The 96519-nt window shown below is 59.1% G+C and carries 93 protein-coding genes and 3 pseudogenes (1 of these 96 only partly in view); 52 read left to right on the top strand and 44 right to left on the bottom strand.

The genetic code is table 11. The features are described from left to right. Positions 1-215: 215 nt before the first annotated feature. The 5 genes from ACXPVS_RS13080 to ACXPVS_RS13060 all read left to right on the top strand — a co-directional run bounded on the left by ACXPVS_RS13080 (position 216) and on the right by ACXPVS_RS13060 (position 5955). Positions 216-2651, top strand: coding sequence for an autotransporter outer membrane beta-barrel domain-containing protein (locus tag ACXPVS_RS13080; RefSeq protein WP_458510299.1), 2436 nt, complete (start codon positions 216-218; stop codon positions 2649-2651). Between the two features lie 199 nt (positions 2652-2850). Continuing rightward, complete coding sequence (locus tag ACXPVS_RS13075) at positions 2851-3267, top strand: DUF4398 domain-containing protein (protein WP_458510298.1); 417 nt, start codon at positions 2851-2853, stop codon at positions 3265-3267. A 9-nt stretch (positions 3268-3276) separates the two neighbouring features. After that, positions 3277-4047 carry an OmpA family protein gene (locus ACXPVS_RS13070; protein WP_458510297.1) on the top strand — a complete coding sequence of 257 codons (771 nt, stop codon included), beginning with the start codon at positions 3277-3279 and terminating at the stop codon, positions 4045-4047. Positions 4048-4115: 68 nt separating this feature from the next. Next, positions 4116-5309, top strand: coding sequence for an EAL domain-containing response regulator (locus ACXPVS_RS13065; RefSeq protein ID WP_458510296.1), 1194 nt, complete (start codon positions 4116-4118; stop codon positions 5307-5309). Positions 5310-5382: 73 nt separating this feature from the next. Then, positions 5383-5955 (top strand): sigma-70 family RNA polymerase sigma factor, encoded by a 573-nt coding sequence (locus tag ACXPVS_RS13060; RefSeq protein ID WP_458510295.1) that lies wholly within the window; start codon positions 5383-5385, stop codon positions 5953-5955. 725 nt (positions 5956-6680) lie between these two features. Here the strand turns inward: ACXPVS_RS13060 and ACXPVS_RS13055 are convergent. From ACXPVS_RS13055 to exaC, 9 genes are all read right to left on the bottom strand, one after another. After that, positions 6681-7433 (bottom strand): S24 family peptidase, encoded by a 753-nt coding sequence (locus ACXPVS_RS13055; protein ID WP_458510294.1) that lies wholly within the window; start codon positions 7431-7433, stop codon positions 6681-6683. Positions 7434-7655: 222 nt separating this feature from the next. After that, complete coding sequence (ppa, locus tag ACXPVS_RS13050; protein WP_458510293.1) at positions 7656-8183, bottom strand: inorganic diphosphatase; 528 nt, start codon at positions 8181-8183, stop codon at positions 7656-7658. Positions 8184-8296: 113 nt separating this feature from the next. Next, entirely contained in the window at positions 8297-9109 is an 813-nt protein-coding gene (locus tag ACXPVS_RS13045; RefSeq protein ID WP_458510292.1) for a M90 family metallopeptidase, read from the bottom strand. Between the two features lie 6 nt (positions 9110-9115). Further along, complete coding sequence (locus ACXPVS_RS13040; protein WP_458510291.1) at positions 9116-9772, bottom strand: DedA family protein; 657 nt, start codon at positions 9770-9772, stop codon at positions 9116-9118. Positions 9773-9977: 205 nt separating this feature from the next. Beyond that, on the bottom strand, positions 9978-10439 hold the full coding sequence (locus ACXPVS_RS13035) for a GNAT family N-acetyltransferase (protein ID WP_458510290.1): 462 nt from the start codon (positions 10437-10439) through the stop codon (positions 9978-9980). A gap of 118 nt (positions 10440-10557) precedes the next feature. Then, a complete protein-coding gene (eutC, locus tag ACXPVS_RS13030; RefSeq protein ID WP_458510289.1) occupies positions 10558-11382 on the bottom strand; it encodes an ethanolamine ammonia-lyase subunit EutC in 825 nt (274 codons plus the stop codon). An 8-nt stretch (positions 11383-11390) separates the two neighbouring features. Further along, positions 11391-12785, bottom strand: coding sequence for an ethanolamine ammonia-lyase subunit EutB (locus ACXPVS_RS13025; RefSeq protein WP_458510288.1), 1395 nt, complete (start codon positions 12783-12785; stop codon positions 11391-11393). A gap of 51 nt (positions 12786-12836) precedes the next feature. Next, positions 12837-14285, bottom strand: a complete 1449-nt coding sequence (eat, locus tag ACXPVS_RS13020) for an ethanolamine permease (protein ID WP_458510287.1) — start codon at positions 14283-14285, stop codon at positions 12837-12839. Between the two features lie 162 nt (positions 14286-14447). Further along, positions 14448-15968: an acetaldehyde dehydrogenase ExaC gene (gene exaC, locus ACXPVS_RS13015; RefSeq protein WP_458510286.1), complete on the bottom strand. Its 1521-nt coding sequence runs from the start codon at positions 15966-15968 to the stop codon at positions 14448-14450. 301 nt (positions 15969-16269) lie between these two features. Here exaC and ACXPVS_RS13010 point away from each other — a divergent pair, with 301 nt between their 5' ends. Continuing rightward, on the top strand, positions 16270-18183 hold the full coding sequence (locus tag ACXPVS_RS13010) for a sigma-54-dependent Fis family transcriptional regulator (protein WP_458510285.1): 1914 nt from the start codon (positions 16270-16272) through the stop codon (positions 18181-18183). 36 nt (positions 18184-18219) lie between these two features. On the opposite strand, the gene ACXPVS_RS13005 is transcribed toward ACXPVS_RS13010, so the two are convergent. Then, positions 18220-19368, bottom strand: coding sequence for a molecular chaperone DnaJ (locus ACXPVS_RS13005; RefSeq protein WP_458510284.1), 1149 nt, complete (start codon positions 19366-19368; stop codon positions 18220-18222). A 185-nt stretch (positions 19369-19553) separates the two neighbouring features. Here ACXPVS_RS13005 and mpl point away from each other — a divergent pair, with 185 nt between their 5' ends. From mpl to ACXPVS_RS12990, 3 genes are read left to right on the top strand one after another with little or no spacing between them, the layout of a single operon-like run. Beyond that, positions 19554-20903, top strand: a complete 1350-nt coding sequence (gene mpl, locus ACXPVS_RS13000; RefSeq protein ID WP_458510283.1) for a UDP-N-acetylmuramate:L-alanyl-gamma-D-glutamyl-meso-diaminopimelate ligase — start codon at positions 19554-19556, stop codon at positions 20901-20903. Then, complete coding sequence (gene ubiX, locus ACXPVS_RS12995; RefSeq protein ID WP_458510282.1) at positions 20900-21532, top strand: flavin prenyltransferase UbiX; 633 nt, start codon at positions 20900-20902, stop codon at positions 21530-21532. Before mpl ends, ubiX begins: the two co-directional genes overlap by 4 nt. After that, positions 21525-21809, top strand: coding sequence for a YceK/YidQ family lipoprotein (locus tag ACXPVS_RS12990; protein WP_458510281.1), 285 nt, complete (start codon positions 21525-21527; stop codon positions 21807-21809). Before ubiX ends, ACXPVS_RS12990 begins: the two co-directional genes overlap by 8 nt. Before the next feature lie 55 nt (positions 21810-21864). Here the strand turns inward: ACXPVS_RS12990 and ACXPVS_RS12985 are convergent, their stop codons facing one another. The 3 genes from ACXPVS_RS12985 to ACXPVS_RS12975 all read right to left on the bottom strand — a co-directional run bounded on the left by ACXPVS_RS12985 (position 21865) and on the right by ACXPVS_RS12975 (position 24820). Next, the gene (locus ACXPVS_RS12985) at positions 21865-22506 is read right to left on the bottom strand and encodes an oxidoreductase (RefSeq protein ID WP_458510280.1); all 642 of its coding nucleotides are present in this window, start codon (positions 22504-22506) and stop codon (positions 21865-21867) included. A 27-nt stretch (positions 22507-22533) separates the two neighbouring features. After that, positions 22534-24252, bottom strand: coding sequence for a C13 family peptidase (locus tag ACXPVS_RS12980; RefSeq protein ID WP_458510279.1), 1719 nt, complete (start codon positions 24250-24252; stop codon positions 22534-22536). A gap of 112 nt (positions 24253-24364) precedes the next feature. After that, complete coding sequence (locus ACXPVS_RS12975) at positions 24365-24820, bottom strand: MaoC family dehydratase (RefSeq protein ID WP_458510278.1); 456 nt, start codon at positions 24818-24820, stop codon at positions 24365-24367. 194 nt (positions 24821-25014) lie between these two features. Between ACXPVS_RS12975 and ACXPVS_RS12970 the strand changes: the two genes are divergently transcribed. The 3 genes from ACXPVS_RS12970 to ACXPVS_RS12960 are packed head-to-tail and all read left to right on the top strand — an operon-like array spanning position 25015 to position 26691. Further along, entirely contained in the window at positions 25015-25377 is a 363-nt protein-coding gene (locus ACXPVS_RS12970) for a CidA/LrgA family protein (protein ID WP_129440876.1), read from the top strand. Continuing rightward, a complete protein-coding gene (locus tag ACXPVS_RS12965; protein WP_008152800.1) occupies positions 25374-26090 on the top strand; it encodes an LrgB family protein in 717 nt (238 codons plus the stop codon). Before ACXPVS_RS12970 ends, ACXPVS_RS12965 begins: the two co-directional genes overlap by 4 nt. Before the next feature lie 10 nt (positions 26091-26100). Continuing rightward, complete coding sequence (locus ACXPVS_RS12960; RefSeq protein WP_458510277.1) at positions 26101-26691, top strand: LON peptidase substrate-binding domain-containing protein; 591 nt, start codon at positions 26101-26103, stop codon at positions 26689-26691. Here ACXPVS_RS12960 and ACXPVS_RS12955 read toward each other — a convergent pair whose 3' ends face one another. Both ACXPVS_RS12955 and ACXPVS_RS12950 read right to left on the bottom strand, forming a co-directional pair. After that, positions 26692-28008: a bifunctional DedA family/phosphatase PAP2 family protein gene (locus tag ACXPVS_RS12955; protein WP_458510276.1), complete on the bottom strand. Its 1317-nt coding sequence runs from the start codon at positions 28006-28008 to the stop codon at positions 26692-26694. Positions 28009-28052: 44 nt separating this feature from the next. Next, on the bottom strand, positions 28053-28748 hold the full coding sequence (locus ACXPVS_RS12950) for a DNA-3-methyladenine glycosylase (protein WP_458510275.1): 696 nt from the start codon (positions 28746-28748) through the stop codon (positions 28053-28055). A gap of 177 nt (positions 28749-28925) precedes the next feature. Between ACXPVS_RS12950 and ACXPVS_RS12945 the strand changes: the two genes are divergently transcribed. The 13 genes from ACXPVS_RS12945 (at position 28926) to ACXPVS_RS12885 (ending at position 41502) form a co-directional block, all read left to right on the top strand. Further along, a complete protein-coding gene (locus ACXPVS_RS12945) occupies positions 28926-30197 on the top strand; it encodes a glutamate-5-semialdehyde dehydrogenase (protein WP_458510274.1) in 1272 nt (423 codons plus the stop codon). 16 nt (positions 30198-30213) lie between these two features. Further along, positions 30214-30888 carry a nicotinate-nucleotide adenylyltransferase gene (gene nadD, locus ACXPVS_RS12940; protein ID WP_458510273.1) on the top strand — a complete coding sequence of 225 codons (675 nt, stop codon included), beginning with the start codon at positions 30214-30216 and terminating at the stop codon, positions 30886-30888. A 72-nt stretch (positions 30889-30960) separates the two neighbouring features. After that, the gene (rsfS, locus tag ACXPVS_RS12935) at positions 30961-31455 is read left to right on the top strand and encodes a ribosome silencing factor (protein ID WP_046055550.1); all 495 of its coding nucleotides are present in this window, start codon (positions 30961-30963) and stop codon (positions 31453-31455) included. A gap of 9 nt (positions 31456-31464) precedes the next feature. After that, positions 31465-31932 carry a 23S rRNA (pseudouridine(1915)-N(3))-methyltransferase RlmH gene (gene rlmH, locus ACXPVS_RS12930; protein WP_007937439.1) on the top strand — a complete coding sequence of 156 codons (468 nt, stop codon included), beginning with the start codon at positions 31465-31467 and terminating at the stop codon, positions 31930-31932. A gap of 10 nt (positions 31933-31942) precedes the next feature. After that, positions 31943-33838 carry a penicillin-binding protein 2 gene (gene mrdA, locus ACXPVS_RS12925; protein WP_458510272.1) on the top strand — a complete coding sequence of 632 codons (1896 nt, stop codon included), beginning with the start codon at positions 31943-31945 and terminating at the stop codon, positions 33836-33838. Between the two features lie 31 nt (positions 33839-33869). Beyond that, positions 33870-34973 (top strand): rod shape-determining protein RodA, encoded by a 1104-nt coding sequence (rodA, locus tag ACXPVS_RS12920; protein WP_458510304.1) that lies wholly within the window; start codon positions 33870-33872, stop codon positions 34971-34973. A 17-nt stretch (positions 34974-34990) separates the two neighbouring features. Further along, positions 34991-36001, top strand: coding sequence for a lytic murein transglycosylase B (gene mltB / locus ACXPVS_RS12915; RefSeq protein ID WP_458510271.1), 1011 nt, complete (start codon positions 34991-34993; stop codon positions 35999-36001). Further along, on the top strand, positions 36001-37011 hold the full coding sequence (locus tag ACXPVS_RS12910; protein ID WP_458510270.1) for a septal ring lytic transglycosylase RlpA family protein: 1011 nt from the start codon (positions 36001-36003) through the stop codon (positions 37009-37011). The genes mltB and ACXPVS_RS12910 overlap by 1 nt, the downstream gene beginning before the upstream one ends. A gap of 181 nt (positions 37012-37192) precedes the next feature. Beyond that, the gene (locus tag ACXPVS_RS12905; RefSeq protein WP_458510269.1) at positions 37193-38350 is read left to right on the top strand and encodes a D-alanyl-D-alanine carboxypeptidase family protein; all 1158 of its coding nucleotides are present in this window, start codon (positions 37193-37195) and stop codon (positions 38348-38350) included. Positions 38351-38430: 80 nt separating this feature from the next. Continuing rightward, positions 38431-38706 carry a DUF493 domain-containing protein gene (locus tag ACXPVS_RS12900; RefSeq protein ID WP_129440902.1) on the top strand — a complete coding sequence of 92 codons (276 nt, stop codon included), beginning with the start codon at positions 38431-38433 and terminating at the stop codon, positions 38704-38706. Then, positions 38706-39353, top strand: coding sequence for a lipoyl(octanoyl) transferase LipB (gene lipB, locus ACXPVS_RS12895; protein WP_458510268.1), 648 nt, complete (start codon positions 38706-38708; stop codon positions 39351-39353). The genes ACXPVS_RS12900 and lipB overlap by 1 nt, the downstream gene beginning before the upstream one ends. 1 nt (position 39354) lies before the next feature. Further along, complete coding sequence (gene lipA / locus ACXPVS_RS12890) at positions 39355-40377, top strand: lipoyl synthase (protein ID WP_458510267.1); 1023 nt, start codon at positions 39355-39357, stop codon at positions 40375-40377. A gap of 174 nt (positions 40378-40551) precedes the next feature. Next, positions 40552-41502, top strand: coding sequence for a S66 peptidase family protein (locus ACXPVS_RS12885; RefSeq protein WP_458510266.1), 951 nt, complete (start codon positions 40552-40554; stop codon positions 41500-41502). Between the two features lie 47 nt (positions 41503-41549). Here the strand turns inward: ACXPVS_RS12885 and ACXPVS_RS12880 are convergent, their stop codons facing one another. From ACXPVS_RS12880 to leuS, 5 genes are all read right to left on the bottom strand, one after another. Next, positions 41550-42872: a lytic murein transglycosylase gene (locus ACXPVS_RS12880; RefSeq protein ID WP_458510265.1), complete on the bottom strand. Its 1323-nt coding sequence runs from the start codon at positions 42870-42872 to the stop codon at positions 41550-41552. Between the two features lie 62 nt (positions 42873-42934). After that, on the bottom strand, positions 42935-43099 hold the full coding sequence (arfA, locus tag ACXPVS_RS12875; RefSeq protein ID WP_056744572.1) for an alternative ribosome rescue factor ArfA: 165 nt from the start codon (positions 43097-43099) through the stop codon (positions 42935-42937). A 116-nt stretch (positions 43100-43215) separates the two neighbouring features. Next, on the bottom strand, positions 43216-44253 hold the full coding sequence (gene holA / locus ACXPVS_RS12870; protein WP_458510264.1) for a DNA polymerase III subunit delta: 1038 nt from the start codon (positions 44251-44253) through the stop codon (positions 43216-43218). A gap of 39 nt (positions 44254-44292) precedes the next feature. After that, positions 44293-44898: an LPS-assembly lipoprotein LptE gene (locus ACXPVS_RS12865; protein WP_458510263.1), complete on the bottom strand. Its 606-nt coding sequence runs from the start codon at positions 44896-44898 to the stop codon at positions 44293-44295. 88 nt (positions 44899-44986) lie between these two features. Beyond that, positions 44987-47593, bottom strand: a complete 2607-nt coding sequence (leuS, locus tag ACXPVS_RS12860; protein ID WP_458510262.1) for a leucine--tRNA ligase — start codon at positions 47591-47593, stop codon at positions 44987-44989. Between the two features lie 279 nt (positions 47594-47872). Between leuS and ACXPVS_RS12855 the strand changes: the two genes are divergently transcribed. Next, positions 47873-48193, top strand: a complete 321-nt coding sequence (locus ACXPVS_RS12855; protein ID WP_458510261.1) for a hypothetical protein — start codon at positions 47873-47875, stop codon at positions 48191-48193. A 108-nt stretch (positions 48194-48301) separates the two neighbouring features. Then, the gene (locus ACXPVS_RS12850; protein WP_458510260.1) at positions 48302-49063 is read left to right on the top strand and encodes a YdcF family protein; all 762 of its coding nucleotides are present in this window, start codon (positions 48302-48304) and stop codon (positions 49061-49063) included. Between the two features lie 45 nt (positions 49064-49108). Here the strand turns inward: ACXPVS_RS12850 and lnt are convergent, their stop codons facing one another. The 5 genes from lnt to miaB all read right to left on the bottom strand — a co-directional run bounded on the left by lnt (position 49109) and on the right by miaB (position 54457). Continuing rightward, positions 49109-50632: an apolipoprotein N-acyltransferase gene (lnt, locus tag ACXPVS_RS12845; protein ID WP_458510259.1), complete on the bottom strand. Its 1524-nt coding sequence runs from the start codon at positions 50630-50632 to the stop codon at positions 49109-49111. A 15-nt stretch (positions 50633-50647) separates the two neighbouring features. Continuing rightward, positions 50648-51487, bottom strand: coding sequence for an HlyC/CorC family transporter (locus ACXPVS_RS12840; RefSeq protein ID WP_008152854.1), 840 nt, complete (start codon positions 51485-51487; stop codon positions 50648-50650). Between the two features lie 5 nt (positions 51488-51492). Then, a complete protein-coding gene (ybeY, locus tag ACXPVS_RS12835; protein ID WP_458510258.1) occupies positions 51493-51987 on the bottom strand; it encodes an rRNA maturation RNase YbeY in 495 nt (164 codons plus the stop codon). Further along, positions 51980-52984: a PhoH family protein gene (locus ACXPVS_RS12830; RefSeq protein WP_458510257.1), complete on the bottom strand. Its 1005-nt coding sequence runs from the start codon at positions 52982-52984 to the stop codon at positions 51980-51982. Before ACXPVS_RS12830 ends, ybeY begins: the two co-directional genes overlap by 8 nt. 144 nt (positions 52985-53128) lie before the next feature. Then, complete coding sequence (gene miaB / locus ACXPVS_RS12825; RefSeq protein WP_458510256.1) at positions 53129-54457, bottom strand: tRNA (N6-isopentenyl adenosine(37)-C2)-methylthiotransferase MiaB; 1329 nt, start codon at positions 54455-54457, stop codon at positions 53129-53131. A gap of 134 nt (positions 54458-54591) precedes the next feature. Between miaB and ACXPVS_RS12820 the strand changes: the two genes are divergently transcribed. Continuing rightward, positions 54592-54921 carry a DUF1820 family protein gene (locus ACXPVS_RS12820; protein ID WP_007894425.1) on the top strand — a complete coding sequence of 110 codons (330 nt, stop codon included), beginning with the start codon at positions 54592-54594 and terminating at the stop codon, positions 54919-54921. Between the two features lie 66 nt (positions 54922-54987). On the opposite strand, the gene ACXPVS_RS12815 is transcribed toward ACXPVS_RS12820, so the two are convergent. The 4 genes from ACXPVS_RS12815 to ACXPVS_RS12800 all read right to left on the bottom strand — a co-directional run bounded on the left by ACXPVS_RS12815 (position 54988) and on the right by ACXPVS_RS12800 (position 58533). Next, a complete protein-coding gene (locus tag ACXPVS_RS12815) occupies positions 54988-55542 on the bottom strand; it encodes a tetratricopeptide repeat protein (RefSeq protein ID WP_458510255.1) in 555 nt (184 codons plus the stop codon). Positions 55543-55766: 224 nt separating this feature from the next. Next, positions 55767-57050, bottom strand: a complete 1284-nt coding sequence (gene hemL, locus ACXPVS_RS12810; RefSeq protein WP_458510254.1) for a glutamate-1-semialdehyde 2,1-aminomutase — start codon at positions 57048-57050, stop codon at positions 55767-55769. A gap of 29 nt (positions 57051-57079) precedes the next feature. Then, positions 57080-57703, bottom strand: coding sequence for a thiamine phosphate synthase (gene thiE, locus ACXPVS_RS12805; protein WP_458510253.1), 624 nt, complete (start codon positions 57701-57703; stop codon positions 57080-57082). Between the two features lie 32 nt (positions 57704-57735). After that, a complete protein-coding gene (locus tag ACXPVS_RS12800) occupies positions 57736-58533 on the bottom strand; it encodes a hydroxymethylpyrimidine/phosphomethylpyrimidine kinase (protein WP_458510252.1) in 798 nt (265 codons plus the stop codon). 303 nt (positions 58534-58836) lie between these two features. On the opposite strand from ACXPVS_RS12800, the gene ACXPVS_RS12795 reads away from it, so the two are divergent. From ACXPVS_RS12795 to ACXPVS_RS12780, 4 genes are all read left to right on the top strand, one after another. Then, positions 58837-61221: a 7TM diverse intracellular signaling domain-containing protein gene (locus ACXPVS_RS12795; protein WP_458510251.1), complete on the top strand. Its 2385-nt coding sequence runs from the start codon at positions 58837-58839 to the stop codon at positions 61219-61221. 74 nt (positions 61222-61295) lie between these two features. Further along, positions 61296-62945 carry an acyl-CoA dehydrogenase family protein gene (locus ACXPVS_RS12790; protein WP_458510250.1) on the top strand — a complete coding sequence of 550 codons (1650 nt, stop codon included), beginning with the start codon at positions 61296-61298 and terminating at the stop codon, positions 62943-62945. A 21-nt stretch (positions 62946-62966) separates the two neighbouring features. Further along, positions 62967-64466: an AMP nucleosidase gene (gene amn, locus ACXPVS_RS12785; protein ID WP_458510249.1), complete on the top strand. Its 1500-nt coding sequence runs from the start codon at positions 62967-62969 to the stop codon at positions 64464-64466. Positions 64467-64537: 71 nt separating this feature from the next. Beyond that, a complete protein-coding gene (locus ACXPVS_RS12780; RefSeq protein ID WP_458510248.1) occupies positions 64538-65179 on the top strand; it encodes a pseudouridine synthase in 642 nt (213 codons plus the stop codon). On the opposite strand, the gene ACXPVS_RS12775 is transcribed toward ACXPVS_RS12780, so the two are convergent. Continuing rightward, the gene (locus ACXPVS_RS12775) at positions 65174-65383 is read right to left on the bottom strand and encodes a DUF2788 domain-containing protein (RefSeq protein ID WP_458510247.1); all 210 of its coding nucleotides are present in this window, start codon (positions 65381-65383) and stop codon (positions 65174-65176) included. The genes ACXPVS_RS12780 and ACXPVS_RS12775 overlap by 6 nt on opposite strands. A 120-nt stretch (positions 65384-65503) precedes the next feature. Continuing rightward, positions 65504-65983 (bottom strand): Lrp/AsnC family transcriptional regulator, encoded by a 480-nt coding sequence (locus ACXPVS_RS12770; RefSeq protein WP_007937367.1) that lies wholly within the window; start codon positions 65981-65983, stop codon positions 65504-65506. 447 nt (positions 65984-66430) lie between these two features. Between ACXPVS_RS12770 and ACXPVS_RS12765 the strand changes: the two genes are divergently transcribed. Next, positions 66431-67354, top strand: a complete 924-nt coding sequence (locus ACXPVS_RS12765; protein ID WP_458510246.1) for a DUF6515 family protein — start codon at positions 66431-66433, stop codon at positions 67352-67354. On the opposite strand, the gene ACXPVS_RS12760 is transcribed toward ACXPVS_RS12765, so the two are convergent. Together ACXPVS_RS12760 and ACXPVS_RS12755 are read right to left on the bottom strand one after the other, a co-directional pair. Beyond that, positions 67339-68244: a cation diffusion facilitator family transporter gene (locus ACXPVS_RS12760; RefSeq protein ID WP_458510245.1), complete on the bottom strand. Its 906-nt coding sequence runs from the start codon at positions 68242-68244 to the stop codon at positions 67339-67341. The two genes, ACXPVS_RS12765 and ACXPVS_RS12760, sit on opposite strands and share 16 nt — an antisense overlap. A gap of 29 nt (positions 68245-68273) precedes the next feature. Beyond that, on the bottom strand, positions 68274-68693 hold the full coding sequence (locus ACXPVS_RS12755) for a polyribonucleotide nucleotidyltransferase (RefSeq protein WP_095130721.1): 420 nt from the start codon (positions 68691-68693) through the stop codon (positions 68274-68276). A 277-nt stretch (positions 68694-68970) separates the two neighbouring features. Here ACXPVS_RS12755 and ACXPVS_RS12750 point away from each other — a divergent pair, with 277 nt between their 5' ends. The 3 genes from ACXPVS_RS12750 (at position 68971) to hrpB (ending at position 73308) form a co-directional block, all read left to right on the top strand. Further along, entirely contained in the window at positions 68971-69972 is a 1002-nt protein-coding gene (locus tag ACXPVS_RS12750) for a hypothetical protein (protein ID WP_458510244.1), read from the top strand. After that, the gene (locus ACXPVS_RS12745; RefSeq protein ID WP_458510243.1) at positions 69966-70718 is read left to right on the top strand and encodes a hypothetical protein; all 753 of its coding nucleotides are present in this window, start codon (positions 69966-69968) and stop codon (positions 70716-70718) included. Before ACXPVS_RS12750 ends, ACXPVS_RS12745 begins: the two co-directional genes overlap by 7 nt. A gap of 70 nt (positions 70719-70788) precedes the next feature. After that, positions 70789-73308 carry an ATP-dependent helicase HrpB gene (gene hrpB, locus ACXPVS_RS12740; RefSeq protein WP_458510242.1) on the top strand — a complete coding sequence of 840 codons (2520 nt, stop codon included), beginning with the start codon at positions 70789-70791 and terminating at the stop codon, positions 73306-73308. Positions 73309-73430: 122 nt separating this feature from the next. Here the strand turns inward: hrpB and ACXPVS_RS12735 are convergent, their stop codons facing one another. Then, positions 73431-74510: an endonuclease/exonuclease/phosphatase family protein gene (locus tag ACXPVS_RS12735; RefSeq protein WP_458510241.1), complete on the bottom strand. Its 1080-nt coding sequence runs from the start codon at positions 74508-74510 to the stop codon at positions 73431-73433. Positions 74511-74585: 75 nt separating this feature from the next. Beyond that, complete coding sequence (locus ACXPVS_RS12730; protein ID WP_458510240.1) at positions 74586-75260, bottom strand: YciC family protein; 675 nt, start codon at positions 75258-75260, stop codon at positions 74586-74588. 316 nt (positions 75261-75576) lie between these two features. Here ACXPVS_RS12730 and ACXPVS_RS12725 point away from each other — a divergent pair, with 316 nt between their 5' ends. The 4 genes from ACXPVS_RS12725 to ACXPVS_RS12710 all read left to right on the top strand — a co-directional run bounded on the left by ACXPVS_RS12725 (position 75577) and on the right by ACXPVS_RS12710 (position 79242). After that, positions 75577-76056, top strand: coding sequence for a LabA-like NYN domain-containing protein (locus ACXPVS_RS12725; protein WP_010467410.1), 480 nt, complete (start codon positions 75577-75579; stop codon positions 76054-76056). Between the two features lie 22 nt (positions 76057-76078). Continuing rightward, the gene (locus tag ACXPVS_RS12720; protein WP_458510239.1) at positions 76079-76690 is read left to right on the top strand and encodes a 3'-5' exonuclease; all 612 of its coding nucleotides are present in this window, start codon (positions 76079-76081) and stop codon (positions 76688-76690) included. A 238-nt stretch (positions 76691-76928) separates the two neighbouring features. After that, complete coding sequence (gene yedA, locus ACXPVS_RS12715; protein ID WP_458510238.1) at positions 76929-77855, top strand: drug/metabolite exporter YedA; 927 nt, start codon at positions 76929-76931, stop codon at positions 77853-77855. A 52-nt stretch (positions 77856-77907) separates the two neighbouring features. Continuing rightward, a complete protein-coding gene (locus ACXPVS_RS12710; protein ID WP_458510237.1) occupies positions 77908-79242 on the top strand; it encodes a DEAD/DEAH box helicase in 1335 nt (444 codons plus the stop codon). A gap of 71 nt (positions 79243-79313) precedes the next feature. On the opposite strand, the gene ACXPVS_RS12705 is transcribed toward ACXPVS_RS12710, so the two are convergent. Continuing rightward, positions 79314-80555: a TIGR03862 family flavoprotein gene (locus ACXPVS_RS12705; protein ID WP_458510236.1), complete on the bottom strand. Its 1242-nt coding sequence runs from the start codon at positions 80553-80555 to the stop codon at positions 79314-79316. 187 nt (positions 80556-80742) lie between these two features. After that, complete coding sequence (locus ACXPVS_RS12700; protein WP_458510235.1) at positions 80743-81663, bottom strand: histone deacetylase family protein; 921 nt, start codon at positions 81661-81663, stop codon at positions 80743-80745. Positions 81664-81748: 85 nt separating this feature from the next. On the opposite strand from ACXPVS_RS12700, the gene ACXPVS_RS12695 reads away from it, so the two are divergent. The 3 genes from ACXPVS_RS12695 to ACXPVS_RS12685 all read left to right on the top strand — a co-directional run bounded on the left by ACXPVS_RS12695 (position 81749) and on the right by ACXPVS_RS12685 (position 83875). Beyond that, positions 81749-82318 (top strand): GNAT family N-acetyltransferase, encoded by a 570-nt coding sequence (locus tag ACXPVS_RS12695; RefSeq protein WP_458510303.1) that lies wholly within the window; start codon positions 81749-81751, stop codon positions 82316-82318. A gap of 103 nt (positions 82319-82421) precedes the next feature. After that, positions 82422-83291, top strand: a complete 870-nt coding sequence (gene tesB / locus ACXPVS_RS12690; protein ID WP_458510234.1) for an acyl-CoA thioesterase II — start codon at positions 82422-82424, stop codon at positions 83289-83291. Continuing rightward, entirely contained in the window at positions 83288-83875 is a 588-nt protein-coding gene (locus ACXPVS_RS12685; protein ID WP_458510233.1) for an HAD family hydrolase, read from the top strand. Before tesB ends, ACXPVS_RS12685 begins: the two co-directional genes overlap by 4 nt. A 31-nt stretch (positions 83876-83906) precedes the next feature. Here the strand turns inward: ACXPVS_RS12685 and ACXPVS_RS12680 are convergent, their stop codons facing one another. Beyond that, positions 83907-84866, bottom strand: coding sequence for an alpha/beta hydrolase (locus ACXPVS_RS12680; protein WP_458510232.1), 960 nt, complete (start codon positions 84864-84866; stop codon positions 83907-83909). Further along, positions 84867-85760 (bottom strand): KPN_02809 family neutral zinc metallopeptidase, encoded by an 894-nt coding sequence (gene ypfJ / locus ACXPVS_RS12675; RefSeq protein WP_458510231.1) that lies wholly within the window; start codon positions 85758-85760, stop codon positions 84867-84869. It abuts the gene before it with no gap. Positions 85761-86128: 368 nt separating this feature from the next. On the opposite strand from ypfJ, the gene ACXPVS_RS12670 reads away from it, so the two are divergent. The 3 genes and pseudogenes from ACXPVS_RS12670 to ACXPVS_RS12660 all read left to right on the top strand — a co-directional run bounded on the left by ACXPVS_RS12670 (position 86129) and on the right by ACXPVS_RS12660 (position 88376). After that, entirely contained in the window at positions 86129-86905 is a 777-nt protein-coding gene (locus ACXPVS_RS12670) for an IclR family transcriptional regulator (RefSeq protein WP_458510230.1), read from the top strand. Positions 86906-87110: 205 nt separating this feature from the next. Beyond that, positions 87111-87485: pseudogene (locus ACXPVS_RS12665) on the top strand (DMT family transporter); the annotation flags it as partial. A gap of 213 nt (positions 87486-87698) precedes the next feature. Then, positions 87699-88376 (top strand): TetR/AcrR family transcriptional regulator, encoded by a 678-nt coding sequence (locus ACXPVS_RS12660; protein WP_458510229.1) that lies wholly within the window; start codon positions 87699-87701, stop codon positions 88374-88376. Between the two features lie 14 nt (positions 88377-88390). Here the strand turns inward: ACXPVS_RS12660 and ACXPVS_RS12655 are convergent. Further along, positions 88391-88540, bottom strand: a pseudogene (locus tag ACXPVS_RS12655) (shikimate dehydrogenase); the annotation flags it as partial. A gap of 239 nt (positions 88541-88779) precedes the next feature. Beyond that, a pseudogene (locus ACXPVS_RS12650) lies at positions 88780-88914 on the bottom strand (LysR family transcriptional regulator); the annotation flags it as partial. 133 nt (positions 88915-89047) lie between these two features. Between ACXPVS_RS12650 and ACXPVS_RS12645 the strand changes: the two are divergent. From ACXPVS_RS12645 to ACXPVS_RS12635, 3 genes are all read left to right on the top strand, one after another. Further along, positions 89048-89254 carry a tautomerase family protein gene (locus tag ACXPVS_RS12645; protein ID WP_123367741.1) on the top strand — a complete coding sequence of 69 codons (207 nt, stop codon included), beginning with the start codon at positions 89048-89050 and terminating at the stop codon, positions 89252-89254. Between the two features lie 213 nt (positions 89255-89467). Next, positions 89468-89896, top strand: a complete 429-nt coding sequence (locus ACXPVS_RS12640) for a hypothetical protein (protein WP_056744643.1) — start codon at positions 89468-89470, stop codon at positions 89894-89896. Then, positions 89893-90339: a DUF2442 domain-containing protein gene (locus ACXPVS_RS12635; protein WP_458510228.1), complete on the top strand. Its 447-nt coding sequence runs from the start codon at positions 89893-89895 to the stop codon at positions 90337-90339. Before ACXPVS_RS12640 ends, ACXPVS_RS12635 begins: the two co-directional genes overlap by 4 nt. A 54-nt stretch (positions 90340-90393) precedes the next feature. Here the strand turns inward: ACXPVS_RS12635 and trmA are convergent, their stop codons facing one another. After that, positions 90394-91473: a tRNA (uridine(54)-C5)-methyltransferase TrmA gene (gene trmA / locus ACXPVS_RS12630; protein WP_458510227.1), complete on the bottom strand. Its 1080-nt coding sequence runs from the start codon at positions 91471-91473 to the stop codon at positions 90394-90396. After that, positions 91470-92765, bottom strand: coding sequence for an NCS2 family permease (locus tag ACXPVS_RS12625; RefSeq protein WP_458510226.1), 1296 nt, complete (start codon positions 92763-92765; stop codon positions 91470-91472). Before ACXPVS_RS12625 ends, trmA begins: the two co-directional genes overlap by 4 nt. 214 nt (positions 92766-92979) lie before the next feature. Between ACXPVS_RS12625 and ACXPVS_RS12620 the strand changes: the two genes are divergently transcribed. Together ACXPVS_RS12620 and ACXPVS_RS12615 are read left to right on the top strand one after the other, a co-directional pair. Then, a complete protein-coding gene (locus ACXPVS_RS12620; protein ID WP_458510302.1) occupies positions 92980-93435 on the top strand; it encodes a DUF4879 domain-containing protein in 456 nt (151 codons plus the stop codon). Positions 93436-93501: 66 nt separating this feature from the next. Continuing rightward, positions 93502-94053, top strand: a complete 552-nt coding sequence (locus ACXPVS_RS12615; RefSeq protein ID WP_458510225.1) for a DJ-1 family glyoxalase III — start codon at positions 93502-93504, stop codon at positions 94051-94053. Between the two features lie 22 nt (positions 94054-94075). On the opposite strand, the gene ACXPVS_RS12610 is transcribed toward ACXPVS_RS12615, so the two are convergent. Continuing rightward, the gene (locus tag ACXPVS_RS12610; RefSeq protein ID WP_458510224.1) at positions 94076-95314 is read right to left on the bottom strand and encodes an MFS transporter; all 1239 of its coding nucleotides are present in this window, start codon (positions 95312-95314) and stop codon (positions 94076-94078) included. 361 nt (positions 95315-95675) lie between these two features. On the opposite strand from ACXPVS_RS12610, the gene ACXPVS_RS12605 reads away from it, so the two are divergent. Then, positions 95676-96519: the 5' portion of a cytochrome ubiquinol oxidase subunit I gene (locus ACXPVS_RS12605; protein WP_458510223.1), read on the top strand. It continues 596 nt past the right edge of the window; 844 of the gene's 1440 nt are visible here — the first part of the coding sequence; its start codon is at positions 95676-95678; its stop codon lies off the right edge, out of view.

Genomic DNA, 96519 nt, shown 5'->3' with positions numbered 1-96519 from the left:
TGGCTATCCGAAAAACGCGATGTCTTCACTTAAAATTTCCTTGATCCGATTAGGAGAAAATTCTACTTCCGACGAGTACTTTTTTCAGGGGGGATTACCGCTCCAGCATTACTACGTTGGGCGATGCAAGCCACGGATTTAGCTTCGCTGGAATCAACCACACGGGCGATCTGAGCAATAGCCGGATCAGTACCCGAGGTAACGATTCGTTTGCTTTGAATCTTGAGCGCCGGGCACTAGTGCAAGCCGACGAGTTGACCCTCAGCACTCGCGGGGATTTTTCCTACGCAATTAACGTGCTCGATAATAGTGTGCTCAACCTAACTAATAGCACCTTGCAAACTTCCGGGGATACCGCTCATGGCATCTATTTGTTGGGCGCAAATATAACCCAGCGGGCCGTCGCCAATGTGAGCGATGTCACTGTCCAAACCTCGGGTGACAACGCCATTGGTGTCAACGTTAACCGCAATGCTACGGCCACGCTCGATGATGTACAGATAACCACAACCGGCGCCAATGCGTTTGGCATATGGGTGCCGCATGCTGATAGCGAGTTGATTGCTCGCAACGTGAATATAGACACCCAGGGCAACGGTGCGATTGGTGTATTTACACAGTTAGGTGGTAACGCCACCCTTGACGGTGGGCACATTCACACGGTGGGCAGTAATGCTTACGCGTTGTATGCAGGCAATGTTTCATCCATCGATGCGCAAAATCTGTCGCTTCAAATCGGTGCCAACAGCGTCGGCGCGTATGCCAACGATAACTCGCATATCACCCTGGGTAACATCGACCTGAGCAGCAGTGAGACGGCCATGGGCTTGGTAGCCTCTGCTGGCTCGACCATTGATGCAAGCAATTCCACAGTGAGTTTGACCGGTGACGGTGCCCGTGGTTTGCAAGGTAATAATGGCGGCACCTTACGGCTCAATAACGTCGGCGTCAGCGCCGACGGCGCCAACAGCATCGGTCTGCAATCGCAGGCAACTGTCGGTGTGAGTAACACCTTTGTACTCAACAACAGCGCTATCAGTGCCGCTGCCGGTCGTGGTATCAGCGTGCAGGGTGGCAGCACGAATATCGATTTGAGCGATTCACAAATCAGCGCGCAGAAACTGTTGGTCGTGGAGCAGCGCCAGCTCACTGATGGTTCATTTGTCGACACCCAAGACGTTCAGATCACTGCACGCCGCTCGCAATTGACCGGTGATATTCAGGTCGCCGCACTCAACTCCGGGCTTCAGTTACAGGATCACTCCAGCCTCATCGGCACGGTTCACGGTCTGGATAACCTGACACTTGATCAGAGCCAATGGCAATTGACCGGTGACTCGCAGATCGGCCAGTTGAACATCGCAGGTGGCGAGGTGAAGTTTTCGGGCAGCCCTTTTAGTACGCTAACGATTGACGGCAATCTCAGCGGTAACGGTAGCTTCCTGATGAACAGCGACCTAGCCAGCCTCCAGGGTAATCTTTTGCGAGTTGGCGGACAGATTGAAGGCAATCACACATTAGTGGTCGAAGACTCCGGGCATGAGCCGGCAGCGGCGGGTGGTGAACTGCGGTTGGTCGATGGCAATGGTGGTGCGGGTCAGTTTGGGTTGTACGGTGAACATGTTGATGCTGGCGCGTTTCGATACACCCTCCAGCAACAGGGCGACGATTGGTTTTTGGTGAACAGCTCCGGGTTGCCAATTAATCCGGTTGACCCAGGCAAACCCGACCCAGAGCTTCTGTCCAAGGGCGCTAATGCGGCCATTGCATCCCAGACAGCAGTCGCGACGTTGTGGAACTCGCAGATGAGCACGTTGGTCAAGCGATTGGGCGAGTTGCGGATTGGGCAGGATGATGGCGGTGTCTGGACACGGGCCATCGGCAGTCGTTTCAACATCAGCGAGAACGCCAGCCGGGCCTTCACGCAGAACAATACCGGCATGGAAATCGGCGCAGACAAAGCCATTCCATTGGCAAACGGCAAAGTGTACGTCGGCGGGATGGTGGGCACGGCACGCTCTGATCTGAGCTTCGGCGAAGGGGCGAGTGGCGTGATCGACAGCAAAATGGTCGGCGCTTACGCAACCTACCTTAACGATAACGGCATCTACGTCGACACGGTGCTCAAGTACAGCCATTTCGACACCGACATCAAGGCGCCTACCAACCTGGGTCATGCAGTCAAAGGTTCCTACGGGAGCCATGGCATCGGCATGGATGTTGAAGTCGGCAAGCACATCGCCCTCAAGGACGGCTGGTTTGTTGAACCGCAGTTGGAGCTCACAGCTACCCGCACTCAAGGCGATCAGTACACGGCGAGTAACGGCCTGCAGGTTGATTCCCTGCGAGTGGATTCGCTGCAAAGCCGAGTGGGCTCACTGTTCGGTCGGGGCATAGAGCTGGAGAGCGGCCTGAAAGTCCAACCCTACGTAAAGGCGTCTTACATCAACGAACACGCCGGTGACAGCCATGTGAAGGTCAACGGCAACAACTTCAAAACCGAGTTGCCAGGTGATCGTGTCGAGCTCGGGTTCGGTGGCATTCTGCAGGTCAGCGACAAGAGCAAGATTTCCATGGATGCCGAGTATGCCAAAGGCAACGACATCGAGCAGCCATGGGGCGTGACATTAGGCTATCGCTATCTCTGGTAAGAAACATTGCTCCCTTGGCCCGGCTCAATGCCGGGTCTTTTTTGCCTGCGATTTGGCAATTCGCAGTTGTCGACTGATCTCTGGGAATTTTCCTACAAGGTCACAGGCCTATTCGTCGTTCTTTTAGCTATTTTGCTCGGCAAAATCGTCGACTGGGTTTCACCCAAAAGTCCTCAACTTGAAGCGGCTGGAGCATTGAATGAACTACCGAAAACTCTACAACCGAGCACCTGCTCCATTATTGCTGTTGGTCACCGCAGCAACCTTAAGTGCCTGTGCCAGTGCGCCGATCCCAAACGATCAAATTTCGCTCTCCAAGGACGCTGTAAGCCGCGCGGTATCGGCAGGGGCGACTGAGTATGCGCCGCTGCAAATGAAAGCCGCGCAAGACAAGTTGTTCCTGATGGAGCGGGAAATAGGGGAAAAGCACTATGTGAAGGTCAGGGAGTTGGCGGAGCAGATTCAGGCGGATGCCAATCTGGCTGAACGCACCGCTACCACTGTGAAGGCACAAAAAGATCTGAAAGATGCTCAAGCTGGAATTCAGGTTCTTAAACAAGAAATGCTGCAAGCGCCAGCAGATGGTCTTGCTCCAGTTCCTAATCCAACTCGCTAAGGAACAACCATGCGTACTTACTTGATGTTACCGCTGGCCGCTACTGTTGCATTGGTTCTGGCGGGTTGCGCTGCAACTCCCGAAAACGCTCAACTGGTTGACGCTCGGAAACAGTATTCGAATCTGCAAAGCAACCCAAAATCGAGCACGCTCGCGCCTATCGAAACCCAAGCGGCTTTCTCCGCGCTGAGTAAGGCCGATGTGCTGTCCAACTCCGACCGCACCGCGCCAGGTCTTGATCAACTGGTTTACTTGGCTAGTCAAAAAATCGCGCTGGCCGAACAGACCATCTTGGGTCGAGAAGCGAGTGCTGGCTTGAGCAATATTGATGTCGAACGTACTCAGGTGCAGCTGGATGTTCGCACTCAGCAACTCAAGGCTTTGCAGGCATTGAAGGCTAAGCCTTCGGATCGTGGCCAAGTTATTACCTTTGGTGATGTGCTGTTCGACACGGGCAAATCCGATCTCAAATCCGGGATGCAGCGCAATGTGCAACAGCTGTATACGTTTCTCCAGGCTAACCCTGAACGCAAAGTGCGGATCGAAGGGTTCACCGATTCGGTCGGCAGTGAGAGCCTGAACCAGGCGCTTTCCGAGAATCGCGCCGACTCGGTAGCGTCTGCCTTAATACTGCAAGGCGTTGATCCGTCGCGGATCTCTACTCATGGCTATGGTGAAGAATACCCGGTAGCCGGGAATGGCACCGCGAGCGCGCGACAACTTAATCGTCGCGTGGAAGTGATTATTTCAAATGGTTCGTCGGCCGTTCAGGCGCGATAACCTTACTAGGTGATTGGGGATACTCCTGATCGCCTTTTAGTGACAAAGCTTTAAGAGCGCCCTTCAAAATGTCTATTTCTCCACTGCGTGTAATTGTCCTTGAAGATCATGCATTTCAAAGATCCGTTGCCGTCGCGATGCTCCGTTGTCTGGGGTGTAAGGAAGTGTTCGAAGCGGCTGATGGTAATGAAGCGTTATCGGTGCTCGATAAAGTAGGGCCGGTAGACATTGCACTTTGTGATCTGCAAATGGAAGGCATGGACGGCGTAGAGTTTTTTCAGAAGATTGCTGACTCAGGACTTGTCAAAGCATTAATTATAAGCAGTTCCGTTTCTGCCGATCTCAGGCGAACAGTGAAGCGTCTCATTGTTTTATTAGGGATTAATCTGTTGGGAGATGTCGAAAAGCCACTAAATAAAGATGCTTTAGATAAGATGTTAAAAAAATACTCACTAAATCCTCACACCCCGACGGCAACCATTTCACCCATAACACCACCCAGTAAAATTGAGATGCGCCGGGCGATTGCGGCAAATGAATTTCGCGCTTATTTCCAGCCAAAATACAATATGGTCACCGGTAAGATAGGCGGTGTAGAGGTGCTTGCAAGATGGCAGCACCCGTCTTTAGGTGTTTTGCCACCTTCGTTTTTTCTACCCTCGCTGGAAAATTTCGACCTGTTAGACGACCTGTTATTCGATCAGTTGAAGCAAAGCCTCGTCTTGCAGCGGTATATTGTCGAACAAGGTTGCTCGGTAAGTTTTTCTTTCAATCTACACGCAAATCAACTGAGTAACTCCGACCTTACTGATCGAATAAAAAAACTACTTGATCACTATGGTGTGCCGGGCTCGGGCGTGACATTTGAGTTGACGGAAAGCGGACTCATAGAAACGCCTGTCACCAGTCTTGAAAATCTTTATCGTTTGCGCGTGATGGGGTGTCGTCTTTCAATTGACGATTTCGGTTCCGGTTTCTCGTCTCTGCAAAGACTATGTCAATTACCATTCAATGAAATAAAACTCGACGGAGAGTTCGTCCGGTCTCTAGATCAGGAGCCAGGGCGAAAAGCGGTTATCAGCAGCACATTGGAGTTGGGGAAATCCCTTGGTATGTCCGTAGTGATTGAGGGTATTGAAACCAATGAGCAGCGTATAGCGTTATTGGAATTAGGTTGTACCATTGGACAAGGTTATTTTTTTGCACGTCCGATGACAGGGGAAGATCTTCTCAAACGATTAAATATAGGTCGGCTAGTGTGAATCGGGTAGGTAGTTGATCTGTGGGCGTAAGTACTCTTATTGGCATGTAATCACTGCGTAACCAGAGTTGACGATGGAGCTAACTAAACATAACGAAGCGTTGCGCAGTCGGGAGATTCATCTTCAGGCATTGTTCCTCGCTGGCCTGGACGGAAACGAGAAAGCCTATCACTCGTTTTTATCAGAACTTAGTGCTCATGTACGCGGTTTTTTACGCAATAGGCTTCAGCGTCAACCGAGTGAAATCGAAGACTTGTTGCAAGAAGTATTGTTGGCCGTGCATAACGGACGGCAAACATACTTGGTGGGTCAACCTCTGACATCATGGGTTTTCGCCATTGCGCGCTACAAACTTGCTGACTTTTTCCGTCGGGGCGCTCGCTATGATATGTTCAACGACTCACTTGATGATGCAACGGAACTATTTGCCGAACCTTATCTTGAGTTTGCCCAAACCAGTCGCGATTTGAACAAACTACTCAAGCAACTACCTGAGCGTCAGCGTTTTTCTATACTGCATGTGAAGCTTGAAGGACTGTCTGTTTCTGAAACTGCTCAGAGAACAGGGTTATCTGAGTCAGCCGTGAAAATAGGCATACACCGTGGGCTCAAAGCACTGGCGGCAAGGATTAATGGAGCACGTTGAGTGCTGAGACTTAATCAACATGCCCGCGACGTGTATTGATCCGGCAAACGGTTTAGCACCGCTGTTCTCGTAGCAAGGTTCTCACGCTGCCGTAGGTTGCGTGCCTTGGCTGCATCCAGAATCTGTTCAATCTGCCCATGGACTTCCTAGACAGTTCTGGTTTTGATTGCCCATATGAGTTGCCGCACTTTGAGCGCCAGGGTCGTTCCGACCTCTTCGGCAGACAACTTGCCGATGTGGGCAAACGCATACAGCTCCAGCTTTCGCAGCCTGCCGTTACGCCATTTCTTCGGTCACACCCCACCGTGGGCATCACCATCTTCATGAGTGTCGGATGAGGTCAAATGGCGTTGAACACCATCGGATAGGGGAATGCCTGAAACCCCTAGAATAGCTAAGCTATCAGGAAGATTCTTGGATGGGATAGGATTATTTCAGACATTAAAAAGCCGGCTTGTGGCCGGCTTCTCGGGGACTGGCTTGGTTCATTTTTGGCAAACCGCGCCAGCCTTCAAAACGTACACCCGGATCTTGCGTCCGGCTGTGGGACTTGGCGAGAAAATCATCTGCCTTGTCGGTGCGATCTGAGCCGCGAGGCGGGTCGATGCGCAAATGTGGGGCGCAGCATACTGATTTTTTTGCGAAATTCCCAGCGTAGTGTGCGTCCTAGAGCTATCCCGTGACGTGTAGCCGCTAGAGAAGCTGGCGGCTACAAAGTCATGTGTTTACAGAAAAGGTACGGATGGCCTGCGTTTATTCAGGGTCGACCACCAGAACACCCATCCCAGAACCCTTATTTTTTGTTCTTCGATTAGCGGAGGTCTGAAGACTTCATCCGGGTATTCGGAGCTGTTGTGGCTGCGCATGCGTATTGCGTTGCCTGGTACCCGGCTCAGGTATTTGATGCGCAACATGCCGTCGTGTTCGATTGCGTAAATCTCCCCGTCGACAATTTGCGTGAGCCCGCGGTCGATGGCGACGATGGAGCCATCTTCAAATTTTTCGGCCATGCTATTGCCAACCATGCGAGCGCAAATGGCATTGGCGTGGTTGATTTCCAGGGCGTCAAGATCGCTGCGCGGCAAGCGGATGGATTCACTGGGGTCTTTGATAACATGGGTTTTGTCGGAGGCGGGGGCAGTGGCCGATTCTTTGTAAAAGGGTAGTTCGATATCGACTGGATCCATGACCCGGTAGGTGCCCCGAATTGACTGGGCGTTGAAGGTGTTGCCGGACGCGTCGATCAGATGCAATTCCCTGGCGTCTTGCGGTCCTTCGCCGGTTTTCAGCCATTCAGTGTTCACGGACAGTCTTCTGGCGACATCTTCCATGCGGTAGTCAGGAACTCCGCGGGTATACCAGTTATGGACAGTTTGAGGGTCGGAAATACCCAGGAATTCGGCAAATCTCGTTGTCGTGATTTGTAGCTCTTTCAGGAGCATTCTGAATCGTGGGCCGCAGGTTTTGTTCTTTTTCATAAACACGAGTCTAGCCGTGCGGCATAAGGCTTTGATTCAACAAAACGTTCAAATCTGGCGTGAATTTTAAGTCCTTATGTAAGAGGTCTTTTGTAAAAAATAAACAAGAAAAACTGGTTTGCCTACCCGTTAAATGTGCTGTTGAGTTTGATATTCATACGCCCACAAAAAACCCCGGATCAACCGGGGTTCTTCGTTATAGCCGTCCGTGAGAGGCGGCTATCAGCCTTTATAGGCCGCAACCGACTTCATGATCTCGGTGCGAGCGGCTTCTGCGTCGCCCCAACCTTCGATCTTCACCCATTTGCCTTTTTCGAGGTCTTTGTAGTTCGCGAAGAAGTGCTCGATCTGCTGAATCAGCAGGGGTGGCAGGTCGCGGCACTCTTTCACGTCGACGTACAACTGGGACAGCTTGTCGTGTGGGACTGCGATGACTTTGGCATCGCCGCCGCCGTCGTCGGTCATGTGCAGGATGCCGACCGGACGGGCGCGGATGACCGAACCAGGCGCAACCGGGTAAGGGGTCACGACCAGCACGTCGAGGGGGTCACCGTCGTCAGCCAGGGTGTTCGGGATGAAACCGTAGTTGGCCGGGTAGAACATCGGGGTGGCCATGAAACGGTCAACGAACAGGCAATCGCTGTCTTTGTCGATTTCGTATTTGATTGGGGCGTGGTTGGCCGGAATCTCGATCGCGACGTAGATGTCGTTCGGCAGGTCTTTGCCAGCCGGAATCTTGCTGTAGCTCATTGGGCGGTGCCCCCGTTAGTTGACCAAAAACACTTGGCCGGATTGACCAAAAAGTGGCGGCGATTATAGGCATATTCCTTCGTCGACGCCATGTGCCAGAGGTCGTAGAGACCTTAGTCGTGTGCCGGATAGACCGGGTTTTCGGCCAGAAGTTGCTGCAGCCGGGTCAGAGGGTCCTGACGATAAAACAGCTTCAGATGCTCATAGACCTGTGGATACGCCTCGTGCAGCAAATCCGGGGCGCTAAAGAAGTATTCGCTAGTGACCGCGAAGAACTCAGCCGGATTTTCCGCCGCGTACGGGTCGATGGCGGTTTCAGCGTCGGGATTACGATCCAGTTGCCGATCGAGGTCGTCGTAGGCCTCTTGCATGACCTTGGCCCAGTCGCTGACCCGCATGTCGGCGTGCAGTGGCGGCAGGCCGTTGGCGTCGCCGTTGAGCATGTCGAGTTTATGCGCGAGTTCGTGGATCACCAGGTTGTAGCCTTCCCAGCCACCGCTGGCTATCACGCCGGGCCAGGCGAGGATGATCGGACCTTGCTGCCAGGCTTCGCCGCTGTGTTCGCCAGCCCATTCGTGCTCGACGCCGCTGGCGTCGCGATGGCGCTGAGGGCTGAGAAAGTCGTCGGGGTAGAGGACGATTTCGTGGAAACCCTGATACCAGTTCAGATCGCCCAGATGCAGTAACGGCAATTGCGCTTGAACGGCAAGCAGCAGGCGCTGCTCCTGGTGGAGTTCGACGCCGGGCAGGGCGGTCAGGTGTTTGTCCTGGAGGAACAGTACGCTGGCTTCACGTAGCCACCGGTCTTCAGCAGCGCTGAGGCCATCGAGAAAACTCAAGTGATGACGTACCCGCTGCCAGATGTCGTCGGCAATCGGGTATTTGGCCAAGGTGCGCCGGCGACGCCAGGCGCTAAGTGACCACATGGTGAATCAGCGCGATTGAGTTTTGGACGCGGCGTTGCCGAAGCGGCTGCGGACGATGCCGATGATCATCGGTACCAACGACAGCAGGATGATGCCCACGACCAGCAGCGACAGGTTTTTCTTGATGAACGGTACGTTGCCGAAGAAATAACCGAGGGTCACCAGGCCACCGACCCACAGGATGGTGCCGAGGACGCTGAAAGCAAAGAACCGCGGGTACGGCATTCTCGCCACGCCGGCGACGAACGGTGCAAAGGTACGGACAATTGGCAGGAAGCGCGCCAGGGTTACGGTTTTGCCGCCGTGTTTGTCGTAGAACTCGTGGGTTTGCTGCAGGTAGTCGCGGCGGAAGATTTTTGAGTTCGGGTTGCTGAACAAACGCTCGCCCGCCGTTCGTCCGACCACATAATTGGTGCTGTCGCCAAGGATCGCCGCCAGCATCAGCAGGCCGCCCAGCAGCACCGGGTCCATGCCGCCACCGGCCGCAACGGCACCCGCGATGAACAGCAGGGAGTCGCCCGGCAGGAACGGCATGACCACCAGACCGGTTTCGCAGAAGATCACCAGGAACAGAATGGCGTAAATCCATGGCCCGTAGTTGTTTACCAGCATATCGAGGTAAACATCGAGATGCAGAATAAGGTCCAGCGGGTTGAAATCCATGGAGAGCACCTGAGGTGACGGCCCGACTCGGCAGGCCTGTGCGGATGACTTCGCGAAAGGCTACAGACAGGTGTAGTTTTTCTTACAAGCCAGAACGGTCGGCATTATACGGGCTGAGAGATGAAAAGCGCGTTGAGTTTGTAGCGGGGGATGTCTAGGGATCCTCACGGGTTGGAGGGGTGCAATCGATTCCTGTGGGAGCGGATCAGAGCTCGTCGCTGATCGGCAACACGTAGTTCTTAAACTCGGTGTCTTCCTTGAACCCGATGGATTCGTAGGTTTTTTGCGCGACTTCGTTATTGCTGCTGGTGGAAACGCGCATGCGTACCGCGTTGGTTTCCTTGGCCATTTTTTTCGCGGTGCGGATGAGGTTGTCGGCCACCAACTGGCGGCGAGCCTCTTCGACGACGTAGATGTCGTTGAGGATCCACACGCGCTTCAGTGAAAGGGACGAAAAGCTCGGATACAGCTGACAGAAACCCATCAGTTTGTTGCTGTCGTCATCGGCCAGGGCCAGGTAAATCACCGATTCCTTGCGACGCAGGCGCTTTTCAAGGAACGCCCGGGACGAGTCCGGATAAGCCAGGGCGCCATAAAACTCGCGATATTTGACGAACAACGGGGTCAACAGGTCCAGGTGTTCGAGGGTCGCTTGAATAATCCGCATGGTAGGTCTCGTCTTCAAGTGGCTGTCTTCACGTACTGTGACGGCGAACGGTTCTCACTCGAGCAGCCGCGTGTCGATCCTGCCTGAAACTGAATCAGAAACGCAATGCGGAATCGGTTCAGGCATCCGGCGGACTCAGTAGGAAATTACCTTTCATGTCCGCTCCTGCGTCCGACTCCAGTGTCAGAATCTGGGCTTCGTCCTTCAGATTGACCCCCGACAACTGCCGCCGGCAGGCTTCGCGCATCAAATACAGCAAGCGGTGTGCTGCCATGCCGTAACTCAGGCCTTCGAGTCGGACATTGGAGATGCAGTTGCGATAGGCATCTGTCAGCCCGACCTTTGGGCTGTAGGTGAAATACAGCCCCAGGCTGTCCGGGGAACTGAGGCCAGGGCGTTCGCCGATCAGGATTACCACCATTTTCGCACCCAGCAGTTCGCCGATCTCGTCGGCTATGGCGACCCGACCCTGCTCCACCAAAATGACCGGTGAGACGGACCAGCCGTCACTCACCATCTGATCTTCCATCCGCGCCAGAAATGGCAGGGTATGGCGATGAACGGCCAACGCCGACAACCCATCGGCAACGACAACTGCCAGATCGACACCGCCGGGATTGGTCAATGCGTAATCGCGCAGTGTCTGAGCTGACTCATCACTGAGCTTTCGCCCCAAATCGGGGCGTTGCAAATAACTGTTCCGGTCCGTAGCGGCGCTGTGTAGGTGCAAACTGGCTCGCCCGCGTTCAGCCAGTTGTGAGCTGAGCCCCACAGAGTCGAACGGCAAGTGCACCGCATCCCGTGCCTGAGCGTGGGCGAACTGGAAATCCAGTTGCGCGCGGGTCGGCATGCTGGTGCCGGTTCTACCCAAGGCGATCCGGGCCGGCGTCAGGCGGCGCAGTTCCAGCAACGGGTTCTTTGGATCAACGGGTGGTTTATCCATTTCAACACTCATCCCAGTTGCGCCATTGCTTGGCGGAAAGCCGGCGGCAAGCTGTCGCCGAAGTGAATCTTGCCGTCTGCCTGGGTGAAAATGCCCATTCTCGCCAGCCATTGTTCGAATTCCGGCGCAGGCTTCAGGCCCAGCGTCTTGCGGGCGTAAAGGGCGTCGTGGAATGAGGTGGTCTGATAGTTGAGCATGATGTCATCGGAGCCGGGGATGCCCATGATGAAGTTGATCCCCGCCACGCCCAACAGGGTCAGCAGGGTGTCCATATCGTCCTGGTCGGCTTCGGCGTGGTTGGTGTAACAGATGTCGCAACCCATGGGCACGCCCAGGAGCTTGCCGCAGAAGTGGTCTTCGAGGCCGGCGCGGATGATCTGTTTACCGTTGTAGAGGTATTCCGGGCCGATGAATCCTACGACGGTGTTCACCAGGAACGGTTTGAAATGGCGCGCAACGGCGTAGGCGCGGGTTTCGCAGGTCTGTTGATCGATACCGTGGTGGGCGTTGGCTGACAAGGCGCTGCCCTGACCGGTTTCGAAATACATCAGGTTCTGCCCCAGCGTTCCGCGATTCAGGCTTAAACCGGCGTCGTAACCTTCCTGCAACACGTTCAGGTTGATACCAAAACTGGCGTTCGCCGCTTCGGTGCCGGCGATCGACTGGAACACCAGGTCCAGTGGAACACCGCGATTGACCGCTTCAATCGATGTGGTGACGTGGGTCAGCACGCAGGCTTGTGTCGGAATTTCGTAGCGCTGGATGATCGCGTCGAGCATTTCCAGCATGGCGCAGATCGAGGCAATGCTGTCGGTGGCCGGGTTGATGCCGATCATCGCGTCGCCGTTGCCGTATAGCAGCCCGTCAAGAATGCTCGCGGCAATGCCCGCCGGTTCGTCGGTGGGATGGTTGGGCTGCAGGCGTGTCGATAGCCGGCCACGCAGGCCCATGGTGCCGCGAAATTGCGTGACCACGCGGATTTTCTGCGCGACCAGCACCAGGTCCTGCACGCGCATGATCTTCGACACGGCGGCGGCCATTTCCGGTGTCAGGCCTGGCGCGAGGGCGCGCAGGCTTTGTTCGTCAGCGGCATCGCTGAGCAGCCAGTCGCGAAAGCCGCCGACGGTGAGGTGGCTGACGGCGGCGAATGCGTGTTTGTCGTGAGTGTCGATGATCAGTCGGGTGACTTCATCGGCCTCGTAGGGAATCAGTACTTCCTGTAGGAAGTGAGTCAGTGGGATGTCAGCCAGAGCCATCTGCGCAGCCACGCGCTCGCCATCGTTGAGTGCAGCGACACCCGCCAGAAAATCCCCGGAACGCGCTGGACTGGCCTTGGCCATGACGTCCTTGAGACTCTCGAAGCGATAGGTCTGGGCGCCGACAGTGTGAGCAAAACTTGCCATACAGATTCTCCGTGACGGCGCAGACGGGGCCTGCGCCGTAGTTTTCGGCTGTTAGTGCAGGGCTTCTTCAGCCTTCTGAATGGCCGCGAACTCTTCTTCGGGCGTACCGGCTACCAAGTGATGCCGACTGTAGATAGCAAAATAAGCAATTAACACTCCATAGATGACCGCCGCGCCGATCACCACGCGCGGATCCACCAGAAAGCCCGCCACCACGGCAATGCAAGCCAGTACCAGCGCTACACCCGAGGTGAAGATACCGCCCGGTGTACGGTAAGGACGATCCATTTTGGGGCGCCGAATGCGCAGTGTGATATGTGCCGCCATCATCAACACGTAGGAAATGGTGGCGCCGAACACCGCCACCAGAATCAGCAAGTCACCTTGACCGGTCAACGACAATCCGAACCCGATGATGCCGGGAATAATCAATGCCAGTACGGGGGCCTTGCTCTTGTTGGTTTCTGACAGTTTGCGCGGCAAGTAGCCGGCGCGGGACAGTGCGAAGATTTGTCGCGAGTAGGCGTAAATAATGGAAAAGAAGCTGGCGATCAGTCCGGCCAGGCCGACCAGGTTGACGAAGTGGCCCATCCAGGTCGAGCCGCCATAAGCCTTGCTCAATGCTTCGACCAACGGGTTGCCCGAGGTCAGCAGCGCATTGGCACCCGCACCGCCAGGGCCGATCACCAGAATCAACAGGGCAAAACTTACCAGCACCAGCATGGCGCCAATCAGCCCGCGGGGCAGGTCGCGTTTCGGGTTTTTGGTTTCTTCCGCCGCCAGCGGCACGCCTTCGACGGCCAGAAAGAACCAGATCGCATAAGGAATCGCCGCCCAGACGCCAACGTAGCCGAAAGGCAGGAAAGTGCTCGCGCCCTTGGCCTCGGTCACCGGAATGTCGAGCAGGTTGGCGACATCGAAGTGCGGCACCATCGCCACCAGAAACACCCCCAGTGCCAGAGCGGCGACGGCGGTGATGACGAACATCAACTTCAGGGCTTCACCGACACCAAAAATATGGATGGCGATAAAGATGATGTAGAACGTCAGGTAAATCATCCAGCCACCGATGCCGAACAGTGACTCGCAGTAGGCACCGATAAACACCGCGATTGCCGCGGGTGCGATGGCGTATTCGATCAGGATCGCCGTTCCGGTCAGAAATCCGCCCCACGGCCCGAATGCGCTTCGGGCAAAACCGTAGCCGCCGCCGGCGGTAGGAATCATGGAGGACAGTTCTGCCAGGGAAAAGCACATGCACAGGTACATGGTCGCCATCAACAACGTGGCCAGAAACATGCCGCCCCAGCCACCCTGGGCCAGACCGAAGTTCCATCCGGCGTAATCGCCGGAGATAACGTAGGCGACGCCGAGGCCCACCAGCAGGACCCAGCCTGCCGCCCCTTTTTTCAGTTCGCGTTGCTGGAAATAGTCGGAGTCGACTTTTTCAAAGTCGACGGAGGAGGTAGCCGGCGGCAAGCGTGATTGATCGCTAGGCATAGAGGTTAACCTGTTCTTATTGTTTTTGATCGGCGCTTCTAGCGCCGGATAAGGGTGCAGACTTGCCAGGGTATCTGCGCTGAATCTTTGATTGCCTTCGCGGGTGTGCCCCCAAAGGCTGTTCGAGAAGCGATGCAGAACCCTCTGCATCGCCCCGGTTTTTTAGAAGAAGCCCAGAGGATTGATGTCGTAGCTCACCAACAGGTTTTTGGTCTGCTGGTAGTGGTCGAGCATCATTTTGTGGTTTTCACGACCGACGCCTGATTTTTTGTAACCGCCGAACGCGGCGTGCGCCGGGTACAGGTGGTAGCAGTTGGTCCACACACGACCGGCCTTGATGGCGCGGCCCATGCGGTAGGCGCGGTTGATGTCGCGGGTCCAGAGGCCAGCACCCAGGCCGAACTCGGTGTCGTTGGCAATGGCCAGGGCTTCGGCTTCGTCCTTGAACGTGGTGATGCTCACCACCGGGCCAAAGATTTCTTCCTGGAACACACGCATTTTGTTGGTGCCCTTGAGCAGGGTCGGCTGGATGTAGTACCCGGTCGCCAGGTTGCCCTCGAGTTTTTCCACCTTGCCGCCGGTCAGCAACTCGGCGCCTTCGCCCTTGGCGATTTCCAGGTACGAAAGGATTTTGTCGAATTGCTGCTCGGACGCCTGGGCGCCGACCATGGTGTCGGTGTCCAGCGGGTCGCCACGTTTGATCGACAGCACTTTTTTCATCACGACTTTCATGAAGTCGTCGTAGATCGACTCTTGCACCAATGCGCGGGAAGGGCAGGTGCAGACTTCGCCTTGGTTGAAGAACGCCAGCACCAGGCCTTCGGCGGCTTTTTCGATGAAGGTTGGCTCGGCTTGCATGATGTCGGCGAAGAAGATGTTCGGCGACTTGCCTCCCAGCTCCACGGTGGACGGAATGATGTTTTCGGCGGCGCACTTCATGATGTGCGAGCCGATCGGGGTCGAGCCGGTGAAGGCGATCTTGGCGATGCGTTTGCTGGTGGCTAGCGCTTCGCCGGCTTCTTTGCCGAAACCTTGCACCACGTTCAGCACGCCCGGCGGCAGCAGGTCGCCGATCAGCTCCATCAGCACGGTGATGCCCAGTGGCGTTTGCTCGGCAGGCTTGAGCACCACGCAGTTACCGGCGGCCAGGGCCGGGGCGAGTTTCCACGCGGCCATCAGGATCGGGAAGTTCCACGGGATGATCTGCCCGACCACGCCCAAGGGTTCATGGATGTGATAGGCCACGGTATTGCCGTCGATCTCTGCAGCGCTGCCTTCCTGGGCGCGGATGCAACCGGCGAAGTAACGGAAGTGGTCGGCTGCCAGCGGGATGTCGGCGTTGAGGGTTTCACGAACGGCTTTGCCGTTGTCCCAGGATTCGGTGATCGCCAGGACTTCCAGGTTTTGTTCGATGCGGTCGGCGATTTTCAGCAGCACCAGCGAGCGAGCCTGGGCGGACGTGGCGCCCCAGGCATCGGCGGCCGCGTGGGCCGCATCAAGGGCTTTGTCGATGTCTTCGGCCGTGGAACGCGGGAATTCGGCAATCGGTTTGCCATTTACCGGCGAGGTATTGGTGAAGTACTGACCTTTAACAGGCGCGACGAACTCGCCGCCGATGTAGTTACCGTATTTGCTCTTGAACGAAACGATAGCGCCTTCAGTACCGGGGTGAGCGTAACGCATGATGTTTTCTCCTTGGCTTTTGTACTTATAAGAGAGCGCGCTTGTGCGCTTGTTATAAGCGTAGAGCAAAGGTCGGGCCACTGCCTTGTAGCTCAGGCAAACCAAGGCTTTACGCAGTTTTTGTCGGACCGGCGGACGCTGCCTGTGACGCTTTTGGTACAGCCTTGGTGACACTTTGTACCGCTTCTGGCGCAACCTGTGACCGGACGGTCTTGCCAGCATTGCAATGAAGGCTAGGCTGGAGGATGCTCGGCATCACCTCAACCACGGGTCGCCGAGCCCCCGGGGAGAACAATAAGAAATGCACGACAACCATTTGAGTCGCCATGCCCAGCAAGTCCTGACCGTCACTCAGGGCAAATCCCACCTGCACGGCCCTGGCAGCGATCCGTCGATTGCCCGGTCCTGGCTGCGCTGTCTTGAGGACTATCATCTCGACCCGGCCCTGACCATGGCGCCGACGGTGCTGGAACATGGCCGCATCCTGGAAAGCCGCGAGCGCTTGCAGCAGGTGCTGCACATCGCCGGCAGCGAAATGACCAGCCTTCATCAGCAACTCTCCGGTGCCGGCCACGCGGTTCTGCTGACCGACGCCCGTGGCGTGATCCTCAATTGCGTCACCGCGCCTGCCGAGCGGAAGATTTTTGAGCGCGCAGGCCTCTGGCTCGGGGCTGACTGGAGCGAAGCCTGCGAAGGCACCAACGGCATCGGCACCTGTCTGGTGGAGCGTCAGTCACTGACCATCCATCAGGACGAGCATTTTCGCGGCCGTCACACCGGCCTGACCTGCTCGGCGAGTCCGGTGTTCGACCCGCACGGCGAACTGCTGGCGGTGCTCGATGTGTCCTCGGCGCGTCACGAGGTCTCGCGTCAGAGCCAATTCCATACCATGGCATTGGTCAATCTTTCGGCGAAGATGATCGAGAGCTGCTATTTCCTGCGCTATTTCGACAATCAGTGGTTGCTGCGTTTTCACTTGCAGGCCGAATCCGTCGGGTTGTTCAGCGAAGGGTTGCTGGCGTTTGACGGGGAAGGGCGGATCAGTGCGGTCAACCAGAGTGCGCTGAACCTGCTGGGGCATATCCGCGGTGGGCTGCTGGGCAAACCGGTGGAGGCGTTTTTCGACTGCTCGCTGGATCAATTGCTCGGCCGCGCCAGCGTCAATGCCAGCGCCAGTTGGCCGTTGCGCACGCGCGATGGGCGGAGTCTGTTTGCCGTGTTGCGCGGGCAGCCACGCAGCATTCCTGTGCCGGTGGTGCAACGTCCGGTGATCGCCGAGCCTTCGCGCTTGTCGGGCATTTGTCTGGGCGACACGGGGTTACAGGAAGATTTCCGCAAATCTTTGCGCGTGTTCGAGCGGGACGTACCGCTACTGATCAACGGCGAAACCGGATCCGGCAAAGAAGCGTTTGCCAAAGCCGTCCATCAGGCCAGCCAGCGAGCAGAAAAAGCGTTCGTCGCCCTCAACTGCGCTGCTATCCCCGAAAGCCTGATCGAGAGCGAGCTGTTTGGCTATCGCGGCGGCAGCTTTACCGGTGCGCGCAAGGAAGGCATGCGTGGCAAGTTGCAGCAGGCCGATGGCGGGACTCTGTTCCTTGATGAAATCGGCGACATGCCCCTGGCTTTGCAGACCCGGCTATTAAGGGTGCTGGAGGATCGTCAGGTAGTGCCGATCGGCGGCGAGCCGGAGTCGGTCAACGTACGGATCATCAGCGCCACTCACCGCAATCTGCTGGAGCGGGTGCAGGACGGCAGCTTCCGCGAGGATTTGTATTACCGGCTCAACGGACTGGAAGTTGCACTGCCGGCGCTGCGTGATCGCAGTGATAAGTCTCAGTTGCTCGACTTTTTGTTGGCCGAAGAGGCCGGCGGGGAAACCGTATTGATCGACGGTCCGGCGCGCCAGGCGTTGCTGGCCTTCGCCTGGCCGGGGAACGTGCGGCAGTTGCGCAATGTGCTGCGCACGTTAGCGGCGTTGTGCGACGGTGGGCGGATCGGGCTGGAGGATTTGCCGGTGATGATTCGTCAGGCTCGGCCGGTGCCGGTCGCTGCCCCTGAACAGCCGTCGGAGCATCCGCTGGAGGATGCCGAGCGGCTGGCGCTGCTAAATGCTCTGGAGGAACAGCGCTGGCACATGACTCACACCGCCGAGCAATTGGGCGTCAGCCGCAACACTCTTTATAGAAAGTTGCGCAAGCATGGGATTGCTCGTTAAGGAGCGCGGAGTTGAGCCAGACCCCATGACCGAAATTCAGCGAAACAACGAATCCGGGAGGTCGTCGAACTGTTCATCGAACAGGTCCGCTTCACGGTCCATGGCGTCCATCATCTTCTGATACTCCCTTTGCTCCTTGAGCCAGGCTTTCAAGATTTTGGGATCCTTCAGTTCTTCGCGCAGGCCGTTCAGCTCTTCTGTGTCGTGAATTAGCATGTTGAGCTGATATTGGTACTTGCCGGCCAGGTTCTTGGGTGTCACCTCATCGAACGGATCTAGCTGGAATTGCTGTTTGAACGCCAGCTCCATTTCGAACACTTCGCCTTGCAGCTTTTCGAGTTGCTCTGACAACACCTGGTTGTAATGTTTAAGCCGATCAGCGGGAAGTGCATCAAGGGTGTCTGCGCTGATGTGCTCGATTTCCAATTGCAGTTGCAGCAGATCAAGCAGGTTCCGTTCGCCATAGGCGTGGTTGACTCGTTGCATCAGCACGGTTTTGCGTTCGCGCTCCTCGGGGTCTGTTTCTCGATCGGGGTGCAGGGCACTGGCCAGCTTGCGATAAATCTCACGCACAGATTGGCTGGCTTGCGCGGCGTCTGCTTCCTGGCGCAGGTGGCTTGCGGTTTTTTTGCCGGTGCTTTGCTGCTGCGTCGTGTGCTCGGCCCACAGGTGCTCGTGCATTTTTTGCGCAATTTCCTCAGTAGATAGCGTGTCGATATCGTCGCCCAGATCAACGCCGAATATCTCTTGCAATCCCTGTTTCAATAGCTCGTCGTCCTCACTCTCGTCGGCATCGAAGTTACGGCCGCTGTGCTTGTTGTACAACGCTTTCAAGGTGGCTTTATCTTCATCTGTGTAGTTGCCGCTATCGATCAACGAGAAGGTCTGGGCGCAAATCTCCTGAATCAACGTATGGCGATCGGTTTTCGAGAGTTTGATCCGTTCGCTGAGTTCATCCAGAACCTGCACAAGCTCAAGCGAGCGTTGACTAAATGTGTGGAACTGAGGAATGAACTCCTCGCGCCAGCGTTCAATATATAAAGGGGTGGCGGCTTCCCATGCCTGTAGCGCCTGGCGCTGCTTTTCGATTTTCTTGATAAGCCCATTGAATTTCCGCTGCCCGGCGGAGAGTTTCTTCGTTCCAGGCGCGGGGGCGATGCTGAGCTGAGAGTCGGTGTTTTTCATGATGTGACTCCTCAAAGACATGAATTATCGGGCAAATCGCTACGTTGTCTGGCTGTATCCCGAGTATTGGTTTTGCCGAAGTTGAGTGGGCGGCATCTTCCTGCAGCTCATTGTGGCAGTCAAACACAAGGTGCGAATTCCCCCTCCCTACGCTAACCTGCGGCCATGTTTTACGAGGTCGACTAATGCACATTCACATTCTTGGTATCTGCGGCACTTTCATGGGTTCAATGGCGGTTCTGGCCAAAGAGCTGGGCCATCACGTGACGGGCTCCGATGCCAACGTCTATCCGCCGATGAGCACTCAGCTTGAGGCTCAGGGCATTGAATTGACCCAAGGCTATGACCCGGCGCAGCTCGATCCGGCTCCGGATCTGGTGGTGATCGGCAATGCCATGTCCCGCGGCAACCCGGCTGTCGAATACGTGCTGAACAAAGGCCTGCCGTATGTCTCCGGCCCGCAATGGCTGGCGGATCACGTGCTGCAAGGTCGCTGGGTACTGGCTGTCGCTGGTACCCACGGCAAAACCACCACCAGTAGCATGCTCGCCTGGGTGCTGGAACACGCGGGCATGAGCCCGGGTTTCCTGATCGGCGGCGTGCCGCAAAATTTCTCGGTGTCCGCTCGACTGGGGGGCACTCCGTTCTTCGTGATCGAGGCCGATGAATATGACAGCGCGTTCTTCGACAAGCGTTCCAAGTTCGTTCACTACCGCCCGCGCACGGCGATCCTGAACAACCTGGAATACGATCATGCCGACATCTTCCCCGATTTATCTGCCATCGAGCGACAATTCCACCATTTGGTGCGGACCATCCCGAGCGAAGGCCTGGTGATCCACCCGACTACTGAGCCTGCGTTGCAGCGTGTGATCGAGATGGGCTGCTGGACGCCGGTGCAAACCACCGGTGCCGGCGGTCAGTGGCAGGTCAAACTGTTCAGCGAAGACGGTTCGAAGTTTGAAGTGATGTTCGACGGTGTTGCCCAAGGTGTGGTCGAGTGGGACATGACCGGCCAACACAACGTCGCCAACGCGCTGGCCACGTTGGCTGCGGCGCGCCACGTTGGTGTTGTGCCGTCCATGGGCATCGCTGCGCTGAGTGCATTCAAAAGCGTCAAGCGCCGGATGGAGAAAGTGGCGGAGGTCCGTGGCATTACCATCTACGACGACTTTGCTCACCACCCGACGGCTATTGCCACGACCCTCGACGGTCTGCGCAAGCGCATTGGCGGTGCGCCGTTGATTGCGATCATCGAGCCGCGCTCCAACTCCATGAAACTCGGCGCTCACCGCGACGGCTTGCCGGAAAGCGTGGCCGATGCCGATCAAGTGATCTGGTACGCGCCGGCTAACCTCGGTTGGGATCTGGGGGCGACTGCTGCGTTGTGCACGGTGCCCTCGATCGTCAGCGAATCGCTGGAAGGCATTATCGAACGTGTGAAGAGCCAGGCCCAGCCCGGCACTCACGTGGTGATCATGAGCAACGGCGGCTTCGGCGGCCTGCACGGCAAACTTGCCGAGGCGCTGCAATGAACAACGGCCCGGAACGCATCACGCTGGCGATGACCGGCGCTTCAGGCGCCCAATACGGTTTGCGCCTGCTTGACTGCCTGATTCGTGAAGACCGCGAAGTGCACTTCATTATCTCCAAGGCTGCGCAACTGGTGATGGCCACCGAGACAGACGTTACGTTGCCGCCGAAAACCCAGATGATGCAGGCTTTCCTCACCGAATACACCGGCGCTGCCGCCGGACAGATTCGGGTGTACGGCAAGGAAGACTGGATGTCGCCGGTGGCCTCGGGCTCCGGCGCGCCAGCAGCGATGGTGGTGGTGCCGTGTTCCACCGGGACCTTGTCGGCTATTGCGACGGGGGCTTGCAACAACCTGATCGAGCGTGCTGCCGACGTCACCTTGAAGGAACGTCGTCAACTGATTCTGGTGCCGCGTGAGGCGCCGTACTCGAGTATCCATCTGGAGAACATGCTCAAGCTGTCGAACATGGGCGTGACGATTTTGCCGGCATCGCCAGGCTTTTATCATCAGCCGCAAACCATCGACGACTTGATCGATTTTGTCGTGGCGCGAATTCTCAATCTGCTGAACATTCCCCAGGACATGCTGCCGCGTTGGGGCGAACACCATCTGACCAGCGATGAATAAGCTGCTGGCGATTGTGCTGGCGCTGCAATTGGCTGGCTGCGCCACGGTGCGAACGCTTGATGCCGCCAAGCCTGGTGCACCGGTGGTGTATTCGGGGACGCGCCTGGATTTGTATGCCATGAACGGCGGTTGCTGCGCCATGGACCGCTTTGGCGCCGAAGCCCCGAGCTATCCGGGCGTCGACCTGCCGGCCAGTGCGTTGCTCGACACGCTGCTGTTGCCGCTGTCGGTGCTGACGGTGATCGGGGTAAGTTTTCAGGCAACGGGTGGATTGTAGGAGAGCGCTTCGCGCTCTGATCGCGAGCGATGGCGTCTTCCTGGACGCCACAGATTTACTTACCTAACTTGCGCAACTCATCCGACTCCACGACCCGCACCCCGTCCTGCTCTTCCAGTGCCAGTCGCCACATGGCGCGGGCCAGTTGGCAGGCTTCGATGCCGCGGTATTTGCCGGGGATCAAACGGGACAAAGGCCCGACGAATTGTTCAGCCATACGCGGTTCCATACGCTCGCCCAGCAGCAGCGAAGGACGGCAAATGGTCAGTTGCGGCCAGTCCTGTGCGCGCAATGCATATTCCATCTCGCCTTTGACCCGGTTGTAGAGAACAGAGGATCTCCGATCGGCCCCCAGGGAACTGATCACGATCAGGTGCCGTGCGCCCATCTCCCGTGCACGTTTGGCGAACGCCACCACCATGTCCAGGTCCACCGCGCGAAACGCCTGTTCCGAGCCGGCTTTCTTGATTGTGGTGCCCAGGCAGCAGTAGGCGATGTCGACGCGACCATTCAATTGCGGCAGAAACACAGCAGGGTCGCCGACCGGGTTTTCCAGATGGGGATGCTCGGCCAATGGCCGGCGTGAGGGTGCCAGAACCCGTGAAATAGTTGGCTCATTGAGCAGACGGTCAAGAAGATGTTCACCGGTCAAACCGGTAGCTCCGGCAAGCAGTACGTGCTGAGGCGTCAAGTACATAGCGTTTCCCCCTTGGTACTAATCAGCTTAGTTGCTCTTTGTATCCTTGCTGCTGTTGGAGACACTTTGAAGCGCTTTTCGTGCCTGCTGCTTGCGTAATAGTTGCCAGTGAGAGAGGACGGTTTTCGGCGCCCAGATCTGTGGTTCAGAGGCTTCGAAGCTGTCCGCCAGTTCACGTTCGGCGACGGTGGCATTGGCCAATTTGAAGGCTTGCTCCAGATCGTCGGTCTGGTTCAGTGCCTGGGCGAATAGCGCATCGCCGAAGTAGGTGAAGTTGGCTTCTTCCGAGCAGCCGAAGGACACGCGGTCAGCGCGCGAGGCGGTCATGATCAGGGTGCGTTCATCCTTGAGCGCCGGAATGAAGCCACCGGAGTAGCAGGACGAAATCACGATGATCTTGTCGCGGTTTTTCAGCGGTGAGAGAGCCGCGGCGAGTTCGTCGGCCGGCAGGTCGGACAGTTCCATGCGCGGCTGGTCGAGCACCAGTTCGTGTTCGCGGGTGCCGTGACTGGTCAGGTAGATGAAGATCAAGTCTTCCGGGCCACTGCGTTCGGCCAGGGCGGCGGCGGCGCGGCGCAGGCTTTCCCGGGTGGCCATCGGCCGGTCGACGAGATGGTCGCGATGGTTCACCAAGCGGATCTGGCCAAACGCACCAAAGCGGCTGCTGAGCATGTTGCTGACGTAATCGGATTCGCGCAGGAACACACTTTGCTTGCCGTCACCGCCGAGTGTCAGGGTGTACAACTCGACCTCCGGGGTCGAAGCCGGCACGTTGGACAGTGCATCGTCGAGCAAGCGGCCCTGGGCCAGTAAACCGAGCTCCAGGCTATCGGGCAGGAGCTTGCCATTGGCATCGCGAACACGCTGGCCATTCATCCACGTACCGTTTTGCACCGTGCCGTCAGTCAGCACTAGGGTGCCGCGCCCCGAGTAACTGTCACCGTCGAACTGGCCGATGTAAAAGCTGCCGTCCGACAGGTTCAATCGACCTTGGCCGGTGAAGCGCCAGTCACTGAACTGGCCGATGTAATGACTGCCGTCGGCGCCGATCAACTCGCCCTTGCCGTTCAGCGACCCGTCCTTGAACAGACCGAGCCAGACATCACCGTCGGTGTTCTCGTAGCGGCCCTTGCCGTGCAGTTGGTTGTTCTTGAAACCGCCGACATAGATATCGCCATCGGCGCTGTTGAACGTCCCGTTGCCTTCGAGCTGGCCATCGACGAAATGCCCGGTGAACTGATTGCCGCTGGCGTCGCCCCGTTGGCCTTCGCCGTTGGGTTGGCCGTGGGCGAACTGGCCCTGATACGAACTGCCGTCTTCGAGTTCGAGACGACCGAGCCCTGAATATTGATCGGCTTTGAATTCACCGCGGTAGGTCATGCCGTTTTCTTTGAGGGTGCCTTCGCCGTCCCGTCGACCGACTTTGAAACCGCCGGTGAAACTGCTGCCGCGAGTGGTCAGTGTGCCTTTGCCGTCGAACAGCCCTAGATTGAATCCCCCGCGATAGACTTCGCCGTTGCTGCCGTGCCATTCCCCCTGGCCATGCCATTGACCCTGGTCGAAATCGCCGGCGTACCAGCTGCCATTCGGGTAATCGATACGGCCCTGGCCTTGCAGCAATCCGTTGACCAGTTCACCGCGATAGCGTCCGCCGTCCGGCAACCGGGCGTCGGGGGGCAACAGCGATTCGCCGTCGCCGCAAGCGGTGAGCAACAGGGTCAGAGCGAGGAGTGCAAGTGGGCGCATAGCGGGATCCGGGCAATTAGGCGACCGAGTATGCCGCAGCTGTTTGACCTTATATAGCGAGGAAACAGGAGAGGGTGCGAAACAGCGTGAGCTGTTTCGCGTCCGGGATGAGTTACACGAAGCACAGAGACAGTGGCTCGGCGATGTAGGCCGGTTTGTCCGAGCCTTCGATCTCAAGCGTGGCAGTGGCTTTGAGCAGCCATTGGCCGGGCTTTTTCTCGATGACTTCGTTCATGTCGACCTTGAGTCGCACCCTGGAATTGACCTTTACTGGCTGGATGAAGCGCACGGTGTCCAAGCCGTAGTTGACCACCATCTTCGCCCCTTCAGGGAGGATCAGGATGTCTTCCATCAGTTTGGGGATCAACGACAGCGACAGGAAACCGTGTGCAATGGTGCTGCCAAATGGCGTTTGCGCGGCTTTGACCGGGTCGACGTGGATGAACTGATAGTCCCCTGTGGCTTCGGCGAACAGGTTGATGCGCTCCTGATCAATGGTGAGCCATTCGGAACGTCCGAGTTCCTTACCGACATAATCTTTGAGCTCTGCAACTGGAACATGGGGCATTGAGACTCTCCTTGGGTTCATCGGTTTTATAGTTTTTTGGGGGGGGATTTGACCTCCCGGAGTACCACTTTAGATCAACATGGCAAATGGCTCCGGTCAACTGACCATGATTTTGGCGAATGCCTGTCTATGGCGTTGGCGTGCTTATAATGCTCGGCCCGCTTGTGCGGGATGATATTGGCGGGAGTTGACGAATGTTGTTACGTGGCCTGACCTGGCTGGTGCTGTTCCAATTGCTGGGCACAGCCATCAACCACTTGTTTTTACCGGTGCTGCCGGGGCCGATTGTCGGCCTGCTGTTGCTGCTGGTGTTCCTGATCAGTCGTGGCCAGGTCGGCGAGCCGCTGAACCTCGCGGCCAGCAGTCTGCTGCGTTATCTGCCCTTGCTTCTGGTACCGCCCGCGGTGGGCGTGATGGTCTACGCCAAAGACATTGCCGCGGATTTCTGGGCCATCGTCGGCGCGCTGGTGTTGTCACTGCTGCTGTCCCTGGCCTTCGCTGGCGTACTGATGCAGCGCATGGTCAAGCGTCACGCTCATCGTGAGGACGGCCAATGATCTTCGACTGGCACGGCGCCTGGGCGTCGGTGATTCATCATCCGTTGTTCGGTATCGGTATTACGCTGGGGGCTTATCAACTGGTGCTGGCGGCGTTCGAGAAAACCCGCTGGATCTTTCTGCAACCGGTACTGGTCTCGATGCTGCTGGTGATTGGCGTATTGGTGGGTTGCGGCCTGACCTATGCCGAATACCGCAAGAGCACCGAGATCCTCAGCATCCTGCTGGGGCCGGCGACCGTTGCACTGGCTGTGCCGCTGTACCTCAATCTGCGACGCATTCGGCAGTTGTTCTGGCCGATATTTACTACGCTGGTGATAGGTGGTGTCGTCGCCACCGGCATGGGCGTATTGCTGGGCTGGTCGTTTGGTGCCGAACACATGATCCTGATGACCATGGCGCCGAAGTCGGTGACGTCGCCGATTGCCATGCTGGTGGCAGAGCAGATCGGTGGCGTCGCGGCGCTGGCGGCAGTGTTCGTGTTGATTACCGGGGTGATCGGGGCGATCTTCGGGCCGAGTCTTTTGACCCGACTGGGCGTGCACAGCCCTGAGGCGCGCGGTATGGCGCTGGGCATGACCGCCCATGCGGTCGGCACGGCGGTGGCGATGCAGGAAAATGAAGAGTGCGGCGCCTTCGCGGCGCTGGCGATGAGTCTGATGGGCGTGGCCACGGCAGTTTTCCTGCCGTTGGCGGTGTCGATGGTGGTGTAAGGAAATGTCTATGAACTTGCCGCTTTTTCCGCTGAATACGGTGTTGTTTCCTGGCTGCATCCTCGATTTGCAGATATTCGAGGCGCGCTACCTGGACATGATCAGTCGCTGCATGAAACAGGGCGGCGGCTTCGGCGTGGTGTGCATCCTCGACGGCAAAGAGGTCGGCATCGCCCCGGCGGGCTACGCGCTGGTCGGATGCGAGGCGCTGATCACTGATTTCAAACAGCAGGACAATGGCTTGCTGGGCATTCGGGTGCTGGGCGGGCGGCGTTTCCAGGTGTTGCGCACCGAGGTTCAGCGCGATCAACTGACCGTCGCCGAGGTCGAGTGGCTGGAGGACGAGCCTGAGCAACCACTGCAGGACGAGGACGCCGAGCTGGTTGCACTGCTCAAAGCCTTGGCCGAACACCCGATGGTCGAAGCATTGAACATGGGCACCGAAGCAACCGGGCAGCAGTCGTTGGCCAATCAGTTGGCGTATCTGTTGCCGTTTGCCGAAGTGGACAAGATCGACCTGCTGCAGCTCGATGATCCGCAGCAGCGACTGGATGCGATTCAGGCGCTGCTAGATGAGCTGCAGGGTGAGTTGTTTGCCTGATCAGTAGGCATACCGCAACATCGCATACGGTAAGTGCCGCAATGCAAAGAGCCCGAACAGTGCTGCCATCGCCGGCAATATCAGCCACCAGGTCCTCGGTGGCATGGCGTTGAGCGGTGCCGGGCGCTGACTCAACCACAAGCTCGCCGCACACACGCACGCTGCCAGCATCGCGCCGGCCAGTACATCCGTTGGCCAGTGCGCGCCCAGGTACACCCGCGACAGGGCAATCGCCAGTGCCGGCAAGCAACCCAACAACAGCCAGGTCAGGCGCATGCGCGGTGGTTGTCCGCGGCCGGCCAGCACGGCCAGCGTCAGAAATAGCGCAAAAGCGCCCGAGGCGTGGCCGCTGGGCATGCTGTAGCTGGTCAGAGGATCGCTCAACACTTCCGGGCGTACACGGGCGAAAAAGTGTTTGGTCGCGGTGTTGCCCAGTGCGGTGCCTAGCAGGGTGCTACCGGCGAAAATCGCCTGGCGCCATTGCCGAGTGAGCAACAGCAACCCCGTCAGCAGGGCGCTGAACAACAGCATGTTGCGAAACTCGCCGATCAGCGTGAACGTCACCGCCACTTCATCGAGCAGCGGGCTGCGGTGCTCCTGCACCAGGGTCATCACGCCCTGATCGAGGGCGCTCAGGTGCGGATAACCGATAAACAGACCGGCCAAGATCAGGACGCTCATTCCAGTAATCAGCATCGTCGCTTTGCGATGACGGCGCATGCTGCTGGTGATGCTCAGGCCCACCATGAGGGCGATGCTACCGGCGACGATGCCCGCCTCAGGCCAGAAACCCTCCGGTAACGGCAGGCGAATCGCCGCACCGGTGGCCCAGCCGGGCAGCAGATACGCGACGCTCCAGCCGGCGGCGGCCAGTAGGCTGACGGCGGCGAAGCGCGGGAAGGGCATATCGAACATCCCCGCGACCATCGGCAACATCGGCCGCAGCGGGCCGATGAAGCGCCCGACCAACAGGCTGGCGATACCGTAACGCTGGAAATACGCCTCGGCCCCGGCGATCCACTCCGGATGATGGCGCAACCCTGGCAGACGCCGGATGTTCTGATGGAAATGTCGTCCGACGAAGTACGAAATAATGTCGCCCAGCATGCCACCGAGGAACCCCAGTAACAGCGTTTCCCCCAGCGACAGCGCGCCGCTACCGGCCAGTACCGCCACGGCAAACAGCAACACCGTACCGGGCACGATCAGCCCGACAATCGCCAGGCATTCCACACAGGCCACAATGAACACCGCCGCGGCCAGCCATTGCGGGTTGACCGTCAACCAACCGGTCACGCTATCGAGCCATGGGCCCATAAAAACAACTCCCTCTTATTAATTGACCCCCGCAGGAGTTGTGCTCACAGCAAAAAATAATCGCGCCCTTCGATCTGCCCCCGTCGCAGCGGGTTGCGCGTGCAATACGGTGCGTAAGCCGCATCGACGAAGCGGTACATCAAATGCTCATCGCGGCCGTGGGGTATGCCCAGTCGCGTGGTTTGTATGATGTGAACAGGCGCCGCGCCGACATCTTCGACCCGCAGCACTTCGTGGTCGAAGCGCTTGGCATCCCAGACCGGCACCTTCAGGCCCAGCGCCTTGCAAAGCAAAGTCTGTCCGGCGCAAAGCTTTTGCGAAGGGCGGGGGCGACCTTGGGCGTCGGGATTGTTCCGCAGCATCTGCGCCAGGCTCGCCGGTCCGCTCAAGTCATCGACCCACGGATAGGCGGACTTGATCAGCACTGCATTGCCCGGGCCCTGGGCGCTGAAGTTCAGGGAATCGCCACCCCGGGCGTAATACATATAGATGTGGCCGCCGTCCAGAAACAGAGCTTTACGTTTTTCTGTGTAGCCGAGGGAGGCGTGGCTGCCTTTTTCTTCGAAGTAATAGGCTTCGGTCTCGATAATCCGGGCGCTGAGCCAGAGGCCGTCGACCCGGTGACGGATGACTTTGCCGAGTAGTTCCCGGGCCAGCGTTTGGGCATCTCTGTCGAAAAATTGATCCGCGAGCCCCTTGGGCAGGCTCGTCGCGGACGCGCGAACAGTCAGGTTGGTCATGATGAACGGCGTTTATCAGGGCTGATTGAGTCGTGATGATAACAATTTGCAGCTTAATCACGGCTGAACATCGGCAAATTGCCCTCCATTTCGACCATCCGCCCGTCACCGCTGTTAGTCGAGTGACGCGACAGCTATAATCTGCCGCTTTCCTCTTTACCAAGTCCACGCCAGACCATGACTGAGTCCGTTCTTGACTACATGACCCGCCTGGGTCGCGCTGCCCGCGAGGCTTCTCGCGTCATTGGCCGTGCCAGCACCGCGCAGAAAAACCGCGCCTTGCAGGCTGCTGCCAATGCGTTGGACGCCGCACGCGCTGAGCTGACGGCTGCCAATGAGCTGGATTTGGCCGCTGGCCGCGCCCATGGTCTTGAGCCCGCATTGCTTGAGCGTCTGGCGCTGACCCCGGAACGCATCGACGGCATGATCGTCGGTTTGCGTCAGGTCGCGGCTCTGCCAGACCCGGTCGGCGCGATCCGCGACATGAGCTTTCGTCCGTCGGGCATTCAGGTCGGCAAGATGCGCGTGCCGTTGGGCGTGATCGGGATCATTTACGAATCCCGGCCGAACGTGACCATCGATGCCGCCAGCCTGTGTCTGAAGTCCGGCAACGCGACCATCCTGCGTGGCGGCTCCGAGGCGATTCATTCCAATCGTGCCATTGCCGCCTGTATCCAGCGCGGTCTGGCCGAAGCCGATTTACCTGCCGCCGTGGTGCAAGTGGTCGAAACCACGGACCGTGCCGCGGTGGGTGCGTTGATCACCATGCCTCAATACGTCGACGTTATCGTGCCCCGTGGTGGCCGTGGCCTGATCGAACGGGTCAGTCGCGATGCCCGCGTGCCGGTGATCAAGCACCTGGACGGCATCTGTCACGTTTACGTCAGTGCCCACGCCGACCTGCCGAAAGCCCAGCGCATTGCGTTCAATGCCAAGACCTACCGCTATGGTATTTGCGGGGCCATGGAAACCCTGCTGGTGGACCAGTCGGTCGCCAAGGATTTCCTGCCATCGATGGCTGCGCAGTTCCGTGAAAAAGGCGTCGAACTGCGCGGCTGCGAGCGTACCCGGGCAATCATCGATGCTTCGGTGGCCACCGACGATGACTGGAACACCGAATACCTGGCGCCGATTCTCTCGATCCGTGTGGTCGACGGGCTCGACCAGGCCATCGAACATATTAATCAGTACGGCTCCCATCACACCGATTCGATTGTCAGCGAAAACCTTGCCGACACCCGGTGTTTTGTCGCGCAGGTCGATTCGTCGTCGGTAATGATCAACACCCCAACGTGCTTCGCCGATGGCTTCGAATACGGATTGGGTGCCGAGATTGGCATTTCTACTGATAAGCTGCACGCCCGCGGCCCGGTGGGTCTCGAAGGTCTGACCTGCGAGAAGTACATCGTAGTCGGTGATGGTCAATTGCGCGGCCAGGCGTCGGACTGACTTGGGCGACCTCGACATGTCAGCCCCGGTCACCGCCAGCGAGCCTGCGCCTCGACGCATTGGCATGCTGGGTGGGACCTTCGACCCGGTGCACATCGGCCATTTGCGCAGTGCGCTGGAAGTCGCTGAATCGCTGGCGCTCGATGAGCTGCGTCTGACACCCAGTGCCAGACCGCCTCATCGCGGTACGCCGCAGGTGTCGGCCAAAGACCGCCTGGCGATGGTCGAGTGCGCGGCGGCCGGTGTGGCGCCGCTGGTGGTGGACGCCCGCGAGTTACAACGGGACAAACCGTCCTACACTATCGATACCCTGGAACTGATGCGTGCCGAACTGGCCGCTGAAGATCAGGTTTTTCTACTTTTGGGCTGGGACGCATTTTGCGGCCTGCCTACTTGGCACCGCTGGGAAGAGTTGCTCCAGCATTGCCACATCCTGGTGCTGCAACGCCCGGATGCCGACAGCGAACCGCCAGATGCCTTGCGCAATCTGTTGGCGGCGCGCTCGGTGAGCGACCCGCTGGCCCTCAAAGGGCCGAGCGGACAGATTGCATTCGTCTGGCAGACGCCGCTCGCGGTATCCGCCACCCAGATCCGTCAACTGCTGGCCAGCGGTAAGTCGGTACGTTTCCTGGTGCCCGACGCGGTCCTGGCCTACATCGATGCGCACGGACTCTACCGTGCGTCGAACTGAAAAAGGGAGCGCTTCAACACACGTGAACGCGTGTACCGAAGCGCCCGAACATACGAGCAAAACGAGTTTTATATGACTGACAAAGACGTAACTAAAGTAAAGCGCAAAGGCACGTTCAAGAGCGCCCCGCTGCCAGTAGAGGTTCCAACCGGCCCTGAGCTGCGCGGCGAAGAGCTGGTCAAGGTTGCCGTGGCGGCCCTGGAAGACGTCAAGGGCCAGGACATTCAGGTGATCGACGTTCGTGAAAAGCAGAGCATCACTGACTTCATGATCATCGCTACCGGTACCTCCAACCGCCAGATCGGCGCGATGCTGGATAAGGTCCGCGAGGCGGTCAAAGCCCTGGGCGTCAAGCCGCTGGGTGAAGAAGGCAAGGGCGACAGCGACTGGGTCCTGCTGGATATGGATGATGTCATCGTGCACATGATGACCGCTTCGGCTCGTCAGTTTTACGACCTGGAGCGTCTGTGGTCCGGTGCAGAACAGAGCCGTGCTCTGAACGCGGCTCACCACAGCCCGGAAAACACCCACGAGCATTTCGTCAAACTCAACAAAGACCAGCAATAAGGGACCGCTGTGCGACTGCGACTGATCGCTGTCGGTTCACGCATGCCCAAGTGGGTGGAAGAAGGCTGGCATGAATATGCCAAGCGTCTTCCGTCCGAGCTGGCGCTGGAACTGGTGGAAATACCGCTCAACACCCGTGGCAAGAACGCCGACGTGGCGCGCTTCATCCGTCAGGAGGGCGAAGCCATGCTGGCCAAGGTCGGGCCGAACGAGCGCGTTGTGACCCTCGAAGTCCATGGCAAGCCCTGGAGTACCGAGCAGTTGGCGGTCGAGCTCGATCGCTGGCGGCTGGACTCGCGCACGGTGAATTTCATGGTCGGCGGCCCCGAAGGGCTGGCGCCGGAAGTCTGTGCCCGGGCCGATCAGCGCTGGTCGCTCTCGCCATTGACGTTGCCGCACCCGCTGGTGCGAATTCTGATCGGCGAACAGCTGTATCGTGCCTGGACAGTTCTGTCCGGCCACCCTTACCACAAGTAGTTCTGCCCTCATGCCCCAGCCGATCCGCATCAAGGACCACGAAAAAGACGCCCGTCTGGTGCGTGGCCGCGTCATGTTCGGGGCCATTGCGGTGGTGTCGCTGTTCTGTGTGCTGATCGCGCGGCTGTATTTCCTCCAGGTGGTTCAGTACGAGTACCACTCGACGCTGTCGGAAAACAACCGTGTCCATGTGCAACCGATTCCGCCAACGCGCGGGCTGATCTTCGACCGCAATGGCGTGGTGGTGGCGGATAACCGGCCCAGCTTCAGCCTGAGCATGACCCGCGAGCGCTCAGGCGACTGGCAGCAAGTACTCGACGTGATTGTCGAAGTGCTGGGGCTGACGCCCGAGGACCGGGCGATCTTCGAGAAACGCATGCGTCAGGGGCGCCGGCCATTCGAGCCGGTGCCGATCCTGTTCGAGCTGAGCGAAGAACAGATCGCCCGCATCGCGGTGAATCAGTTCCGTCTGCCGGGTGTTGAAGTGGTCGCGCAGCTGGTGCGTCACTATCCGCAGGGCGCGCACTTTGCGCACTCGGTGGGTTACATGGGGCGGATCAACGAGAAAGAGCTGAAATCACTCGATCCGGTCAATTACAGCGGCACCCACCACATCGGCAAAACCGGTATCGAGCGTTTCTACGAGCCCGAACTGCACGGTCAGGTGGGTTACGAAGAAGTCGAGACCAACGCTCGAGGCCGCGTGTTGCGCGTGCTCAAGCGTACCGATCCGATTCCCGGCAAGGACATCGTCCTGAGCCTGGACATCAAATTGCAGGAAGCGGCCGAAGCGGCACTCGGCGGTCGTCGTGGTGCGATAGTGGCACTGGACCCGAAAACCGGCGAAGTCCTGGCGATGGTCAGTCAGCCGAGTTTTGACCCGAACCTGTTCGTTACCGGCATCAGTTTCAAAGCCTACGCCGAGCTGCGCGATTCCATTGACCGGCCACTGTTCAACCGCGTGCTGCGCGGCCTGTACCCGCCGGGCTCGACCATCAAGCCGGCAGTGGCAATTGCGGGCCTGGATGCTGGCGTTGTGACCGCGTCGAGTCGGGTGTATGACCCCGGTTATTACCAGTTGCCCAACTACGATCACAAGTACCGTAACTGGAACCGTTCCGGTGACGGCTACGTCGATCTGGATACGGCGATCATGCGGTCCAACGACACCTACTTCTACGACCTGGCCCACAAACTGGGAATCGATCGCTTGTCGGCGTACATGAGCAAGTTCGGCATCGGCCAGAAGGTTTCGCTGGACATGTTCGAAGAGTCGTCGGGACTGATGCCGACCCGTGAATGGAAGCGTGCAACCCGGCGTCAGGCCTGGTTTCCCGGTGAAACGCTGATTCTGGGGATTGGTCAGGGCTACATGCAAGCAACGCCATTGCAACTGGCCCAGGCCACGGCGCTGGTCGCGAACAAGGGTGTCTGGAAACGTCCGCACCTGGCCAGGACCGTCGAAGGCGAGCGGCCGAAGGATGAAAATCCGATGCCGGACATCATTCTGCGTGACCCGTCCGACTGGACCAAGGTCAACCATGGGATGCAGCAGGTGATGCACGGCGCCCGCGGTACGGCACGTAAAGCGGCGATCGGTGCGCAATACCGCATCGCGGGCAAAAGTGGTACGGCCCAGGTCGTCGCGATCAAACAGGGCGAGAGGTACGACCGCTCCAAGATTCAGGAACGCCACCGCGATCACGCCTTGTTCGTTGGCTTCGCGCCGGCCGACAACCCGCAAATCGTGGTGTCGGTGATGGTCGAGAACGGCGAGTCCGGTTCCGGCGTCGCAGCGCCTGTGGTGCGTCAAATCATGGACGCCTGGCTTCTGGACCAGGACGGTCGGTTGAAGGCCGAATACGCCAGCCCTATCAGTGCGGAGGCTACGGCCCGTGAAGAGTAATTTCGATCGCATCCTCTCCAGCGAGGATGTGATGCGTCGCCGCGCGACGCTGTTGCAACGCATGCACATCGACGGTCCGTTGCTGATCCTGCTGCTGACCCTCGCCGCCGGCAGCCTGTTCGTGCTGTATTCGGCCAGCGGCAAGAGCTGGGACCTGTTGACCAAGCAAGCCACCTCATTCGGCATTGGCCTGATGTCGATGATCGTCATCGCCCAGTTCGAGCCGCGTTTCATGGCCCGTTGGGTGCCAGTCGGTTATGTCCTCGGCGTGCTGTTGCTGGTGGTGGTGGATGTCATGGGTCACAACGCCATGGGCGCCACACGCTGGATCAACATTCCCGGGGTGATCCGCTTCCAGCCTTCGGAATTCATGAAGATCCTGATGCCTGCGACCATCGCCTGGTATCTGTCCAAGCGCACCTTGCCGCCGCAGTTCAAGCATGTGGGCGTCAGTCTGTTCCTGATCGGGTTGCCGTTCATCCTGATCGTGCGTCAACCCGACCTCGGCACTTCGCTGCTGATCCTCGCCGGTGGCGCGTTCGTTCTGTTCATGGGTGGCCTGCGCTGGCGCTGGATTCTCAGCGTGATTGCCGCCGCTGTGCCGGTGGCGGTCGGCATGTGGTACTTCATCATGCACGACTACCAGAAGCAGCGAATCCTGACCTTCCTCGATCCTGAGAGCGATCCTCTGGGCACTGGCTGGAATATCATTCAATCGAAAGCCGCCATCGGTTCCGGCGGTGTGTTCGGCAAGGGCTGGTTGCTCGGCACCCAGTCGCACCTGGACTTCCTGCCGGAAAGTCACACCGACTTCATTATTGCGGTCTTGGGCGAAGAATTCGGCCTGGTGGGTATCTGCGCACTGCTGCTGATTTATCTACTGTTGATCGGTCGCGGGCTGGTAATTACCGCCCAGGCCCAGACATTGTTCGGTAAATTGCTCGCGGGCAGCCTGACCATGACGTTTTTTGTTTACGTTTTCGTCAACATCGGTATGGTCAGTGGCCTGTTGCCGGTTGTGGGGGTGCCGTTGCCGTTCATTAGCTACGGAGGAACTTCGCTGGTGACGTTGCTGTCAGCGTTTGGGGTTTTGATGTCGATCCATACCCATCGTAAGTGGATCGCTCAGGTTTGAATAAGGTGAAGATTTCAATGCAAGTAATGCGTGGCTGGGCAACTCGATATGCGCCATGGGTCTGCCTGGTAAGCATCCTTGGCACAGCGCAGCAAGCGTTGGCCGGCGATTACGAAGGCTCACCGCAGGTGGCCGAATTCGTCGGTGAAATGACCCGCGACTACGGTTTTGCCGGTGAGCAACTGATGGGCGTGTTCCGCGAAGCCGAGCGCAAGCAGTCGATTCTGGACGCGATCTCGAAACCTGCCGAGCGGGTCAAACAGTGGAAAGAATACCGGCCGATGTTCATCACCGACGCGCGCATCGCCCGCGGTGTGGACTTCTGGCGTCAGCACGAGGCGGTACTGGCCCGTGCCGAAGAGGAATACGGTGTCTCGGCGCAGGTGATTGTTTCGATCATTGGTGTCGAGACCTTTTTTGGCCGTAATACCGGCAGTTTTCGGGTAATCGACGCCTTGTCGACCCTGGGTTTTGACTATCCTCCCCGTGCCGAATTTTTCCGCAAGGAATTGCGTGAGTTCCTGATGCTGGCCCGGGAAGAGCAGGTCGATCCGCTGACGCTCAAAGGCTCTTACGCTGGCGCAATGGGCTTGCCGCAGTTCATGCCGAGCAGCTTTCGCGCCTATGCGGTGGATTTTGACGGTGACGGGCACATTAATATCTGGACCAATCCGGACGATGCCATTGGCAGCGTCGCCAGTTATTTCAAGCGTCACGGCTGGGTGGCCGGCGAACCAGTGGTGAGTCGCGCCGATATGCGTGGCGATCAGGTGGACGAAGGTTTGACCACGGGCATCGAACCGATTAAAACCGTCGAGGAGTTGCGGGCGCTGGGGTGGTCAAGTCATGATGCGCTGCGCGATGATATGCCGGTTACGGCTTTCCGCCTGGAAGGTGCCCAGGGGCCTGAATACTGGATGGGCCTGAAGAATTTTTACGCCATCACGCGGTATAACCGCAGTGTGATGTACGCCATGGCCGTACATCAACTGTCTGAACAGCTGGTCCAAGCACGGGGCGTCAAGTAATGCAGGCATTGCCTATGAATAAACCCCTGAAGCTGATGGCATTCGCCGCGTTGGCCGTGCTGGTCGCCAGTTGTTCGACCAGCCGTTCGCCGACCCAAAAACCTTCCACGGCCGTGCGCGCAGCGCCAGGCCTGGACATCAACCGCGCGCACAAAGATGGCGCGCCGTGGTGGGACGTCGACGTATCGCGCATCCCGGATGCCACGCCGACTCTGCACTCCGGTCCTTATAAAGCCAACCCGTACACGGTGCTGGGCAAGACTTACTTCCCGATGCAAGAGTCCAAGCGCTACGTCGCTTCGGGCACGGCGTCGTGGTATGGCACCAAGTTCCACGGTCAGAACACCGCCAATGGCGAAGTTTATGACCTGTACGGCATGAGCGCCGCGCACAAGACTTTGCCACTGCCCAGTTACGTTCGGGTGACCAACCTGGACAACAACAAGGCCGTGATCCTGCGGGTCAACGATCGCGGACCGTTCTATTCGGACCGAATCATCGACTTGTCCTACGCGGCCGCGAAGAAGCTCGGATACGCCGAAGCCGGTACTGCGCGAGTCAAGGTCGAAGGTATCGATCCGCAAGAATGGTGGGCGCAAAAAGGCCGTCCGGCGCCGTTGATGCTCAACGAGCCACAAATCGCGCAAAATGCCGCACCGACCGTGACCGCGTCCACTGGCACGGTCGAGCAATGGACACCACCGTCGCAGCAACACGCCGCGACCGTTGTGCCCGTGCCGATCGATGCCAAAAAAAACGCTTCTGTACCAGCCTCTGGCCAGTATCTGCAGGTGGGCGCGTTCGCCAACCCGGACGCTGCAGAGCTCCTGAGAGCGAAGCTCAGCGGGATGGTGAGCGCTCCGGTGTTCATCAGCTCCATCGTGCGCAATCAACAGACGCTGCATCGGGTACGCCTGGGGCCAATCGGCTCGTCGGGTGAAATCCAGCAAGTGCAGAACAGTGTGCGGCTGGCCAATCTCGGTTCGCCGAGCCTGGTCACTGCCGAGTAATACGCGGTACTAGATTGACGGTTCGCTTGCGGTTTGGGGGGTGGACCTGGTTGTTGGCTCCTAAAGAACAAAAGCCCGGCAAGGGTTATAGAGTGAACGACTGAACACGCGATGGCCCGTTAGAAGGCCATCTGATTAGTTTTGCCTTCGGGCAGTTCCCATTAGCGATTTCGAGAGACGGATGAACATCACCACCTTTGCCAAACGCCTGTGCTTGCTAGTACCGCTGCTCCTCTCGCCTGCCGCTTTCGCGGTCGAGATGATGCCGTCGCCACCGCAACTGGCCGCAAAATCCTACGTGCTCATGGACGCCAGCAGCGGCAACGTGCTGGTAGAGAACAACGGTGACCAGCGTCTGCCTCCGGCCAGTCTGACCAAGCTGATGACCGCGTACATCGCGACCCTGGAAATCCGTCGTGGCCAGATCGGCGAAAAGGACCCGGTGACCGTCAGCGAAAACGCCTGGCGTACCGGCGGTTCGCGGATGTTCATCAAGGTCGGCTCGCAAGTCACTGTCAACGACCTGCTGCACGGCATCATCATTCAGTCGGGTAACGACGCCAGCGTTGCGCTCTCCGAACACATCGCCGGCAGCGAAGACGCCTTCGCTGACATGATGAACAAAACGTCGGCCGATCTGGGCATGACCAACAGCCACTTCATGAACCCGACCGGTCTGCCGAACCCGGAGCACTACTCGTCGGCTCACGACATGGCGGTACTGGCTCGCGCGATCATCCACGAAGACCCGGCTCACTACGCGATCTACTCGCAGAAAGAGTTCTTCTGGAACGGCATCAAGCAACCTAACCGTAACCTGCTGCTGTGGCGCGACAAGACGGTTGACGGTCTGAAAACCGGCCACACCGACGAAGCCGGCTACTGCATGGTGTCTTCGGCGGTACGTGATGGCATGCGCCTGATCGCTGTGGTGTTCGGCACCAACAGTGAAGTGGCTCGCGCCTCCGAAACCCAGAAGCTGTTGACGTACGGTTTCCGCTTCTTCGAAACCCAGACGTTCTATCAGAAAGGCGCCGAGCTGGCTCAGGCTCCTGTCTGGAAAGGCACCACCAATCAAGTCAAGGCCGGCCTGGCTGAAGACCTGACCATGACCCTGCCGAAAGGCCAGCTGAAAAAGCTCGCCGCCAGCATGACCATGAACCCGCAACTGATTGCGCCAATCGCCAAGGGCGACGTAATCGGTAAAGTCGAAGTGAAGCTGGACGACAAAGTCGTGCATAGCGCTGACCTGATCGCTCTGGACTCGGTCGACGAGGGTGGTATCTTCCGCCGCATGTGGGATAGCATCCGTCTATTCTTCTACGGCTTGTTCAACTGAATTAGTGTGGACTTGCATGGCCCTGTTCCAATCTGGTTCGGGGCCGTGTCCGTTGCCACGGCTTACGAGGCCGTTACGCCATGACAGACAACGAAGTAAAGGCGCCAAAGATCGAATTCCCCTGCGCGGATTACCCTATCAAGGTGATCGGCGATACGGGCGTGGGTTTCAAGGACAAGATCATCGCGATCCTTGAGAAACACGCGACCGTTGACCACAAAACCCTGGCCGAGCGTCAGAGCACCAACGGCAAGTACACGACCATCCAGCTGCACATCATCGCCACCGGTCAAGAACAGCTGTACGACATCAACAGCGAGTTGCGGGCTACCGGTTTCGTGCACATGGTGCTGTGATGTCTGGCACGCTGGGTTTTCGCGAGCTCGGCCAGAGGGCTTACGAGCCGGTCTGGCATGCCATGCAACGCTTCACCAACGAACGTGGCAGCGATGCCGCGGACGAGATCTGGCTGGTCGAGCACCCACCGGTGTTCACCCAGGGGCAGGCCGGCAAGGCTGAGCACCTGTTACTCCCGGGAGATATTCCTGTCGTAAAGGTTGATCGCGGCGGTCAAGTGACCTATCACGGTCCCGGCCAACTGGTGGCCTACCTGTTGCTCGATGTGCGCAAGCTGGGTTTCGGCGTGCGTGACCTGGTCAGCCGCATGGAACAATGCCTGATCGAGTTGCTGGCCAGCTATGGCGTGACCGCCGTGGCCAAGCCGGATGCACCGGGTGTCTACGTCAATGGGGCGAAAATCGCTTCTCTGGGTCTGCGGATCCGCCACGGTTGCTCCTTTCATGGCCTGGCCCTGAATGTGGACATGAACCTGGAACCGTTTCGACGGATTAATCCCTGCGGCTACGCCGGGCTGGCGATGACCCAGCTGAGCGATCACGCAGGATCGATTGAATTTGCCGAGGTAAGTGCCCGGCTGCGCGCGCAGCTCGTCAAACACCTCGACTATGCTGAGCAGACGACCCTAACGGGCGGAATCGACTGATATGACTACTGATGCAGTGCAAACCATGATCCCGACGCTGGATGTCACCGAGCGTCCGGCCCCGCGTGCCAAGGTTGAAGCCGGCGTGAAGCTGCGCGGCGCCGAGAAGGTTGCACGTATCCCGGTGAAGATCATTCCGACCACCGAACTGCCGAAGAAGCCTGACTGGATTCGCGTGCGTATCCCGGTTTCCCCGGAAGTCGACCGCATCAAAGCCCTGCTGCGCAAACACAAGCTGCACAGTGTCTGCGAAGAGGCGTCCTGCCCGAACCTGGGCGAATGTTTCTCCGGCGGCACCGCGACCTTCATGATCATGGGTGATATCTGCACCCGTCGCTGCCCGTTTTGCGACGTTGGCCACGGTCGTCCGAAGCCACTGGACGTCAACGAGCCGCAAAGCCTGGCCATCGCCATCGCCGACCTGAAACTCAAGTACGTGGTCATCACCTCGGTTGACCGCGACGACCTGCGTGATGGCGGTGCTCAGCACTTTGCCGACTGCATCCGCGAGATCCGCAAACTGTCGCCGAACGTACAGCTCGAAACCCTGGTTCCGGACTACCGTGGCCGGATGGACGTGGCGCTGGAAATCACCGCTGCCGAGCCGCCGGATGTATTCAACCACAACCTGGAAACCGTACCGCGCCTGTACAAGGCCGCGCGTCCGGGTTCGGATTACCAGTGGTCGCTGACCCTGTTGCAACGCTTCAAGCAGATGATGCCGCACATTCCGACCAAGTCCGGCCTGATGCTGGGGCTGGGCGAGACTGACGAAGAAGTCATCGAAGTCATGAAACGCATGCGCGAACATGACATCGACATGCTGACCCTGGGTCAGTACCTGCAACCGTCCCGCAGCCACTTGCCGGTCCAGCGCTTTGTGCATCCGGACGTGTTCGCCTGGTTCGCCGAGGAAGGGTACAAGATGGGCTTCAAGAACGTCGCTTCCGGCCCGCTGGTACGTTCCTCGTATCACGCCGATGAGCAGGCGAAACTGGTTAAAGCCGAGCTGATGTCGTCCTGATCGGCTGCAAGACATGAAAACGCCCGCAAGGCATTGCGCCTTGCGGGCGTTTTTTTGCCTTGCCCACGGCAATTAGCGCTTTTTCCTGCAACCTGCGGGGCAACGAACCCTCTTCTGTTTGTCCCCGTTCCTGACTACTGTGTGCTTGACGTATTCACGCTGGGAGATTCATGGATGACCGTTCGACTGACTCACACCCTTTGTCCTCATGCACCCGTTCCGGCTTTACCGTCGCAAGGGCTGATCGGCGTTATTGCGCCCGCCGGTCCCGCAGCGCTGGACGCCGATAAGGCCATCGCCTGGATGCGCGCTCGCGGATATTCATTGCGGGTTTTCCCCGGCGTGCATGAGAAAGACGATTACTTGGCCGGCAGCGACGATGTTCGGCTCAATGATCTGCACGCGGCGTTTGCTGACAGTGAGGTCGACGCCATCATTTGCTTGCGTGGGGGTTACGGTACGCCACGGTTGCTCGATCGCATCGACTTTGAGCTGCTGCGCAACAATGCCAAACCGTTCATCGGCTACAGCGACATCACCGCGCTGCATTTGGCGATCAGCCGTTATGCGGGCTTCGTGACCTTTCATGGCCCGATGCTCAATGCCGACCTGCTGGGTGACAAGCAAAAACCTACTGAGCCCTCATTCTTCAACATGCTCAGAGGACAGGTGAAGGCGGGCAGCGTGCTGGCGCACCCGGTTGCCTTCCCGTTGACGACGATTGAGCCTGGTATCGCTCACGGGCGCTTGCTGGGGGGCAATCTGTCGATGATCGCAGCGACCATGGGTACGCCGTATGAGATGGATGCCGGGGACGTCATCCTGTTCATGGAGGACATCAACGAGCCGTTGTATCGAATCGACCGGCTGCTGACCCATCTACGTCTTGCCGGTACGCTGCACAAGCTGCGCGGGGTTCTGGTGGGGGATGTGGCGGGGGTTGATACTGTTTCTCTGGAGCGTTTGCTCAAGCAGACCTTTGCGCCTTTACGGATACCGGTGTTGGCCGGGTGGCGCAGCGGGCATTGCGATCCAAACCTGACGTTGCCGATGGGCGCGTTGGTGAGGCTGGATGCGGGGAACAAGGAATTGGTGCTGGAGCAGGAGGTGGTGGTCAGGTCATAGCGTGTGGCCAAAAAAGATCGCAGCTTGGTGCTGCGATCTTTTACTTTTTAGCGGTTACGAAGGCCTTCCAGCAACTTGTGCGTCGGATACCCGTCCGCCGGCCAGCCAAACGACTGCTGGGCACTGCGGATCGCCTTGCGTGTGTTGGCGCCGATAATGCCATCGGCGGTGCCCGCGTCGTAGTTCTGAGCGCTCAACAGGCTTTGCAGTTCGATCCGCTCGGTACGGCTCAGCGGCAAATCATCTTTCGGCCATGTGCCGTTGATCAGGCCGGCGCTGTTGAAGCGCTCGGACAACAAGCTTACGGCCAAGGCGTAGGACGACGAGTTGTTGTACTTGAGGATCGCGCGGAAGTTGTCGAGGACCAGGAACGCGGGGCCGCGGTAACCGGCCGGCAGCAGCAGGGCGGCTGACAGGTGTTCGGAGCCTGGCGGAACCTGGGCGCCATTGGGCAGGGTGACGCCCAGTTGCAGCCATTCAGCGACGCTCTTGCGCATCGTGCCATCGGCCAGGACGTAGTTGAAACTGCCCGGTAGCTGCACTTCAAAGCCCCACGGCTGGTCTTTCTGCCAGCCGGAGCTTTGCAGGTAGTGAGCCGTCGAGGCCAGCGCGTCGGCCGGGCTGCCCCAGATGTCGCGGCGGCCGTCGCCATCGAAGTCCACCGCGTGGGTGTTGTAAGTGGTCGGGATGAACTGGGTTTGGCCCATGGCGCCAGCCCAGGAGCCAAGCATTTTCTCAGGCTCGATATCACCCTGTTGCAGGATCTGCAGGGCGGCGATCAGTTGCGCGTGGGCAAACCCGGGGCGCCGGCCTTCATAGGCCAGGGTCGCCAGGGAATTAATCACCGACTTGTTGCCCTGAAACTGCCCGAAGTTACTTTCCATGCCCCACACCGAGACCAGTGTCTGACGATCGACGCCGTAGCGCTGTTCGATGCTTTGCAGGATGTCGGCGTACTGGCTGGCCAGCGCCTGGCCTTTGCGTACCCGCAACGGCGAAAGGGCGCCGTCGAGGTATTCCCACACCGGGCGGGAGAATTCCGGCTGGCTGCGGTCGGCACGGATCACGCTGGTGTCGAGGCTGACATTGGCGAAGGCACGGTCGAACAGGTCGGCGCGGATACCGGCGGCCAGAGCGTCCTTGCGAAAACCCGCCTGCCATTCGGCGAAGGTCTGGGTGGGCTGGATGTCAAGGTTTTCACCGGTCGGAACCACGGGCGGAATGACCGCGGGGGCTGTCGCGACGGGGAGGGTCTGAAGCGGCTTGGCGTCGGCTGCGGTGGGTTTTTCCGCGCAAGCAACAAGCAAAATGAGGCTGGAGGCAGCGATTAGTTGGCGCAGGGGCCAGCGACGGGAAATACAAAGGGGCATGCACGGGTCCAGGGAGTACGAATCAGGTGCAGACCTTAACATGTTGAGCGAGCGCTTGCCTTTCAGGCCGCCAGAAAGTAAGAAGCCTCCCAGCTATTAGACTGGAAGGCTTCGCGGCGGTAGCTGCCTTTGCCCTTGCCGGCTGGTTCCTGACGGCTGCGGAACAGAGGTTGGGCGATGATGGATTTGGCCTTGTTCGGTCCATGCTTCGATGGCTTTTTGCTCATGATGATTTCTCGCAAGTGAGTGGGTTCTGCGGGGCAAATCATCGGCCGAAGTCGCGCTTCTGTCTAGTCCCCGCATTGCGTAGGACCATTCTGCGATCGCACCTGAGCGGGAGTGTTTACTCGGCAGGCAGGTTCACCCGTTGGCCGGCCATCAACAACGACAACCGACTCAAACTCATCCACGGTGATCCGGCCGCCTGACCTTTGATCTGCGCATCGATGCGCTGGGCCTCGAGCAACAACTGCGCCCAGCGTTGCGCCGAGTAGCGTTGCAAGGCTTTGCTCATCAATGGTTTGCGTTTGTCCCAGACCGGCGGTCGGGCAGAGCTGAAGGCTTTGTCCAGGGGCACGCCCTGGCTGTACTGCAGCGACAGGTTGGCCAACAGACGCAGCTCCCGGGCCAGCGCCCAGAGAATCACCGGCGGTTCGACGCCTTCACCGCGCAGCCCTTCGAGCATGCGCAGGGCATGAGCCGCTTCGCCGTTGAGAATCGCATCGGTCAGTCCAAACACATCGAAGCGGGCACTGTCTGCCACAGCGCCCTGTACGGTTTCGACGGTGATCTGACCACCTTCGGCCATCAGTTTGAGCTTTTCGATTTCCTGCGCTGCCGCGAGCAAGTTGCCCTCGACCCGTGCGGCGATCAGTTCGACGGCGTCCTGGCTGGCGGAAAGCCCGGCCTGGGACAGCCGTTGACGGATCCAACTCGGTAACTGGTTGGCCTCTATCGGCCAGATTTGCACGAACCGGGTCTGTTGACCTTCGACCAGCGCCTTGCCCCACTTGGTTTTCTGCGCACTGCCATCAAGTTTTGGCAGGCTGATCAGCAGCACCGTGTCTTCGGCGGGCCGTGAACAGTACTCGATAAACGCGGCAGCGCCTTTGTCACCGGGTTTGCCGGACGGCAGACGCAGTTCCAGGAGGCGCTTTTCGGCGAACAACGACATGCTCGCGCCGGCTTGCAGCAACGTTCCCCAGTCGAAACTGGCGTCGGCGGCGAAGACCTGGCGCTCGTCGAATCCCTGTTGGCGGGCGGCGGCACGAATGGCGTCGGCGGCCTCCTGACACAGCAGTGGGTCATCGCCACTGATGATGTAGACCGGCGCGAGGGCACCTTGCAGGTGTTTGGCGAGTTGGGCGGGGGCGAGTTTCATCGGAAAGGTCGAACGGGGCGCCTGGGCGCCCCGTCAGTCTTACTGCTGCGGCAGTTCGATTGGCGACTGGCGCGGGATTTGCGCTTCAGCCTTCTGCGCCGCTTCCAATGCATCGGCTTCAGCCTTGGCTTTGGCGTTGGCGGTCTGTTGCAACTGATCCAACTGAGTCGGCGTGAGCTGTTGCAGACGCAGCATCATCCGTTGAACCAGTTCACGACGGGTTTCCTTACGGGCGTCGTTGGCTTCCTGGTCGGAGCCCACCAGGTTGCTGCCGTCGTGGATAAAGATTTTTTGCACTTCGAGCTTGTCGCTCAGCAGCGTCAAGTTGCTCTCACCACGGATGTCGTAGTTCAGCACTGTACTCACCTGATACTCGCCAGTACGACCGGCACCTGCGTAGCTGAGGATGCGCTGGCTTTCCTGTTCATCGGTCAGCACCAGCTTGTAAGGTGCGCCGCTGTAAACCTTGACGCCGCTGCTTTCCAGCACCTGACGCAGTTGGGTCACGACTTCGCCGTAAGCGTTGCGGGCGCTCAGGTCGAGTTCCTTGATTGCCAGTTCATTGGTGCCGGTGCCGCGCAGCTGGAAACCGCAGGCGCTCAACAGGACCGCAAGGCCCATCACCAGCAAATTGCGTTTGATCATCTTGTTGCTCCCCTTGAAACCATGTGGGCCGATCTTGCGGCCCGAAAGGTTTTACTCGGCGCCAGGCATGACCTGGCGCCTGATCCAATTAGCTGGCGACGATATTGACCAGTTTCCCGGGCACTACGATCACTTTACGAATGGTCAGACCGTCGACAAAGCGCAGCACGTTCTCGTTGGCCCGTGCGGCGGCTTCGACTTCTTCGCGGCTGGCGCTGGCGGGCATTTCGATGTGACCGCGCAGCTTGCCGTTGACCTGGATGACCAGTTGCAGGCTGTCCTGCACCAACGCGCTTTCGTCCAGCACCGGCCAAGTGGCGTCGATCACCGGCTCAGCGTGACCCAGTTGATTCCACAGTTCGTGGCTGATGTGCGGCGTGATCGGAGCCAGCAGCAGAACTACGGTTTCCAGACCTTCGTGAATCAGTGCGCGATCCTGCCCGGTGCCTTGCGGAGCTTTTTCCAGCACGTTCATCAGCGTCATCACCTGAGCGATAGCGGTGTTGAATTTGTGGTTCTGGCCGACGTCGTGGCTGGCCTGCTTGATGGCCTGGTGGATCGCGCGGCGAATGGTTTTCTGCTCGTCATTCAGGCTGGAAATGTCCAGTTTGCCCGGCAGGCCCTGAGTGACGTGGGCTTGAGCCAGGCGCCAGACACGCTTGAGGAAACGGTGCGAACCTTCTACTCCGGAGTCGGACCATTCCGCGCTCATGTCGGGTGGCGAGGCGAACATCATGAACAGGCGGCAGGTGTCTGCACCGAACTGGTCAATCATCGACTGTGGGTCGACGCCGTTGTTCTTGGACTTGGCCATTTTCTCGGTGCCGCCAATCTCTACCGGCAGGCCGTCGGCGATCAGCTTGGCGCTAATTACTTTGGCTTTGCTGTCTCGTTCGAGTTCCACGTCCGCCGGGTTGAACCACGTATAGGCACCGTTGGCTTCGCGACGATAGTAAGTCTCGGCGATCACCATGCCCTGGGTCAGCAGGTTTTTGAACGGTTCGTTGGAACTCACCAGGCCTTCATCGCGCATCAGCTTGTGGAAGAAGCGCGCGTAGAGCAGGTGGAGAATGGCGTGTTCGATTCCGCCGATGTACTGATCAACCGGCAACCAATGGTCGGCCGCTGATTTTTCCACCAGACCGCCTTCATAGTGCGGCGAGGCGTAACGGGCGTAGTACCACGAGGACTCGACGAAGGTGTCCATGGTGTCGGTTTCACGCTTGGCCGGTGCGCCGCATTTCGGGCAGTTGCACTCGTAGAACTCGGGCATGCGTGCCAGTGGCGAGCCAGCGCCGTCCGGTACGACGTCTTCCGGCAGCACGACTGGCAACTGATCTTCCGGGACCGGCACATCACCGCAGGTGTTGCAGTGGATGATCGGGATCGGGCAGCCCCAGTAGCGCTGGCGGCTGATGCCCCAGTCGCGCAGGCGGAACTGAGTACGAGAAGCGCCGAGGTTCTTTTTGATCAGCGCGACTTCGATGGCGTCGAAAGCGCCCACGAAGTCGAGGCCGTCAAACTCGCCGGAATTGATCAGCGAGCCGTATTCGTTGTAAGCGTCCTGCCATGGCGTCGGCGTTTCGTCTCCGGCGCTGGTGCGCACGACAGGCTTGACCGGCAGGCTGTACTTGGTAGCGAATTCGAAATCACGTTCGTCGTGAGCCGGAACGGCCATTACCGCGCCATCGCCGTAGTGCATCAGCACGTAGTTGGCGACCCACACCGGGAGTTTTTCACCGGTCAGTGGATGCTCGACGAACAGCGAAGTACGCAGGCCTTTTTTCTCTTGAGTGGCGACGTCGGCTTCGGCCACGCTGCCGCCCTTGCATTCAGCGATGAACGCTTGCAGCTCTGGGTTGTGCTGCGCGGCCAGGGTCGCCAGAGGGTGTTCGGCGGCTACGGCAACGTAGGTCGCGCCCATCAAGGTGTCCGGACGGGTAGTGAACACCTTCAGAACACCGGCTTCGCCGATGGAAGCGACGTCGTAAGGGAACTGCACTTCCATGCCGCGGGATTTGCCGATCCAGTTGCGCTGCATGGTCTTGACCTGTTCAGGCCAACCCGGCAGATCGTCGAGGCTCGACAGCAACTCATCCGCGTACGCGGTGATCTTGAAGTAGTACATCGGGATTTCGCGCTTTTCGATCAGCGCGCCGGAACGCCAGCCGCGACCGTCGATCACCTGTTCGTTGGCCAGGACGGTCTGATCGACCGGGTCCCAGTTCACGGTGCCGCTTTTTTTGTAGATCACGCCTTTTTCGAACAGGCGAGTGAACAGCCATTGTTCCCAGCGGTAGTAATCAGGCTTGCAGGTGGTGACTTCGCGGGACCAGTCCACCGCGAGGCCCAGGCTGCGCAGCTGGGTTTTCATGTAGGCGATGTTTTCGTAGGTCCACTTGGCGGGCGCTACGTTGTTCTTCATCGCGGCGTTTTCCGCCGGCATGCCAAAGGCGTCCCAACCCATGGGTTGCAGGACGTTCTTGCCTTGCATGCGCTGGTAGCGGGAGATCACGTCGCCGATGGTGTAGTTGCGCACGTGCCCCATGTGTAGCTTGCCGCTGGGGTAAGGGAACATCGACAGGCAGTAGAAAGTCTCCTTGCCTGGCTGTTCACTGACTTCAAAGGACTTTTGCTCGTCCCAGAACGACTGGGCGGCGGCTTCGATTTCACGGGGCTGATATTGTTCGTGCATGGCTACTTTTGAACTGAATAGGGGTGGCCTAATCCTCTTCAATGCAACGCTGGACGGTGAACACGCCAAATCGGCGTTTCGGTGTCCAGACGAGCTGGAAGTGGAGTTACAGGAAGCGCCGTAGCATACATGACCGCACTCTACCGAGGGAAACCCTGATTACTGCTGCGGGTCGCCCAAAAACTGCGGCGAGGGCCGTTGGTCGCAGCACTCAGCCGGTTTGTTCATGGAAGCTAAGCTCTAAATGGGGAGTGAGTCTTATCTTCAATGAGGTGATGGATGGTTGAGTCACGGCAAAAAGTTACTAAACCGCAGCTGTACGAAAGACTGATCGATCGTCTGGGAATGGCCCTGGACGCGGCAAAAACCGCTGACCGGTTACGCGATGAGCGTCCGCTGGAACTGGAATTGCGTGGCTTGAGCCCCGCAGAGTTTGCACTGGTCAAAGCGTATCTCGATCGCAGTGAGCGTGAGACACACGGATGCTTGTCTGAAGCAGTGAAACAACTCGACGCACCACGTTCGGCCACGATCATCTGGCTCAAGGACAAGGTTCCTGGCAGGGACGCGGTAAAGGTCCGGTCTTTGCAATACAAGTAAGGGCGCTGGAAGCAATGTCTGATGTTTTTGTGAAGCATAGACCTTCCGTATTTGTTGTCGCATTGCGTCAACCCACTTAGGCTTCGGGCATCTTTTTGGAGATGCTCGATGCCTTTTCGTTATTTCGTTAAACAACTCCTGTTGCCGCCCGGCATTCTTTTGCTGCTGTTGGTGCTTGCCTGGTGGTTGCGCCGCTCAAGGCCGCGCCTTGCCGGGTTGTGCTTTGCGTTGGGCGTGGGCGGCTTCTGGCTGATGAGCTTGCCGGTGGTGGTGCAGTGGGGGGCCAAGGCGCTGGAACGTGAAGCGCCGCTGCCCCGCGACGACTGGGCAACGCTGAGTCAGCGCGCCGATGCGATCGTGGTGCTCGGTTCGGGGCGTGAGCGGGGTGATCTGGCATGGGGCGCTGATCAGCCAACGGGCGTGGGCCTGGAGCGCGAGCGCTATGCGGCGCGGCTCGCCAAGGCTTCCGGTTTGCCGATTCTGACCAGTGGAGGCCTGCATTACGGTACCCCGCCGACCGAAGCGAAGCTGATGGCGGACTCGTTGCGCGATGATTTCGGTGTGGCCGTGCGTTGGCAAGAAGGGCGCAGCCGCACGACCTGGGAGAACGCGCAGTTCAGCGCCGAGGTGTTGTTGCCGGAAGGGATCAAACGTGTAGTCGTCGTGACTCAGGCCTGGCACATGCCGCGAGCAGTCTGGAGTTTCAAAAAGGCAGGGTTTGACGTGGTGCCAGCGCCGGTGGGGTTTTTAGGCGTGGACAACGCCCGACCACTGGGCGGCTGGATGCCGGAATTCAAGTCGATCTGGCAGAGCGGGCAGTTGTTGAATGAGGCGGTGGGGCAGGTGGGGTATTCGTTTTTCTATCGCTGAAGGCTGAAGTTAGATCGTTCCCACGCCTGACGTGGGAACCACCATTTAGACAGTCTTGGCCATCCGGCTCGCGATCAACGCCCAACCAAACAGCAACACGCAAACAATGATCAGCGGCCACGAGCGCCATTGCAGATAGGGCGTCAGATTGTGCATCGGCACCACTTCACCGTACAGAATGCCGCGTTCGAACTGCGGGATCTGCACGGTGATCTGGCCGAACGGGTTGATCAAACCGGTCACGCCGTTGTTGGTGGCACGGATCATCCAGCGACCGGCCTCCAGTGCGCGCATCTGCGCCATTTGCAAGTGTTGCAGCGGGCCGATGGACGTGCCGAACCAGGTGTCATTGCTGATGGTCAGCAGCAGATCGCTACGCGCTGCGAGGCTGGCGGCAAATTCCGGGTAAACCACTTCGTAGCAGATAAACGGCGCAATTTGATAACCCTTGGCCTGCAGCATCGGCTGATCCGTCGGGCCGCGGGCAAAGTCCGACATCGGCAGATCGAAGAAAGCGATCAGCCCGCGCAGCACGTCCTGCAACGGCACGTATTCGCCAAACGGCACCAATTTTTGCTTGAGGTACGTACCGTCGCCTTCACCGACCACGGTAATACCGTTGAAGTAACGCTTCTGGTGATGGACTTCCTCGCGAATCGGTACACCGGTAATCAGCGCGGACTGACGCTCTGCAGCGAAACTTCCCATCATGTTCAGGTAGCCCTCGGCGGACTCCTTGAGCACCGGAATGGCCGTTTCCGGCCAGATCAGCAAGTCGACCCGTTTCGAGCTGAAACTCATGTCGCGGTACAGCGCCAACTGCGCGTTGAGCTGCGCCGGGTCCCACTTCATGCTCTGTTCGATGTTGCCCTGAATCGCCGCGACACTCAGCGGAGCACCCGCCGGGGCTGTCCAGGCGTGTTCCTTGAGCGCCATGCCGGCCACCCAGGGGCCAGCCAGCAGCAACACACCCGCGGCGATGAAACCTTTGCGGCCGGTGCGCGCCAGACGCAAAGCGTTATAGATCAGCGCGGCCGTCAGGGCCAGGGTGAAGGAAATCAGCCACATCCCGCCGAGTGGCGCGAGCCCTGCCAACGGGCCGTCTAACTGGCTGTAACCGGAATAAAGCCACGGAAAACCAGTCAGGAACCAGCCGCGAAAGGCTTCCTGGCCGACCCACAACGCCGCAAACGCCAGGGCGTCGGCCAATGGTGCTTCGTTACGGCGCAGCCAGCGCGCCCAGATCCAGGCGGGCAGGGCGAAGAACCAGGCAATCGCTGCCGTGAAGATCAGCATCAGGAAGCCGGCCAGCAGCACCGAAGCGCCGCCGAAGTGATGAATGCTGTAGTAGATCCAACTGGTGCCAGCGCCAAACAGCCCGAAACCGAAACACCAGCCACGGCCCAGGGCCTGACGTGGGCTCAGTTCGCGTAAGCCGGCATAAAAAAAGCCGACCGCCAGCAACGCCAGCGGCCAGATATCGAACGGCGCCAGGGCCAGGGTGGTGAGTGCGCCGGCCGCCACGGCCAGCAGGTTACCGGGCCAGCCGGGGCGGGTTATCCAGCGCATTTCTATCCTTAGTTTTTACCGAGCAATAGGTGTCAGGCGCAGCAGGTGAATCCGACGGCTGTCGGCGTTCAGGATGCGGAAGCGATAAGGGCCGATTTCAGTGATTTCGTTGCGTTTTGGCAGGTGCCCGAACGCGCTCATCACCAGGCCGCCGACAGTGTCGAATTCGTCATCGGAGAATTGGCTGTCGAAGAACTCGTTGAAGTTCTCGATCGGCGTCAGGGCTTTGATCAGGAAATCACCGCTGGGCAGCGGCTTGATGTAGCTGTCTTCTTCGACGTCGTGCTCGTCTTCGATGTCGCCGACGATCTGTTCCAGAACGTCTTCGATGGTCACCAGGCCCGCCACACCGCCATATTCGTCGATGACGATGGCCATGTGGTTGTGGTTGGCGCGGAACTCGCGCAGCAGCACATTCAGACGCTTGGACTCGGGCACAAAAGTGGCCGGGCGCAGCAGGTCCTTGATGTTGAAGCTGTCGCCGTTCTCCTTGAGGATCAACGGCAGCAAGTCCTTGGCCAGCAACACGCCCATCACGTCATCGTGGCTTTCGCCGATCACCGGATAGCGGGAGTGGGCCGAGTCAACCACGGCAGGCAGAAACTCTCGGGGTGTCTGGGTCGCCTTGATGCTGATCATCTGCGAGCGCGGGACCATGATGTCCCGTACTTGCAGGTCAGCGACCTGGATGGCGCCTTCGACGATGGCCAGCGCTTCGCTGTCCAGCAACTTGTTTTGGTGTGCGTCGCGCAGCAGCTCCAGCAGCTCCTGGCGGTTCTTCGGCTCGTGGGCAAACGCCTGGGTGAGCTTACCCAGCCATGACTTTTGCCCGTTGCTCGATCGATCTTCGCTCATAGCGATTACTCTGAATCCTTTGTTGTAACGATAGGGGATGCGTCTGTTTCGTCGTCCGCATACGGGTCGGGAAAGCCCAACTCTGCAAGCAACGTTCGTTCCAGTGCTTCCATTTCTTCGGCTTCATCGTCATCTATATGGTCGTAACCCAGCAGATGCAAGCTGCCGTGAATGACCAGATGAGCCCAATGAGCCTTGAGTGCCTTGCCTTGTTCGGCTGCTTCGCGCTCGACCACCGCCACGCAGATCACCAGATCGCCGAGCAGCGGGATGTCGAGAAACTCGTCGGGAACATCGGCCGGAAACGACAGAACATTGGTGGCGTAGTCTTTCTGCCGCCAGGTGAGGTTCAGTTCACGGGCTTCGTCGTCGTCGACCAAACGAATGGTCATTTCGGAGTCGGCTGTGCGCTGGCGCAGCGCCAGTTCGCACCATTGGCGGAACTCGGCTTCGCTTGGGACCGGCGCGTCGGTGGCCAGTTGCAGATCAAGCTCAAGCATCGTGGCGTTTGTCCTTTGGCGCTTCTTCGGCAACCCGATTTTCGAAGCGCTCATAGGCTTCGACAATGCGTTGCACCAGCGGATGGCGCACGACGTCTTTGGGCTTGAAGTGGGTGAAGCTGATGCCTGGCACGTCTTTGAGCACTTCGATCACATGGTGCAGCCCGGACTTGGTGCCTTTCGGCAAGTCAACCTGGGTGATGTCACCGGTGATGACCGCCGTGGAGCCAAAGCCGATCCGGGTCAGGAACATCTTCATCTGCTCGACGGTGGTGTTCTGGCTTTCGTCGAGGATGATGAAACTGTTGTTCAAGGTACGGCCGCGCATGTAGGCCAGCGGCGCAACTTCGATCACCTGGCGTTCGATCAGCTTGGCGACGTGTTCGAAGCCGAGCATTTCGTAGAGTGCGTCGTAGAGCGGGCGCAGGTACGGGTCGATCTTCTGCGACAAGTCGCCGGGCAGGAAGCCGAGCTTTTCGCCCGCTTCAACCGCCGGACGCACCAGCAGGATGCGGCGAATCTGTTCGCGTTCCAGCGCGTCCACCGCGCAGGCGACGGCCAGATAGGTCTTGCCGGTGCCGGCCGGGCCGATGCCGAAGTTGATGTCGTTCCCGAGAATTTCCTTCACATAGCGCAGTTGATTCAAGCCGCGAGGGCGAATCATGCCTTTTTTGGTGCGCAGGGCGACGGAAGGTTCTGAAGGGGAGACGTTGTCCAGCTCTTCGACGGCCGATTCCTGCAGGAACAGGTGAACCGTATCTGGCGACAGCTCCGTACCTTTGGTTTCCCGGTACAGGCGGCGAATCAGATTTTCCGCGGAAGTGGTGTGCTTGGTTTCGCCGATCAGTTCGAACTGGTTTCCGCGATTGCGGATCTCGATGGTCAGGCGCTGTTCGATCAAGCGCAGATGCTCGTCGAATTGCCCGCACAGATTGGCGAAGCGGCGAGCCTCAAAAGGCTCGAGGATAAAACGATGTGGTTCTATGGGTGCGTTCAAGGTCGTATTTAGCCGCCCTGGGGCAATTAAGATGAAATCAAGGATAACGCCAGTGGCCTGGGTGCGAAAGCTCTTAAATAATCCAGTGCCAAACACCGCCCCTTGTGGGAGCGAGCAGGCTCGCTCCCACAAGAATATGCGGTGTTACGAGATCAGCGAGCCTCGTAGCGAGTGCGGCTGTGCGGCGTCGATGTGCACGTCGGCAAACTGACCAATCAACGTCGGATTGTCGCAGCGGAAATTGACGATACGGTTGTTCTCGGTCCTGCCTTGCAGTTCGCCGGGGTCTTTTTTCGAATAATCGGTCACCAGGATCCGCTGGGTCGAACCGACCATTTGTCGGCTGATCTCGAAGCCTTGCTGGTTCAGGCGATGTTGCAGGGCGTTCAGGCGTTCTTTTTTCAGCGCTTGGGGCGTTTCGTCGGCCAGGTCGGCGGCCGGAGTACCCGGGCGCTGGCTATAGACGAACGAGTAGGAGAAGTCGAAACCGACGTCTTCGATCAGCTTCATGGTCTGTTCGAAGTCTTTTTCGGTCTCGCCCGGGAAGCCAACGATGAAGTCCGAGCTGATGCATATCCCCGGCACAGCTGCACGCAGCTTGCGCAGTTTGGACTTGTATTCCAGCGCGGTGTGGTTGCGCTTCATTGCCGAAAGGATTCGGTCGGAGCCCGATTGCACCGGCAAGTGCAGGTGTTTGACCAGTTCCGGCACGTCGGCGTGGGCCTGGATCAGGCTGTCGGAGAACTCCAGCGGGTGTGAGGTGGTGTAGCGGATGCGGTCGATGCCGTCGACGGCGGCGACGACGCGGATCAGTTCGGCCAGGTCAGCCAAGCGACCGTCATGAGTGGTCCCGCGATAGCCATTGACGTTCTGACCCAGCAGGGTCACTTCGCGCACGCCGTTTTCAGCCAGGTGGATGATCTCGGCGATCACGTCATCGAAGGGGCGGCTGACTTCCTCGCCGCGGGTGTAAGGCACCACGCAGAAGGTGCAGTACTTGCTGCAGCCCTCCATGACCGATACGTAGGCGCTTGGGCCATCGATGCGCGGCTCGGGCAAGTGGTCGAATTTTTCGATTTCCGGGAACGAGACGTCGACTTGCGGCAGCTTGGTCGCGCGGGCGGCATCAATCATTTCCGGCAGGCGGTGCAGGGTCTGCGGACCAAAGACCACGTCTACGTACGGTGCGCGATCGCGGATGGCTGCGCCTTCCTGGCTGGCGACGCAACCGCCAACGGCGATCACCATGTCCGGGTTGGCCAGTTTCAGTTCGCGCCAGCGGCCGAGCTGGGAATACACCCGGTCCTGGGCGCGCTCGCGGATCGAGCAGGTGTTGAGCAAGATCACATCGGCATCTTCAGCGCGAGCGGTGACTTCCAGGGCCTGATGTTCGCCCAGCAGATCGACCATGCGCGAGCTGTCGTACTCGTTCATCTGGCAACCGTGGGTTTCGATGTAAAGCTTCTTGGCCATGGAAAGAGTCATCACGTGATTCAAAGAACCGCGCATTATAGGGAACATGACCCAAGGTTCCTACCGCTGTGCGTCCGGTGGCTATGCTATAGTTCGCGCCCTCATTTTTATCCCCGATGTGTTGCTCGCCCACCATGACCAAACGTGAAGCTCCAATCTACAAGGTGATTTTCCTCAACCAGGGCCAGGTGTACGAAATGTATGCCAAGCAGATCTATCAAAGTGATCTGTGGGGCTTCCTGGAAGTGGAAGAGTTCGTCTTTGGCGAGCGCACGCAAGTGGTCGTCGATCCGAGCGAAGAGAAGCTCAAGGCTCAGTTCGAAGGCGTTGTGCGCAGCTTTGTGCCGATGCATTCGATCGTGCGGATCGACGAAGTCGAGCGCCTCGGTACGCCGAAAATCAGCGAAGCCCGCGGCGCGGTCGGCAATGTCATGCCGTTTCCGATGCCGATGCCTGAGAAGTAAGCCTCAAGAGTGAGCGGCCCCCATCGCGGGCTTGCTCGCGACGGGGCCGTCAGAACGACGCAGAATTCAAGGCAGGGGCGAAAACGGCGTACGCCCATCGGCGCTCTGCAATTCCATCAGATACTTGCGGAAGATTTGCCCCAGTACCTGGGTCGCTACTTCCAGTTCTTCGCGGGGCATTTTTTCGGCGACTTCGTCGGCGGTGTCCAATGCCTCTTCCGCGCCGTTGACCGCCGCCATTTTCAGCACGATATACGCCTGAACGTTATTGGCTGGTACGCCTTCGCCGTGGAAAAACATGGAACCGAGCTTGAATTGCGCCTGAGCATGGCCTTGCAACGAGGCTTTTTCGAAGTAATCCAGGGCTTTTTTGAGGTCGCGCGGCGTATTTTTGCCGGCGTAGTAGAACTCTCCCAACTCGTATTGCGCTTGCGCATCCCCTTCCTCCGACGCTTTCTGGCAGGCGGCGATAGCCTGTGCCAGGTCTTGCGGCTGAGTATTGAGGGTGCAACGACCCATCGCTGGGATTAACAACGAGTTGCCGCCCGCTTGTGCGAGCGCGAGCAGGGGCTGAAGGAGCAACAGGCAGCCCAATGCAAGGGCGCGGCCGGTGCGGTTCATGGGAATCGACTTACCTCTGAAGGGCGCGCGGACCCATCGAGGGATCCAATAAGCGCGCATTATGAAATAAGCAGGGCCAACCTTACAAAGTCTTTACTCGTTTTTCTGCTGCGCGGGGAATATATCGCCAACTTTATTGGGGATTTTGAGCACAGGCGCAGAAATAAGGGCAGGAATGCAGGTGAAAGCTGACGCTGGCAACCGCCAGCGTCAGCGGCACAGCGTTATTTCAATGCAGCAAATGCGCGCTCGGCGGCATCCAGCGTCAGTTTCAGCTCGGTTTCGCCGTGGGCGATCGAGGTGAAGCCGGCTTCGAAGGCGCTCGGCGCCAGGTACACGCCGCCTTCGAGCATCAGGTGGAAGAAGCGCCCGAACAGGCCGGCGTCGCTGGCCATCACGTCATCGAAGGTCACGATGTCGTCGGCGCCGCTGAAGTACAGGCCGAACATGCCGCCGGCTTGTGTGGTCACGAACGGAATGCCCGCAGCATCCGCGCGTTGTTGCAGGCCATCGAGCAAACGATGGGTGTAGTCAGTCAATTCTGCGTGGAAGCCCGGGCGGCTGATCAGGCGCAGGGTTGTCAGGCCGGCCGCCATGGCCAGCGGGTTGCCCGACAAGGTGCCCGCCTGATAGACCGGGCCCAAGGGGGCGATGTGCGACATGATTTCGCGCTTGCCGCCGAAGCAGCCAACCGGCATGCCGCCACCGATGATTTTGCCGAAGGTGGTCAGGTCTGGCGTCACGCCGTAGTGGGCTTGTGCACCGCCAAGTGCGACACGGAAACCGGTCATTACTTCGTCGAAAATCAGTACCACACCATGTTTGTCGCACAGGGTGCGCAGGCCGTCGAGGAAACCTGGCGCCGGCGGTACGCAGTTCATGTTGCCGGCCACTGGCTCGACGATGATGCAGGCCACGTCCTGGCCGACGTCGGCGAGCATGGTTGCTACGGCGTCGATGTCGTTGAACGGCAGGGTCAGGGTGTGCTTGGCGAAGGCCGCCGGCACACCGGCCGAGCTTGGCACGCCTTGGGTCAGGGCCCCGGAACCGGCCTTGACCAACAGACTGTCGGAGTGACCGTGGTAGCAGCCTTCGAACTTGATGATGCTGTCGCGGCCGGTGAAGCCACGGGCCAGACGGATAGCACTCATGGTTGCTTCGGTGCCGGAGCTGACCATGCGCACCATTTCCATCGACGGTACGATCGAGCAGACCAGATCAGCCATCTGGGTTTCCATCTCGGTCGGCGCGCCGTAGGACAATCCGTGCTCAAGCTGTTTGCGCACGGCGTTCAGCACGTCCGGGTGGCTGTGGCCGAGAATCATCGGCCCCCAGGAACCGACGTAATCCACATAACGCTTGTTGTCTTCGTCGGTGACGTAGGCGCCTTCTGCGTGCTTGAAGAATAACGGCGTGCCACCAACGCTTTTGAATGCGCGAACAGGCGAGTTCACGCCCCCGGGAATGTGTTTCTGGGCATTGGCAAACAGGGTTTCGGAACGAGACATGATGGGGCTCTCAAATCAGATTTAGCTATTTAATTACTTAGCAGTTCGTTAAATGCGCGGGCGCGGCGTGTCACTTCAGCCGTGCTCTGGGCGCCAAACAGGCCATGGACCACCGCGAGCAGATCGACCCCGTGGGCCACCAGTGGCGCGGCGTTTTCCAGGGTGATGCCGCCAATCGCGCAGATCGGCAGGTGCAGTTTGCTGCGGGCCTGGTCGAGCAGTTCGAGGTTGCAGGTCGGTGCGCCGGGTTTGGTGTTGGAGTTGAAGAAACGACCGAACGCGACGTAACTGGCGCCTTCCTTGGCCGCTTGCTCGGCGAGTTCGAGTTGCGCGTGGCAGGTCGAACCGATGATCGCCTGGCGACCGAGCAGTGCCCGAACCGGCATCAGAGGGCCATCGGTCTGGCCCAAGTGCACGCCGACGTTCAGGCGTGCGGCCAGTTCGGCATCGTCGTTGATGATCAGTTGGGTCTTGTAGCGATCGCACAGGTCGCGCAAGGCTTCGGCCTCGCGCAGACGGCGGGCCTCGTCGCTGCTCTTGTCGCGGTATTGCAGCAGGGTGACGCCGCCTTCCAGCGCCGCCTCCACGTACGAAAGAAATTTACCTGCCAGCAGTTGGCTATCGGTAATGGCGTACAGGCCACGTAGCTTCATCGGGCAATCCTTTTTGCTTTGCGCATGGACAGTTACGAACAGAAATCCAGCGGCAGGCGGCGCGGCACGAACTGGCCTTTGCCCAACTGCTCCGCATCCCGCAGGGTGCGCCACGTGTAGTTAAGCGCGGTCTGCACGGCACTGGCGAGATTTTCGCCGAGGGCCAGACGACCGGCGAGGGCACTGGCCAGCGTGCAACCTGAGCCGTGATAACTGCCGGGCAAGCGCTGGCAGGTGAAGGTTTCGCGGTGACCGTCGCGGCTATACAGGCGATTGTGGATTTCGTGTTCATCGCCATGGCCGCCAGTGATCAGCAGGTGTTTGACGAATGGCAGGAGTTTTTCAGCGCACTCGTCCGCGGTGCCGTCGGGCAGTTCGGCGAGGATGCGGGCTTCGGGAAGGTTTGGCGTGGCGATGATCGACAGAGGCAGCAGGCGCTCGCGCATGGCGTAGCCGACTTCGTCCTTGCCCAGGCGTCCGCCGCCACCGGCGCGCAGCACCGGGTCGCAGACCACCGGCAAATGCGGGTGCGCCGACAACAGTTCGACCACGGTGTCGACCATTTCCAGGGAACCGAGCATGCCCAGTTTCACGGCCGCGACTTCGGAGTCGTTGAGCACGGCATTGGCCTGGGCCAACACCCACTCACGGTCGAGGACGCGGAAGTCCGTGACGTTGACCGTGTCTTGCACGGTCAGGGCGGTGACGGCCGGGGCCGCATGACAACCCTGAGCGATCAGGGCTTCGATATCTGCCTGCAAGCCGGCGCCACCACTTGGGTCGTGGCCGGAGAGACAGAGGACAACGGGGCGAGAGCTGTAGATATTCATGGTGCGCGAGCTTACCACCAAACATCTTTTTTCGGGTGTCGCCCCATTCGCCCTGGGGCGAGAAAAGTGATGCGCCTTCAGGCCATTGTCACAATTTGACCGGGCAAACAGCTCTAACTCAATGCATTGGGCTGGAACGCCCGTGCTAGAGCCTTTGTAGGAAAAATTTCAATGGTGTTCAATGGCCACCAACGGCTATGCTAGAGTGGATCCAAACCAATAACAGGTAAGACCGGTTTTACGTCTACTCAAAAGGAATGAGGGGCTTCCTGAGATAACCGGACAGGTCACGCTGGGGCTTAAATGCGCTATTTGCTGATGTTGCTGTTGTGCTTGCCCCTCATGGCGAGTGCAGTCGAATTCGACGAATTCACTCAAAGCCTTCCCTTGGGCCGAACCCTGCAAGTGTTCGAAGACGCGGGCGGTCAGGCGACCATCGCCGATGTCCGCGCACAAGCCGCGGCCGGAAACTTCAAACCCCACGACAAAGCCACCCTCAACGCCGGTTATTCGCGTTCAGTGTTCTGGCTGAAAATCGACCTGCATTACCGCCCGAACAACCCCGTGGTGCACCGCACCTGGTTGCTGGAACTGGCCTATCCGCCCCTTGATCACCTTGATCTCTATTTGCCCGATACGGCGGGTGGCTATCAACTGGCACGCCAGACGGGCGATGCCTTGCCGTTCGACAGTCGCGAAATCCGCCAGAACAACTACCTGTTCGATCTGAACTTCACCCCTGATCAAGCGCAAACCCTGTACCTGCGCCTGCAGAGTGAAGGGTCGATCCAGGCGCCGGTCACCCTATGGTCGAGCACCGCCTACCTGGAAGAGCAGCCAATCCGACTGTATGTTCTGGGGCTGATCTACGGCGTGTTGCTGGGGATGCTGGTGTACAACCTGTTCATCTATCTCAGTGTGCGCGATACCAGCTACCTCTATTACATCTTCTATATCGCCTCGTTCGGCTTGTATCAGCTGTCAGTGAACGGCGCGGCCGTGGAGTATTTCTGGCCGAACAACCCTTGGTGGGCCAACGCTGCGACGCCTTTTTTCATCGGTTGCGCAGGCCTGTTCGGCAGCCAGTTCGCGCGCAGCTTCTTGCAGACGGCAACCCACAGTCGTTGGCTCGACCGCTTACTGCTGGCGTTGATTGCATTTAGCGCGGTGGTTGTCGGGTTGTCGTTGATGACCAGTTACGCCCTTGCCCTGCGCCTGGCGACGGCGCTGGCACTGATCTTCACCGTGGTGATTTTTGCCGCAGGAATATTCGCCTGGCTGCGTGGCCTGCGAGTGGCGCGTTATTTCATCATTGCCTGGTCGGCGTTTTTACTCGGCGGCGTCGTCAACACCCTGATGGTGCTGGGTTACCTGCCAAACGTGTTCCTGACCATGTATTCCAGCCAGATCGGCTCGGCGATAGAAGTGGCGCTGCTGTCCCTGGCGCTAGCCGATCGGATTAACGCCATGCGCGAGCAACAGGCACAGACCCTGTTCGATGCCGGTCAAACGCTTGAAGTGATGAACCAGCAACTGGCTCACAGTAACAAGCTCAAGGACGAATTCCTCGCCACTCTTACCCACGAACTACGCACGCCCATGAATGGTGTGATCGGTTCGCTTGAACTGATGCAGACCGTCGAGATGGACCCGGAGCTGGAGCAATATCAGCAAACGGCCGCCGGTTCGGCGCGAGACATGATGCGCATGGTCAACGGCATCCTCACCCTGACCGAGTTGCAGGCCGGCAAGCTCAAGACCTATCCGGGCGTTTTCAGTTTGCGCGAAGTGGTCGAGGCTTTGCGCCTGCAGTTCGAGGGCAACGCGTTGAGCCAGTCGCTGGACTTCAAAGTCGAGGTCACGCCGGGACTGCCGGATCGCTTGCATGGCGACAGCGCCAAGTTGGCGCAATGCCTGGAATGCCTGCTGGATAACGCGATCAAGTTCACTCGGATCGGCGGTCTGGCGCTGCGGGTGACGGGTAAACCCGTGGCGCCCGACCGACTGGCGCTGTCCTTTGCGGTGATCGACACCGGCATCGGCTTCACCGATCTGGGGGAGGCGACACTGTATCAGCGGTTCTTCCAGCTCGATGGCTCGATGACCCGTGAATACGGCGGTCTGGGTGTGGGCCTGGCGATCTGTCGGCAACTGGTCGAACTGCTCGGTGGAAAACTGACCCACCGCTCCGAGCTTGGTCGTGGCAGCCGCTTTCAGCTTGACGTCGAGTTCGAACTGCCCGTGGTGGAGCAGCCGCCAGTGCCCTTGATGAACCGGGAGTTCCCTCGGCTGCGATTGCCTCAGGACTGCACCGTCCTGCTGGTTGATGACAACTGCATCAATCAGTTGGTGATGCGTGGCATGTTGCTCAAGCTGGGCTTCCGGGTGCGCACCGCCGACAACGGGGCTGCCGCGCTCGATCACTTACAGCACGAAACCTTTGATGCGGTATTGCTCGATTGCCAGCTTCCACCTCTGGGTGGCGTGTCCCTCTGTTGCCAGATTCGCGTGTTGCCGGGCTGCGCCGAACTACCGGTATTTGTGATTGCCTTGAGCATTGATCGGGAACGCTGCCCGACCGGTGTCTTGATCGATTATCTGAACAAACCGGTGAAATTCGAGGACCTGCAGGCAGCGCTCTATCGCCGGGTGCTATGTCCAAGGCAAGGCGAAAGCGCCGACATTTAGGCGGGTATGACACTTTGTTAGGTCAAGGGGCGGTGCTTAACTGAAGTTCCTTGGCTGACCAAAGGAGCCCCGTCATGAACCTGCATCAGTTCGCCGAAACCCATGAAGTCACCAACCAGCCGCCCTCGCTGGAGGGCACCAACCTGTATCGCATCGACCTGCCGTTGCAGGAGTGGTCGCGGCGTTTCGGGGCAGGCTGGGCCGAGTCGCGGATCGACGTTTACGGCGCACTGGCCGGCGGGCCGCTGATGGAAGCGGGGTTCCTGGCCAATCAGAACAAGCCGGTTTTCAGCAGCCATGACCGCTACGGTCATCGCATCGACCTGGTGGAGTTTCACCCGGCCTATCACCAACTGATGCGCACGGCGGTCGAGCACGGTTTGACCTCATTGCCTTGGGCGCATCCGCAGTCCGGCGCCCACGTCGCCCGCGCTTCCATGACCTACCTGCACAGCCAGGCCGAGGCGGGTAGTGGTTGCCCGCTGACCATGACCTTCGCCAGCGTCCCGGCGATACGCCTGCAAGCGGATCTGGCGGAGCAATGGCTGCCGAAAATCCTCTCTACCGAATACGATCCGCGCAACGTTGGCATGGCCCACAAGGCCGGGGTCACCATTGGCATGGCGATGACCGAGAAACAGGGCGGCACCGACGTGCGGGCCAACACCACCAAGGCTTTTCCGGTCGGCGCCAGGGGGCCGGGCCAGGCGTATGAACTGGTGGGCCACAAGTGGTTCTGTTCGGCACCCATGTGCGATGCCTTCCTCACCCTGGCTCAGACTGACAAAGGGCTGACCTGTTTCCTGCTGCCGCGCCATCGCCCGGACGACACGCGCAATCAGTTCTACATACAGCGCTTGAAGAACAAACTCGGCAATTGCTCCAACGCATCCAGCGAAGTGGAGTTGCGTGGTGCGCTGGCATGGATGGTCGGCGAGGAGGGACGGGGCGTTCCGACCATCATCGAAATGGTCGCCATGACCCGCTTTGATTGCATGGTCGGTTCCAGTTCGCTGATGCGCCAGGCCCTGACCCAGGCCAGCCATCACTGCGCTCACCGCAAGGTCGGTGGCAAATTGCTCAGCGAACAACCCTTGATGCAAAACGTACTGGCCGACCTGGCCCTGGAAAGCGAAGCCGCCCTGGCCTTGAGCCTGCGTATGGGGCGGGCGCTGGATCATCTGGATGACGAGCATGAAGCCAAATTCGCTCGGCTGGTCACGGCGGTGGGCAAGTACTGGATCTGCAAACGCGCGCCCGGAATGATCAACGAAGCCGCCGAATGCATGGGCGGTGCCGGTTATGTCGAAGACAGCATCTTGCCGCGGTTGTACCGTGAGGCACCGGTCAATTCGACGTGGGAAGGCTCCGGCAACGTGCAATGCCTCGACGTATTGCGAGCGTTGTCCAAGGAGCGGGGCGTGCTCGACGTACTGTTCAGCGAATTGGGTGATGGTCATGGCGACAAACGTCTGGCCGCACACATCATTCAGTTGCAGTCAGCGCTCAAGGACATCAGCGACATTCAATATCGTGCGCGGCAGTTGACCGAAAACATTGCGATGGGCCTTCAGGCCAAGCTGTTGCTGGAGGCGGGCAACGCCGCCGTCAGTGATGCTTTCATCGCCAGCCGCCTCGGTTCGGCCGGTCGGGTGTATGGCGCGTTGCCTCGTGGGCTGGATGTAGACGCGATTGTCGCCCGGTCGACCCCTCAGGGCTTCTGATCGCGCTGACTTGCAGGCAAGATGAAGGCCTGCAAGTCAGAACACAGGATGCTGATCGTGACCGAAGCCTTTATTGTCGTTCAAACCGCCGAGCAAGCCGTGGACCGGCTTGCGCTCTTGCACAATCGTGCAACCACCGCGCTGAATCAGGCGCTCAAGCGTTATCTCAAGGATCGAGTCGAACCGGACGCCGAACAGCGTGCGAAGTTTCGTTATCCCGAACTGCGTCTGACCTACCATTGCCAGGGCGAAGTCCCACAGACCACGCGCGCCTACGCCAAGGTTCAGCTGCCGGGGACTTACAGCGTCACCGTCACTCATCCCGCCGCCTTCCGTAAATACCTGCTGGAACAGCTGGTGCCGTTGATGCATGACTTCACCGTGACAGTGGAAGTCGGTATCAGTGAGCAAAACATTCCTTATCCATACGTGGTTGAGCAGGGCGAAGAACTGGCCGGCTCTGGCGTCACCGCTGCGGTGCTGGCGCGGGTGTTCCCGAGTACGGATTTGTCTGCCGCGACCGATGGCATCGCCGACGGTTTGTACGATTGGGAAAACACTGACCCGCTGCCGTTGGCCTTGTTCGACGCTGCGCGGGTGGATTTCTCCCTGCGCCGTCTGGTGCATTACACCGGCAGCGACTGGCGTCATGTGCAGCCTTGGATTCTGCTGACCAACTACCACCGCTACGTTGACCAGTTCATCGTCCATGGGCTGGAGCAGTTGCGCAGCGATCCGCGTTTCGTGCGCATGGTCTTGCCGGGCAACGTGATCATCGAAAAGAGCATGGACCACGGCGAAGCCTCGGCGATTGCCGCGGGTGTGGTTTGGCACCGCTATCAGATGCCGGCCTATCACCTGATTGCCAGCGACGGCCATGGCGTGACCCTGGTGAACATCGGCGTCGGCCCGTCCAACGCCAAGAACATCACCGACCACCTGGCGGTGCTGCGTCCGCATTGCTGGCTGATGATCGGCCACTGTGGCGGTTTGCGTCAGTCGCAGACGATTGGCGATTACGTGCTGGCGCACGCTTACATGCGCCGCGACGGGATTCTCGATCGGGTCGTGCCGCCGAATATTCCGATTCCGGCCTTGGCCGAAGTGCAGATGGCGTTGCAGCAAGCGGCGGCCAATATCACCGGTGAGAAGGGCGATGAACTGAAAAAACGCCTGCGCACCGGCACCGTGCTGACCTACGACGACCGAAACTGGGAATTGCGCTGGGCTCAGGAGCGTCCGCTGATCAACTTGTCTCGCGCCGTGGCGGTGGACATGGAAAGCGGCACTATTGCGGCGCAAGGTTATCGCTTGCGGGTCCCATATGGCACGTTGCTCTGTGTGTCGGACAAGCCGTTGCACAGCGAAATCAAACTGCCGGGTTCGGCCAACGCTTTCTATGAGCGTGCGGTCAGCCAGCATTTGAAGATCGGCATCGAGGCGGTGGATCTGTTGCGCACCGAACTCAACTCGTTGCACTCGCGCAAACTGCGCAGCTTCGACGAGCCGCCGTTCCGCTGATTGTTCTCATGGTCATTTAGCGGTCAGGGCACTAGCATTGGCAGCCCTGACCGTTAGATGTTCCTTTTCCCATGTCCCGTCCTCAACGTCCCGTTTCCCGCCACCCTGGCGTGAAGCCTGCGCCATCGTCCTCAGCCCCGCGCCGTGTCGCCAAAGCGCCGCCGGCCGAGCCGAAGCTGATTCTGTTCAACAAGCCATTCGATGTACTGACGCAATTCAGCGACGCAGAAGGGCGGGCGACGCTCAAGGATTACATCGAGATCCCCGGGATTTACCCGGCAGGACGACTGGACCGCGACAGTGAAGGTTTGCTGCTGTTGACCAACGATGGCCAGCTTCAGGCGCGGATCGCCGACCCGAAACACAAACTGGCGAAGACGTATTGGGTGCAAGTGGAAGGCGAGCCGAGTGCCGAGCAATTGCAGCGTTTACGCGATGGCGTGGCGCTGAACGATGGCATGACGTTACCGGCTGAAGCGCGGCAGCTTGAAGAACCTGAACTGTGGCCACGCAACCCGCCCGTACGCTTTCGCAAAAGCGTGCCGACGAACTGGCTGGAATTGGTGATTCGCGAAGGGCGCAACCGTCAGGTACGGCGCATGACTGCGGCGGTCGGCTTGCCGACATTGCGTCTGGTACGGGTCAGAATCGGCGACTGGTCGATCGAAGGGCTCGATCAGGGCCAGTGGAAGGAAGTGCCGGCGCGTTTATAACGTGCCGGATTCGATCAGGCCGATGACCACGCTTTTGATCACGAACGCGGCAATGCCCAGACCCAGTACAAAGAACAGGATGAACGATCCAAAGCGTCCGGCTTTGGACTTCTTCGCCAGATCCCAGACGATGAAACCCATGAAAATGATCAGAATGCTGACCAGACCGGTCATCATCCACTCTTCGAGTACTGCAGGATCCATCGAACATCTCCAGCGCGGGCACGGCTAAAAGGGCGGGGCGAGTATACGTCAAGGGGGATTGGCGGGGCATTGACCTGCGTCGGTGTGCCGCAGTCATTCGTCGGCTTGGGCAGTGATCGTTTAGCTGCGCAGATGAGTCAACGGCAACTCGGTACTATTGAGCACCTGGTTCAACACAAAACTCGACCGCACACTCGTCACCCCTTCAATCCGGGTGAGGTGTCCCAGCAGCAACTTTTGATAATGGTCCATGTCCGGCACGACGACCTTGAGCTGATAGTCGGCATCCATCCCGGTCACCAAACTGCACTCCAGCACCTGCGGCAACGTACGAATCGCCGCTTCGAAGTTTTCGAAACGCTCCGGTGTATGGCGGTCCATGCCGATCAACACGTAAGCCGTCAGGCTCAAACCAAGCATCTTGCGGTCCAGGAGGGCCACCTGGCGGGAGATGTATCCGTCATCCTCCAGCTGCTTGACCCGTCTCGAGCATGGCGAGGGAGACAGGCCGATGCGTTCGGCCAGCTCCTGGTTGGAGATGCGCGCGTCACGCTGCAATTCCGCCAAAATGCTCAGGTCGTATCGGTCGAGTTTGCTCATCAATCAGGCCTTTGTCATAACTATTGCGGTGGATTATCTATCCAGGGTTAAAAATTGCGCAAGTGATGTTTATTTGAGCAATCTTCGCAATCCTCTGCCGGCGCCGCGAGCCTATTCTTATCACCAGAATCACTGCTCGGACAAACAGTCCAGTGCGGCTCGCCCAATCAGGCCAGCTGCGGTCGCCACCCCCACCGGGGATGAGCCGGCCCCCGAGCTACACACTGTCCAGAAGACGGCGTGAGGTGAGCCGACGTCATAAGCGTCGAGCACGGACGAAGTTCTCAAAGGGAGGCCGACGGGTCTCCCTTTTCTTTTGTCCGCGATTTTTCATGCCTTTAGACAGTGTCTCTCAATAAATAAGAGGCGCGACTGATAACCTGTTGCAGAACCGGCCTGTTCTTTTCCAGTCTTACGTACAGGCCCTAACCCGCAGTGAGGAAAAGCATGAAGTCGCGCATCTGGCGTTTGGCCGGCGTTGGTTTGCTGTGTGTAAGTGTCACGGTGCAATCGCTGGCCGATGAGCCGCAAAACCGTGGCCCCGATGGCGGGCCGCGCGGATCGGATGGCCACCCGGGAAACAATCAGGGCCATGGCGGCAATAACCAGCCCCGGCCGCAGCACGACTACAACAATCCGGTTCGATCACCGCCACCACCTGCGCAGTTACCTGCCAATGACCTGCCGATTCAGGGTCGGCCAGACACTGTGCGCCAGACCCAGCAACCACAGCGTGGTTACTACCAGGACGTGCCGCGACGTAACGATAACAACGCGCATTGGCAGAACAACGGTCCGCGTCCCGATGACCACCGCTGGGCCGGTCGCCCGGACGGGCACGGTAACGGCTGGGGGACAGGCCCGCAGTATCGCCCCGGTCATGTGATCGACCGCTTCCCCGAACGTGATTACCGTGTGCCGTACCGTGGACAGGATTACTTTTACTCCGGTGGCTACTGGTATCGCCCACAAGGCCCGCGCTACGTGGTGGTTCAGCCACCACGCGGGATTCGCGTCAGCTACTTGCCCGACTACGCGCGCGAAGTGTGGATCGGGGGGGCACTGTTGTTCCTGGCGGCCGGCGCTTATTACGTCTATCAGCAAAGCACTCAGGATTACGTCGTGGTCGAGCCGCCCGTACAGCCGCCGCAACCGGTCAGCAATGGTTATGACGTGGTGGCGTATCCGGCCAATGGTCAGTCGCCAGCGCAAGTCAACCAGGATGGTTACGAGTGCTATCAATACGCGGTGCAGCAAAGTGGCCTCGATCCTCGAACGGCCACCTACCAGCCGGATCCGTCGGTGGTGCAAGCCTACCGACAGGCCCAGGGCAACTGTCTGAGCAGTCGCGGTTATCAGGTTTCTTTCTGAGCCCTGCCAGCCAGTACCACTTCCCGCGGGTCGGCGTGCACCAGCACTTCGGCTCGCGGGTAGGCACCATGAATAGCATCGGCGGCTTGGTCGCTGATGGTGTGAGCGACTGACAGGGTCAAATCCCCCGGCAATTCCAGGTGCAACTGCACGAACCACTGGTTGCCGGAAATCCGCGTACGCAGGTCGTGCGCCCCCAATACTCCCGGTACGCTGCAGGCCAATTCGAGCATGTGCTGGCTGACGTCCGATGGCAGTTCTTCATCCATCAGCACCGTAAAGCTTTCCCGGGCGATCTGAGTCGCGCTCCATAGAATGTAGGCAGCGATCCCCAGTCCGAACCAAGGGTCGACCTGATGCCAGCCAAACCCGGCGAGCACCAGCGCCACCAGAATGCTGCCGTTGAGCAGGATGTCCGAGCGGTAATGCAGGGAGTCGGCACGTACCGCGTTGGAACCGGTCGCCTTGACGACCCGATGTTGCAACATCAGCAGGGCCAGGGTCAGCACCAGGGAGAACACAATCACCCCGATACTGATCCACGGCGCCCCCACCGGTTCCGGGTGTTTCAGTCGATCAATCGCCTGCAAGGCAATCAGCACCGCACTGCCACCAATGAACAACGCCTGAGCCATGCCCGCCAGCGACTCGGCCTTGCCATGGCCGTAACGGTGATCATCGTCGGCCGGGCGCAAGGCGTAATGCACCGCGACCAAATTGAGCAGCGAGGTGACGCCGTCGAGGGTCGAGTCAGTCAGCCCGGCGAGCATGCTCACGGAACCGCTCAACCACCACGCGATGGCTTTGGCGACGATCAGCGTACACGCCACCGCCACCGATGCACGGGTCGCCAGCCGCAGCAGGCGGGCGTGTTCGGAGCTTGCGATCATAGGTGCTGTCGTTCCTTCTTCTGTGCGGGTTACGCGGCGGGTTGCAGGCCGAGCATGGCCAGTTGCTGGGCGCTGCCCTTGTGCTGGATCAGGCGGGGGTCATCCAGCGGGAAGCTGCGGCCCAGTTCGGTTTCGAGAATAGTCTGCAACTTGTGGTTATCGACCTTGCCGTCGGCGCCGATGGCTTCCTTGAGTTTTTCCGGGGCCACCTGAGCGGTCTCGCCGGGTGCGTAGTAAATCGCGCCGGTGGCGAAGTCCACGGCAAACGCGATCAGGCCGGGGATGATGTAGAACAGCAGGCCCACGGCATCGAGCGCGGCGATGGCCGGGTCGATCTTGCCGTCAATCTGGCCACGACGGTCAGGGTAGAAAATCGATCCGCAAGCGGTCACCTGGGTCAGCAACGTCGCGACCAATACACCGCCAATCAAGCGAAAGGGAACACGCATATGAAATCTCCTGAGTCATCTGGAAAACGAAGGGGCGTCTATATGAATTAGGACCGTGATTAACGCCGAGCAGTTCGCCGTTATACTCGCCGCTCTGTTTTGGAGCCAGCATGATTTCTTTGCCGATTGATGAAGTTTTACCCGCGCGGCGTGACGCCTTGGCGACACGCCACTAAGGCGTGTTCATATCACGGCGAAGTTAGAGGTCTGTAACACGATTGTTGCACAGTAACATTGCTGCTGTTACTGTGCGTAAAACGTGTTACTGGACGCTGAAGTGAAAACCAGCAGGCAAGAAATTCAAGATTACTTCGAGTCGATTTTTGGGATTAAGCCCGAGATCCGGCGCTGGGCGAAGACTAAAGGTTTGCCCTTTTACCTTTTGGACGAATACGCCTTCGACGTCGTGACGCTCTTTGATCGCCAATGCCTCGTACTGCTGGCTCACGAACCCTTCGAAAATGTCGCGAAGGTCCGAAAACACATCGACGTTCTGGCAACAATGCTGGATAAGCCGATCCTCTATGCAACCGGCGCACTCAAATCATACGAGCGCAAACGGCTCATCGAATCCGGGGTTCAGTTTGTTGTGCCTGGCAATCAATTCTTCGCTCCGCAGCTTGGAATGGATCTGCGTGAGTTTTATCGCAGCAGGCAAACCGATAAAAATGCCATGAGCCCAGCAACCCAGGCATTGCTTATCGCCGCCATCATTCGGGGATGGGATGAGGATTATTTCTTTCGAGGTGTAGATCTGGATGATGGGGGCCAGTACTCCAAAATGACGATGTCCAGGGCGATGAAAGAATTTCAATCATTCGGATTGATTGAGCCGGCCTCCAATGAAAAGTCACCTCGCTGGCGCTTTGTTTCAGGTCCTAAATTCATCTGGAAAAAAGCTCTGCCGGTGATGCGGAACCCGGTGAAACGGGTGGTTTATTCTGATCGGCACCCTCAAGTACAGCGAACTGCTGGACTGTCGGCGCTCAGTAAAGTGTCCATGCTGGGGGAGCCGTCGACACCCGTTATCGCGTTTACCAAAGAAGGGTGGGACGCGGAGATCCAGCGGTCGGGCTGCAGAGAGGTTGGCCAATTCAATGACCCGGTCTTTGAAGTCGAAATCTGGAGTTACTCTCCTGATCACATTCTTGGCAGAACCTGTGTTCCCGTATCGAGGGAAAGTGTGGACCCCTTGTCTCTCTACATCAGCCTAAGGGATGACCTTGATGACAGAGTCCAGATTAGCCTTGATGAAATGATGGAGAAGATCGAATGGTAAAAGGATTGGATACCTTTCGCGGAGCCTTTGCCGGCCATGCGGATCGATATGTGCTGATCGGCGGCGTTGCAGCCAGCCTGACCCTTGAAGAAGCAGGCATCGAGTTCCGGGCGACGCGTGATCTGGACATCGTTCTTATCATTGAGGCTTTGGATGACGTGTTCAGTGCCGAATTCTGGGAGTTCATAAGGCGTGGAGGTTACACAGAACGCCAGGCACTTGATGGGCCGACAAGACGCTACAGATTCGGTAACCCCACCGATGACAGCTACCCCGTGCTTCTGGAGTTATTCTCAAGGGCTCCTGAAGGTTTGTTGTTGCCAGACGGTGCTCATCTGACCCCTGTGCCTGTAGATGGAGAAATCTCCGATCTGTCTGCAATTCTGCTCGATGAGGCTTACTACGCGTTCATCGTTACGGGTCGCAACGACACTGCGGATCTTTCCTTTATTGGCGTCGATCGACTGATCCCGCTTAAAGCACAGGCTTGGGCTAACCTCAGCCGCCCGGAGTGCAAAGAATCGAACGCTGGCCGCAAGAGCAGTAAGCACTTGAAGGACATTGTTGTTCTGTCTCGCCTTCTTTCAGTGACCCCCGCATTTGATCTGCCAGAAAGCATCGCGCAGGATCTACGGCAATTTCTGGACGTCATGCCCGTGCTGGAAGTCGACATGAAAACCATCGGGCTGCGAGGCGTTACCATGGCTGAAGTGGCGGGGCGCATACGGACCGCATTCAAAATCTAGTTTCTGAGCACCTGGCTGCATTGGGTCAGGTGCTTCGCCGTTATACTTCCCGGCTTGTCTGGGAGCCAGCATGATTTCTTTGCCGATTGATGAAGTTTTACCCGCGCTGCGTGACGCCTTGGCGACACGCCACGAAGCGGTGCTCGAAGCACCGCCCGGTGCCGGTAAAACCACCCGCGTGCCACTGGCCTTGCTCAACGAGCCCTGGTTGGCCGGGCAGACCATTCTAATGCTCGAACCGCGGCGATTGGCCGCGCGCGCGGCAGCGGAGCGACTGGCCAGTGAGCTGGGCGAGAAGGTCGGCGAAACCGTCGGCTATCGCATTCGTCTCGACAGCAAAGTCGGCCCCAACACCCGCATCGAAGTGGTCACCGAGGGGGTTCTGACTCGACGCTTGCAAGACGACCCGGCGCTCGAAGGCGTTGGCCTGCTGATTTTCGACGAATTCCATGAGCGCAGTCTCGATGCCGATCTGGCGCTGGCCCTGAGCCTGAATGGCCGCGAATTGTTTCGTGACGATCAACCGCTGAAAATCCTGTTGATGTCGGCAACGCTGGAAGGTGAACGCCTGGCCGGATTGCTCGATGACGCGCCGATCTTGCGCAGCGAAGGCCGCATGTACCCGGTGGCGATGCGCTGGGGTCGACCGTTCCAGCCGGGCGAATTCATCGAGCCGCGCGTGGTGCAAATCATCCTCGAAGCCTTGAACGATGAAGCCGGCAGCGTGTTGGTGTTCCTGCCGGGGCAGGCGGAAATTCGTCGGGTTTATCAGCAACTCGCCGATGCGCTGGGCGAGAGTACACAGGTTCTGCTCTGCCCGTTGCACGGTGAACTGGACCTGGCGGCGCAACGCGCCGCGATTGATCCGGCCCCCGCCGGCAAACGCAAAGTGGTGCTGGCGACCAACATCGCCGAGACCAGCCTGACCATCGACGGCGTGCGCGTGGTGATCGATGCCGGGTTGGCGCGGGTGCCGCGTTTCGACCCGGGCAGCGGCATGACCCGCCTCGACACTCAACGCATCTCCCGCGCCAGCGCCACACAACGTGCCGGTCGGGCGGGGCGGTTGGAACCGGGCGTGTGTTATCGGTTGTGGTCGCAGGATCAGCATGAACAACTGGCGGCGTATGCCAGTGCGGAAATTCTTTCGGCGGACCTTGCCGGATTGGCGTTGCAACTCGGCCGCTGGGGCGTAACACCGGGGCAATTGGTGTGGCTCGACGTGCCACCCGCCGCCGCTTATGCACAGGCTCAGGACTTGCTTGAACGCCTGGGCGCATTGGACGGCGAAGCGTTGACCCGCCACGGTCAGGCCATGGCCGAACTGCCGGCCCATCCGCGCATCGCGCATTTGCTGTTGCGCGGTCAGGCGCTCGGCTTGGCCGACATGGCTTGCGATGTTGCGGCCTTGCTCGGTGAGCGAGATATCTTGCGTGGTGCGGGGGCTGATGTGCACAGTCGATTGGTGCTGTTGTCCGGCGAAGAGCGCGCCGCACGCGGCGCACAGGGTGGCGTACAGCGAGCCCGGCAACTGGCGCGGCAGTATCGCGGTTACCTGCGGGGTAAAGCGTCGGAACCGGTCGGCGATCCGGATCATCCGCGTTGGCTCGGTGCACTGTTGGCGTTGGCCTACCCCGATCGAGTTGCCCAGCAACGTCGTGCGGGAGGCGCGGAATATCGCTTGGCCAACGGTCGCGCAGCGCTGTTTGCCGAAGCTGACAGTTTGATGAAGCAACCGTGGCTGGTGATCGCCGACCTTGGCAGTCGTCAGGGCCAGCGTGAGGAGCGCATTTATCTGGCGGCGGACTTCGACCCGGTGCTGTTCGATTCGGTGTTGGCCGAACAGGTGCGCTGCGTCGATCAACTGGATTGGGATGAGCGCGAAGGCATGTTGCGCGCCGAGCGCCAGCGTAAGGTCGGTGAGTTGATCCTCAGCCGCGAGCCGTTGACCGGACTCGATGAGACCGCCCGCAGTCAGGCGTTGGTGAATCTGGTGCGACGCAAAGGTCTGGAGCTGCTGGCCTGGACGCCAGAGCTGCGTCAGTGGCAAGCGCGCGTGGCGTTGCTGCGACAGTTGGACCTCAGCAATAAAGAGCAGAGTGAATGGCCGGACGTTAGCGACGCCGCCCTGCTCAAAAGCCTCGAACATTGGCTGATGCCATATCTGGGCAAAGTCTCGCGGCTCAGTCACTTCGCCAATCTGGACCTGTCGAGCATTGTCCATAACTTGCTGCCATGGCCGCTGCCGCAACGGCTCGATGAGCTGGCGCCACATCATTTGAGCGTGCCGTCCGGTTCGTCGATTCGCCTGGATTACAGCGAACAGCCGCCGATTCTGGCGGTGCGGTTGCAGGAGTTGTTCGGCCTGGCCGAGACCCCGCGCATTGCCGGGGGCCGGCAGGTGGTCAAACTGCATCTGCTGTCGCCGGCGCGGCGGCCGGTGCAGGTGACTCAGGACCTGGCGAACTTCTGGCGCAGCACGTATGCCGAGGTGAAAAAAGATCTGAAGGGTCGGTATCCGAAGCACTATTGGCCGGATGATCCGCTGGTGGCCGAGGCAACCGCGCGTATCAAACCGCGTAAAAGCTGACGCTATGATCGGGGGCCGGCCGTCGCGGTGAATTGCTCGCGGCAATAGTCGGTTCATCGACATGAAACGCAAGATCTTCGGGCTATTGCACGACGATCTGGAGGCGGAACATTGATTCAGCCCTAAGGCGCTGCCGGCAAGAGGAAGCGGGCGATCACCGGCAAGTGATCGGAGATCCGCAAGGTGTCGTCCTGCCTCACTGTCGCCTCGACCCGTTTGATTCGCGGACTGTAGAACAGGTAGTCGACAGTCCGGTCCGGGCCGTTCAAGCCCGGGTCATTCGGGTAGTGGGTCAGCCACCGCGCCCGGTCGATGCCGCTGGCTTCGTTGTTGGTCGGGATCATCGGGTATTTGTCCCACAGCACATGCAGCGCGCTGTCGGCGGAGTAGGGGGTGCGTTGCTCGTCGGGCAGGCGTCGATATTGCCCCAGCGGCAACAGGTTGAAGTTGCCACCGATCAACCACGGCGTGCCGCGGCTTTCGAACTTGTCGAGGATTTTGACCGTGGCCGTCACCTGAGATTGCAGCGTTTCGTCTGGCGGAATCATGCGGTCCAGATGGGTATTGAGCACCGCAATCTGACCGCCGTCGCTCAACGGCAGGTACGTGATCAACAAGGCATTTTTCGGTTTGAACTGGCGGGTGATGATGTTAGCCGGCACGACCGGTAATTGCAGGCGTTCGGCATGTTCGATCTGGTAGCGGCTGAGGGTAGCCAGTTGTCGGCCGACGCTGCCAAAGATGTGCGGTTCAGGCACGAAGTCGGCTTTCCAGTCGAAGGCGTGAGCGGTGCAGGGATACAGGTCCGCGAGTCGCTCCTGAAGCAGCTTGAGCTGGTTTTGGTAATCGCTGGCCTTGGCGCCTTCATCGAGCTCTTGCAGCAGCACAACGTCCGGTTGCTCGTCGCGGATCACTCGCGCCACTTCGTCGAGGCTGAAAGCCATGTCTTCGGGCGTGGGTTTTTCGTCATTGCCAGCCGCCAGGTCATTCCAGAACACATAGCGTTTTCCCGCCAGGTACTGGACGTTCCAGGTCATCACTTTCAGCGCCTGACCGGGCACCAGTGTCGGTGCCTGGGCGTTGCAACTGACCGATAAGGCTTCCTTGGCTTCGGGGCGCCAGGTCAGGTTGTAGATCAGCAAGGCAATCAGGCCGGTCACGATCAACAGGCCTAGCAGGGTGTAGCGCAGTAGACGGGTCATGGCTCGGCTTATAGCGTTACAAAAGTTGAGCCCGAGCATAACCGACAGACGGGCTTAAGCCCACGGGTAGAGCGGTCAGAGAGCCCCGTCATTTTTCTCGGGCTCCTCGTTGATCAGCATGAACAAGCGGAACAGCACCACGCTGACAAACAGTTGCAGGAAACTGTGAGCGCTGTCGATCAGCAGGGAAATTACCGGGTTCTGCGGTTCGGGATAGACCGCAAGGGTCGCGCCTTTGAGCACCCACAACGGGCCCATTACACAGAGAATACACACCAGAATGCGCAGGAAATGGCTGCGGGTCAGGCGCAGGCTTTCCTTCATTGCCGCCAGCGGTGCGAAGCCACGCAGCACCAGCAGGTACTCGCCAAACGCCAGCGTCACCATCAGCCAGATGCCCGGCAGGAAATACAGCGACAGGCCGATCAGGATCAGCAAGGTATTGAGCGCGGTGAGCAGGGCGAAGCGGGGCCACAGGTAGGCCGACCTCGACAGCAGCTCGCGGTTGCTGGGTGATTCGCCACGGCTGCGCGCATCGAGAAACAGGATCAGTGCAGCGGTGTACAGCGGATACACCAGCAAGCCGACCATCACGCTGATACCGGGAAAGCCGTCCGGCTCGGTGGAGTGATCGACCACTAATTGCAACAGCGCCTCGAAGATCACCAGCGGCAGGCACAGCCGCACGATCTGGCCCAGATTGCGCTTGGAGAAATACAGAGCGTCACGCAGTACATCGAACGAATTCATCAGTCGGTATCGCAGGTTGAAAGCAGTGGCCCACTTTAACCGATGAAGCGCTTTGAGGCGCAAAGGTAAACGTTCGGAAAAGACCATTGAAACATTCTGCAAATGATCAGAACGGCGATAACGGCTGGAGCGATGGCAGCGCATCGTTCTTTGGCACCGACGACGATTTCTTCGTCTGATACACCATTCGTCCGCAGTGCTGCGGCGCTTCGGGCCGATTATTCGCGGAACAATCCTTCAGGCTGGCATACTGGGCAACTTTTCGGGCTTGATGCCTGATCCTGCCCGCGCTCCGGCGCGCCAACGAGGATGAACGGTGAAAAAAATCGCAGTGTTCGCCGATGTCCAGAACCTCTATTACACCGTGCGTCAGGCCTATGGTTGCCATTTCAACTATGCCGCGCTGTGGGCTGATATCAGCAAACAGGGCGAGATCGTCGAGGCCTATGCCTACGCCATCGATCGCGGCGACAGCAAACAACAGCAGTTCCAGCAGATCCTGCGTAACCTCGGCTTCATTGTGAAGCTCAAGCCTTACATCCAGCGCAGCGATGGTTCGGCCAAAGGTGACTGGGACGTAGGCATCACCCTCGACATCATGGACGCCGCCGATCATGTCGACGAAGTGGTGCTGGCTTCCGGTGACGGTGATTTCGACATGCTGCTGGAGCGCATCATCACCAAGCACGGTGTGCAAGCCGTGGCCTACGGCGTGCCGGGCCTGACGGCCAACTCGCTGATCCGCGCTGCCAGTCGTTACGTGCCGATCGAAGGCGCGTTGCTGCTCAAAAACTGATTTTTACGGAGTTGAAACAGGTTTGAAACGCATAGCAGTCATCGACTTTGAAACCACCGGGATTTCTCCGAGCAGCAGCTGCCGGGCCACGGAAATTGCCGTGGTGATCCTTGAACAGGGACGCATCGTCGAGCGCTACCAAAGCCTGATGAATGCCGGCGTGCGCGTCCCGGCCTTCATTGAACAACTCACCGGCATCAGCAATGCCATGCTGCGTACCGCGCCCTCGGCGGAGCAGGTGATGAACGAAGTCAATGAATTCGTCGGTATCACACCGCTGCTGGCCCACAATGCCGCGTTCGACCAGAAGTTCTGGGACTTTGAGCTGGGGCGGATCAAACGCACACGCTTGCAGAACTTTGCCTGCTCGCTGCTACTTGCCCGCCGTTTGATGCCCGCCGCGCCAAACCACAAACTCGGCACCCTCACCACGTTCGCCAACCTGCCCCACACCGGTAAAGCTCACCGGGCCATGGCCGATGCCGAGATGGCGGCCAATCTGACGGCACATTTGGCCCAGGAGCTGCGGCAGAAGCATGGGTTGCGGGAGCTGTCGCATGATCTGCTGGTGAGCTTGCAGAAAGTGCCGGCGGCGAAGATCAATGAGCATTTGAAGCGGCATCGCGGGTTCTGACTGCATACGACAATCCCCTGTGGGAGATTCTATGGTGCAGGGGAACCCTGCAGCCTTAAGTCAGGATGGTATTCGCGCTGCTCTATCACGCTCGACAGCACAATCGATGTCTCGGTTTATCGCGATGAACTCCGTGTTTTGAAAAGTGTATCGGCGCTATAAACAGGTTTTGTAACTTATTTTAAGCTGCTGGCCTTTCTAGAATAGCTGTTCACTTGTCTTGCCTAAGAGCTGTCCCATGCCTGGCTTACGTCGTTTTCCCTTACCGTTGATTGCTGCCTTTTTCGCCTTGTACGTGATTTGGGGCTCGACTTATCTGGTGATTCGCATCGGCGTGGCGTACTGGCCGCCGTTGCTGCTCGCCGGCATTCGCTTCGTGATCGCCGGGTCGTTGATGTACGCATTCCTGCGTTGGCGCGGGGCGCCGACGCCGACCTGGGCGCAGTGGAAAGCCGCCGGGATCATCGGGATTTTGCTGCTCAGCTTTGGTAACGGCGCGGTGAGCGTGGCCGAACACATGGGTGTCGCCTCGGGTGTGGCGGCGTTGGCGGTGGCGACGGTGCCGCTGTTTACCTTGCTCTGCGGGTATTTCTGGGGCGCACGTAATACCCGTCTCGAATGGGCCGGGATTGTGCTCGGGCTAGTCGGCATTGGCATGCTCAACCTCGGCTCCAACCTGCAATCGAGCCCGCTGGGGGCCGTGTTGCTGATATTCGCGGCAGCTTCCTGGGCCTTCGGTTCAGTCTGGAGCAAACACTTACCCTTGCCCCAGGGCCCGATGGCCAGCGCTGTGGAAATGCTGGTAGGCGGCGTGGTCCTGTTGATCGGCAGTGCACTGAGTGGTGAGCATCTGGAAGCCATGCCTCCGATCGAAGGCTGGGCGGCCCTGGCCTACCTGACCTTCTTCGGCTCGATCATCGCTTTCAACGCCTACATGTACCTGTTGAAACATGTGCGTCCGGCGGCGGCCACCAGTTATGCCTACGTCAACCCGGCGGTGGCGGTGTTGCTGGGCATCGTGTTTGTCGGCGAGACCATCGGGATCGAAGAAGCGCTGGCGATGCTGGTGATCATCAGCGCCGTGGTGCTGATCGGATTGCCGCAGTGGCGCCGTGCGCCTGAACGGCCCGCCGTTGTTGTGCCGACAGAATCCCGTGTGAATTAGGGTAAACTGCGCGCCATTGCACACCCGCGCTGAATTTTCCTACGGTAATCCCATGACTTTCGCCACCCTTGGCCTGATCGAACCCTTGCTGCGCTCTCTCGAGACGCTCGGCTACCAGACCCCGACGCCGGTTCAGGCGCAAGCCATTCCGGCGGTGCTGGCCGGTCGCGACCTGATGGCCGCCGCCCAGACCGGGACTGGCAAGACCGCCGGCTTCGCGCTGCCGCTCCTGCAATTGCTGGCCATGGAAGGGCCGAAAGTGGCGTCTAACTCGGTGCGTGCACTGATCCTGGTGCCGACCCGCGAATTGGCCGAACAGGTTCACGAAGCCGTGCGGCAGTACGCCGAGAACCTGCCATTGAGCACTTACGCGGTGTACGGCGGCGTCAGCATCAATCCGCAAATGATGAAGCTGCGCAAGGGTGTTGACGTGCTGGTGGCGACGCCAGGTCGTTTGCTCGACCTGTATCGCCAGAAGGCCCTCAAGTTCAATCAGCTGCAAACCCTGATTCTGGACGAAGCCGACCGCATGCTTGATCTGGGTTTCTCCGAGGAACTGGGGAATATCTACCGCGTGCTGCCCAAGCAACGTCAGACGTTGCTGTTCTCCGCGACGTTCTCCGACGCGATCCGCTTGCTGGCCGGACAAATGCTCAACGACCCACTGAGCATCGAAGTCAGCCCGCGCAACGTTGCCGCCAGCACCGTCAAGCAATGGGTTGTGGTGGTGGACAAAAAACGCAAACCGGAACTGTTCATCCACTTGCTGCGCAAGGGCAAGTGGAAGCAGGTGCTGGTGTTTGCCAAGACCCGCAACGGCGTGGACGCTCTGGTGGAGAAACTTCAGGGCCTGGGCATCAATGCCGACGGCATCCACGGCGACAAACCGCAGGCGACCCGTCAGCGTGCGCTGGACCGTTTCAAGGCCAGTGAAGTACAGATACTGGTAGCCACCGATGTCGCGGCCCGTGGTCTGGATATCGAAGATTTGCCATTGGTGGTCAACTTCGACCTGCCGATCGTGGCTGAGGACTACATCCACCGGATCGGTCGTACTGGTCGCGCGGGTGCAACCGGGCAGGCTATTTCGCTGGTCTGCGCCGATGAAGTGAATCTGCTGTCGGCCATCGAGACGTTGACCCGTCAGGCATTGCCTCGCCAGATGGAGCATGACTTCGAGCCTGAGCACCGGGTGCCGGATACCGATGCCAGCGGTCAGGTCGTCAAAAAGCCGAAAAAACCGAAGAAGCCAAAGACCTCCAGTGGCGGTAAACGCAACCTGGGTAAATGGGTCGAGAGTGGGGATGCTTCGGCGCCGGAGCCTTCGATCAAACCTGTGCGAAAAGTGCCGGTGTTTAATACCGGGCCGCGTAAGAAGAAGCCTTGAATACACGCGGCGTCTGTTAGGCCGCCTTCTCGCGAGCAGGCTCGTTCCCCTGTGGGGGCGAGCCTCGGTCCTCAGCCCTTGCGCTTCAACCACTCCACCATCCCCAATCCCGCCGCTCGCCCACTGGCGAAACACGCGGTCAGCAGATAGCCACCCGTCGGCGCTTCCCAATCCAGCATTTCCCCCGCACAGAACACGCCAGGCAGTTGCTTGAGCATCAAACGTTCATCCATCGACTCGAACATCACGCCTCCGGCGCTGCTGATGGCCTCGTCCAGTGGGCGGGGTTTCACCAGTGTCAGTGGAAGCGCCTTGATCGCTTTGGCCAGCAGCGCCGGATCAGCGAAGCTTTCGGCCGGCGTGAGTTCACGCAGCAACGCCGCTTTCACACCGTCGATCCCGAGCTGGCTGTGCAGATGTTTAGCCATGGAGCGTGAACCGCGTGGCTTGCTCAGCGCCGCTTGAACTTTATCCACAGGCTTGCCCGGCAATAGGTCCAGGTGAAGGGTTGCCGAGGCGTGCTGATTGATGGCTTCGCGGATCGGCGCCGACAAGGCGTAGATCAAACTGCCTTCAATCCCGGTTACCGTGATCACACATTCCCCGAGCCGCGGCACGTCGTCATTGAGGCCAATGGCGATGTTTTTCAGCGGTGCGCCGGCGAATTTACTGACCATCAACTCGCTCCAGGCTTGCACCTCGAAGCCGCAATTACTCGGTTGCAGCGGCGCAAGTCCTACGCCGTATTGTTCCAGTGGCCGCATCCAGGCGCCGTCCGAGCCGAGCCGCGACCAGCTGCCGCCGCCGAGGGCCAGCAAGGTTGCGTCAGGTTTGACGGTTTCTTCGCCCCCGGGGCTGTCGATGCGCAATCCACCGCTGTGGTCCCAGCCGAGCCAGCGGTGACGGGTGTGGATAACAACGCCGCTGTCTCGCAGCCGTTTGAGCCAGGCACGCAATAGAGGGGCGGCTTTCATGTCTGTAGGAAAGACTCGCCCGGAGCTGCCGACAAAGGTTTCGATACCCAGGTCATGAATCCATTGGCACAGCGCATCGGCGCCGAAGCCACGCAGTAGGGGCGCAATCTGCGGCGCGCGTTCGGCGTAGCGTGAGAGAAATGACGGGTAGGCTTCGGAATGGGTGATGTTCATGCCACCCACGCCGGCCAGCAGGAATTTTCGTCCCACTGAAGGCATGCCGTCGTACAGGTCGACCTTGATCCCGGACTGGCTCAGCACTTCAGCCGCCATCAAACCGGCGGGGCCGCCGCCGATGATGGCAACGTGAGAAGGGGCGGCGGGCGAGAGCTGGGTCATGGCGAGAGCTGCGGCGTGGCGGGATAAGCCGCGCATTCTACCAGCACGAATCATTGTGAACGTTGCTGAAGTGACTGATCAAAAAACAACCACCTATTGGCAGGCTATACCCAGCTTGGCCTGTAGGACCTTTCACTCAGGTTATCCACAGGCAGTTCCACAGGCATTGTGGGTAAAGACCCACACCTCAATGACAGCCTGATGACTGCCAGACCCGTTGTGCACTGTGATGCAGGATTCCATGACGGCGCGCCAACGCCTTGCGGTCCTTGCTGTAGCCGCCGCCGATGACCCCGACCACCGGGATATCCCGGCCCAGGCAATGGCGCATAACACTTTCATCCCTGGCGGAGACGCCTTCGTCTGTCAGCTTCAGGTAGCCGAGCGCGTCATCTTTATGCACATCGACGCCGGCGTCGTACAACACCAGGTCAGGTTGGTAGAGCGGCAGCAAATAATTGAGCGCATCGTCCACCACCTTCAGGTAATCGGCATCGCCCATGCCTTTGGGCAGTGGAATGTCCCAGTCACTTTCGGCTTTGCGTGCAGGAAAGTTCTTCTCGCAGTGCAGGGAAACGGTCACCGCTTCCGGGGTGTTGTGCAGAATCCGTGCAGTCCCGTCGCCCTGATGCACATCGCAGTCGAAGATCAGCACCCGATTCACACGGCCGCTTTCCAGCAGGAAATGGCTGATCACCGCCAGGTCATTGAAGATGCAGAACCCGGCAGGGTGGTCGTAATGCGCGTGATGGGTGCCGCCGGCCAAGTGACAGGCCAAACCATGCTTCAGCGCCTGCTCGGCCGCCAGCAGTGAACCGCCAACCGCCCGCACGGTGCGCCGGGCCAGCGCTTCGCTCCACGGCAGGCCGAGACGCCGCTGATCTTCGCGGGACAACTCGCCGCCCATGTAACGTTCGATATACGCAGGGTCATGAGCGAGCGCGAGAATCTCTGGCGGGCAGAGGTCGGGGCGCATCAGGTCAGCGTCCCGGGTCAGTCCGCTGTCCACCAGGTGATCGCGCAGCAGGCGAAACTTGTCCATGGGAAAGCGGTGATCCGCCGGGAACTCGGGACTGTAGTCTTCGTGGTAGATCAGGGGCAGGGGCATGGCGGGTTTATCTAAGAAAGCCTGTCGGAATGAAGGACGGATCCTACCAGCGTTGTAGACTTGCGACATGGAATGGGGGGAGATGATGGAACCGATACTGGAACTCGAGAGCGCGCGATTGCTGTTGCGGCAGTGGCGCGATGAGGATTTGCCGGAGTTTGCGGCGATGTGCGCCGATTCACAGGTGATGCGATATTTTCCGGCGCCTTTAAGTCGTCTGGAAAGTGCTTCGCTGATCGGACGAATTCGTGGCCATTTTGCCGAGCATGGCTTCGGTTTCTGGGCGCTGGAGCGTAAGGACACCGGGGCATTTATCGGTTTTACCGGGCTTGCGGTGGTCGGTTTCGACGCGCGTTTTACCCCCGCCACCGAAATCGGCTGGCGCCTGGCCCGCGAGCACTGGGGCCTTGGCTACGCCAGTGAAGCGGCGTGGACCGCTCTGCGCTGCGGGTTTGACCGGTTGGGGCGCAAAGAAGTCGTGTCCTTCACCACCGAAACCAATACGCCGTCGCAGAAAGTCATGCAGGCAATCGGCATGCACCATGATTCAGCCGATGATTTCGACCACCCGATGCTCGCGACCGATCATCCCCTGCGTCACCATGCGCTGTACCGCATCACCCGTGAACAATGGCTGCAAACCTTGCATGGATAAGCCGGCACGGACGTTTACAATGGCTCCCATGGGCCCTGGCCAGAAATTGAATCGACCGTCGCAGCCAAGACTGCGCGGCATGCGTTGTGTGAGGAGCGTCTGAATGAGCCAAATGTTGGATGATCTGGTTGACCTGCTGACCCTGGAACCGATCGAAGAAAACCTGTTCCGTGGCCGCAGCCAGGACCTGGGTTTTCGTCAGCTGTTCGGCGGACAGGTGATCGGTCAGTCCCTGTCGGCGGCCAGTCAGACGGTCGAAGAAGCGCGCCATGTGCATTCGATGCACGGTTATTTCCTGCGCCCCGGCGATTCCGCGTTGCCTGTGGTGTATCAGGTTGATCGAGTGCGCGACGGTGGCAGTTTCAGCACGCGACGGGTGACGGCGATCCAGAAGGGCAACCCGATTTTCACGTGCAGTGCGTCGTTCCAGTACGACGAAGAAGGCTTCCAGCATCAGTCCGAGATGCCAACCGTGGTCGGCCCGGAAAACCTGCCGTCGGAGCTGGAGCTTGCTCAGCAGCGTGCGCACCTGATCCCCGAGCACATGCGCGAAAAACTGCTGTGCCCGAAACCGATCGAGTTCCGCCCGATCACCGAGAAAGATCCCTACAACCCGCAACCGTCCGATCCGATCAAATACGTCTGGTTTCGCGCCGACGGTGCCTTGGCCGACTCCCCGGCGCTGCATAAATACTTGCTGGCCTACGCCTCGGATTTCGGTTTGTTGACCACGTCGATGCAGCCCCATGGCAAATCGGTCTGGCAGAAAGACATGCAGGTCGCCAGCCTCGATCACGCGCTGTGGTTCCATCAGGATCTACGTGCCGATGATTGGTTGCTGTATGCGATGGACAGCCCTTGGGCGGGCAACTCGCGTGGTTTCTCCCGCGGCAGTGTGTTCAACCGCGCCGGGCAACTGGTGGCGTCGGTCACGCAGGAAGGCCTGATTCGTCACCGCAAGGATTGGGCATGAGCCTGGCCGAGGTGCGGCACTGGGTGTTCGACATGGATGGCACTCTGACGGTGGCCGTGCATGACTTCGCGGCAATCCGCGTGGCGTTGGCGATTCCTGCCGAAGACGACATCCTGACCCACCTCGCCACGCTGCCGGCCGATGAAGCCGCCGTCAAACATGCATGGTTGCTGGAACACGAACGGGACCTGGCGCTCGGTTCGAAAGCGGCACCGGGCGCGGTAGAACTGGTGCGTGAGCTGGCCGGGCGCGGTTATCGCCTGGGCATTCTCACGCGCAATGCTCGTGAACTGGCGTACGTCACGCTGGAGGCAATTGGCCTGGCCGACTGCTTTGCGGTGGACGATGTGCTAGGCCGTGATGAAGCACCGCCAAAACCGCATCCCGGTGGTTTGCTGAAGTTGGCCCAGGCCTGGAATGTCCCGGCCAGTGAGATGGTGATGGTCGGTGACTACCGCTTTGATCTGGATTGCGGCCGGGCGGCAGGGGCGCGGACGGTGTTGGTGAACCTGCCGGATAATCCCTGGCCGCAATTGACGGATTGGCATGCCGCCGATTGCGTGGCGTTGCGGCAGATGCTTTAGGCTTGAGGCGTCAGATCAGTCACGACAAAACTCACTGACCGAACAATGCCTTCTGCCCCTGCGGCGAGTTAAACATCTCATCCCCGTCATGCCCGACCCCGGGCACTTCAATCAGTTGCTGACTCAATCCTTGAGGATGCAGCCGTTTCAGATAAGCAAAGTAATTGCGCCCGCGAGCCAATCGATTGGCTCCCTGCGCTTGGGCCTCACAGCTTTTATCCATCGAGGGCTGCTTCGGGTCGCTGTCCTGCTGCCCGAGTAGGTAAACGACGTCGCGTTTGACGTAGGTTTCCTCCAGCTGCTTGGCGGTTTGCCCTTCGGCATAGGCGGGTAGATCTGCCAGCCCATATTTCCAGCGATTGAACTCCGGACAACCGGCGTGGCTGAACGCCACTGGCCGTCGTTCATCGAAGTACGCATACGAAGAGGGGTTGGCGATGACATAACGCACCTGCAGGTCGGCCGCCTTGAGCGCTGGCTGATCGTGGCCCAGCAACGCGTATCGCTGCACCATCTGAGCGCCGCCGGAGTGCCCGGCAATGACAATCTGCTTCACGTGCGCAAACTGCTTCCGATCGCCGATTCGGGCGATGATTTCGTCGAGCGCCGCGTAGGCGCTCAGGGGAAATGGAGCGGTGGATAAACCGCCCGCCATCCAGTCATTGCCCTGCCAGCGCAATACGCTGTCAGCCACGGGATGGGCCGCGATATCGGTTTCATTGAGAAACTGCGGGGCGATCACCAAGGTGGTCGCGCTTTGCCCGGCCTGCTCGGCCGCGTGTTCGGCGCTCTGGCGATAGGTGTCGGCATTGCGCAATCGACCATGGATGATGATCAGCACGCGTTCGATTTTTGTCGGCGCCGGGCCGATGCCCACCGCGATTTCACCTGCAGTCAGCAGCAGGCGTCCGGGGCTGACCTCCTTGACCGCATGCTCGGTAGCCTGGGCGCTTGCACAGGTGATCAGTAGAGCTGGAAGCCACTTATTCATTTATAGGTTTTTCGCTGCAAAGGTATCGCACTGGCCGACCTGGCCTTGCGCAAATCCGGTTTTGAACCAGCGCACCCTTTGCGCCGACGTACCATGAGTAAACGAGTCTGGCACCACACGACCCTGACCTTGCTGTTGCAAGCGGTCATCGCCGATGGCATTGGCGGCGTTCAAGGCTTCTTCGATGTCACCGGGTTCCAGCCAGTTCAGCCGTTTCTGCGCATTGTTGGCCCAGACTCCGGCCAGGCAATCGGCCTGCAGTTCCTGGCGTACCAGCAAACCGCCGTCGCCTTCCATCCGCTGACCCTGTTGGCGGGCGGTCTGAATTTTCGCGGAAACACCGAGCAAGGTCTGCACATGGTGTCCGACTTCGTGAGCGATCACGTAGGCCTGAGCGAAGTCGCCTGCGGCGGAGAAACGTTGGGACATTTCCTGGAAGAAACTCATGTCCAGGTAGACCTTCTGATCCGCCGGGCAATAGAACGGACCGGTCGCCGATGTCGCCAGGCCACAGGCCGAGTTGACGCGGTTGCTGAACAACACCAGGGTCGGGTCTTTATATTGGCGACCGGCCTGCTGGAAAATCTGCCCCCAGGTGTCTTCGGTATCGCCGAGGATCGAGCGTACGAACTCGGCGCCTTCATCATTGGCCGGCGATGCCTGGCGGGTTTGTGAGGTGGTCGGTGCCGATTGCTCGCTCATCTGCCCGGTCAGTTGCCCGAGGATTTGCAGCGGATCCTGGCCGGTGATCCAACCGATCCCGACGATCAATAAAATCGCCGTCAGGCTCAGACCCTTGCCGCCACCGAAGCGCATCCCGCCGCCGCCACCGCCAACATCATTTCCACGGGCATCGACCACGTTGTCGCTGCGTCGGCCTTTTTTCCATAGCATGTGGGAACCCTCTGATTGTCCGTGGGGATGAGTGTTGCTGCTGAGCGGAAGCGGCGCCAGTCCAGTCGTCCATCTTTTATTGCGCGCAGCAGCCTTCCCAGCAACCTGTGGAGGGTGGCCGGGAGTCTTCCAGACTCGTATTGAACACGGACAACCCATCTAATTCCTTCAGTCCACGGGTTTTTATCGAGCAGGCGACCCCTGCCTCGAGGAAATTACCGATCGAACGCATCCCGCACCGGCGCAAAATCTGGATTGACCTGGCGTTTGCGTTTGGACAAGCCGGGCGGTTATCGGACAGCGGGTTCCAGATTTCGCATTCGGTCGGTTGTCTTCTAGAATCGGACAAATTTTGTGTGGAACCTCCCATGGCCGGCAGTCAAATCGAACGTGTTTTCAGCGTGCTTGAGCGCCTCACCAGCGACCCTCGGGGCCTGCCGATGGAAACGCTGGCTGAGCAACTGGATATTCCTAAAAGCGCGACTCACCGGTTGCTCGCCGAGCTGATTCGGCTGGGTTATGTACGGCAGAATCCGGAGAACCTGCGGTATCACCTGTCGACCAAATTGGTGGCCATGGGCTTTCGTTACCTCTCAGGCAGCGGCGCCGGTATTGTTCAGTCGGTGCTTGATCGCCTCGCCCAGGAAACCGGCGAACTGGTGCGGCTTGGGGTGATTGAAGGCGAGCGGCAGATCTGGATCGCCAAATCCCAGGGCGCCCGTTCCGGTCTGCGTTACGACCCGGACATGGGCCGTGATGCGCCCTTGTTTTACACCTCGTCGGGGCATGCGTGGCTGGCGTGTATGAGCGATGCCGAGGCGCTGTCCCTGGTCGAACGGCAAGGTGGCGAGCGGCCGAAGGACCTTGGTCCGAATGCACCGCGTTCCAACATCGAATTGCTGGAGCGCCTGCGCCTGGCGCGGGAGCAGGGTTATGCCTGGGTGGAGGAAAGCTCGGCGGTGGGCACCTCGGCGATTGCGGCGGTGGTGCGACATCCCAGAGATGGTCGAGTCATCGGTGTGCTGAACATCGCCGGGCCCAGTGCTCGGATGCCGGGGGCGCGACTGCATGAGTTGGCACCGTTGTTGTTGAGGTTTACCGAGGAACTGTCGGCTGCGAGTCTGGCTTCGGAGCTGTTCAACTGATCGCTTCCCCCGTAGGAGCAGAACGCCTACAGACGCCGTGCGCTGTTCGCACACTTTTGCGGTTTACTGGTGCAAGAATCTGGAACTTGGTTCGAAATTATTTGGGTTTGTCCTTCCTGTAAGGGGTGCTTTTAAATAGTTGATGCAAAACACAAGGGATACCGAATGACCGTCAGCACTCCGCTCTGCGGCGTAAACCAACCTCTGCTTCTATCAGTTGCTCACCCGCAAGCTCAGCAATATCGATAGCCCGACCACCAGCAACTTCTTCGCCGGGCTGTGCAACACCCTGGTGATGAGCGCGCTGGTGCCCTTCTTCTGGCAAGTCCCCACCCTGGGGCATGGATTTATGATGGTGGCGCTGGGCGCCTGCGGGATGACGGCTCACTTGTTTCTGACACAAGCCTTCCGTCACGCCGCGCCTGCATTGTTGGCGCCGTTCGGTTATTGCCAGATTGTCTTTGCCGGTTTGCTGGGCTGGTTGCTGTTTTCTCACACGCCGACCCTGACCACCGTGGTCGGAATCGCGGTGATTTGTTGCAGCGGGTTGGCAGCAGTCTGGCAGCAGAGTCGTCGGTGAGAGAAGCAGGGCAGGCCCGGAATCAGGCCTGCCGATGGCCTCGCCGCGCCGCGAGCGCTGTCGGCCACGGCCAAGTCTCGAAGCGGTGCCGTACGTCAAGCAAAGTTGTAGGGAAATCGTAAACACGGGCACAAACCGCTGCCGCGCGGCTTCCTTCACTGTGCGGCGCAGCCCATAATCGCCAACCTGTGCAGTGATGGCCGTGAGCCCGCAATGACGATGACTTCAGAACTCTCCGCCGCGCCCGACGAACCGATTGTCGAGCCGCGCAAGAGTCGCAAGAATAATCCGGAAAAGACCCGCGAAAATATCCTTCAAGAGGCGATTGTCGAGTTCGTCCAGCAGGGGCTTTCCGGCGCTCGGGTCGATGCGATTGCCGAACGCATCCACACCTCAAAACGCATGATCTATTACTACTTCGGCAGTAAGGAACAGCTCTACGTCGAGGTGCTGGAGAAGCTCTACGGCGATATCCGCAGCACCGAAAACCGTCTGCATCTGTCCCAACTGACGCCGGTGGACGCGATTCGGCGGCTGGTGGAGTTCACGTTCGATCACCATGATCGCAACGTCGATTTTGTGCGGATTGTCAGCATCGAGAACATTCACAACGCTGAATACGTGAAGCGCTCCGATGCGATCAAGGCGATGAACAGCACCATCCTCGATTCACTGAGCGAGATTTTGCGTCGCGGTGCTGTGGAAGGCGTATTCCGCGCAGGGCTCGAGCCGTTGGATGTGCATCTGCTGATCAGCTCGTTCTGCTTCTATCGCGTGTCGAACCGCCATACTTTCGGTGAGATCTTTCAGGTCGACTTGCCGGACGAAAGCATCAAGCAGCGTCATCGAGAGATGATTTGCGAGTCGGTTTTGCGGTATCTGCAAGCCTGAATCCGTTCAGCCATTCATGCTCTGAAAATGCTCTGAAAATGCTCGAGCATTCGCTGCGCATCCGGTACCACGCCACTGAACAACTCAAATGCCTTCATCGCCTGAAACACGGCCATGTTGCCGCCATCCCGCGTTCGGCAATCCAACACGCGGGCGTTGCACAGGCAATTCATCGAGCAACGGGATGATCGTCTGCCTGCACGGAAAGGTGAAGTTCAGCCGCTCGGCGGCCATCAACAGGTCCCGATCGATCAGGCGATAGAGGTAACGCACACCCTGAGCGTCGCCCAGGGTTTCGTGGCCGTAAGTCGCCGGCTCCGGGGTGCCGATCAGGTTCAGATTCGGGCCGTCGACGATAGGGGGCATCGGAGTCTCTTCAGCTATTATTTTGGTTCTTCACGGAATACCGCCGACCACTGACGGTCAGTTTGACGCTGCGGGTGGTGCGGGCAAACAACATCGAGCGGCTCACGGCTTCGGCCGCCAGACAAAACAGTTCGATGCTGCCCCGCTGAAGATCGCTGAATTGTCGCCGCATGATTGATTGCACCGGGGATCAAATGAAGTGTGTGAATCAGTATTTATCAGAGGCCTGCACACAGATACAGTGAGTTCGTGATGAGCAGCGGCAAGCACTAAACCTTTCTTAACCAGTAAGCAGGAGAACCAGCATGCCTTTCGTCAGTGTACGTATTACCCGCGATGGTGTGACCCGGGAGCAGAAGGCCCAGGTTATCGCTGAAATCACCGACACCTTGAAGCGCGTCCTTGGTAAGCCTCCGGAGCTGACCCACATTGTGATCGAGGAAGTCGACACGGATAACTGGGGGTATGCGGGCATCACCACCACCGAGTATCGAAAAAACCAGTCGGGTTGATTGCCTGACAAGCCAAGACAGCCGTCCTCGGGACGGCTTTTTTGTAGGCACGAGGAAAGGATTGCTTACCATTTTGCGGTGTTATCCGCCGGCTCGAGCCGAGCCTTGGCGCTAGTCTCAACAGTCGCTGTGATGATTCAACACCGCGCCGGTTATCGGATTTTCCAGGGAATGTCGAGTCTTCGGACTCATTAACCTAACGGATGGGTTAGCATGAGATTATTCAGCTACAAAGGGTTTTCAATGGTGATCATGTTGCGCGATGAGCACTGCCCGCCGCATGCACATGTGGATGCCGGAACCTGGAGTGCGCGCTTCAAATTCAGCTTCTGGCACAACAGTGTCGAGCTGTGGGACGTGGTTCCTCATTCTCGCAGGCCACCTGTGGCGGTGCTGGAGGGGTTGCGTCACGCGCTCGGACAACCCGCTCATTTGCGCCGCGCTCGGTGTATCTGGTGGGACAAGTTGCACACGGTCTGCCTCGATCATCAGATATGGGACTGGCAAACCAGTGAAGTCGTGGTGGTAAAAAGGGTCGCCAGTACGACCTGCATGATTGGCTCGGCGTGCTATGAGCCCGAGACGAACAAGACCCTACTGGCGCTGATGGGCGTTCCGGAGGGCGTGGAGATCGAACTATGAAAACGATAACAGCAAAAATGTTGGTGGATCGGCCCGTCACCGAAGCCGTGCTGGATGAAGCCATCCAGCGTGGCCAAGTGCGCCACAAAGGCGGTCTGCGGGCGACTTCGGTGACCTTTGTGGAACCGTGTCTGGCGGTCAATTTCATTGATGGCAGTGGCGTGCTGTTGCCCGTGCAGCACTATCCGGAGTTCGATGATTTCGACGTCGAGGATTTCGCAGACCTGAAAGTCGGCTTTTCCGGGACAGCCCTTTGCCACGAGGGCAAGGATCTGCAGGTCTCCATCGCCGGGATGGTTTCGGCCAGCAAGCCGCTGATGGATATGGCCGCGTCGGTCATCGCCTCGCGTAATGGTCGCCAAGGCAGCGCCGCCAAGGCAGAGGCTGCGCGGGCGAATGGCCGTAAGGGCGGGCGGCCGCGCAAGACTGATATCACCCTTTAAACAGGCACAAAAAAGCCGTCGTGATGACGGCTGATTTGTTTCTGCCAAGGGCAATCAACGACGGGTCAACAACACCCCGGATTCCATGTGATGGGTCCACGGGAACTGGTCGAACATTGCGCATCGGGTGATGCGATGGGTGTCGTGCAACTGGGCGATGTTGGCCGCCAGGGTTTCCGGGTTGCAGGAGATGTAGAGGATGTTGTCGAAGCGACGGGTCAGCTCGCAGGTGTCCGGATCCATGCCGGCGCGAGGCGGATCGACGAAGACGCTACCGAACGCGTAACTCTTCAGATCGATACCGTGCAGACGACGGAACGGACGAACTTCGTTCAGGGCTTCGGTCAGCTCCTCGGCGGACAAACGCACCAGGGTGACGTTATCCACAGCGTTTTCGCTGAGGTTGCTCAACGCGGCGTTGACCGACGCCTTGCTGATTTCGGTGGCCAGCACTTTGCGCACGCGTGTCGCGAGCGGCAAGGTGAAGTTGCCGTTACCGCAATACAGCTCCAGCAAATCGTCGGTGCGATCGCCGAGTGAGTCGTAAGCCCAGTTGAGCATCTTCTGGTTCACGGTGCCGTTGGGCTGGGTGAACGCGCCTTCCGGCTGGCGATAGCTGAAGGTGCGACCGCCGACGTCCATCTGCTCGACCACGTAATCGTGACCGATCACTTCGCGCTTGCCCTTGGAGCGGCCGATGATGCTGACGTTCAGGTCAGCGGCCAGTTTCGACGCCGCCGCGTGCCAGTGCTCGTCCAGCGGGCGGTGATAGCACAGCGTGATCATCGCATCACCGGCCAGGGTAGTCAGGAACTCCACCTGGAACAGCTTGTGGCTCAGGGCCGCACTGGCTTGCCACGCTGTCTTCAACTGCGGCATCAACTCGTTGATGCGCAGGCTCGCGATCGGAAACTCTTCGATCAGGATCGGCGTGCGCTTGTCTTCCTGGGAAAACATCGCGTAGTGACGCTCGCCGGCTTCGCGCCACAGGCGGAATTCGGCGCGCAGGCGGAAGTTTTTCAGCGGCGAGTCGAACACCGCAGGTTCTGGCGCACCGAACGGGGCCAACAGGTCACGCAGGCGTGTGACCTTCTCTTCGAGCTGAACGGCGTAAGCCTGGGAATCAAAAGTCATGCGTTGAACCAACCCAACTTGATCACGAACAGAATCGACAGAATCACCAGCGCCGGGTTCAGCTCACGGGCGCGACCGGACAGCAACTTGATCGCAGTCCAGGAGATGAAACCGAAAGCGATGCCGTTGGCGATGGAATAAGTGAACGGCATGGCCAGAGCGGTGACCACGACGGGCGCGGCGACAGTGATGTCGTCCCAGTCTATTTCGGCCAGGCCGGATGTCATCAGTACCGCGACGAACAGCAGTGCAGGCGCGGTAGCAAAGGCTGGAATGCTGGCCGCCAATGGCGAGAAAAACAGCGCCAACAGGAACAGAATCGCCACGACAACGGCGGTCAGGCCGGTGCGGCCGCCAGCACTTACGCCGGCTGCGGATTCGATGTAACTGGTGGTGGTCGAGGTGCCCAGCAAGGAACCTGCCATGGCCGCGGTACTGTCGGCGATCAGGGCACGGCCCATTTTCGGCATGTGGCCGTCCTTGCCCATCAGGCCCGCGCGCTTGGCGACGCCGATCAGGGTGCCGGAGTTGTCGAACAGATCGACGAACAGGAAGGCGAAGATCACGCTGACCAGCCCGATGTCCAGGGCGCCCTTGATGTCCAGTTGCAGGAAGGTCGGGGCCAACGACGGTGGCATTGACATCACGCCGCCGAACGGGGTGACGCCCATTACGATCGACGCGATGGTCACTGCCAGAATGCCGATCAGTACCGCGCCGCGCACTTTCAGGGCTTCAAGCGCCACGATCAGGGCAAAGCCGAGGGTCGCGAGAATCGGGGCCGGTTGTTTCAAATCCCCGAGGCCGACCATGGTTGCCGGGTTGCTCACCACGATGCCCGCGTTATGCAGGGCGATCAGGGCCAGGAACAGGCCGATACCGGCGGCAATCGCCGAACGCAGCGGCAACGGGATACTGTTGATGATCCATTCGCGGATGCGGAAGATCGACAGCAAGAAGAACAGCACTGCCGAAATGAATACCGCTCCCAGCGCGACTTGCCAGGTGTGGCCCATGTGCAGGACCACGGTGTAGGTAAAGAAGGCGTTCAAGCCCATGCCCGGCGCGAGAGCGATCGGGTAGTTGGCGATCAGGCCCATCACCGCGGAGCCGATGGCGGCGGCCAGACAGGTGGCGACGAACACCGCGCCCTTGTCCATGCCGGTCTCACCGAGGATGCTCGGGTTGACGAACAGAATGTAGGCCATGGCCAAAAAGGTCGTGATGCCCGCCAGTATCTCGGTCCGCACGTTGGTGTTGTGTGCCTTGAGTTGAAACAGCCTTTCCAGCATGTCTGCTCCCCGTGGCGCGCCATGCGCCGTGAATGTATCGACCTCAACAGCAAAGCACAGACCGCTGCCGGCGCCTGGTAATTTTCTGTGGGTCGGAAAAAGCCGCGCATCATACCAGCAGCGTGGGGCTATGGCTGCTTATGGCTGCGATCGTCGTCGATGTTTTGCGCAAACGCCAAGTGCGCCATACTGCGCGCTGGTTTTGGGGGTGCTTATGTATTGCATGAATAAACGTCTGATTGCCGTATTCGCAATGGCGATCGCCATGCTCCTGGGGGCACACACCGCCTCGGCTGCATCGGCGGCACCGTTGAGTCAGATGAAGGTACTCAAGGTCGAGTCGCCGGTCTGCGGTTTTGAGGACATTTCGCAGGGGCAAGAGAAAACCCGCTGCGATCACAGTGGACCGAACATCAAGGTCTACGTGCTGGAAGTCGGTTACGGTCGTGGCGCGCATGTCGGGCTGGACGGTTTTGAGGTGAATGGCACCCGGACCCCGGTCTGTGCTTTTGATAACGGCAATCTGACCGAATGCACCGTCGGGAAAAAAACCATCGGCTATCTGTATGTCTTCGATTTAGCGGGTAAACAGGAAGGCACGTTCACCTTCAGTAACACGTCGATCAACGCGCCAGGCAATACACTGTCGACGCAGCTTTACATCAGGTAACGGCGGGCTCGAACAAGGGGCAGGAAAGCTGACTACGCTTTAAAGATCATTCAGTGGACTGCGCCCATGACCTTTAGAGCTCTGATTACCCTCGCCGAGGGCATCGATGACCTGCAATCAGTAACCCTGATCGATGTGCTGCGCCGTGCCAAGGTTGAAGTGGTGGTGGCCAGCATCGAGGGCCGGCGCATGCTCACCTGCGCGCGCGGCACCCGAGTGACGTCCGATGCGATGTTAGTGGACGTGCTGGCACAGCCGTTCGACCTGATCGTCCTGCCCGGTGGTGCCGTGGGGGCACAACATCTGGCGGCGCATCAGCCCCTGCAACAATTGATCAAGGATCAGGCGGCGGCCGGACGCCTGTTCGCTGGCATCGCCGAGGCTCCGGCGCTGGCGCTGCAAGCCTTTGGCGTATTGCGTCAGCGGCGCATGACCTGCCTGCCATCGGCCAGCCATCAACTGTCGGGCTGCAACTTCGTCGATCAACCGGTGGTGGTTGACGGCAACTGCATCACTGCGCAGGGTTCAGGGGCGACATTGCAATTGGCCCTGACGCTGGTGGAACAACTCTACGGCAAAGCCACGCGAGCGGCGGTGGCGGGGGAGTTGGTGGTCTAGAGAGTGCCCCGGACAAACTGCTTCAGGCCTTCACTTCCTCCACCGGCACATGCATGCGGTCGCGGTTAGCCAGGGTCGGGAACAGCTTGATCCACGTCCCGGTCACCACCAATGTGCCAATACCGCCCATGACCACGGCCGGCACAGTGCCGAACCAATGGGCGGTCAAGCCGGATTCAAACTCGCCCAACTGGTTCGAAGCGCCAATGAATAAACCGTTCACGGCACTGACCCGGCCGCGCATTTCATCCGGGGTTTCCAGTTGCACGAAGGAGGCGCGGATCACCATGCTGATCATGTCCGCCGCGCCCAACACCACCAACACCGCCAGGGAAAACCAGAACGAGGTCGACAGACCGAACGCAATGGTAGCGACACCGAACACACCCACAGCGGTGAACATGATCCGTCCGACTTTGCGCTCCACGGCAAATCTCGCCAGGTACAGCGACATCAGCAGCGCACCGACTGCCGGCGCTGAACGCAGCAGGCCCAGGCCCCAAGGGCCGGTCAGTAGGATGTCCTTGGCGAACACTGGCAGCAACGCCGTTGCACCACCGAGCAATACCGCAAACAAATCCAGAGAAATCGCCCCGAGAATGTCCGCACGACTACGAATGAAGCGGATGCCCGCCAGCAGCGAATCCAGGGTTGCCTTGCCTTTGTTCAGCGGTGTCTGCCGTGCAGGCAGGTTGAGCATCAGCAGGCAGGCGATGAGGTAGAGGATCACCGTCGGGCCATAGACCCAGACGCTGCCGAAGGCGTAGAGCAACCCACCGAGGGCCGGGGCCACGATAGTCGCCGATTGCTGTGCGGACTGGGCGGTGGCGACCGCGCGGGGGAACAGCGCGCGGGGCACGATGCTTGGCAACAAGGCCTGAGTGGTCGGCATTTCGAAGGCGCGGGCGGCACCGAGCAGGAACGCGAGGATGAAGATCATCTCCCGGGTGACATGGTCGGTCGCGCTACCGATGGCCAGCGACAGGGCGATCAGCGCTTGCAGGGACTGACAGATTGCCGCGACCTTGCGCCGGTCATAACGGTCCGCGACATGCCCGGTGTGCAGCATGAACAGTACTCGCGGGGTGAATTCCACCAGACCGACCAGGCCCAGGTCGAGCACATTACCGGTCAGTTGGTAGAGGTTCCAGCCAATGGCTACCGTGAGCATCTGGAAACCGCTGGCGGTAAATACCCGAGCCAGCCAGAACGCGATAAAAGGGCGGTGATGACGTAACAGCAAGGGTGCTTGGTTGGGCATCTGAGGGCCGGTCTTGAGCGAGGGAAGGGTCGAGACTATCACCAAGCTGTAACCAAAAGTTGCAGGTCTGGGAAATTCCGTTAGCTAGACACCGATATGCTTGGCCCGCATCGATGAGGCAACCTGTCACGCGGCAAAAGACCACACCGTCCATCGTCAAAAATGGGACTACTCTTTTAACGTTGCTTGATCCAGATCAAGACCGCTCGTGGAACTGATCCGGCGGCCAGATGGCCAGACTCCCTACGTTGTGATGTTTGTAAAAAAAGAACGAATGCAAATTCGCCACACTCCATATCCGTGGGGGCAGTGGGTGTAGGCCACAAGCCTTCAGCCGGTATTACCTGACAGAGGAAGACTTATGTTCGGTTTGGAGGCACTTGATCTTGCCCGGATTCAGTTCGCGTTCACCATTTCGTTTCACATTCTATTTCCCGCCATCACCATTGGCCTGGCGAGTTACCTGGCGGTGCTCGAAGGTCTGTGGCTGAAAACCCATAACGACATCTACCGCGATCTGTACCACTTCTGGTCGAAGATTTTTGCCGTCAACTTCGGCATGGGCGTGGTCTCCGGGTTGGTCATGGCCTATCAGTTCGGCACCAACTGGAGCCGATTTTCGGACTTCGCCGGCTCCGTGACCGGGCCACTGCTGACGTATGAAGTACTCACCGCTTTCTTCCTCGAAGCCGGTTTCCTCGGTGTCATGCTGTTCGGCTGGAACAAGGTCGGGCGCAATTTGCACTTCTTCGCCACGGTCATGGTCGCCATCGGCACGCTGATCTCAACCTTCTGGATTCTTGCTTCCAACAGTTGGATGCAAACACCGCAGGGTTATGAAATCGTCAATGGCCAGGTGATCCCGGTGGACTGGCTGGCGGTGATCTTCAACCCGTCGTTCCCTTACCGTCTGTTACACATGTCGACGGCGGCGTTTGTCGCGACTGCTTTCTTCGTCGGTTCCTCGGCGGCCTGGCATTTGCTGCGCGGCAAGGACAACCCGGCAATTCGCACCATGCTCTCGATGGCCATGTGGATGGCCTTGATCGTGGCGCCGATTCAAGCGGTCATCGGTGACTTCCACGGTCTCAATACGTTGAAGCATCAACCGGCGAAAATCGCCGCGATTGAAGGCCATTGGGAAAACCATGGCGATGAGCCGACTCCGCTGATCCTGTTCGGCTGGCCGGACATGAAAGAAGAGC

The sequence above is a fragment of the Pseudomonas sp. Ma2-10 genome (assembly GCF_054330215.1).
The sequence above is the reverse complement of the archived record's forward strand: the minus strand, read 5'-3'. Positions and strand labels throughout refer to the sequence as shown.

Bases quoted from the DNA above. Each gene is read 5' to 3' on its own strand.
- ACXPVS_RS13075 (WP_458510298.1), top strand. From the start codon at position 2,851: ATGAACTACCGAAAACTCTACAACCGAGCACCTGCTCCATTATTGCTG.
- ACXPVS_RS13070 (WP_458510297.1), top strand. From the start codon at position 3,277: ATGCGTACTTACTTGATGTTACCGCTGGCCGCTACTGTTGCATTGGTT.
- ACXPVS_RS13065 (WP_458510296.1), top strand. From the start codon at position 4,116: ATGTCTATTTCTCCACTGCGTGTAATTGTCCTTGAAGATCATGCATTT.
- ACXPVS_RS13060 (WP_458510295.1), top strand. From the start codon at position 5,383: ATGGAGCTAACTAAACATAACGAAGCGTTGCGCAGTCGGGAGATTCAT.
- ACXPVS_RS13055 (WP_458510294.1), bottom strand. From the start codon at position 7,433: ATGAAAAAGAACAAAACCTGCGGCCCACGATTCAGAATGCTCCTGAAA.
- ppa (WP_458510293.1), bottom strand. From the start codon at position 8,183: ATGAGCTACAGCAAGATTCCGGCTGGCAAAGACCTGCCGAACGACATC.
- ACXPVS_RS13045 (WP_458510292.1), bottom strand. From the start codon at position 9,109: ATGTGGTCACTTAGCGCCTGGCGTCGCCGGCGCACCTTGGCCAAATAC.
- ACXPVS_RS13040 (WP_458510291.1), bottom strand. From the start codon at position 9,772: ATGGATTTCAACCCGCTGGACCTTATTCTGCATCTCGATGTTTACCTC.
- ACXPVS_RS13035 (WP_458510290.1), bottom strand. From the start codon at position 10,439: ATGCGGATTATTCAAGCGACCCTCGAACACCTGGACCTGTTGACCCCG.
- eutC (WP_458510289.1), bottom strand. From the start codon at position 11,382: ATGGATAAACCACCCGTTGATCCAAAGAACCCGTTGCTGGAACTGCGC.
- ACXPVS_RS13025 (WP_458510288.1), bottom strand. From the start codon at position 12,785: ATGGCAAGTTTTGCTCACACTGTCGGCGCCCAGACCTATCGCTTCGAG.
- eat (WP_458510287.1), bottom strand. From the start codon at position 14,285: ATGCCTAGCGATCAATCACGCTTGCCGCCGGCTACCTCCTCCGTCGAC.
- exaC (WP_458510286.1), bottom strand. From the start codon at position 15,968: ATGCGTTACGCTCACCCCGGTACTGAAGGCGCTATCGTTTCGTTCAAG.
- ACXPVS_RS13010 (WP_458510285.1), top strand. From the start codon at position 16,270: ATGCACGACAACCATTTGAGTCGCCATGCCCAGCAAGTCCTGACCGTC.
- ACXPVS_RS13005 (WP_458510284.1), bottom strand. From the start codon at position 19,368: ATGAAAAACACCGACTCTCAGCTCAGCATCGCCCCCGCGCCTGGAACG.
- mpl (WP_458510283.1), top strand. From the start codon at position 19,554: ATGCACATTCACATTCTTGGTATCTGCGGCACTTTCATGGGTTCAATG.
- ubiX (WP_458510282.1), top strand. From the start codon at position 20,900: ATGAACAACGGCCCGGAACGCATCACGCTGGCGATGACCGGCGCTTCA.
- ACXPVS_RS12990 (WP_458510281.1), top strand. From the start codon at position 21,525: ATGAATAAGCTGCTGGCGATTGTGCTGGCGCTGCAATTGGCTGGCTGC.
- ACXPVS_RS12985 (WP_458510280.1), bottom strand. From the start codon at position 22,506: ATGTACTTGACGCCTCAGCACGTACTGCTTGCCGGAGCTACCGGTTTG.
- ACXPVS_RS12980 (WP_458510279.1), bottom strand. From the start codon at position 24,252: ATGCGCCCACTTGCACTCCTCGCTCTGACCCTGTTGCTCACCGCTTGC.
- ACXPVS_RS12975 (WP_458510278.1), bottom strand. From the start codon at position 24,820: ATGCCCCATGTTCCAGTTGCAGAGCTCAAAGATTATGTCGGTAAGGAA.
- ACXPVS_RS12970 (WP_129440876.1), top strand. From the start codon at position 25,015: ATGTTGTTACGTGGCCTGACCTGGCTGGTGCTGTTCCAATTGCTGGGC.
- ACXPVS_RS12965 (WP_008152800.1), top strand. From the start codon at position 25,374: ATGATCTTCGACTGGCACGGCGCCTGGGCGTCGGTGATTCATCATCCG.
- ACXPVS_RS12960 (WP_458510277.1), top strand. From the start codon at position 26,101: ATGAACTTGCCGCTTTTTCCGCTGAATACGGTGTTGTTTCCTGGCTGC.
- ACXPVS_RS12955 (WP_458510276.1), bottom strand. From the start codon at position 28,008: ATGGGCCCATGGCTCGATAGCGTGACCGGTTGGTTGACGGTCAACCCG.
- ACXPVS_RS12950 (WP_458510275.1), bottom strand. From the start codon at position 28,748: ATGACCAACCTGACTGTTCGCGCGTCCGCGACGAGCCTGCCCAAGGGG.
- ACXPVS_RS12945 (WP_458510274.1), top strand. From the start codon at position 28,926: ATGACTGAGTCCGTTCTTGACTACATGACCCGCCTGGGTCGCGCTGCC.
- nadD (WP_458510273.1), top strand. From the start codon at position 30,214: ATGTCAGCCCCGGTCACCGCCAGCGAGCCTGCGCCTCGACGCATTGGC.
- rsfS (WP_046055550.1), top strand. From the start codon at position 30,961: ATGACTGACAAAGACGTAACTAAAGTAAAGCGCAAAGGCACGTTCAAG.
- mrdA (WP_458510272.1), top strand. From the start codon at position 31,943: ATGCCCCAGCCGATCCGCATCAAGGACCACGAAAAAGACGCCCGTCTG.
- rodA (WP_458510304.1), top strand. From the start codon at position 33,870: ATGCGTCGCCGCGCGACGCTGTTGCAACGCATGCACATCGACGGTCCG.
- mltB (WP_458510271.1), top strand. From the start codon at position 34,991: ATGCAAGTAATGCGTGGCTGGGCAACTCGATATGCGCCATGGGTCTGC.
- ACXPVS_RS12910 (WP_458510270.1), top strand. From the start codon at position 36,001: ATGCAGGCATTGCCTATGAATAAACCCCTGAAGCTGATGGCATTCGCC.
- ACXPVS_RS12905 (WP_458510269.1), top strand. From the start codon at position 37,193: ATGAACATCACCACCTTTGCCAAACGCCTGTGCTTGCTAGTACCGCTG.
- ACXPVS_RS12900 (WP_129440902.1), top strand. From the start codon at position 38,431: ATGACAGACAACGAAGTAAAGGCGCCAAAGATCGAATTCCCCTGCGCG.
- lipB (WP_458510268.1), top strand. From the start codon at position 38,706: ATGTCTGGCACGCTGGGTTTTCGCGAGCTCGGCCAGAGGGCTTACGAG.
- lipA (WP_458510267.1), top strand. From the start codon at position 39,355: ATGACTACTGATGCAGTGCAAACCATGATCCCGACGCTGGATGTCACC.
- ACXPVS_RS12885 (WP_458510266.1), top strand. From the start codon at position 40,552: ATGACCGTTCGACTGACTCACACCCTTTGTCCTCATGCACCCGTTCCG.
- ACXPVS_RS12880 (WP_458510265.1), bottom strand. From the start codon at position 42,872: ATGCCCCTTTGTATTTCCCGTCGCTGGCCCCTGCGCCAACTAATCGCT.
- arfA (WP_056744572.1), bottom strand. From the start codon at position 43,099: ATGAGCAAAAAGCCATCGAAGCATGGACCGAACAAGGCCAAATCCATC.
- holA (WP_458510264.1), bottom strand. From the start codon at position 44,253: ATGAAACTCGCCCCCGCCCAACTCGCCAAACACCTGCAAGGTGCCCTC.
- ACXPVS_RS12865 (WP_458510263.1), bottom strand. From the start codon at position 44,898: ATGATCAAACGCAATTTGCTGGTGATGGGCCTTGCGGTCCTGTTGAGC.
- leuS (WP_458510262.1), bottom strand. From the start codon at position 47,593: ATGCACGAACAATATCAGCCCCGTGAAATCGAAGCCGCCGCCCAGTCG.
- ACXPVS_RS12855 (WP_458510261.1), top strand. From the start codon at position 47,873: ATGGTTGAGTCACGGCAAAAAGTTACTAAACCGCAGCTGTACGAAAGA.
- ACXPVS_RS12850 (WP_458510260.1), top strand. From the start codon at position 48,302: ATGCCTTTTCGTTATTTCGTTAAACAACTCCTGTTGCCGCCCGGCATT.
- lnt (WP_458510259.1), bottom strand. From the start codon at position 50,632: ATGCGCTGGATAACCCGCCCCGGCTGGCCCGGTAACCTGCTGGCCGTG.
- ACXPVS_RS12840 (WP_008152854.1), bottom strand. From the start codon at position 51,487: ATGAGCGAAGATCGATCGAGCAACGGGCAAAAGTCATGGCTGGGTAAG.
- ybeY (WP_458510258.1), bottom strand. From the start codon at position 51,987: ATGCTTGAGCTTGATCTGCAACTGGCCACCGACGCGCCGGTCCCAAGC.
- miaB (WP_458510256.1), bottom strand. From the start codon at position 54,457: ATGGCCAAGAAGCTTTACATCGAAACCCACGGTTGCCAGATGAACGAG.
- ACXPVS_RS12820 (WP_007894425.1), top strand. From the start codon at position 54,592: ATGACCAAACGTGAAGCTCCAATCTACAAGGTGATTTTCCTCAACCAG.
- ACXPVS_RS12815 (WP_458510255.1), bottom strand. From the start codon at position 55,542: ATGAACCGCACCGGCCGCGCCCTTGCATTGGGCTGCCTGTTGCTCCTT.
- hemL (WP_458510254.1), bottom strand. From the start codon at position 57,050: ATGTCTCGTTCCGAAACCCTGTTTGCCAATGCCCAGAAACACATTCCC.
- thiE (WP_458510253.1), bottom strand. From the start codon at position 57,703: ATGAAGCTACGTGGCCTGTACGCCATTACCGATAGCCAACTGCTGGCA.
- ACXPVS_RS12800 (WP_458510252.1), bottom strand. From the start codon at position 58,533: ATGAATATCTACAGCTCTCGCCCCGTTGTCCTCTGTCTCTCCGGCCAC.
- ACXPVS_RS12795 (WP_458510251.1), top strand. From the start codon at position 58,837: ATGCGCTATTTGCTGATGTTGCTGTTGTGCTTGCCCCTCATGGCGAGT.
- ACXPVS_RS12790 (WP_458510250.1), top strand. From the start codon at position 61,296: ATGAACCTGCATCAGTTCGCCGAAACCCATGAAGTCACCAACCAGCCG.
- amn (WP_458510249.1), top strand. From the start codon at position 62,967: ATGAAGGCCTGCAAGTCAGAACACAGGATGCTGATCGTGACCGAAGCC.
- ACXPVS_RS12780 (WP_458510248.1), top strand. From the start codon at position 64,538: ATGTCCCGTCCTCAACGTCCCGTTTCCCGCCACCCTGGCGTGAAGCCT.
- ACXPVS_RS12775 (WP_458510247.1), bottom strand. From the start codon at position 65,383: ATGGATCCTGCAGTACTCGAAGAGTGGATGATGACCGGTCTGGTCAGC.
- ACXPVS_RS12770 (WP_007937367.1), bottom strand. From the start codon at position 65,983: ATGAGCAAACTCGACCGATACGACCTGAGCATTTTGGCGGAATTGCAG.
- ACXPVS_RS12765 (WP_458510246.1), top strand. From the start codon at position 66,431: ATGAAGTCGCGCATCTGGCGTTTGGCCGGCGTTGGTTTGCTGTGTGTA.
- ACXPVS_RS12760 (WP_458510245.1), bottom strand. From the start codon at position 68,244: ATGATCGCAAGCTCCGAACACGCCCGCCTGCTGCGGCTGGCGACCCGT.
- ACXPVS_RS12755 (WP_095130721.1), bottom strand. From the start codon at position 68,693: ATGCGTGTTCCCTTTCGCTTGATTGGCGGTGTATTGGTCGCGACGTTG.
- ACXPVS_RS12745 (WP_458510243.1), top strand. From the start codon at position 69,966: ATGGTAAAAGGATTGGATACCTTTCGCGGAGCCTTTGCCGGCCATGCG.
- hrpB (WP_458510242.1), top strand. From the start codon at position 70,789: ATGATTTCTTTGCCGATTGATGAAGTTTTACCCGCGCTGCGTGACGCC.
- ACXPVS_RS12735 (WP_458510241.1), bottom strand. From the start codon at position 74,510: ATGACCCGTCTACTGCGCTACACCCTGCTAGGCCTGTTGATCGTGACC.
- ACXPVS_RS12730 (WP_458510240.1), bottom strand. From the start codon at position 75,260: ATGAATTCGTTCGATGTACTGCGTGACGCTCTGTATTTCTCCAAGCGC.
- yedA (WP_458510238.1), top strand. From the start codon at position 76,929: ATGCCTGGCTTACGTCGTTTTCCCTTACCGTTGATTGCTGCCTTTTTC.
- ACXPVS_RS12710 (WP_458510237.1), top strand. From the start codon at position 77,908: ATGACTTTCGCCACCCTTGGCCTGATCGAACCCTTGCTGCGCTCTCTC.
- ACXPVS_RS12705 (WP_458510236.1), bottom strand. From the start codon at position 80,555: ATGACCCAGCTCTCGCCCGCCGCCCCTTCTCACGTTGCCATCATCGGC.
- ACXPVS_RS12700 (WP_458510235.1), bottom strand. From the start codon at position 81,663: ATGCCCCTGCCCCTGATCTACCACGAAGACTACAGTCCCGAGTTCCCG.
- ACXPVS_RS12695 (WP_458510303.1), top strand. From the start codon at position 81,749: ATGGAACCGATACTGGAACTCGAGAGCGCGCGATTGCTGTTGCGGCAG.
- tesB (WP_458510234.1), top strand. From the start codon at position 82,422: ATGAGCCAAATGTTGGATGATCTGGTTGACCTGCTGACCCTGGAACCG.
- ACXPVS_RS12685 (WP_458510233.1), top strand. From the start codon at position 83,288: ATGAGCCTGGCCGAGGTGCGGCACTGGGTGTTCGACATGGATGGCACT.
- ACXPVS_RS12680 (WP_458510232.1), bottom strand. From the start codon at position 84,866: ATGAATAAGTGGCTTCCAGCTCTACTGATCACCTGTGCAAGCGCCCAG.
- ypfJ (WP_458510231.1), bottom strand. From the start codon at position 85,760: ATGCTATGGAAAAAAGGCCGACGCAGCGACAACGTGGTCGATGCCCGT.
- ACXPVS_RS12670 (WP_458510230.1), top strand. From the start codon at position 86,129: ATGGCCGGCAGTCAAATCGAACGTGTTTTCAGCGTGCTTGAGCGCCTC.
- ACXPVS_RS12660 (WP_458510229.1), top strand. From the start codon at position 87,699: ATGACGATGACTTCAGAACTCTCCGCCGCGCCCGACGAACCGATTGTC.
- ACXPVS_RS12645 (WP_123367741.1), top strand. From the start codon at position 89,048: ATGCCTTTCGTCAGTGTACGTATTACCCGCGATGGTGTGACCCGGGAG.
- ACXPVS_RS12640 (WP_056744643.1), top strand. From the start codon at position 89,468: ATGAGATTATTCAGCTACAAAGGGTTTTCAATGGTGATCATGTTGCGC.
- ACXPVS_RS12635 (WP_458510228.1), top strand. From the start codon at position 89,893: ATGAAAACGATAACAGCAAAAATGTTGGTGGATCGGCCCGTCACCGAA.
- trmA (WP_458510227.1), bottom strand. From the start codon at position 91,473: ATGACTTTTGATTCCCAGGCTTACGCCGTTCAGCTCGAAGAGAAGGTC.
- ACXPVS_RS12625 (WP_458510226.1), bottom strand. From the start codon at position 92,765: ATGCTGGAAAGGCTGTTTCAACTCAAGGCACACAACACCAACGTGCGG.
- ACXPVS_RS12620 (WP_458510302.1), top strand. From the start codon at position 92,980: ATGTATTGCATGAATAAACGTCTGATTGCCGTATTCGCAATGGCGATC.
- ACXPVS_RS12615 (WP_458510225.1), top strand. From the start codon at position 93,502: ATGACCTTTAGAGCTCTGATTACCCTCGCCGAGGGCATCGATGACCTG.
- ACXPVS_RS12610 (WP_458510224.1), bottom strand. From the start codon at position 95,314: ATGCCCAACCAAGCACCCTTGCTGTTACGTCATCACCGCCCTTTTATC.